Source organism: Streptomyces sp. bgisy027 (assembly GCF_057710365.1).
In genome coordinates this window covers 1-80,802 of the sequence record NZ_JBYIVZ010000044.1, presented here as the reverse complement: position 1 = coordinate 80,802, position 80,802 = coordinate 1, and the positions used below count along the sequence as shown (strand labels likewise).

Here is an 80,802-nt window from a genome sequence, read left to right as displayed (position 1 = left end):
GTGGCCGCCGATCGGTGACGCGCTGGAGAGCTTCAGCGACTGGATGGACGGGCTGGACGCCTGGGGCGCGGGTGTGTTCGGCGTGGCGAACCGGGCGTTGCTGGTCGTGGGGCTGCACCAGTTCCTCAACGTGCCCATCTGGTTCCAGTTCGGCACCTTCACCAAGCCGGACGGCACGGTGGTGCACGGCGACATCAACATGTTCCTGGCGGGCGACCCGGACGCCGGTCAGTTCACCTCGGGCTTCTTCCCGATCATGATGTTCGCGCTGCCGGCGGCCGCCCTGGCCATGACGCACTGCGCGAGGCCGAGCCGCCGCAAGGAGGTCGGCGGTCTGATGACGTCGGTGGCCCTGACGTCCTTCGTCACCGGCATCACGGAACCGATCGAGTACTCGTTCCTGTTCGTGGCCCCGATGCTGTACGTGTTCCACGCGCTGCTGACGGGTGCGTCGATGGCGGTCACCTGGGCCCTGGGCGTCCACGACGGCTTCAGCTTCTCGGCCGGCCTGATCGACTACATCATCAACTGGAACCTGGCGACGAAACCGTGGGCGATGATCCCGATCGGCCTGTGTTTCGCAGCCGCCTACTACGTGATCTTCCGCTTCGCGATCACGAAGTTCGATCTCAAGACGCCGGGCCGGGAACCCGAGGACCAGGTCGAGGACGTGACAAAGGTCTGAAAAAGGGCTTGATAACGGTCCAGAAAACCCTTGGGAATCGCGGGTTCCTTATCTCACCTTCATCGTGCTACAACAGGTCTACACCACTGAGTGGTGTAGACCACCACCCGATGGAGGAAGTCTATGAGCACCGCCACCTCGCCAACGGCGGCCCCCACGAAGAAGTGGGGATCCGGCCTTCTGCAGGGCCTTCAGAAGGTCGGCCGCAGCCTTCAGCTGCCGATCGCCGTGCTCCCGGCCGCAGGTCTCCTGCTGCGCTTCGGCCAGGCCGACGTGTTCGGCAAGGACGGGCTCGGCTGGGACAAGGTCGCGGCCGTGTTCGCCACCGCCGGTGGCGCGATCTTCGACAACCTGCCGATGCTGTTCTGCATCGGTGTGGCGATCGGCTTCGCCAAGAAGGCGGACGGCTCGACCGCGCTCGCCGCGCTCGTCGGTTTCCTGGTCTACAGCAACGTGCTGAAGGCGTTCCCGGTCACCGAGGCGAAGATCCAGGCCGGCGAGGACATAGCCGCGACCTACAACAACCCTGGTGTCCTCGGCGGCATCGTCATGGGCCTGCTGGCCGCCGTGCTGTGGCAGCGCTACCACCGCACCAAGCTGGTGGACTGGCTCGGCTTCTTCAACGGCCGCCGTCTCGTCCCGATCATCATGGCCTTCGTCGGCACCCTCATGGGCGTGTTCTTCGGCCTGGTGTGGGAGCCGATCGGTGAGGTCATCTCCGACTTCGGCGAGTGGATGACCGGCCTCGGCGCCGTCGGCGCGGGTCTGTTCGGTCTGATCAACCGCGCGCTGATCCCGGTCGGCATGCACCAGTTCGTCAACACCGTCTCCTGGTTCCAGCTCGGCGACTTCAAGGACGCCGCCGGTGAGATCGTGCACGGCGACCTGAACCGCTTCTTCGCCGGTGACCCGACCGCCGGTCAGTTCATGTCGGGCTTCTTCCCGATCATGATGTTCGGCCTGCCGGCCGCCGCCATCGCCATCGCGCACTGCGCCCGCCCCGAGCGCCGCAAGGCCGTGATGGGCATGATGATCTCGCTCGCCCTGACCTCCTTCGTCACCGGCGTCACCGAGCCCATCGAGTTCGCGTTCCTGTTCATCGCCCCGGCGCTGTACGTGATCCACGCGGTCCTCACCGCCCTGTCGATGGCGATCACCTGGGCCCTCGGCGTCCACGCGGGCTTCACCTTCTCCGCGGGCTTCATCGACTACGCGCTCAACTGGAACCTGGCGACGAAGCCATGGCTCATCATCCCGATCGGCCTCGTCTTCGCCGCGATCTACTACTCCGTCTTCCGCTTCGCCATCACGAAGTGGAACCTCCCCACCCCGGGCCGCGAGCCCGAGGAGGAACTGGAGGACATCACCAAGGCGTGAGGCTGAGCCGTACGGCATGACGAAGGCCCCGGAACCGGGAAGGTTCCGGGGCCTTCGTCGCGCATACGGGCCTGAACCCCGTACGGGCTGTGTCGCAGGACTAGATCTCGTACGTCCGCCTCGGCACCGCGAGTTCCACCGGACCGTCGTAGACCTCGCGCGCGTCGGCCAGATTGACCTGGGGGTCGGTCCACGGCGGGATGTGGGTGAGGACCAGGCGGCGGGCGCCCGCGCGGGCCGCCGACTGACCTGCCTCACGACCGTTGAGGTGCAGGTCGGGGATGTTCTCCTTGCCGTGCGTGAAGGCGGCCTCGCACAGGAACAGATCAGCGTCGCGGGCGAGTTCGTCCAGGGCGGTGCTGATGCCCGTGTCCCCCGAGTAGGTCAGCGTCTTTCCACCGTGCTCGATGCGGATGCCGTACGCCTCCACCGGGTGGGCCACGCGTTCGGTGTGCACCGTGAAGGGGCCGATCTCGAAGGTGGAGGGCTTGACCGTGTGGAAGTCGAAGACCTCGCTCATGGAGGAGGCGGTGGGGGTGTCGGCGTAGGCGGTGGTCAGGCGCTGCTCGGTGCCCTCGGGTCCGTAGACCGGGATCGGGTCGCAGCGTCCGCCGTCGTGCCGGTAGTAGCGCGCGACGAAGTACGCGCACATGTCGATGCAGTGGTCGGCGTGCAGATGACTGAGGAAGATCGCGTCGAGGTCGTAGAGACCGCAGTGGCGCTGCAGCTCACCAAGGGCACCGTTGCCCATGTCGAGAAGCAGCCGGAAGCCGTCGGCCTCGACGAGGTAGCTCGAGCAGGCCGATTCCGCGGACGGGAACGACCCCGAGCAGCCGACGACGGTGAGCTTCATGAAACAGAAACCTCCGCTGGCGGGAAATCCAGAAGATCGGGAACTGGGGCTTCGGGGGTCGTGCGGTTTGTCGAGCGTAAGGCGCAAAACCTCTGGTCGCTCCTCCGCAAAGGTCTGTTGTGGGCGAACTCACCTGTGGTGTCACGCGTTCGGCTGGATATGGGACGCGCGTAACGGCAGGTGCGTGCGAAGCACTCGCACACTGTCGTGGCGAAGAGCAAAGAAGGCCCGGAAGAAGGCGCGCGCGGGTGGGGGCGCGCCGGTACCTTCTCCTCATGGACACGTCCTGGTGGCTCGCGCTCGCGGCGGTGGTACTGCTCGCCTTGGTCGCCACGCTCGTGGACGGATGGGGGCGCGGCAGCAGGCCCCGGAACGGCAGGACGCGGCCGCCCGGGCGGCCCGCGGGACGGAAGCCGGCGCGTCCGGCGCCCGCCGAGATCTGGTGGGCGAGGGTGCCCTTCGAGGACGGGCCGGAGTCGGAAGGGGCGGCGCGACGGGGGTCCCCCCAGGCTTTCGGCGCTGGGGGAGCCCCGGGCAGGGCGGGGGCGGGAGACGGGCGGGCGAAGGACCGGCCGTGTCTGGTGCTGGCGGTGCACGGGCAGCAGGTGACCGTCGCGAAGATCACCAGCAAGTACCGCGCCGAACGGTACGGAGTGATCCCGCTGCCTCCGGGCACGGTCGGCGACACCCGTGGCAGGGCGAGTTTCCTGGAGACCGGCGAGCTGCGGCACGTACCGGTGTGGGAGTTCCGGCGGCGAGTGGGGGTGATGGACCCGGTCGTGTGGGACCAGGTCCGTCACCTCGCCACGTGAGAACTCCGCCGGGCAGTGCGCGGGGCGCCGCTCAGGCCCAGAGCTGGCCCTGGAGGGTCTCGATCGCTTCCTCGGTCGTGGCCGCCGTGTAGACGCCCGTCGAGAGGTACTTCCAGCCGCCGTCGGCGACGATGAACACGATGTCGGCGCTCTCCCCCGCCTTCAGCGCCTTGTTGCCGACGCCGATCGCCGCGTGCAGGGCGGCGCCGGTGGAGACGCCCGCGAAGATGCCCTCCTGCTGGAGGAGTTCACGGGTGCGGGTGACCGCGTCTGCCGAGCCCACCGAGAAACGGGTGGTCAGGACGGAGGCGTCGTACAGCTCGGGGACGAAGCCCTCGTCGAGGTTGCGCAGGCCGTAGACCAGGTCGTCGTAGCGCGGTTCGGCGGCGACGATCTTCACGTCGGGCTTCTGCTCGCGCAGATAGCGGCCGACGCCCATCAGGGTGCCGGTGGTGCCGAGGCCGGCGACGAAGTGGGTGACGGAGGGGAGGTCGGCGAGGATCTCCGGGCCGGTCGTGGCGTAGTGGGCGCCCGCGTTCTCGGGGTTGCCGTACTGGTAGAGCATCACCCAGTCGGGGTGCTCGGCCGACAGTTCCTTCGCGACCCGTACGGCGGTGTTGGAGCCGCCCGCGGCCGGGGACGAGATGATCTCCGCGCCCCACATGCCGAGCAGGTCCCGGCGTTCCTGCGAGGTGTTCTCCGGCATCACGCAGACCATGCGGTAGCCCTTGAGCTTCGCCGCCATCGCGAGCGAGATGCCGGTGTTGCCGCTGGTCGGCTCCAGGATCGTGCAGCCCGGGGTGAGGCGGCCGTCCTTCTCCGCCTGCTCGATCATGTGCAGGGCGGGGCGGTCCTTGACCGAGCCGGTGGGGTTACGGTCCTCCAGCTTGGCCCAGATGCGGACGTCGTCGGACGGCGACAACCGCGGCAGGCGCACCAGAGGGGTGTTGCCCACCGCGGCGAGCGGGGAGTCGTAGCGCATGCGGATCAGGCCGTTCCCGCCCGCCGCCCGGCCGCCACCCCGGCCGGACGCGGCTTCGCCGCGGCGGAACCTCCTGCCACGGCCGGCAGGATCGTGACGTTGTCGCCGTCGGCGAGCTTGGTGTCGATGCCCTCGAGGAAGCGGACGTCCTCGTCGTTCAGGTAGACGTTGACGAAGCGGCGCAGCTCGCCGTTGTCCACGATGCGGGCCTGGATGCCCGTGTGCCGGGTCTCGAGGTCGGTGAAGAGCTCGGCGAGGGTGTCCCCGGTGCCCTCCACAGCCTTCTGACCGTCGGTGTAGGTGCGGAGGATGGTGGGGATGCGGACCTCGATGGCCATGGCTCAGGGCTCCTGTCGGGAGTAGTCGATCGGGGGCGCGCGGCAGCGCAGGTTCGGCAGGGTGGTGCGGGTGTGCGGCGCCGCGGCTCACGGCCGTACGGCGGCAGGTGTCGCGTCAACAGATGGCGCTGGCGAGCCTGCACAGGTCGACGTGCAGCCGCGCCACGAGCAGCGTGCCCGGCGTCTTCTCGCTCACGTCGTGGAGAACCATGGGGTCATCGTATCGATTCCCGGTCCGGGTCCTGGAATGTGATCCCACATCGCGGACGCTTTCGGGCCGGGGAATGAGACCGCGCTGTTCAGCCCGTCCCGGTACGCCTTCTCAGTACGCCTCGACGACCTTGACCTCCTCCTCCGTCACCTCTGCGTCGACGATGCGGAAGGAGCGGAACTGGTAGTCGCCGAGGCCGTCGGTGTCGGCGGTGGAGACCAGGACGTAGTGCGCGCCGGGCTCGTTGGCGTAGGAGATGTCGGTGCGCGAGGGGTAGGCCTCGGTGGCGGTGTGGGAGTGGTAGATGACCACCGGTTCCTCGTCGCGGTCGTCCATCTCGCGGTAGAGCTTGAGCAGGTCGCCGGAGTCGAACTCGTAGAACGTGGGCGACATGGCCGCGTTCAGCATCGGGATGAAGCGCTCGGGCCGGTCCGAACCGGCCGGGCCCGCGACGACGCCGCACGCCTCGTCGGGGTGGTCCTTGCGGGCGTGGGCGACGATCTGGTCGACGAGGGCCTGCGTGATGGTCAGCATGTTCGTCAGGATAGACAGAGGGCCGCCCCGTACCGAAGAGTGGTACGGGGCGGCCCATATGCCGGACGTCCTGGACGGGCGGTTCGACAGCCCACCCAAAGGGGCGCGGGGAACTGTGCGACCAGCCACGACGGACCCGCAGCCGACCGACCGCCCTTGACGCGGCCTTGTCAGCGAAGCGCCTGGCCCGCCTTCTCCGGCTCCGGCTCCCCGCCGCCATCGCCGAGCTGCGGGTTGCGGCCCTTGAGGACCGCCCAGCCGACGCCCAGGGCGACGGCCCAGCCGGCCGCCACGTACAGGCAGACCCGCGCGTCCTTGTCGTACGCGATCATGAAGGTTACGGCGATGAGGAAGAGGAGCGCGACCCAGCTGAAGAGCGCACCGCCGGGAGCCGGGAAGGACGAGGCGCGCAGCCGGCCCGCGTCGACCGCCGCGCGGTAGCGGATGTGGCTGACGAGGATCATCATCCAGGTCCAGATGCCGGCCGCGGTGGCGACGGAGGTGACGTAGAGGAACGCCTTCTCCGGGACGACGTAGTTCAGGACGACGCCGATGCCCATGAGCGCCACGGAGACCGTGATGCCGACGGCGGGCGTCCTGCGGGAGTTGAGCTTGCCGAACGCCTGCGGCGCCTCGCTGTTGGCGGCCAGGTCGCGCAGCATGCGGCCGGTCGAGTACATGCCCGAGTTGCAGGAGGAAAGGGCCGCGGTGAGCACCACGAAGTTGACGATGCCCGCGGCGAGCGGGATGCCGATCTTGCCGAAGGCGTGGACGAACGGGCTCTCGCCGGCGGAGAACTCGGTCCACTTCACGACGGAGAGGATCACCAGCAGCGCGCCGACGTAGAAGACGATGATGCGCCAGGGCAGCGTGTTGATGGCCTTGGGCAGGGTCTTCTCGGGGTTCTCGGACTCGCCCGCGGTCACGCCGACGAGCTCGACGGCGAGGTAGGCGAACATGACGCCCTGGAGCGTCATCAGGCTGGAGCCGATGCCGTTCGGGAAGAAGCCGTCGTGCGACCAGAGGTTGGCGACGGTGGCGGTGTCACCGGCGTCGGAGAAGCCGAGGGTGAGCACGCCGAGGCCGATGACGATCATGCCGATGATGGCCGTGACCTTGATCATCGAGAACCAGAACTCGACCTCGCCGAAGATCTTGACGGAGATCAGGTTCACACCGAAGAGCACCACGAGGAACACCAGGGCGCTGACCCATTGCGGGATCTCGGGGAACCAGAAGTGGATGTAGATCGCGGCGGCCGTGAGCTCGGCCATGCCGGTGACCACCCACATGAGCCAGTACGTCCAGCCCGTGGCGAAGCCGAAGAAGGGGCCGAGGAATTCGCGGGCGTACTCGGCGAAGGAGCCGGAGACGGGCCGGTAGAGGAGCAGCTCGCCCAGGGCCCGCATGATGAAGAAGATGACGACGCCCGCGAGGGCGTACATGAGGACGATGCTGGGGCCGGCCTTCGCGATGTTCGCTCCGGCACCCATGAAGAGGCCGACGCCGATGGCGCCGCCGATCGCGATCATCTGGACCTGACGGCTGCCGAGACCCCGCTCGTACCCCTCTTCCGGGGTGCCCGTGGCCCTGTCGTCGGTGACCTTCGCAGAGGTCATGTGTGGTGCGCCTTTCTCCATGCCGACCCGGGCCTTCGTCGGCCCCGGATCGGGTCTCGATCCCCCCGGACTGCTGGAGCTGTGCCTGGCCGACGATCCGCCGGCCATGTGGCGCACCCGGCCGAACATACGGGTGGTGTTCGCCGGGCGTCGTGAAGATCTATCACGCGCCCGGCCGCGATCGGCGGCGTTTCATGTGGCGCATCACACGGCAAGAAGCGGACAAAAGACACTGCCGCCCCCATAGCGGGTGGCGGCAGTGATGTGATCGTTATCCGGATTTGAGCGTCCGCTGAGCGAACACAAAATCGTCACACTTCGGTGCAAGAAGGCCGCGAACTACGGCATGAGCGTGGCGACCAGTGTCTCCTGGAGCCCTCCGAGCCACAGGTACGCCATCACCATCGGCTTGCGCGGATCCTCGTCCGGGAGCCGGTAGAGCAGATCGGTGTCGTCCTCGTCGGCGATCTCCAGCCGGGAGCCGATGGCCAGCCGCAGGTCGTTCAGCGCGCCGAGCCACTGCTGGGACTCCTCGACGGAGAGCTTGAGCACCGCGCCGCCCTCACCGGCGGAGGCGGCGCTCAGCGAGTCCAGGGAGCGGACCACCGCGAGCGCGTTGTCCCGCTTGCCGGACCGCAGGTCGTTCTCCGTGTAGCGGCGGAACTCGGCGGAGTACGCCCGCTGCTCCTCGGCCTCCTGGGCCTGCGGGGTGCCCTCGGGGTCGCTGTAGGCGTCCGGGAACAGGCGCTTGAGCACCGGGTCGGCCGGCGGTTCGCTCGGACCCTCGGCGAACAGCTCGGCGAGCGGGTCGTCCGGGGTGTCCTCGGCGGGGCCCGGGCCGATGAGCTCCAGGAGCTGCACGGCCAGCGAGCGGATGATGGAGATCTCGACGTCGTCGAGGGCGACGGCCGCGCCGCCGCCGGGGAGCGGTTCGAAGGTTCCTGGCATGGAGACGATTCGCTACTTCCGGTCCTGCGGGCGTGCGGTCATTTGCGGTCGTGCTGAAGGGTGGCCCACAGGCCGTAGCCGTGCATGGCCTGCACGTCGCGTTCCATCTCCTCGCGGGTGCCGCTGGAGACGACCGCCCGGCCCTTGTGGTGGACGTCGAGCATGAGCTTGGTGGCCTTGTCCTTGGGATAGCCGAAGTACGACTGGAAGACGTAGGTCACGTAGCTCATGAGGTTGACCGGGTCGTTGTGCACGATCGTGACCCAGGGGACGTCCGGCTCGGGTACGGCGAAGGTCTCCTCCGCCGCTTCGGTACGTTCGATCTCTACGGGAGCGGGTGACGTCACAGTGCCCATGCTGCCACCGGAGGGGGGTGGTCGCACAAATCCCCGGCGAACGCCCGGCACAAAATCGTCAGACTGACGAAATGGGGGTACCATCGGTTGCCATGAACACAGCGGACCTTGGGCTGCCAGAAAGTGAAGGGCGCGAAGCGCTTCGTCAGAAGGGCGGTGGTGGGCGACGGGTGGGCGTACCCTCGACGGCGCTCTTCACCGACCAGTACGAGCTCACGATGCTGCAGGCCGCCCTGAAGGCGGGCACCGCCGAGCGGCGGAGCGTGTTCGAGGTCTTCACCCGGCGGCTGCCCGAAGGACGGCGCTACGGCGTCGTGGCAGGCACCGGCCGTGTCCTGGACGCCGTGGAGAACTTCCGCTTCGACGCGGACGTCATCGGCTTCCTTCGCGAGCGGCAGATCGTCGACGAGCAGACCCTCGCCTGGCTCGCGGACTACCGGTTCTCCGGTGACGTCTGGGGCTACCCCGAGGGCGAGGTCTACTTCCCCGGCTCGCCGATCATGCGGGTGGAGGGCACCTTCGCCGAGTGCGTGCTGCTGGAGACCGTGATCCTCTCCATCCTCAACCACGACTCCGCGATCGCCGCGGCGGCCTCCCGCATGTCGTCGGCGGCCGGTGCCCGCCCGCTCATCGAGATGGGCGCCCGCCGCACCCACGAGCTGGCCGCCGTGGCCGCCTCCCGGGCCGCCTACGTCGGCGGCTTCACCTCCACCTCCGACCTGGCCGCCGGCTTCCGCTACGGCATCCCCACGGTCGGCACCAGCGCACACGCCTTCACCCTGCTGCACGACCGCGAGCGGGACGCCTTCCAGGCCCAGGTGAACTCCATGGGCCGTGGCACCACGCTGCTCGTGGACACCTACGACGTCGCCGAGGCGGTCCGTACGGCCGTGGCGGTCGCGGGTCCCGAGCTGGGCGCCGTCCGCATCGACTCGGGCGACCTGCTGCTGGTCGCGCACCGGGTCCGGCAGCAGCTGGACGAGCTGGGCGCGACCGGCACCCGGATCATCGTGACCTCGGACCTGGACGAGTACGCCATCGCCTCGCTGGCGGCGGCGCCGGTGGACGCGTACGGCGTCGGCACCCAGCTGGTGACCGGCTCGGGGCATCCGACCTGCTCGATGGTCTACAAGCTGGTCGCCCGCGCCGAGTCCACCGGGGCCGGGGCGCCGCTGGTGCCGGTCGCGAAGAAGTCGACCGGCGGCAAGACCTCCATCGGCGGCCGCAAGTGGGCCGCGCGGCGCCGGGACGAGCACGGGGTCGCGGAGGCCGAGGTCATCGGCACGGAAGCGGTGCCGGCCGAGCTGGCCGACCGGCAGTTGCTGGTCGAGCTGGTCAAGGGCGGGACCGTGGTGGCGCGCGAGCCCCTGGACGCCGTACGGGACCGGCATGCGGCCGCTCGGGCCGACCTGCCGCTGTCCGCCACGCAGCTCTCGCGCGGGGAACCTGTCATTCCGACGGAGTATGTCAACGGGCGCTCGGGGAGCCCGGCGGGGGCGTGAAGCGAGCGCGCCCGGCGTGCTCACCCCATGCCCCCTCCCGTACCGCACCCGAAGTCTCTAGGCTCGGAAGTTCACCGGCCGGGCCGGCACCGATTTCCAGCGGCCCGACCCAAGGGTCCATAACCGAAGGACACCGACCATGCGCCGCGCCTTGATCGTCGTAGACGTGCAGAACGACTTCTGCGAGGGAGGCAGCCTCGCCGTGGCCGGCGGTGCCGACGTGGCCGCCGCCGTCACCGAGCTGATCGGGCAGGCGGCGGGGTCGGGTTACCAGCACGTCGTGGCCACCCGCGACCACCACATCGCGCCCGGCGGTCACTTCTCCGCCCACCCCGACTTCCGGCACTCCTGGCCGGCGCACTGCGTCGCGGGCACGGAGGGCGTCGGGTTCCACCCGAACTTCGCCCCCGCGGTGGCCTCGGGCGCGATCGACGCCGTCTTCGACAAGGGGGCGTACGCGGCGGCGTACAGCGGGTTCGAGGGGGCCGACGAGAACGGCGTGAAGCTGGCCGACTGGCTGCGAGCCCGGGAGGTCTCGGAGGTGGACGTGGTGGGCATCGCCACGGACCACTGCGTGCGCGCTACCGCTCTAGATGCCGCGAACGAGGGGTTCCGTACGCACGTCCTGCTGGACCTGACCGCGGGGGTCGCCACGGAGACCACGGAGCGGGCGCTGGAGGAGATGCGGGAGGCAGGGGTCGAGCTGTCGGGGAAGCCTGTCGTGGCGTAGTCGCGCCGCGGGGGTGCCGCGATCGGCCGTCTTGCGGCTGCCGCGCCGTCGTGGCCGGTCGCAAGACGGCCGATCCTGCGGCTGCCGCGCCGTCGTGGCCGGTCGCGCAGTTCCCCGCGCCCCTTGGGGTGCTGCGGTCCCCCCGCCCTCGACCCGTTACGGCGTTGCCGCGGGGCGTCTCAGCAGTGCCCTGATCGGGTGCCACAGCTCCTGCATCAGTTCCGGGGCCGTCGCGACACCGTTGTCAGGTGCCGTTCGCCATATCAGGCCGTCGGGGTGGTGCAGGACGGCCGTGATCTCGTCCGGGGTCGGTGGGGCGGCATTGCCGCGCAGGTAGACGGCGCGCATGCCCAGATTGCGGAGCCTGGTCAGGGCTCGGGCGCGGTTCTGGGCGTGGACGAGGACACGGACGCAGCCCGTGCCGTCGGCGGTGGGTCTGGGCAGGTTCAGAGCCACCACCACGCTGCCGGTCGGCAGCTTGCAGAAACCTCCTGCGGCCATGCGGTCACACCCCCGTGCGAGTCGGTGTCAATAAGGCAAGCACAGGGTGCACCTAAACACGATCGGCGGCAACCCGCCAAGGGGTCGCCGCCGATCATGCTCTGACCTGCGAAGATGGTGATTACTTCACCGCAGGGCCGACCTCGAGCTCGATCGTGGAGCCGTTCTTGGCCTCCTTGGTGATCTTGATCTTGGTGTTGGTGTCAGTGATCTTGACACCGGCGGTCGGGGTCTGCGCGTCGTAGTACGTGTTGGTCCGGTCGTTGAAGACCGACACCCCCGCGCTCGACGGGATCTTGGTCGCGACGTCCGCGTTGTGCAGCCACATGCCGTCCGTGCGGAACTTGCTGAACGGCGCGTCGTAGGACTGGATGCGGTTGCGCATCAGCGTGCCGTCGGACCACTTCATCGCCGTCGAGTGGGAGTCGATCGGCAGGACCAGGCCGGTACCGGGGTGCTGGCTGGTGTTGTTGTCCAGCTGGGAGGTGTCCCACTTCCAGATCAACAGGCCGTTCTGGTAGGCGTAGTGCTCCACCCAGTCCGGCAGGCTCTTCGAGAAGCCGAAGTTGTACGGGCCGGTCTTCAGGGTCTTGTCGTACGACACGTACTGACGGTTCTCGGCGATGTAGTACTGCGCGTAGTCGTCCGTGATGGACGCGCCGATGCGCGAGAAGCCCTTCGTCTTCCAAGCGGCGTCGGCGGCCTCGGCGTTGTCGGAGAACACTGCCGAGCCGTCGGCGGTCACGGTGATCTGGTCGGCCGCGAAGCCCTTCTGGGCCACGCCGCCGTCCGTCTGGTAGCGGAAGCGCAGGTCGATCTTCTTGCCGGCGTAGGCGTCCAGCGGGAAGACCAGCTTCTTGTACTCACCCGAAGTGCCGTCCAGAGCGGGCTTGCCGCTGGCGTCCTTGCTGATGGCCGCGCCGTCCGCGGTGCCGTCGACGGCCGTCCAGTTGGCGCCGCCGTCGGTGGACACCTCGGTGTAGAGGTAGTCGTAGCCCGCCTCGATGTCCCACCAGCCGTCCAGCGTCAGCGAGGCGGAGGACTTGCCCGTGAGGTCCACCGAACGGGTCAGCGTGTTGGCGAGGTTGTCGCCGCTGCCGCTCCACCACTGGTTCGCGCCCTGAGCAGGCTCCACGATCTCCGTGGTGACCTTCTTCTTGGGCAGCTCGACCACGAGGGCCTGCTTGTGCTTGGTGTTGTACTCGGCGACGCCCAGCTTGTGCCACGACTTCGTGGCGGCCTTGGCCGTGTCGTACTTCAGCCAGCCCAGCTGCAGCTTGTCCCAGGCGGTCATGTCGCCCGGCAGGTCACCGATCTCGTTCTTGCCGGTGCCCAGCCAGGAACCGGAGGACATCAGGGTCCAGAAGCCGGTGGAGTTCTCGCCGCCGGAGGTGTCGTAGTGGTCCGGCAGACCGAGGTCGTGGCCGTACTCGTGGGCGTAGACGCCGAGCCCGCCGTTCTCCGGCTGGACCGTGTAGTCGCCGACCCAGACGCCGGTGTCGCCGATCTTCGCGCCGCCCAGCTTGTTGCCGGCGGGGCCGGTGGCACCCGCGTCGGTGCCGAACGCGTACCAGCGGTGGGCCCAGATCGCGTCGGTGCCCTGCGCGCCGCCGCCCGCGGACTCGTCCTCACCGGCGTGCACGACCTGGAAGTGGTCGATGTAGCCGTCGGACTCGTTGAAGTCGCCGTCGCCGTCGAAGTCGTAGCGGTCCCACTGGTCGAACTGCTTGACGTCGGCCTTGATCTCGGCGTCGGTCCTACCGGCTGCCTTCTGCTGGGCGACCCAGGCGTTCAGACCGTCGCTGACGACGTTCCAGACGCTGGAGCAGTTGGTCTGGCCGCAGGCGTTGTTGCCGTAACGGGCCTCGTTGTAGGGGACCTTGACCCAGTCGGAGACCTCGCCCTCGACCGAGTAGCGGCCGGAGGACTGCTTCTCGTAGTACTTCTTGACCGACTCGGTCTTCTTGCCGGTGCCGAAGTACAGGTCCTCGAAGTGCTTCCGGTTGTAGTCGGCCTTCCAGGCCGTGGAGTTGTCCTTCTTGCGGTCGGGCTTGGCTATCTGGTTGTGCAGCGGGCCGGCGGTGCCGCCGAACTCGCTGACCTTGTCGCCGAACTCGACCAGGATCGTGAAGATCTTGTCGGTCTTCTCGCGCCCGAGCTCGACGTACTTGCTGTCGCCCTTCTTGCTCTTCAGCTGGACGACCTGCGAGCCGTCGCGCTTCTTCACCTGGGCTTCGCCGGATATGACCTGCTTCAGGGCTTCCTCGCGCTGGGCCTGCTGAGTCTTGCTCATCGGGCCGTCGAGGTTGTGCTCGGCGTGGGTGTTGTCCGCCGGATCGTGCCGCTCTACGGAGGCCGGAGCGCCGTCGTCGGCCTGCGCCACCGCGTAGGTCGAGAAGGTCGCCGCTGCCGTCGCGAGCGCGACGGCGGTCGCCGCCGTTCTGAACGTCCAGGGTCTACTGGTCACTTGAGATCCTCCCCCGCGCCGGGCGCGCGGAAGGAGGGTCCTGGTCATGGAGGATCCGCGCGCGTGATCAACGCGTGTAGTCAAGTGACGACATTTGACTAGAGGTTAAGCAGAAAAAACAGACCTTGACTTGGACAGGTCAATTGCATTATGCGGAGCCACTGTTCGTTTAGCGAACAACGATCTTTTACGAACGGGCGCGCGCTACCGTCCACTTGCTGGACGCCATGACTCCGTGCGCCCCCTGTGCACCGGCACTGTTGGTCAGGTCACGCTTACGGTTTGTTCCTCTCGGGCATGCACGCGGTTAGAGTCGGATGGCGGAACGCCCGGACGTCGGCGTAAAGCCAGGCCGAGACCCCCGTGCACCCCTGATTCCGAGGACACGATGATCATGCCTCGTCCGACTGCCGCACAGCTCTCCTACGGCTCGTGCACCGTGATCTTCTCCACGCTCGCCATGCTGCTGCTGTCACAGACCAGTTCGGGTGTGGGGATCGCGGTCATCGCCGTGGCGGCGCTCATGCTCGGCCTCCTGGTCGCCATGACGGTGCCGATCCCGAAGAGGGCCCGCGTGGTGGCGGTGCGCAAGCCCGCCGGCGCGGAACAGAAGAAGGCGGAGGAGCCCGCGCTCTCGCAGTCCTGACGCATCTCAGCTGCCGGTGCTGACCACCACCGTCTTCGCCGCCTTGTCGTGCAGGCCCTGCTTGTAGGGCCGGTCGAAATAGCTCCAACCGCCGCAGATCGCCGTCCAGATGCAGGCGCAGCAGAACGCGAACGGGATCCACAGGACCGCCGCGCGGATCAGCGAGCTCTGCACGGACGGCGTGGCGCCGTTGTCGAGGTTGGCGACCCGCATCTTGAACAGCCGCTTGCCGAGGGTCTGCCCGTCCCTCACGGTCATGAAAGTGTCGTAGGCGATGTAGAGCACGGCGGCGATCGCGGACTGCCCCAGGGACTTGCCGTACTCCACCTTGTCGGTGTCCACGTCGAGTTCGGTGACACCGAAGCCCCAGGTGAGCAGCCAGACGACGACACCGACCAGGATCATGTCGAGAATGCGGGCGATCGTGCGTTTGACGCTGTCGGCCAGCGGGGGCATCCCGGCGAGGGGGTCGCTGGGGTAACCGCCGCCGTACGGACCACCGCCGTAGGGACCGCCGCCGCCACCCGGTGGAGGCGGGGGCTGGCCGCCGTACGGAGGCTGATCACCGTACGGCGAACCCGAGCCCCCGGGGGGCGGGGGCTGCTTCCTGAACCTGTCGTCTTCCGGGGGCTGCTGCCCGGAACCGGGAGGCGGTTCGCTGCTCATGGCCCCGAGTCGACCGCGAACCCCGCGCTTCCGCATCCGGCGCGGGGCCGTCCGGGTACGTAAATCCCCTGGGGCGTACGCCGTACGGGTCAGCCCGCGACGAACGTATGTGCCGCCTTGTCGTGCCAGCACTGGCGCCACGGCCGGTCGAACACGCACCACAGGACACCGAGGACGCCGATCACGAGCAGGCCGGGGATGCTGAGGACGAGCCAGCGGCGCAGGGCGGCGCCGAACTGCGGGGGCTCGTGGCCCTCGATGTCCCGCACCTCCAGGCCGAGCACCTTCTTGCCCGGCGTGCGGCCCCACTTGGCGGTGGGCAGCGCCTCGTAGACCACGCCGAACAGGAGCAGCACGGCCACGATGACGCCGAGGTACACGGACGTGGTGCCGTCCAGCAGCCAGACGGTGACCGTCTCGCCGGAGAGCTTGGCGGCGTCGATCTTGTCGTTGACGTGGTCGAGGGCCTTGGTGCCGAGCGGTACGGCGGCCACCGCGGTGACGGCGGCCAGCACGACGGTGTCGATCAGCCGGGCGGCGAGCCGCTTGCCGAGGTTCGCGGGGCGGGCGGCGGACTGGCGCAGGGCGGCGGCCTGGAAGGGGTCCAGGACCGGGGGCTTCCAGGGGGCGACGGGCTGGTCCTCGTCGGCAGGGCCCGCGAGCCGGTGGACCTGCTGCGCCCAGGAGGACTGCCCGCCGCCGACGCCCGCCGCCATGGGCGTGCCGGAAGCGGCGGCCGGCTGCTGCGGGGCAACGGACTGACGGGGGACGCCCGGAGCGGCCTGCTGCGGGCCGGAGAGGCCCTGGGGGGCACCGGCGGGCGCCTGGGCGGCGGACCCGGCTCCAGCGGCCCCCTGAGGCTGTGACTGGGCCACCGAGGCGCGGTCCGCGGCGGCCTTCCCGGCGCCGAAGCCGGGGCCCTGCGGGGCACCGGCCGCGCCGGGGCGCTCTGCGTCCGCACGAGCGGCGCCCGGGACGGCGGACGCGCCCGTGCCTCCGGCCTGCGCCCCGGCCGCCCCGCCCTGCTGCCCCGTGCGCGGGGTCACCGCGCGGATCGCCATGGTGCCGTCGGCGGGGGCGGGGCCACCGGGGCCGGGGATGCCGGGAGCGGCCTGCCCCGAAGCGCCCGCGACGGGCCTGCGGATCATGAACGTGTCCCCGGAGGCGACGCCGCCGGAGTCCGCGTCCGGCTCGGCGGACGCGGTCGCCGTGCCGTCCGCCCGGGCCGCCGTGCGCGGGTCCCGCGGATCGGGCTCGGGGTGCCCCCAGGAGACCCGGCGGTCCTGCTCGCCGCCGAAGCCCGACTGATGGGCGGAGTCGGCGCCCCAGGCGGACGCCGGCTCGGGACGGCTGCCGTGCTGGGCACCGCCCGGCGCGGGCTCCTCGTCGAAGAAGTGCGGGCCGGTCTCCTCCACCGAGGGCGGCTGGACCGGCTGCGCACCCGGCGGCGGGGCGAGCGTCTCGCCGTCCGTGGGCGCCGGACGGCTGGTGCCCGGCACCCAGGAGGCACCGTTCCAGTACCGGACATATCCAGGAATGGACGGGTCCGGGTAATACCCGTCGCGGGGCCGGTCGTCACCGGGGGCCGGGGTTGGGGCGCTCATGTCCGTCGTCCGGTATCTGCTCGTGGGTCAAATGAGGGCCTCCACATCTATCAGACCGACGCAACCACCACCCCCGGTCCCGCCGGACCCGCCCCTTTCCGGGCAACCTCGTACACGTACTTCACACGAGCGGAACTCCGGTGCGGTACGCCGATGGCACGACCCCGCGACCGCTGCCCCGCGGGGGCTGTTCGGGCAACGGCGATCTCGCCGAAAAAGTTGGGGGTAGTCGCGTAATGATCCGCGCCCCTGCTCCCTCTCCACTCGTACGGGCCCGTCCCCACGGCTCGCACGCGTCACGAGAGAGGACACGAACGCCATGCATCACACCGTCGTGGAGCGCGAACTGGAGTTGCGGCTCATCCTGTCGCCGGAGCGCAGTGTGCCGGTGCCGGCGCGGCTGGGCTATCACAGCGACGATCCGTACGCCGTGCACGTCACCTTCCACATCAACTCCGAGCGGCCCGTGTACTGGACCTTCTCCCGCGATCTGCTCGTGGAGGGGGTGTTCCGGCCGTGCGGGCACGGGGACGTGCGGGTGTGGCCGACGAAGTCCGAGGGCCGCAGCGTCGTACTGATGGCGCTGAGCTCGCCCGACGGCGACGCCCTGCTGGAGGCACCCGCGGCGCAGGTGTCGGCCTGGCTGGAGCGGACGCTGCGGGCGGTGCCCCCGGGTACGGAAGGCGAGCAGCTGGGCATCGACGACGCGCTCGACCAGCTGCTCGCCCAGTGAGGCGCGGGACGTCAGAAGAGCTTGCCCGGGTTCAGGATGTCCAGGGGGTCGAAGACCTGCTTGATGCCCCGCTGCATCTCGATGCCCACCGGGCCGATCTCCCGCGCCAGCCACTCCTTCTTCAGCACCCCCACGCCGTGCTCGCCCGTGATCGTGCCGCCGAGTTCCAGCCCGAGGGCCATGATCTCGTCGAACGACTCACGGGCGCGCCGGGACTCGTCGGGGTCAGCCGCGTCGAAGCAGACCGTCGGGTGCGTGTTGCCGTCTCCCGCGTGCGCGACGACGCCGATGGTGAGCTGGTGCTTGTCCGCGATGCGCTCCACGCCCTCGATGAGGTCGCCGAGCCGCGAGCGGGGCACGCACACGTCGTCGATCATCGTCACGCCCCGCACCGCCTCCAGCGCGGTCAGGGACAACCGCCGCGCCTGGAGAAGGAGTTCGGACTCGGCCACGTCGTCCGCCGGCACCACCTGCGTGGCCCCGGCCGCCTCGCACAGCGCGCCCACGGCGGCCAGGTCGGACGCCGGGTCCGGAGTGTCGAAGGCGGCCAGGAGAAGGGCCTCGGTGGTCTCCGGCAGCCCCATGTGCGCCAGGTCGTTGACGGCCTTGACCGTCGTACGGTCCATGATCTCCAGCAGTGACGGCACGTGCCCGCCCGCCCGTCTCCCACCACCGCCCTTCTGCGGATGCGCTGCGCGCCCTTCTGTTTTCATGATCCGGCACACCGCGTCGCAGGCGGCGGCCACGGACGCGAACTCGGCGGCCAGCACCAGCTGCTGCGGCGGCTGCGGCCGCAGCGCCAGGACGGCCCGTACGACGATGCCGAGCGAGCCCTCGGAGCCGACGAACAGGCGGGTCATGTCGTACCCCGCGACCCCCTTCGCCGTACGGCGGCCCGTGGTCATCAGGCGGCCGTCGGCCAGGACGACGTCGAGGCCGAGGACGTACTCCGCCGTCACCCCGTACTTCACGCAGCACAGGCCCCCGGAGGCGGTGCCGATGTTGCCGCCGATCGTGCACATCTCCCAGCTGGAGGGGTCCGGCGGGTAGTACAGGCCGTGTTCGCCCACCGCGCGGGAGAGGGCGGCGTTGATGACGCCGGGCTCGACGACGGCGATGCGGTCGACGGGGTTGATCTCCAGGATGCGGTCCATCTTGGTCAGGGACAGCACGATGCAGCCGTCGGAGGCGTTGGCCCCGCCCGACAGGCCCGTGCGGGCGCCCTGCGGGACCACCGGGACGCGCAGCTCGGTGGCGGTGCGCATGACGTGCTGGACCTCTTCGACGGTGCGCGGCAGCACCACCACGGCGGGGGCGCCGGCCGGGCAGAAGCTGGCCATGTCGTTGGCGTAGGAGGCCGTGATGTCGGGGTCGGTGAGGACGGCCTCGGGGGGCAGCCCCGCGAGCAGCCGCTCGGCGAGGTCACCCCGGGTGCGGTCGGGTGCGGCTTCGGTACGGCTCATGATCACAGCGTGACACCCGGGGCCATCGGTGTGAACCCCGCGTACGGCAGCCGACGTAAGGCGGGTGTGGTCGTCGTGTCGACGCACCGCGTTCACGCACAGTGAGCGCCATGGAGAACGACGCCGTGGAGAACGGACAGGGCACGCGGCCGGGGTTCCCGCGCGTCCGGCGGCGGGTGCTGCTCGCCGCGGTGGCGGGGTGTGCCGTGCTCGGCGGGCTGCTGACACTGCTGCCGTGGGGACCGGGCGGGGCCGGGACCTCCGGGCCGGCACCGGGGTCGCGGGCGCTGGCCGCGGTCACGACGGGCGTGGCGGCCGCGCTGCCCGACCTCGCGGCGCTGATCGACGAGCGGGAGCGGCATCTGCGGGCCCACCCGCAGGACGCCGAGGCGTGGGCGGTGCTCGGCGCGGCGTATGTGGAGCAGGGCCGCCGGACCTCGGACCCGGCGAACTACCCGAAGGCGGAACGGGCGTTGCGTACGTCCCTGAAGGCGCGGGCGAAGAACGCCGGGGCGCTGGACGGCATGGCGGCGCTGGCGAACGCGCGGCGGGACTTCCGGGCCGCGCGCAACTGGAGCGAGGCGGCGCTGAAGGCGGACCGGGGGCGGTGGTCGGCGTATCCGCAGCTGATCGACGCGCAGACCGGGCTCGGTGACTACAAGGCGGCCGAGAAGGCGCTGGACCGGCTGGTGGAGCTGCGCAAGGGGCCGGAGGTGCTGGCGTGGGCGGCCGGCGTGTACCGGGACCGGGGCCGGCGGGAGGACGCGGCGGCCGCGCTGTCGGACGCGGCGGCGGGCGCCGAGGCCCCGGCGGAGCGGGCGGCTTATCTGGAGCGGGGCGGGCAGCTCGCCTTCGAACGCGGTGACCTGGACGTGGCCCTGCGGTACTTCGAGGAGGCGGTGCGGCTCGACCCCGACCAGCGGGCCGCGCTCGCCGGGCAGGGGCGGACACTGGCGGCGCTGGGCCGTACGACGGAGGCGCTGAACGCCTACCGGGCGGCCTTCGCCAAGCAGCCGGCTCCGGAGTACGCGCTGGAGCTGGGCGAGCTGTACGAGTCGCTGGGGCTGGGAGCGGCGGCGCGGGTGCAGTACGACTCGCTGCGGGAGCGGGCGGCCGAGGGCGCGGAGGGCGGGGTGGACGAGGAGCTGGTGCTGGGCCGCTTCGAGGCCGACCACGGCGCCCCGGAGTCCGCCGTGCGGCGGCTGCGGGGCGAGTGGCGCCGGCAGCCGGGGATCGCGGTGGCCGACGCGCTGGGCTGGGCGCTGCACCGGGCCGGCGAGGACGAGGAGGCGCTGAGGTTCGCGCGGGTGGCGACCGACCGGCACCGCGGAGGCGGGGTGCGCAGCGCGCTGTACGTGTACCACCTGGGGATGATCGAGCGGGAGCTGGAGATGCCGGGGGCCGCGCGCCGGCATCTCCAGGAGGCGCTGCGGATCAGCCCCCGCTTCTCGCCGACCCGGGTGCCGCTGGCCGAGCAGGCGCTGCGGGAGCTGGGCGAGCCGTCGGTGGAGGACGTGCCGGGCATGGACGCGGAGTCCGAGGAGGAGTGAGCGCCCCCTTTCAGGGGCGGTGCGGCTTGTAGCAGACCGAGAACTCGCGGGCGCCCACCGCTCCGGACGCGAAGCCCCTGCACAGCCACGGCTTCGGTGTCCGCCGCACCGCGAGGCCCTCCGGCTCGCGGAAGGAGAGCGAGTGACCGGCCTCGGTGCGCTCGCGCTGGACCGGTTCGCCGGTGCGGATGTGCAGGCAGGACACATGGGTGTCGCCGCGGTCGGCGGGCGGGTCGCCCCGCAGGTCGAGCCGGTTCAGACACAGGTCGCCGGCCTCGGAGCCGCCCCGCACGAGCTGCCGGACGTGCAGGTGCTTGTGCACCTCGTCGAGGACGGACGACTGAAGTACGGTCGGCTCCTTGGGCGTGTCCTTCTTCCACAGCCGGCGCTCGGACGCCACGGACAGGTCGAAGCGGTCCGCGGTGTCCCCCACCGGTGTCTCCCTCCGGTCGTGCGGATGCCCCCCGTGACACCCGCACGACTGGAGAGGCTCAGAGGGCCGTCACAGGTTTCCACGCTTGGCCTGCTCCCGCTCGATCGCCTCGAACAGGGCCTTGAAGTTGCCCTTTCCGAAGCCCATCGAACCGTGCCGCTCGATGATCTCGAAGAAGACGGTCGGCCGGTCCTGGACCGGCTTGGTGAAGATCTGCAGCAGGTAGCCGTCCTCGTCGCGGTCGGCGAGGATCTTCAGCTCGCGCAGGGTCTCGACGGGGACCCGGGTGTCGCCGACCCACTCGCCGAGCGTGTCGTAGTACGAGTCGGGGGTGTCCAGGAACTGGACGCCGGCCGCGCGCATCGTCCGTACGGTCGCCACGATGTCGTTCGTGTTGAGCGCGATGTGCTGGACGCCGGCGCCGCCGTAGAACTCCAGGTACTCGTCGATCTGGGACTTCTTCTTGGCGACGGCGGGCTCGTTGATGGGGAACTTGACCTTGAGCGTGCCGTCGGCCACCACCTTCGACATCAGCGCGCTGTACTCGGTGGCGATGTCGTCGCCCACGAACTCCTTCATGTTCGTGAAGCCCATGACCTTGTTGTAGAAGCCGACCCACTCGTTCATCCGGCCGAGTTCGACGTTGCCGACGCAGTGGTCGATGGCCTGGAAGGTGCGGTGGGCGGGCGGTTCGACGATCGGCTTCGCCGCCACGAAGCCGGGCAGGTACGGGCCGTCGTAACCGGTGCGCTCGACCAGGGTGTGGCGGGTCTCGCCGTACGTCGCGATGGCGGCCAGCACGACCGTGCCGTGCTCGTCCTTCACCTCGTACGGCTCGGCCACCGAGCGGGCGCCGTGCTCCAGCGCGTAGGCGTACGCGGCCCGGGCGTCCGGGACCTCGATCGCGAGGTCGACGACGCCGTCGCCGTGCTCGGCCACGTGCTGGGCGAGGAAGTGGCCCCAGGCTGTGGCGGGCTTGATGACGGAGGTGAGGACGAACCGGGCGGAGCCGTTCTCCAGCACATAGCTCGCGGTCTCGCGGCTGCCGTTCTCCGGTCCGGAGTAGGCCACGAGACGCATGCCGAATGCGGTCGAGTAGTAGTGCGCCGCCTGCTTGGCGTTGCCCACGGCGAAGACGACCGCGTCCATTCCCTTGACCGGGAAGGGGTCGGCCTGCCGGGCGGTGTCGGGAGTGTGGTGTGTGGTCTGCGTCATAGGCGCAGCCTCACTCCGATACGGCAAGGTGCGCAATAGTTTGGTTTTTCACTGGTCAATATGTTCAGTGCTGGGTCCGTTTCTGCGGGCTGTCTGTACAGGATGACCACCCCACCAGGGAGGCTGCTGTGGCGATCGATCATCTGGACGGTCGGATCATCGTGCTGCTGGCGCGCGAGCCGCGGATCGGGGTGCTGGAGATGTCCCGGCGGCTGGGGGTGGCCCGCGGGACCGTGCAGGCGCGGCTGGACCGGCTTCAGTCGAACGGAGTCATCCGCGGATTCGGTCCCCAGGTGGAACCGGCCGCGCTCGGCTATCCGGTCACCGCGTTCGCCACGCTCCAGATCCGCCAGGGGCAAGGACCCGACGTACGGGCGCACTTGGCGACCGTGCCGGAGGTGCTGGAGCTGCACACGACCACCGGGACCGGGGACATGATGTGCCGGCTCGTGGCGCGCTCCAACGCCGATCTTCAGCGTGTGATCGACCGGGTTGTCGGCTTCGATGGGATCGTCCGGGCCTCCACCGCGATCGTGATGGAGAACCCTGTTCCGCTGCGGATCATCCCGCTGGTGGAGCAGGCGGCACAGGACACGGCCGACAACTAGCCCGCGACCCGGTGGGGTGAGTGCGTGTGAGCTTCTGGGACTACCTGGGCAACCGCCACCAGCAGCTGTTCGCCGACGCCCTCCAGCACGCCAGCGCCGTCCTGCAGTGCATGGTGGTGGCGACCGTGATCGGGGTGCTGATCGGGGTCGTCACCTATCGCAGCGAGTGGGCCGGCAACTTCGCCACACTGACCACCTCGGGCATCCTCACCATTCCGTCGCTGGCCATGATCGGTCTGCTCATCCCGATCGTGGGTCTTGGCGTGGCGCCCACGGTGATCGCGCTGACGCTGTACGGGCTGCTGCCGATCGTGCGCAACTCCATCGTCGGGCTGCGCGGGGTCGACCCGTCCCTGGTGGACGCGGCCAAGGGCATCGGGATGTCCCGGCTCACCCGGCTGCTGAAGGTGGAGCTGCCGCTGGCCTGGCCGCCGATCCTGACCGGGATCCGGGTCGCCACACAGATGCTGATGGGCATCGCGGCGATCGCGGCGTACGCCTCCGGCCCCGGCCTGGGCAATGTCATCTTCCGCGGCCTCGCCTCGCTGGGCAGCGCGAACGCGCTGAACCAGGTGCTCGCGGGCACGGTCGGGATCATCATCCTGGCGCTGCTGTTCGACGCCGCGTACGTCCTGCTCGGGCGGCTGACCATCTCCAGGGGGATCCGTGCCTGAGGACAGCGGCCCGGGCGGCCACCACGGCGCCTCCATCGAGCTGGAGAACCTGTCGAAGCAGTATCCGGGCAGTCCGACGCCGGCCGTCGACAACGTGAACATGGAGATCAAGGCGGGCGAGGTCGTCATCTTCGTCGGCCCCTCCGGGTGCGGGAAGTCGACGACCCTGAAGATGATCAACCGGCTGATCGAGCCGACCGGCGGCCGTATCCGCATCGACGGCGAGGACGTCACCGACATCGACCCGGTGAAGCTGCGCCGCAAGGTCGGCTACGCGATCCAGTCGGCGGGGCTGTTCCCGCACATGACGGTCGCGCAGAACATCGCGCTCGTCCCGAAGATGATCGGCTGGTCGAAGGCCCGGATCGCCTCGCGGGTCGAGGAACTGCTCGATCTCGTCGGGCTGGACGCCGGGGAGTTCCGCGGCCGGTATCCGCGGCAGCTGTCCGGCGGACAGCAGCAACGCGTGGGCGTGGCACGGGCGTTGGCGGCCGATCCGCCGGTGCTGCTGATGGACGAGCCGTTCGGCGCGGTCGACCCGATCACCCGTGATCACCTCCAGGACGAGCTGATCAGGCTCCAGCACGAGCTGCACAAGACGATCGTCTTCGTCACGCACGACTTCGACGAGGCGATCAAGCTCGGTGACCGTATCGCCGTGCTGCGCGAGCAGTCGCACATCGCCCAGTTCGACACCCCCGAGGCGATCCTCACCAACCCGGCGGACGACTTCGTCTCCGGCTTCGTGGGCGCCGGGGCGGCGCTGAAGCGGCTGAACCTGTCCCGGGTGCGGGACGTGGAGATCACCGACTATCCGACGGTGACCGTCGACGACCCGCTCCAGGAGATCTTCAACCGGCTCCGCTCCAGCGGCACCAACGAGATCCTGCTGCTCGACAAGCGGGGCCGGCCCTACAAGTGGCTCCGGCGCGGCGACCTGATGCGGGCCCGGGGTTCGCTGGCGCGGGCCGGGACGCTGGTGAGCGACACGGTGACGCGGGACGCCACGCTGCGGGACGCCCTGGAGGCGGTGCTCACCGACAACGCGGGGCGGGTCGTGGTGACCGGGCGGCACGGTGAGTACACGGGCGTCGTCGACATGGAGACGCTGATGAACTCCGTGCACGAGCTGCTGGACGCCGACCGGCTGGAGGCGCTGGAGGCCCAGCACGAGCTGGAGGGGGCGCGGGCGGAGCGCACGCACGCCGAACAGGAGGGCGAGGGAGGGGGGATGAAGGCGTGAGTACTCCCGAGGCCCCCAGGACGCCCCGGGCGCCGGAGACGTCCTCGGAACCCGATGTTCCCGGGACCGGCGAAGGCGCGGGGTCCGGCGAGGCCGCGTACTCCTCGCACGTGCGGCGCCCGTTCCGGAAGCTGAGCTGGCAGCAGCTGACGATCGTGCCCGCGATGCTGGTGGTGATCCTGCTCGCGACCTGGCTGTGGTTCCAGCAGGCCGACCTCGACGCGGTCTCCGAGAACGCGCTGTCGAACGGTCAGGTCTCCCAGGCCCTGTGGGAGCACATCGAACTCACGGCGATCTCCACCTTCTTCGTACTGATCATCGCGATCCCGCTGGGGATCCTGCTCACCCGGCGGACGTTCCGCAGGGCGACGCCGGTGGCGGTGGCGTTCGCCAACATGGGCCAGGCGACCCCGGCGATCGGGCTGCTCGCGCTGCTGGTGATCTGGCTGGGCATCGGCCGCAGGGCAGCGCTGATCGGCATGATCGCGTACGCCGTGCTGCCCGTGCTGTCCAACACGATGGCCGGTCTCCAGGCGAACGACCCGACCATGCTTGAGGCGGCGCGCGGCATCGGCATGTCGCCGCTGGGGGTCCTGTCCCGGGTGGAACTCCCCCTGGCGGTCCCGCTGATCCTGGCGGGCGTGCGCACGGCCCTGGTCCTCAACGTCGGTACCGCGACCCTGGCGGTGTTCGGCGGGGGCGGCGGCCTCGGCGTGCTGATCACGGCCGGTATCACCAACCAGCGCATGCCGGTCCTGGTCCTCGGCTCGATCCTCACGGTCAGTCTCGCCCTGCTGGTGGACTGGCTGGCGGCGCTGGCGGAAGTGCTGCTGCGGCCGCGGGGGCTGGACCTGTGAGGCGGCCGACGGTCCTGTGGACGGCCGGGCTGCTGGTGGCGGCCGCCGGGTGCGGTCTGACCAGCGGCTCCCCCATGGTCGACGACGTACGGCCCGGGACGATCGGCCGGGGCGAGCCGCTGAAGGGCGCCGAGCTGACGGTGACGTCGAAGTCGTTCACCGAGCAGCTCATCCTCGGCGCGATCATGGGCATCGCGTTCCAGGCGGCCGGCGCGGACGTGCTCGACCGCACCGGCATCCAGGGGTCCATCGGCAGCCGGGAGGCGGTCCGCAAGGGCGACGCGGACGCCGGGTACGAGTACACGGGCACGGCCTGGATCACGTATCTCGGGCACAGCGATCCCATCACCGACCCGCAGGCGCAGTGGGAGGCGGTGCGCAAGGAGGACGCGAAGAACGGACTGACCTGGCTCGCGCCGTCCGCGCTGGACAACACCTACGCGCTGGCGATGAACCAGGACAACCACAGGAAGTACGGCACGAACGACCTCTCGGAGGTCGCCGCGCTGTCGAAGTCCGACCCCGCGGCGGTGACGCTGTGCGTGGAGGTCGAGTTCGCCAACCGGGCGGACGGGCTGCCGGGGATGCAGAAGGCGTACGGCATGAGCATCCCGACGAAGAACATCACCCAGATGGACACCGGCATCATCTACACCCAGGTCGCCAAGGGGACGTGCACCTACGGCGAGGTCTTCACGACCGACGGCCGCATCAAGTCCATGAACCTCGTGGTCATGGACGACGACAAGCACTTCTTCCCCAACTACAACGCGGCCCCGGTGATCAACACCAAGACCCTGAAGAAGTGGCCGGCCATCACGGAGGTCCTCGACCCGATCACCGAGAAACTGAACAACTCCGTCGCCCAGGACCTGAACGCGAAGGTGGACGTGGACGGCGAGGATCCGCATCAGGTGGCGCTGGACTGGATGAAGCGGGAGGGGTTCGTGAAGTAGGGGACGACGCCCGTTCGCTGCGCGGACCCGCGCATCCCCTGAGGATGGAGCTGCTCGGCGCTGCGGCCGACGCCTTTCCGGGACCTGCACTCCCCGATCGGCCGCGCTCGCGCACTAGCAGCTCGGCACGGAACCCTTCCCCGACTCCAGGGACTGCAGTGCGCTCACCGCGCCTTTCAGGGTGGTCACCGGTACCAGGCGCAGGCCCTTGGGGAGTTCGGCCTTCGCGTCGCCGCACTCTTCCCTGGGGACCAGGAAGACCGTGGCGCCGTCACGGTCGGCCGCCTGGGTTTTCAGGGAGACGCCGCCCACCGCGCCGACCTTGCCGGCGGGATCGATCGTGCCGGTGCCGGCGATGGTGCGGCCGCCGGTGAGGTCGCCGCCGGTGCCGTCGCCGTTGAGCTTGTCGATGATGCCGAGGGAGAAGAGGAGGCCGGCGCTGGGGCCGCCCACGTCCGCGAGCTTCAGGGTGACCTTGACGTCCTTGTCGTTCAGGTCGAGGTAGTTCAGCGCGGCCTCGGTCGCGTCGTCCTGCGACTCCCGCATCTGCTCGGTGTTGAACTGCTCGATCTCCCGCGTGCTGCGCCCGCTCGGATAGACCGAGTCACGCGGCATGACCGCCTTGTCCGTGCTGAACCACGCGTCGATGACATCGCCGAGCGAGACGTCCGCGTCGGGCGAGGTCGCCTCGATCGTCGTCATGCGCAGCTGGCCGGTGGTGTCCCGGGTCGGCGCACCGGAGATCGTGATCACCTGCTCGCCCCTGTTCTCGCCCAGCACGTCCGCCGTCAGGCCGGGCTGCGTCAGCGAGAACGGCAGTGGCGCGAAGGCCGCCGTGGCGAGCAGGGCCACGACCGGGAGAGCGCAGACGGCGATGGCCCGGGGGCGCGTGAGACGAGAGAACACGGGATCAATCTAACGTGACGGCGGGTTCCGGCCAGGCGCAGGTCGGAGCTGCCCAGGCTGCCCCACCGAGGTCACGGACCAGGGCTGGTCAGGTCACGTACAGGTCTCGCCGCTCCCGGGTGAAGCGCCGCAGGGCCTCCGGCAGCGGCCGCACCCCGATGCCCGGCGTCCGCGGCACCGGCAGATGCCCGTCCACCAGCACGAACGGCTCGGTGATGTCCTCGGCGAAGTAGCGGCCGGACGCGGAGGTGTCCCCGGGCAGCGTGAAACCGGGCAGGGCGGCCAGCGCCAGGTTCGCCGCCCGGCCGATCCCCGTCTCCAGCATGCCGCCGCACCACACCGGCACCCCGTGCGCGTGCGCCACGTCGTGCACCCGCCGCGCCTCCAGGTATCCCCCGACCCGCGCGGGCTTGACGTTGACCACCCGGCAGGCGTCCATCGCGATGGCGGAGGCGGTGTCGCGGGCGTTGTGCAGGGACTCGTCCAGGCAGACGGGCGTCGTGACGCGCTGCTGGAGGCGGGCGTGGGCGTACAGGTTGTTCTCGTCCAGCGGCTCCTCGATCAGCAGCAGCCCGAACTCGTCCAGCCGCCGCAGGTGCTCGGCGTCCGCGAGGGTGTACGCCGTGTTGGCGTCGACCTGGAGCGGCAGGTCCCACCCGAAGCGGTCCCGCACCGCCCGTACGGGTTCGAGATCCCACCCCGGCTCGATCTTCAGCTTGATCCGCACGTATCCCTCGGCGAGATAGCCCTCGACGGCGTCCAGCAGCTCGGCGAGCGTGCGCTGGATCCCGACCGACACCCCGGCCGGCACCCGCTCGCGCACCGCCCCGAGATACGTGGCCAGCGACATCCCGTACGACCGCAGCTCCGCGTCCAGCACCGCCGTCTCCAGCGCCGCCTTCGCCAGCTCGTGACCCTTGACGCCGGCCATCGCGGGCCCGAGGCGGGCCCCGGCGAGCACGGGGAGCGCGGCGACGCGCGGCAGCAGGAAGTCCCGCAGCACGATCTCCGCGCCGGCCACGAACTCCGAGCAGTACCCCGGCTCCGGGTCCGCCGCGAACTCCGACCAGCCCTCGGCGGCGTCGGTGACGACGTGCAGCAGGAAGGTGTCCTTCGTCGTCATCGTGCCGAAGGACGTACGGAAGGGGCTGACCAGCGGAATCGCCACATGGACGATCTCGACGCGTTCGAGCTTCACGAAGCGGCCTCCCGGCGGGTGAGCGTGTACCAGCCGTCCCGAGACATACCCGTTGCGAGGAATCCGTCCGCGAAGGCCTTCGTGAAGACGTCCCGTACGGCCCGCCGCCAGCGCAGCGCCAGCTGGGCATCGGCGGCCCGCAGCGCCACGACGTCGTCCGGCACCCGGCACCAGACGTGCCGGTCGGAGACGTCGCGGCGGGCGAGCGGGCCGCCGTCGGGGGCGGTGTGGGTGGTGGGCGCGGCCTCGCGCTCGGCGGGTCCCGCGACGCCTTCGTGCCGCCCCGGCTCGATCAGGTCCCAGCTCACCGCGAGCCGGTCGGTCTCGTCGCCGTCGTTCACGCCGTCCGCCATGGGGCCGTAGAAGTCGACGAGGTACTCGGTGCCCTCGGCGCCCAGCTTGACGAAGTTGAAGCGCGCGTTGCGCCCGACCAGCGGATCGAAGGTCCAGCGCATGGTGCGTGCCCCCAGCTCCACCGCCCACGCGCGCTGCGCCTCCTTGAGCCGCACCCCCAGCCCCCGTTCGGCGGCGGCCAGCACGGAGTACACCTCTCTCGACAGCGGCGGCCCGAACACGGCCACACAGGCACCGGCGAGCCGCTCCCCCTCGAACGCGGCGTGCACGGCCCCGCCCGCGTGGGCGATGCTGTGCAGTGTCTCGGGCAGTAAGGGCGGTGCGGTGCGGGGCGTCTGCCATACGTCGCTGAAGTAGTCGGCGACCGCGGCGAACCCGGCAACGTCGTGAACCGTGCGGATGCTGAGTGAGGTCATGGGTCGAGTGTCGGAGGTGGCACGAGCCCTGCCTAGAGCGCCTACGCACCACAGTGCGCACGGCCCGGCCACCACCCCGTCACGGCCCTGCGGTCAGCGGCCGGCTCTGCCACCACCCGTCACGGCCCCTGCCGCCATCGGCCGGCCCGGCCACCACACGTCACGGCCCCTGCCGTTCAGCGACCGGCCCAGCCACCGTCGATCACGGCCCTCGCCGTTCAGCGACCGGCCCAGCCACCACCCATCACGGCCCCTGCCGCCAGCGGTCAGCCCAGCTACCGCCCATCACGGACCCCACCGCCAGCGGTCAACCCGGCCACCGCCCATCACGGCCCTTGCCATTCAACGGCCGGCCCAGCCACCGTCGACCACGGCCCCTGCCGCCGACGGTCAAACCCAGCCACCACCCATCACGGCCGCTGCCGCCAGCGGTCAACCCAGCCAACACCCATCACGGCCCCCACCGTCAGCGCAGGGCCTCGGCCACCTCCTTGGCGGCGTCCACGACCCGCGGTCCCACCCGCTCCGGCACCGAGTCGGCCAGCATCACCACACCCACGCTGCCCTCGACCCCGGTCACCCCGAGCAGCGGCGCGGCGGCCCCGCTGGCTCCCGCCTCCAGTTCACCGTGGGTCAGCGTGTAGCCGGGTTCATCCGTCGACTGCTGCCGGGCGGAGAGTATGGCCCGGCCCGCGGCACCGCGGTCCAGTGGGTGCCGGAATCCGGCCCGGTAGGCCACGTGGTAGTCGGTCCAGGTCGGCTCGACCACGGCGACGGCGAGCGCCTCCGTGCCGTCCACCAGCGTCAGATGGGCCGTCGCCCCGATGTCCTCGGCGAGCGAGCGCAGCGCCGGCAGCGCGGCCTCGCGCACCAGAGGGTGCACCTGTCGGCCCAGTCGCAGCACCCCGAGTCCGACCCGGGCGCGGCCGCCCAGGTCGCGGCGTACGAGGGCGTGTTGTTCCAGCGTGGCGAGGAGCCGGTACACAACGGTCCGGTTCACGCCCAGTTTGTTGGAAAGCTCGGTGACGGTCAGCCCGTGGTCCGTATCGGCCAGCAGTTTGAGGACACGCAGTCCCCGGTCGAGCGTCTGAGAGGTCTCCGCGGTCACGACGCCCACTCCTTAGTGGTGAGGTCGGCGGCCCCCTCGCGGCGGATGCGTCACCGAGTCCCGTCGGTGACGCGCTACAGAGGCCGCCGATCGGCCTGCGGTCCGGCATTCCGGACCGCGTCGCTTCACGGCTGCGCTCCGCGGCGGCGCTGCCACGGGGCGTGTGCGTAGGCGGACATTAGCGAAGCCGGTTCGCTGAGCGGAAGGCTCCGTCCAGAATCCGGGCATCGGCCGGTACGGACCACGCCCGTTCATCCTGATATGTACGGCACGCACAGCGCTCCGAGGAGGCGCGAAGCGCCCTGAGGAGCGGGCCTGGCGGGCTGCCGCGCCTTCGGGGCGCGCGGGGAACTGCGCGACCAGCCCCCACCGGCCCGCGCCCGAACCGCAAACGGCGCCCCTCGACCCGCGGCGTCACTTCATCCGCGTGGCCCACTCCTGCACCTTGGAGATCCGCTGCCGCAACTGCCCGGCGGTGGCCTCCGCACTCGGCGGCCCCCCGCACACCCGTCGCAGCTCGGTGTGGATCACCCCGTGCGGCTTGCCGCTCTGATGCACATACGCGCCGACCATCGTGTTGAGCTGCTTGCGCAGCTCCATCATCTCCTTGTGCGAGACGACGGGCCGCCGCTCGGCGGGCAGCTCCAGCAGATCCGCCTCGGAGTCCGGCTTCTTACGGCTGTGCGCGATCTGCCGCGCCTGCCGCTTCTGGAGCAGCATCTGCACCTGATCGGGCTCCAGCAGCCCCGGGATCCCGAGGTAGTCCTGCTCCTCCTCGCTGCCCGGGTGGGCCTGCATGCCGAACTCGGCACCGTCGTAGAGGACCCGGTCGAAGACGGCCTCCGACTCCAGCGCCTCGAAGGAGAACTGCTCCTGCTCGCCGGTGTCCTCGTCCTGCTCCTTGTTCGCCTCCTCCATCTCCTTCTCGGACTCGGCGTACGGGTCCTCCTCGCCCTCCTTCTTCGGCTTGTCGAGGGCGTGGTCCCGTTCCACCTCCATCTCGTTGGCGAAGGTGAGCAGGTCGGGGACGGTCGGCAGGAACACGGACGCGGTCTCGCCGCGCCGCCGGGACCGCACGAAACGACCGACGGCCTGGGCGAAGAAGAGGGGCGTGGAGATGGTGGTGGCGTACACGCCGACGGCGAGCCGGGGGACGTCGACGCCCTCCGACACCATCCTCACCGCGACCATCCAGCGGTCGTTGTTGCCGCTGAAGTCGTCGATCCGCTGGGACGCCCCGGCGTCGTCGGAGAGGACGAGGGTCGCCCTGCTGCCGGTGATCTCGCGGATGAGCTTGGCGTAGGCGCGCGCGGAGTCCTGGTCGGAGGCGATGACGAGGGCGCCGGCGTCCGGGATGCCCTTCCTGACCTCGGTCAGCCGCTGGTCGGCGGCGCGCAGCACGCTCGGCATCCACTCGCCGCGCGGGTCGAGGGCGGTGCGCCAGGCCTGCGAGACGGCGTCCTTGGTCATGGGCTCGCCGAGCCGCGCGGCGATCTCATCGCCGGCCTTGGTGCGCCAGCGCATGTTGCCGCTGTAGCTCAGGAAGATGACCGGCCGGACGACATGGTCGGCGAGCGCGTTGCCGTATCCGTACGTGTAGTCGGCTGCGGACCGCCGGATCCCGTCGTTCCCCTCCTCGTACGTCACGAAGGGAATGGGGTTGGTGTCGGACCGGAACGGCGTACCGGTGAGGGCGAGTCGCCGCGTGGCCGGCTCGAAGGCCTCGAGGCAGGCCTCGCCCCAGGACTTGCTGTCACCGGCGTGGTGGATCTCGTCGAGGATGACGAGGGTCTTGCGCTGCTCGACGCGGTTGCGGTGCAGCATGGGCCGTACGCCGACACCGGCATAGGTCACGGCGACGCCCTGGTAGTCCTTGCCGAGCGGGCCGGCGCTGTACTCCGGGTCGAGCTTGATGCCTATGCGCGCCGCCGCCTCCGCCCACTGCTTCTTCAGGTGCTCGGTCGGCGCGACCACGGTGACCTGCTGCACGACATGGTGGTGCAGCAGCCAGGAGGCCAGGGTGAGGGCGAAGGTCGTCTTGCCGGCGCCCGGCGTGGCGACCGCGAGGAAGTCACGCGGCTGCTCCTGGATGTACTTCTCCATCGCGCCCTGCTGCCAGGCACGCAGCTTGCTGGCGGTGCCCCAGGGGGCGCGGCCGGGGAAGGCGGGGGACAGATGGTGCGAGGAGGAGGCGGCGGTGGTAGTCACGGTCTCCGTAAAGGGGTTGGGCGGCTCGGCTACGTATGACAACCGGGCCACCCTACCGGCGCCCCGACGGTGCCCGGGCGCGGACGAGGCCGCGTCACACACGGGTGGGACCGACGTCACAACCGGCGCAGCCGCCCCGCGATCACTGCGATGTCGCTCTCGTCACCGGAGGCGACATCGATGACGAGGGCGTACGCGAGCAGAGGAGGCCGCGCCCGCCCTGGTGATCTCGAATCTGCCGAGCACGTCCCCCAAGCCGGGCGACGTGTACGACGAGAACGTCGTCATCACCAACAAGGGCACCGCGGCCGCGGACGGCGTCACCTTCCGGGTCCGGCTCACCCCCACCACGGGCGGCAACGACCACGAGGGCCAGTCCACCGGCGGCACGGGCTCCACCGGCGGCTCCGGCGCCACGTCGGCCGGCACCTCGACCGGCGGTTCCTCCACCGGTTCCGTCGAGGGCAACCTGGCGAGCACCGGCTCCGACGGCACCCCGCTGATCGCCGGTGCGGCGGCCGCCGCGGCGGCCCTCGGCGGCGGACTGATCCTCGCCGTGCGCCGGCGCCCGGTGACCGCGGCCAAGTCCTCCTGACCGTCCGGTCGTCCTGAGGATCTCTTCCCCGACGCCGGCATCGGGCCGGGCGGCTCCCGGCCGGATACCGGCGTCAGTCGTACGCGGTCACGCCATCCGCACCGGCTGGCGCGGCCCGCCCACCGATTCGAGCACCCCGCTCGCCTCGTCCTGGAACACCTCGGTCCAGTAGTGCCGGCCGTCCCTGCCCGCCCTGGTGCCGGTCGGGTCGACCGTCGACAGGACCTGGAGCATGGTCATGGCCAGCTGGTCGTAGGCGTCGCTGGTGAGCGCGTGCCCGGACTCCTCGTCCATCGCCTGCTCGCGGTGCAGCAGCCAGAGCGTGAAGGCCAGCGTCGAGACGTCCGTATTGAGCGGGAACAGTCTCGCCTCGGACTCGCTCCAGTTCAGCACCGCACCCGACTCGCCGTCGACGACCAGGCTGTTGTCCTCGACGAGATGGCCGAGGCGGATCAAGTGATCGGCGCGGGCGGGGAGTTCGGCTTCAGGGTCGACCTCGGCGTAGTACTCGGCCAGCGTCGGCAGGGAGACGTCCGGGTCGAGGGAGAACAGGAAGCCGTCCTCGGGCAGGCCCACTTCGCGCAGGAAGCGGCGCGTCGGCTCGTGGGTGAGCGTGCCGGGGAAGTCGACGTCCTCGAAGCGCACCACCTGGCGCCGGCCGAACTCCTCGTCCAGCAGCCGCGCCGGCAGGTCCAGGGCGAGCCCCGACACCCCGGCCCGGCCGGCGACGAGCGCCAACGGCCGGATCAGCGCGGCCATCCTCCAGAACGGCGCGGGCTCACCGCCCGTGCCCTCCTCGAACACCGCCAGCAGATGCCGGGAGGCCTCCGCCACCGCCTTGGGGCCGTACCGGCCGACGTAGGAGGCGAACTGGCCGCGCAGGCCCGCCAGTTCGTCCGTGGCCTCCGCGAAGCGCACCAGGGTCCGCAGGGACGGCGCCAGGGGGCGGCGGTCCATCAGGTCGGGGCGGTCGTGCAGGAAGTGCGTCGTCGAGATCTCCCCCGTGATGCCGTCCAGCAGGACGGACTCCGTCTCCAGGCCGCCGGGACCGAGCAGCCCGCCTATCACCAACTGGTCCCTGAGCCCGGCCGCCAGCCGGTCCTCGGGGTCGCCCGTCGAGTCCGCGACCGTCCGCAGACCGTCACGGCCGAGCTCGGCGAAGGTCAGCACACCGCTGTCGCCGGGCAGTCCGGGTCCGGTCAGCCAGCGTCGCGTCGACGCGTGCGTGACGTACGGATCCAGCTCGGCCTCGGTCAGGACGATCGCTGCCTCGGCGACGTGAGTCGTGGTCGTCGTGCTCATGGCTCCCCCGCATGCGCTTTCTCGCCACCCCGGGCACGACACGGCCTGCCGACCGGCCCGTCGGACCCGGCCGCCGTCCCCACTGCCCAGAACACTACGCGCCACCACTGACAACGCCCCGGGACCAGCACACCCACTGACAGCGCTTCACATCAGTAGACGCTCGACACACCCCGGAACGTTCCCTCTTCGCTGGAATCGCTCCCACGAGCTCCGCCGGCGAGCGGGACGAACCGGGAATCCGGCGCACATCGGGAACGTCCGTGGTCCTGCCGGCCGGACCGGTCGGCCGACCGGCCGGCTCACTGCGCGTTGACCACCGCGGCCTGCGGCCGGATCGGCAGCCGGTTCACGGGACGGCCCGTCGCCGCGCGCACGGCCGACGCGACGGCCGCCGGCGACGTCACCACCGGCACCGCGCTGACCGCCTTCGCGCCGAAGGGCGCGACCACGTCCCGCTCCTCGACCAGCTTCACGATCCGGATGTCGGGGGCGTCCAGGGCCGTCGGCAGGGAGTAGCCCGTCAGATCAGGGTGCCGGATCAGGCCGCGTGCCGAGCGCAGGTTCTCCGTGAGCGCTATGCCCACGCCCTGCGTCACGCCCGCCTCGATGCGCGCCTGAAGCTGCGCGGGGTTCAGCACCCGCCCGACGTCCTGGGCCAGCGCCAGCTCGACCACGCGCACCGAGCCCAGCTCGATGTCGACGTCGACCACCGCGCGGATCGCGCAGAAGGACATGCCCACGAAGGCGTCGCCCTGGCCGGCGTCGTTCAGCGGTTCGGTCGGATGCGGCCGGCACTGGGCCGTCGCCCACAGCTCCTTGCCGTCCATCGCCTCGGTGACGGTGGTCGACAGGACGCCGTCGTACGACGTGATCTTGCCGTCGGTGATCTGGAGCAGCTCGGTGGACATGCCGAACTTGTGCGCCAGGGGCTGGAGCAGCTGCGTACGGACCATCTTGGCCGCCCGCTCCACCGCGCCGCCCGACACCCAGGTGTGACGGCCGCGGCAGCCGGCGCCCGCCGGGGGCTGGTCGGTGTCCACGGGTGCCACGTGCACCTCGTCGATGCCGAGGGTCTCCTGGACGATCTGCCGGGCCAGCGTCGTGAAGCCCTGGCCGGTCTCGACGGCCGCGCACAGCACCGTCGCCACGCCGTCGTGGACCTTCACGGTCGCCGTGGAGACCTCGTCCGCGCCCTCGGCCCCGAGCATGTGCACCATGCCCAGGCCGTAGCCCACGCCCCGGCGCACGGCACCCGGTTCGCCCGCGCCCTCGGGGCCGCCGGGCAGCAGCCACTCGTCCTCGGGGGTGTCCTTGGGCAGGGCCGGAAGCGGGTAGTCCCGTACGGCCTGCAAGAGCTCCGCCACCGGGGCCGGGCAGGTCACCGTCTGGCCCGTCGGCAGGACGTCACCGGTGGCCAGCGCGTTGCGCAGGCGCAGCTCGGCCGGGTCGACGCCGAGCTTCTTGGCCAGCTTGTCCATCTGCGCCTCGTAGGCGGCGCAGACCTGCATGGCGCCCTCGCCGCGCACATGGCCGGAGGGCGGGTTGTTGGTGCGTACGGCCCAGCCCTCGATGAAGGCGTTCGGGACGACGTACGGACCGCAGGCGAAGCCGACGGCGGCGGCCAGTGCCTCGGCGGAGGTGTCGGCGTAGGCGCCCGCGTCCAGCAGGATCTGCGCCTCGACCTTGACCAGCTTGCCCTCGGTGTCCGCGTGGTGGCGGTACCGCAGGAGGGTCGGGTGCCGGTGGGTGTGGCCGAGGAAGGACTCCTCGCGCGTGGCCGTCAGCTTCACCGGGCAGCCGGTCTTCAGCGCCAGCAGGCCGAGCGGGAGTTGGAAGCCCTGGTCCTCGCGGTCGGCGGTGGCGCCGGGCACGCCGGTGACGACGACCTTGACGCGCTCGGGCTCCAGGCCGTAGCAGGCGGCGGCCCGGTCGCGGTCGGTGTGCGGGTCGGTGGAGGCGAGGTAGAGCTCCACGCCGCCGTCGGGCCGCGGCACGGCGAGCCCGGCCTCGGCGCCGATCGGGGCCGGGTCCTGGCGGCCGATGCGGTACAGGCCCTCGACGACGATGTCGCCGGCCGCGTCCGGGTCGCCGTGGCGCAGCGGGATGTGCCGGATCAGGTTGCCGTCGGGGTGCAGCGGCTCGGCCTCGAAGGCCTGCTCGGGGTCGGTCACCGGGTCGAGCGTCTCGTACTCGACGATGACGGCCGCGGCGGCCAGCCGCGCGGTGTCCGGGTGGTCGGCGGCGACGGCGGCGATGGGCTCGCCGTGGTGGCGTACGACCTCGGAGGCGAAGACCGGGCGGTCGGCCTTGCCGCGCCCGAGCAGCGGGCTGCCCGGCACGTCCTCGTGCGTGACGACGGCCCGAACGCCGGGCATCTCGCGCGCGTGGGCGGTGTCGATGGACTTGATGCGCGCGTGCGGGTGCGGCGAGCGCAGTACGGCCGCCCACAGCAGGCCCTCGGCCCACAGGTCGGCCGCGTACGGGAACGTGCCCTCGGTCTTGGCACGGGCGTCGGCGGCCTGCAGGGAGGCGCCGAGGCCGTGCGGGATCGGCTCGGGGGCGGGTGCTGCCTCCGCGGCTGTGGTCGCGGTGGCGGCTTCGTTGCTCACGCCTGGCCTCCGTCCTGGCCGTACGCCTGGTCATGCGATCCCCTGGCGCCGCGCGGCTCGAACGCCGACGGGTGCACCCCGCCGGCCCCCGGGCCCGCCTGGTGAGGGATACGCGGCTCGTCCCCGTCCTGTTCGCCGTCGTCGGCCCCGGTGTGCGCCTCGCGCTCGGCGACGACTTCCTTGACGGCGTCCACCACGCCCCGGTAGCCGGAGCAGCGGCACAGGTTGCCGCACAGTGCCTGGCGGGTCTCCAGCTCGGTCGGCGCCGGGTTGCCCTCCAGCAGGTCGTGCACGGTCATCGCCATGCCCGGCACGCAGAAGCCGCACTGCACGGCGCCGCAGCGTGCGAGTGCCCGCTGCACGTCCGAGGGCTGTCCGTCGGCGGCCAGGCCCTCGACGGTGCGGACCTCGCTGCCGGCGGCGGTCACGGCGGGCACCAGGCAGGACGCGACGAGCCGTCCGTCGACCTGCACGTTGCAGGCGCCGCACTCGCCCTGCGAGCAGCCGTCCTTGGCGCCCGCGAGGCCGAGCCGTTCGCGCAGCACGTAGAGCAGCGACTCGCCGATCCAGGCGTCCGAGACGGGCCGGTCGGCGCCGTTGACGCGCAGGACGTAGGAGGCCAGGGGGTGTTCCTCGCCGGGCAGCGGCGGCGCGTCGGCGGCCTGCTCGGAGTCCTCGGCGGCCTCGGTGCCCGACTCGCCGTCGGGTGCGCTCTCGGCGGAGGGCTCCGCGGGGCCCTGGGGGGCCTCTGCGGCGGGTGGGGCGTCCGTGGCGTCGGAGTCGGCCTCGCCGGCCCCCGGAGCGGCCTGTGAGGGCTCTGGAGCGCTTTCGGCGGAGTCGGCGGCGGGCCGCTCGGAGCGGCTCGGGGCGAACGCGCCGGGCTCCACACGCGCGTGGGGCTCCGCGCCGGGTGCCGCGGACGGGTCGTCGTCCCGGCCGAACGCGGCGGACGCGGGCCCGGTTCCGACGGGCCGCCGGACGGGGTGCCCGCCGGCGGGTGCGGCGTGCGGGTCGTCGGCGTGCGGTCCCGGCTGTCCGGGAGCGTGCTCGGCATCGGTGGGGCGCGCGGGCGCGGTTCCCAGCGCCTCGGCGGCCGCGGCTTGCGCCTGCTGTCCCCAGGGCTGCCCGGTCGCCTGCGTCGCCCACGGTGCGGCCGCGCCGCCCGGCAGCGTGGCCGGCGGGGTGCCGCCGCCCCACTGCTCGACGAGCGAGGACGTGGTGAACTCGCCGGATTCGTCCGGAAGGTCGCCTCCGGCGACGGGGATCGACCACTGCCCGGTGACGTCCTGACCGGACGCGCCGGTGTCCTGGCCCGCCGGGGTCTCGGAGAAGTTCCACTGCTGGGTGGCGCCGGGGTGGTACGTGAACCGGTCGCCGCCCGGCTCCTGCGGGGCGTTCGGGTCGGGCCAGCGGTCGCCCTCGGCGGGGGTGCCGGCGGCGGGCCAGCCGCCGGGGGCCGCGGGGTCGGTGCCGGCGCCCGGCGCGACCGTTATCTGCGGCGGGACGTACCCGTGGCCGGGCGCGGCGAGCGGGCTGTCGGAGTTGGCCAGGAGGGCGTCGATGCCCCCTTCGGGGAGCTTGACGAAGGCGGTGGCGCCGTCGTCGTACTCGCCCTGGGGCAGCGGGTCCCAGCGGCCCGCGCCCTGGGGCGTGCCCCCTTCGTGCCGGTCGTCGGTCACGACAGCGCCCTCCCCAGTGCTCGTCGGGCCAGCGCGGCGACGGTGCGCCGCAGGTGCAGTACGGCGGGCGGATGCTGAGTCACGGAGCCGTCCTCGGCCGGGGCCGGGTCGGGGATGCAGGCCGCGGCGACGTACTCACCGAAGGCGTTGAGCGCCTCGGGGACGACCGCGCGGTTGTTGTCCCAGTCGATCAGCTGGGCGACCCACTGCTCGGCCTCCAGGGGCCTGAGCGGCATCGGCGCTATGGCACCGACGGCGCACCTGACTCCGCGCCGGGCGGGGTCGAGCACGACCGCGACGGAGGCCATGGCGCGCCCGGGGCCGGTGCGGCCGGTGGCCTTGAGGAAGACCTGCGGGGCGTGCAGCAGCGGCACGCGCACGTAGCCGATGAGTTCGCCGGCGCGCAGCATCTCCATGCCCGCCAGCAGGTGGGACACCGGGATCTCCCGGCGGGCTCCGCCCGGGCCCGCGACGATCAGGGTCGCTTCCAGAGCGGCGAGCACCGGCAGCGCGTCACCGGTCGGGGAGGCCGAGGCGATGTTGCCGCCGAGGGTGCCGGCATTGCGGATCTGCGGCGGGCCCGCCGCGCGCGCGGCGGCGGCGAGCGCCGGGATGAGGGCCGCGAAGTCGGGGCGGCCCATGCGCGCGTGCGTGAGGCCCGCGCCGAGCAGCGCGTGGCCGTCCTGGTACTGCCAGCCGCGGATCTCGCTGATCCGGCCGAGGCCGACCAGCGCGGCGGGCCTGAGCTGCCCGGAGTTGACGGCGGCCATGAGGTCGGTGCCGCCCGCCACGGGCACGGCGGCGGGCATGGCGGCGAGTGCCGCCACGGCTTCGTCCAGCGTCGTGGGCAGCGTCACGGCCTGCGCCGCCTGCGGTGCGTGCGTGGTCAAACCGGCTGCCCCTTCCCGCTGCCCCACCTGGTCCCGCCTGTGTTGCCGTACGGTACGTGCTGACAGGGCGGACGTGGCAACTCTGGCACATCTTCGCAGGGCACGAAGACAGGGGTCCGCTAGGAGGCATTCGCCCACCTGATCAGGGAGATGGTCCGTTTTCGCACGGCATCTCCCGGCATCACCAGTGCGTACCGATTGACACTCTTCGGTGACCCCTTGCCGGTTTTTTCCATTATCTGTTCGGGGGCGGGCCGTCGATCGGCCGGCCCGGCACTCCGGGCCTCCGCTGCCAGGGCCGCGGTCCCGTGGGTGGCCGGTACGCGACCCCCATGGCGTCAAGTCGCCCGTAGTGGGCGGCCAGTCGGCGCTCGAAGCCCGCGAAGTCCCGTTCCGCCGGGGCGGGCAGACCGCTCCAGGCCACCTCGGCGAAGGCGGCGAGGCGCGGAAACGCCTGGTAGTCGACGCGCGCCCGGTCCTCCATCACCTCGGTCCACAGGTTGGCCTGCGTGCCGAGCACGTGCCGGGCCTCGTCGGGCGTCAGCTCCGCGGGAACGGGCTCGAACCGGTAGACGTCCTCCAGGGTGCGCACGTAGCCGATCGGCACCGGCTCGTCGGCGCCCGCGTCCTGACGGTGGTCCAGATACACGCGCTGCTCCGGGCACATGACGACGTCGTGACCCGCGCGGGCCGCCGCGACCCCGCCCGCATATCCGCGCCACGACGAGACGGCCGCGCCTTTCGCGAGTCCGCCCTCCAGAATCTCGTCCCATCCGATGAGCCGGCGCCCGCGCGCGGTGAGCCAGCTGTCGAAGTGGCCGATGAACCACGCCTGGAGCTCGTCCTCGTCCTTCAGCCCGAGTTCCCTGATGCGCTCCTGCGCGGTCGGCGACTGCCGCCACTGGTCCTTGAGGCATTCGTCGCCGCCGACGTGAATGAACTCCGAGGGGAACAGCTCCAGGACTTCCTCGAACACCCCCTCGTAGAAGCGCAGGGTGTTGTCAGTGGGGGCGAGTACGTTCGGATTGATCCCCCAGGTGTCCCAGACGGAGAGGGCGGTGGTGTCGATGACGTCGGTGTTGCCGAGTTCCGGGTACGCGGCGATGGCGGCCTGCGAGTGTCCGGGTACGTCGATTTCCGGGACCACGGTGATATGCCGCTCGGCGGCGTACGCGACGATCTCGCGGATGTCGTCCTGGGTGTAGTAGCCACCGTGCGGCTTCTCCTCCCACAGCGGGGATGCCCGATGGCCGAATTTCGTGCGGGCCCGCCAGGAGCCGGCCTCGGTGAGCCGGGGGTACTTCCTGATCTCGACGCGCCAGCCCTGGTCGTCCGTCAGATGGAAGTGGAAGACGTTCAGTTTGTGCGCGGCCAAGAGGTCCAGGTAGCGCAGTACGCCGTCCTTGGGCATGAAGTGCCGGGCCACGTCGAGCATGACGCCGCGCCAGCGGAACCGGGGGGAGTCCTGGATCTCCGTCAGGGGCAGCCGCCACGTACGGCCGGGAAGGGGTGCGCGCCGGAAGGCGTCGGGGCCGAGAAGCTGCAGCACCGTCTGGGCGCCCCAGAAGACACCGGCGGGCGAGCCACCCCTGATGTGGACGCCATGAGGGGCGACGACCAGGCGGTAGCCCTCGGCGTCGAGGCCGGGACGGACGGACAGGTGCAGGACGTCGTGCTCGTCCCCCTTCTTGGGCGGCAGCGCGAGCCCGGTCGCCGCGCCGAGCGTCGCACGCAGCCACCGCGCGGTGTCCTCGGTACCCGGCCCGGCCTCGATCCCGCAGCCGGCGCCGAGTTCGAAGAAGCCCCCGGCCCGCTCCGTCCGGTGAGGCAGTGGAATGAGATCCATGAATGATCAGGCCTTTCAGTCCTTGACCGCGCCGCCCAGCCCCGACACCAGCCGTCGCTGCACGAGCACGAAGAAGATCAGTACCGGAATCGTCATCACCGTGGAGGCCGCCATCACACCGCCCCAGTCCGGCTCGTCCGGCTTGTAGAAGACGAGCAGGGCCATCGGCAGGGTGGACTGCGAGGTGTCGCTGATGATGAAGGACTTGGCGAACAGGAAGTCGTTCCAGGCCGAGATGAAGGAGAAAACGCTTGTGGCGACCAACCCCGGGAAGACCAGCGGGAAAAGGATCTGCCACAGGAATCGCGACCGGCTCGCCCCGTCGATGTACGCGGCCTCCTCCAGGGCCTCGGGAACGGCCTTCACAAACCCCCGCAGCATCCAGATCGCGAAGGGCAGCGAGAAGGCGATGTGCGGCAGGATCAGCGACCCCAGCGTGTTCAGTTGGCCGAAGTCCCGCATGAGGAAGAACAGGGGGATCGTCAGGGCCTCCACCGGCACCATCTGGGCCACCAGAAACATGATCAGCAAGGTGGTCCGGAAGCGGAACCGGAATCGTGTCACCGCGGTCGCCGCGAGAAACGCGATGAGGGCCGAGGCGATCACGACGGTGCACGCGACGACGAGGCTGTTGACGAAGTAACGGCCGAATTCGTTCTGCTCGAAGACCCGCCTGAAGGAATCCAGGGAAGGGTCCAGCGTCCACGGCCGCGGCTCGCTCGACTCGATCTCCCCGGCCGGTTTGAAGGCGCCGAGCACCATCCAGTACAGCGGAAACGCCACCACCACGGCGATCAGCAGCGCGGACGCCTCCGCGAGCAGCCGCCAGGGCCGCCGTACGAGCCGCGTCGGATTCATGGAACTCACAGCTCCTCCCCCTGTCTGCGCAGCAGCCGCAGATACACGAGCGTCACCGCCAGCAGGATCAGCAGCATCACCACGCCGATCGCCGAGCCGAGGCTGTACTGCGAGGACGCGAACGCCTTCTGGTAGGCGTACACGTTCAGCACGAGGTTCTGGCCGGCGATGCCGCCGCCGCCCGTCATGACGTAGATCTGGGTGAAGACCTTGAAGTCCCAGATCACCGACTGGATGGTGACGACGACCAGGATCGGCCGCAGCATCGGCGCCAGCACCGAACGCCAGATCCGCCACTGCGAGGCGCCGTCCAGCGCGGCGGCCTCCAGCACCTCGGCCGGGACGGAGCGGATACCGGCGTACACCGTGACCATCACGAACGGGAAGGAGCACCACACCACTTCGAGCAGCACCAGGAAGAAGGCGCTGAACCGCCCGTAGGTCCAGGAGTGGTCGCCGAGCCCCAGCAGCCGGTTCACCGGCCCGAAGTCCGGGTCGAACAGGAACAGCCACACCGTCGACCCGGTGATGGCCGGTGTCGCCCACGCCCCCAGCGCGGCCAGCATCAGCGCCAGCCGCGGCACGGCACGGACCCGCGTCAGCAGCACGGCGAGCGCACAGCCGACGGCGAGCGTCGAGGCGACACAGGCCGCCGCGAAGACGACGGTGGCGAGCAGCACCTGCCAGAACTGCGGGTCCGAGAACAGCTCCGAGTAATTCCCGAATCCCCGGAAGGTGGTCGGCTCCCCACCGCTGACCTGGGCCTGGGTGTACTGGAAGAGCGAGATCAGCCCGAGCTGATAGACGGGGTAGACGAGCAGCCCGCCGAGCACGACGAGGGCGGGGGCGAGATAGAGCCAGGGTGTCTTCTGATTCCGCCCGCGCGGACGCCGGTAGGGGCGCGGGGCCGCGTTGAATCTGCGGCCACCGCCGCGTGTGCGCGACAAGCCACCGGCGGCCGGCACGCGCGACCGATCCGCAGCCCCCACCCGGGTAGGAACTGTCATCCGACGGACCCAAACGCCCCATCCATCTTCTTCGCCGCATCCCCAGCAGCCCCGGCGACATCCTTCTTACCGCTGATGACCTCTTGGAACATCGTCGGCAGGACGAGCGACGAGTCGATCTCCGACCAGGCCGGCGACGCGGGCACGAACTTCGTCCCCGAGGCCAGCGTCTCGACGAAGGGCTTCACGTACGGCGTCTCCGCCGCGGCCTTCTCCCGCACGTCTCCGAACGTCGGCAGGAACCCCATCGCGTCGAACATGGACGCCTGCGTCTCCTTCGAGGCCAACTGCTCCATCAGCCGGACCGCCAGCGTCCGGTGCGAGGTGCTCTTCAGGACGCCGATGTTGTTGCCCCCGGCGAACGCCGGCGCGACGGACCCGGCCTTCACTCCCGGCAGCGGCACGACCGCGTACTTGCCCTTGACCTTCCCGGCCTCCACGGCCGCGTGACTGAAGTCGCCGGCGATCGCCATGCCCGCCTTGCCGGCCGCGAACGCGGTGACCGTGTCGTTGCCGCCCATGCCCGCGCACTTGGCGGCGGGACAGTTGTCGTCGGAGAAGAGGGACGTGTACTCCTCGATGCCCTTCCGCGCGGCCTCGCTGTCGATGGCCGAGGCGTACGAGCCGCCCTTGCCGGTGGCGAGCTCGCCGCCGTTGGCCCACACGAACGGCATCGCGCCGTACGTGTACGCCCCGCCCACCACGAGCCCGTACAGCTCGGGCTCGGCGGCGCGGATCTTGCGGGCCGTCGTCGCCAACTCGGCCATCGTCCCCGGCACTTCGAGGCCGAGGTCCTCGAAGATGTCGGTGCGGTAGTACAGGGCGCGCACGCCGACGTAGAAGGGGGCGCCGTAGATCTTGCCGTCCACGGTGACGGACTGCCTGGCGGTGGGGTCGGTGTCCTTGGACTCGCTCCAGTCGCCGAAGTCCCTCGTGACGTCGAGGAGTCCGCCGTCCTTCACGTAGCCGGCGGTGTCGGTGTTGCCGTACTCGATGACGTCGGGGGCGGACTTCGGGTCGTTGAAGGCGGCCTTCACGCGCTGGGCGCGGGTCTCGACCGGGATGTACTCGACGTCGACCTTCGCGCCCTCGTGCTTCTTCTCGAAGTCGGCGACGACGGAGTCGACGACCTTCTCCTTCGGCTCGTTGCCGACCTCCTGGAACAGCCAGACCCGCAGGGTGCCGGTCTTCTCGTCCTTGTCGGAGGAGGCGTTGTCGGAGGTCTGGGGAGCGCAGGCCGTGACGGCCAGGGCGGTGAGCAGTACGGCGAGTCTGGGGGCGAGCTTCATGGAGCGGTCCTCCGGGCGTGCGTTGCAACATATGCAATGACGGTTTCGCTCTGCACAACGCAACGGAGCCTAGGGACTGCGTGAACATGTCCACAAGAGGTCTCAACCACTTCGTGACACGCGAAGGCCCCCGGGGCGCGCCGAAACGCGCCCCGGGGGCCTTCGTGGACCTCGGACGGGAGGGAGGGCTACTTCTTGTCGCCGCCCTTGCCCTTGTCGTCGCCGCCGGCGCCCATGGACTCGTAGATCTCCTTGCACATGGGGCACACGGGGTACTTCTTCGGGTCGCGGCCGGGCACCCAGACCTTGCCGCACAGCGCCACGACGGGGGTCCCGTCGAGGGCGCTCGCCATGATCTTGTCCTTCTGGACGTAGTGGGCGAAGCGCTCGTGGTCGCCGTCGCCGTGGGAAGTCTGCGGCGTGGGCTCGACGAGGGTCCCCGTACCAGTCCCGCGCTCGGGCTCGAGAGTGCTCATACCGCCAAGAGTACTGAAGCTCACATGCATCAGTTGAGCGACGGGTCGTCCGGGTACGTGGCCACCATCGCGAGCTCGTTGCGCTGGCGGCGCAGCACCGAGCGCCAGAGTCCCTCCGGGGACGGCGAGGACACGTCACCCGGCTCGGACTCCACGACGTACCAGGCGCCCTCCACCAGCTCGTCCTCCAGCTGGCCGGGGCCCCAGCCGGCGTAACCGGCGAAGATTCTCAGGGAGCCGACGGCCGAGGCGAGCAGCTCCGGCGGTGCCTCCAGGTCCACGAGGCCGATCGCGCCGTGCACCCGGCGCCAGCCCAGCGGGGCGCTCTCGCCGTTCGCGTCACCGGGGATGACCGCCACGCCGAGCGCCGAGTCCAGGGACACCGGGCCGCCCTGGAAGACGACACCGGGCTCGCCGGCGAGGTCGGCCCAGCCCTCCAGGATGTCGCCCACGTCGACGGGGGTCGGACGGTTGAGGACGACGCCGAGGGAGCCCTCCTCGTCGTGGTCGAGAAGGAGCACCACCGCGCGGTCGAAGTTCGGGTCCGCCAGGGCGGGCGTTGCCACGAGCAACCGCCCTGTGAGCGAGGACACCTCGGTCATGCCAGACATGATCCCGCATCTTCCCTTCGTGTGGGGAGGCAATGCCGGTTCGGGAGTGAATGCAGCCATGAATTAAGGAGTGGCCTGGTAAGGCCTCGTTTGAGGGTGGTGGTGGGAGACGGGTGGGCGGACAGAAACGCCGCCCGGTGCACGGCCCCCTACGGTGACCGCTCGTGCCCGAGGGTGAACCGTTCGTGTTGTGACAGAGCTATGACGTTCCTGAGCCGTACTTGGGCTTACTGAAGGGGGGTCGGCGGCGATTACCCTTTCCCTTCTGGCCCCTGCCCAACTCATCGGAACGCGAGATACATGACCGTCAACGACGATGTCCTGCTTGTCCACGGCGGAACCCCGCTGGAGGGCGAGATCCGTGTCCGCGGTGCGAAGAACCTCGTACCGAAGGCAATGGTCGCCGCCCTGCTGGGCAGTGAGCCGAGTCGACTGCGCAACGTGCCGGACATCCGTGACGTGCGCGTCGTACGCGGCCTGCTGCAGCTGCACGGGGTGACGGTCCGGCCCGGTGAGGAACCGGGCGAGTTGATGATGGACCCCTCGCACGTGGAGAGCGCGAACGTCGCTGACATCGATGCCCACGCGGGTTCCAGCCGGATCCCGATCCTCCTGTGCGGTCCGCTGCTGCACCGCCTCGGGCACGCCTTCATCCCGGGCCTCGGCGGCTGCGACATCGGCGGCCGGCCCATCGACTTCCACTTCGAGGTGCTGCGGCAGTTCGGCGCGACGATCGAGAAGCGCGCCGACGGCCAGTACCTGGAGGCCCCGCAGCGGCTGCGCGGCACGAAGATCCGGCTGCCGTACCCGTCCGTCGGCGCGACCGAGCAGGTGCTGTTGACGGCCGTCCTCGCGGAAGGCGTCACCGAGCTCTCGAACGCGGCCGTGGAGCCGGAGATCGAGGACCTCATCTGCGTCCTGCAGAAGATGGGCGCCATCATCGCGATGGACACCGACCGCACGATCCGCGTCACCGGTGTGGACCGGCTCGGCGGCTACAACCACCGCGCGCTGCCGGACCGTCTGGAGGCCGCCTCCTGGGCGTCCGCCGCGCTCGCGACCGAGGGCAACATCTACGTGCGCGGCGCCCAGCAGCGCTCGATGATGACGTTCCTCAACACCTACCGGAAGGTGGGCGGTGCCTTCGAGATCGACGACGAGGGCATCCGTTTCTGGCACCCCGGTGGCCAGTTGAAGTCCATCGCCCTGGAGACGGATGTGCACCCGGGCTTCCAGACCGACTGGCAGCAGCCGCTGGTCGTGGCCCTGACGCAGGCCACGGGCCTGTCCATCATCCACGAGACGGTCTACGAGTCCCGCCTCGGCTTCACGTCCGCGCTGAACCAGATGGGCGCCCACATCCAGCTCTACCGCGAGTGCCTCGGCGGCTCCGACTGCCGCTTCGGCCAGCGCAACTTCCTGCACTCCGCGGTGGTCTCGGGACCGACGAAGCTCCAGGGCGCCGACCTGGTCATCCCCGACCTGCGCGGCGGCTTCTCGTACCTCATCGCGGCCCTCGCGGCCCAGGGCACGTCCCGGGTCCACGGCATCGACCTCATCAACCGCGGCTACGAGAACTTCATGGAGAAGCTCGTGGAACTGGGCGCGAAGGTGGAGTTGCCGGGCAAGGCGCTCGGCTGAGGTTCCTCACACGTACGCCGAAGGGGCGGCGACCCGGTTTCCGGGTGGCCGCCCCTTCGGCGTTTGGCCTGTGGGGGCGCCCCGCGGGGGCGCTGCCCCTAGGGGCGCGGGGAACTGCGCGACCGGCCGCATCGGACCGGCCGACACCGATGGCGCTCAGACACCAACGGCGTCCGGTTCCCGGCGCTCAGAGCGGAGCGCTCACTTACCCTTGGCGGCTTCCTTGAGCTTGCTGCCCGCGGAGACCTTCACGCTGTAGCCGGCGGGGATCTGGATCGGGTCGCCGGTCTGCGGGTTGCGGGCGGTGCGAGCGGCACGGTGGGTGCGCTCGAAGGTCAGGAAGCCGGGGATCGTGACCTTCTCGTCGCCCTTGGCGACGATCTCGCCGACGGTCTCGGCGAACGCGGCCAGCACGGCGTCGGCGTCCTTGCGGGTCACCTCGGCGCGGTCGGCCAGCGCGGCCACCAGCTCACTGCGGTTCATGTTGTTACTCCCGTGTTCATTTGCCTTGAGGCGTGCCACGCGGCGGAGCCGCATGTCGGGCACAGCGATGTCGATGCTGCCAGGGTCCTCGGTGCGACCCGGGACCCGGGTCCGTCGTCAGACCCTCGCGCCCAGAGACGCATCCTGCCCCTACCTGCGGCGGGAAAGCCAATCCGGCGCCCGGAGGAGCCGTGAGAACACCCGTGGGTGTCACACGAAGAGAGGGCCTGAGCTTGGCCGTCACGATAAACGGCGTCCCAAGGCCCCAGGTTCCACGACGCGCCGTTACAAGGGCTTGCCGTGGCGATCCTCACAGCCCATGCACACTTTTCAGGGCTGTGAGGCGCCGAACCCGTGCGATTACTAGCCCGGCGTCACCGCGGACACCGCCTTCGCGGCCTCCCGCACCGCGCCGGCGACCGCGCCCGCGACCTTGTCGTTGAACACGCTCGGGATGATGTAGTTCGGGTTCAGCTCGTCCTCGGTCACCACGTCCGCCAGCGCCTTCGCGGCCGCGAGCATCATGTCCGTGTTGACGGTGCGGGACTGGGCGTCCAGCAGACCGCGGAAGACGCCCGGGAAGACCAGCACGTTGTTGATCTGGTTCGGGAAGTCGGAGCGGCCCGTGGCCACAACTGCGGCCGTCTGACGGGCGATTGCGGGGTCGACCTCGGGGTCCGGGTTCGCGAGCGCGAACACGATCGCGTTCTCCGCCATGGCGGCCACGTCGGCGCCGTCGAGGACGTTCGGGGCGGAGACGCCGATGAAGACGTCCGCGCCGCGCACGGCCTCCTTCAGCGTGCCGGTCAGGCCCTCGGGGTTGGTGTTGTCGGCGATCCAGCGCAGCGGCGAGTCGGCCGCGGCGTTCACCAGGTCCTCGCGGCCGGCGTGCACCACGCCGTGGATGTCGGCCACGACGGCGTTCTTCACACCGGCGGCGAGCAGCAGCTTGAGGATGGCCGTACCGGCGGCGCCGGCACCGGACATGACGACGCGAATGTTCTCGATGGCCTTGCCGGTGCAGCGAAGCGCGTTCGTCAGGGCGGCGAGGACGACGATCGCGGTGCCGTGCTGGTCGTCGTGGAAGACGGGGATGTCGAGGGCCTCGCGCAGGCGGGCCTCGATCTCGAAGCAGCGCGGGGCCGAGATGTCCTCGAGGTTGATGCCGGCGAACCCGGGGGCGATCGCCTTGACGATCTCGACGATCGCGTCGGTGTCCTGGGTGTCGAGGCAGATCGGCCAGGCGTCGATGCCGGCGAACCGCTTGAACAGGGCCGCCTTGCCCTCCATCACGGGCAGCGCGGCCTTCGGACCGATGTTGCCCAGGCCCAGCACGGCCGAGCCGTCCGTCACAACCGCAACGGAGTTGCGCTTGATGGTGAGGCGGCGGGCGTCCTCGGGGTTCTCGGCGATCGCCATGCAGACGCGGGCCACACCCGGCGTGTAGACCATCGACAGGTCGTCACGGTTGCGGATGGGGTGCTTGGACTGCATCTCGATCTTGCCGCCGAGGTGCATGAGGAACGTACGGTCCGAGACCTTGCCCAGCGTGACGCCCTCGATGGTGCGCAGCTGCTCCACGATCTCGTCGGCGTGCGCGGTGGAGGTCGCGGCGATGGTGACGTCGATCCGGAGCTTCTCGTGCCCGGAGGCGGTGACGTCGAGGCCGGTGACCGAGCCTCCGTGGGACTCCACGGCCGTGGTGAGCTGGGAGACCGCGGTTCCGCTCGCGGGCACCTCCAGCCGGACCGTCATCGAGTAGGAGACGCTGGGCGCCGTTGCCATGGCCGACTTCCTCTGCTTTCACCGTGTGGCTGGTATGCCGTCCGATCGTCGCACCTACCGCTGAGTAGGAGTTAGCCGGGCGTGGATTGCGAACGTATTGTTCGCCACGCCTTCGCAGGAAAAGAGGCCCACGTCACATGGTGACGTGGGCCTCTCCTGCGTTCATGACACCGACCCGCCATGCTCGCCTCGCGGCAAGTGGTCGCTCGTAGCGACGAAGGTTGGGCCCGGGGGCTTGGATCGAGCCGGTGTCACGTCCAGGCTAACAAACAGATCTCGTAAGGCCATTCCCGTACCGCGAGTTCATTTCCCCGCCACAGGCAAAGCCCCCGTTCGGCCCCGCTCAGTCCCGCAGCAGATCCGGCACCCCGGACGCGTCCGGCTCGTCCCGGTCCCCCGAGACCACCGTCAGCTGCTGGGTGGCCCGGGTCAGCGCGACGTACAGCACCCGCAGTCCGGCCGGTGACTCGTCCGCGATCTCCGCCGGGGAGACGACGACCGTGGCGTCGTACTCCAGGCCCTTCGCCTCCAGGCTGCCGAGCGCGACGACGCGGTCGCCGAGCCCGGTGAGCCACTTGGCCGCCTCCTCGCGCCGCCGCATGGCGACCACGACGCCGATCGTCCCGTCGACCTGGTCGAGCAGCCGGGCCGCCTCCTCACGGACGCTCTGCGCGAGCGGGTCGCGTACGACCGTGCCGTGTCCTTTGTTCGTTGTGACAAAACGCGGCCGTACGCCGGTGGAGCGCACCGCCGACGGGGAAGTCGAGCCCGGCATGGCCAGGGCCAGCACCTTCGCCGCGAGCTCGGCGATCTCGGCCGGGTTGCGGTAGTTCACGGTGAGCTGGAAGCGGCGGCGCGGGCGGGTGCCGAGGGCCTCGTCGCGTGCCTCGGCGGCCTCGTCCACGTCGGACCACGACGACTGCGCGGGGTCGCCGACCACCGTCCAGGTGGCGTGCCGGCCGCGGCGGCCGACCATGCGCCACTGCATCGGCGTGAGGTCCTGGGCCTCGTCGACGATGACATGGGCGTACTCGGTGCGCTCGGCCGCCAGCCGCTCGGCGCGCTCGCGCTGCGACTCCTCGCGCACCGGCATCAGCTCCTCCAGACCGGTGAGCTGGTCCAGCGGGTCCAGGTCGCGCTTCCTGCGCGGGCGGGCCGGGGTGCCGAGGATCGCCTGGAGCTCGTCGAGCATGGCGATGTCGTGGACGGTGAGGCCGTCGCGCTTGAGCGAGCGGGCCACCTTGCGCACCTCGCCGGGGTTGAGGATCCGGCGCGCCCAGCGGCCGAGGCGGCGCTCGTCGGCCATCGCCGCCAGGACCGCCTTCGGGGTGAGCTCCGGCCACCAGGCGTCGAGGAAGGCGATGAAGCTGTCCTCCGTGGCCACGTCCTCGTCGAAGGAGGAGCGCAGCTCGGCGGCGAGCTCCGGGTCGGTGTGCCGGGTGGCGCCGCCCGACTGCGCCCACAGGGCGTCGAGCAGCAGCTTGCGGGCGCGCGGGCGCAGCAGGTTCACGGGTGCCGTGCCGCCGAGCGCGGTGCGGCGGATGGCTTCCAGCGCGTCGGCCTGCAGCTCCAGCCGGCGCCCGAAGGCGACGACGCGCAGGGGGGTGGGCGGTCCGGCGGGGGCCGGCACAGGAGCGTCGTCGTCACCGAGGGCGAGCTGCCCGCCGCGGTCCGCCCCGGTGCCGCCGGAGCCGCCGGAGCCCAGCTCCAGCGCACCCCGCGCCGCCTTCCGCAGCACCTTCAGCATGCGGTACGAACCCTTGGCGCGGGCCGTGGCCGGGGAGTCGTACAGCGTGGCCTCGGCGCCGTCGACGAGGGAGCCGATCGCGCGGATGGCGACCTGGCCCTCCTCGCCGAGCGAGGGGAGCACACCCTCGGTGTACGCGACCAGCAGCGGGGTGGGCGAGACGATCAGGATGCCGCCCGCGTACCGGCGCCGGTCCTGGTAGAGCAGGTAGGCGGCGCGGTGCAGGGCGACGGCGGTCTTGCCGGTGCCCGGGCCGCCCTCGACGTACGTCACCGAGGCGGCGGGGGCGCGGATGACCAGGTCCTGCTCGGCCTGGATGGACGCGACGATGTCCCTCATGGTGTGGCCGCGGGCCTGCCCGAGGGCGGCCATCAGGGCGCCGTCGCCGATGACGGGCAGTTCCCGGCCGTCGAGGAACGCCTTGAGCTCGGGGCGCATCAGGTCGTCCTCGACGCCGAGGACCCTGCGGCCCTTGGAGCGGATGACCCGGCGCCGTACGACCCGCCCGGGGTCGACCGGGGTCGAGCGGTAGAAGGGCGCCGCGGCCGGGGCCCGCCAGTCGATGACCAGTGGGGCGTAGTCCGAGTCGAGCACACCGATGCGGCCGATGTGCAGGGTCTCGGCGATGTCGGCGGTGCCGTCCTCGCGCACCGCGCCCTCCGCGGGCTCGACGGCGGTGTAGGCGCCGTCCGGGCCCTTCTTGCCGTCCTTGCCGAGCAGCAGGTCGATGCGTCCGAAGAGGAAGTCCTCGAACTCGTTGTTGAGCCTGTTGAGGTGCACGCCGGCACGGAAGACCTGCGCGTCCCGCTCGGCGAGCGCGCCGGGTGTGCCGACCTGGCCGCGCTTGGCCGCGTCGTTCATCAGGAACTCCGCCTCGTGGATCTTCTCCTCGAGGCGCCGGTACACCCGGTCGAGGTGTTCCTGTTCGACGTCGATCTCGCGGTCTCGCAGGGAGTCGAGCGCGGTTTCCTGTGGAGCCTGAGCGGCCACCGGGCCCCCTTCTGACGTGCTGGGCAGCCGTCAACCGTACGCGAAGGGGACCCGGAAAAGCTACGTCGACTACACGTCGACCTCGATGAGCTTGTTTCCGTCGAAGTCCATGACCTCGACGTGATCGACCTCGTCGGGTGCCATGGACACGCCGCCGCTGACGTAGAGCGGGTTCCTGGCCTGCTCGGTCTTGGCGTCCGGGATGCCGTAGCCCCACTTGGGGACGGACCAGGAGGCCGCCGTCTCGCGCTGGCCGTCCTTGCCGACGAAGATCAGGGAACACTTGAGCGGGCCCTTGACGCCCTTGAGCTCAAGGCCCGTCTGGGTGCCCCAGGGCTTCTCGTCCAGACCGACGGTCGCGCTGACCCCGGTCTTCGTATCGGAGCCCGAGACCTTGTTCTCGATGCCGGTGAACAGGTCCTTGGCGGGATTGGCCGCGGTCACGACCCGGTTCCCGCCGTCACCGCCGCTGTCGTTGCCTCCGCTGGCCGCCATCGCGGCGAACGGACCGGCGACGATCAGCGCGGCGGCCGCGGCCACCATGTAGAAGCTGCGCCGGCGCTTCTGGGCGCGGTGCTCGGCGACCTCGTCCACGAGGTTGTGCACGATGCGCGGGCTGGGCTTGGCCGACAGGGACTCACCGATCGCGGGTGAGCCGGATCCGGGCAGGTCCGCGAGCGCGGCCAGCATCGGTTCCATTCCGGCGAGTTCGTCCAGTTGCTGGGCGCACCATTCGCAGGTCGCGAGGTGAGCCTCGAAAGCGGTTGCCTCGGCGTCGTCGAGAATCCCGAGGGCGTAGGCGCCGACGGTTTCGTGCTCGCTCGGGCCCGGCTGTCCCTGCATGGGGCTCATGGACCCAGACATACCCGAACCGCCCATCCCGAATCCCTGGTTTCCCCCGTAAACACTCATCACGCCGTCACCCCCCGCTCCTCCAGAGCCAGCTTCATCGACCGCAGGGCGTAGAAAACCCTTGAGCGAACGGTGCCACTGGGTATGCCAAGCGTCTCAGCCGCCTCATTGACGGTACGCCCCTTGAAGTACGTCTCGACGAGAACCTCCCGGTGGGCGGGGGTCAGGTCGTCGAGTGCGTCCGACAGCGTCATCAGCCACAGCGCCTTGTCGATCTCGTCCTCCGCGGGGATGACCTCCAGCGGCGACGGATCGACCTCCTGCGGCCGGGCCTGCCGGCTGCGGTGGCCGTCGATGACGATGCGCCGGGCGACCGTCACCAGCCAGGGGCGTACCGATCCGGTCGCTCGATTGAGCTGTCCGGCGTTCTTCCAGGCACGGATGAGTGTCTCCTGCACAACGTCCTCTGCTCGTTGCCGGTCACCGGCGACCAGTCGAAGGACATACGCGAGGAGGGGTCCGGCGTGCTCTCTGTACAGCGCACGCATCAGCTCCTCATCAGGTTCCGAGGGCTGGGACATGCGATGTCGGGCCCTCGATCCACGTTCATTGGCCACGACGGAATCCTTGCGCACGCCCACCTCCGATGTCCGGGGGTTCCCCCAGTCGGTCGCTCGACCACCCTTACGGAAGGGGCGCGTTGGATGTTCAAAGTGAGGCGACAGTTTTCTTCCGAGTGACGTGACGAGCGGGACATGGCAGCACATTCCCACCGCGCGATCTTTACATTTCCGTCACATCGGCAAGATCATCTACACGCTCCCCTACGGTGGCGTAGGTAAACGGCATGTAATCGAAATCACTTCGACTGCCGTTCCACAAAAGCCCCATAACGGACCGTCAGGCTCGGGTGAGTGCCACTCGGCGACGATGCCGGGCCACCCTTTCGCGGTTCCCGCAGACCTCACTGGAGCACCAACGCCTCCTGCGCCCCCGCGAGGTGTCGAGGTAGACGATGGGGCAGTTGTCCCCTTCGCACTCTCTGAGCGCGGCCCGCGCGACGGGGTCGGTGAGCAGCTCCAGCGCGTCCCGCGCGACGGCCCCGAGCAGCGCGGCGCACTCCGGCGGATGATCCAACTCCCGCACCAGCGTGCCGTCCTCCCCGCGTACGGCACGCGGGGCCGGGGGCGCGGCGAGGGCGACGTCGTTCACCCGGGCGAGCGCGATGTCGTACGACGGCCAGGGCTCGGGGGCGAGCGAGCCGCGCACCAACTGTCCGATACGTCCGCGCAGTTCACGGAAGTCCACCAGCCAGGGCGGCCCGGCGTGGGCCAGCGGGGTGCCGGGCGGGACGAGACCGGCGCCGACGATCCAGGCACACAGCACCTCGACGGAGTCGAACCGTTCCTCCGGGTGTGTGGTCGCGAGGAGATCCAGGGAGATCCGCCCGGCGTCGAAGCGCAGTTCGTACGGGTCCGTGGCCGTACCCAGTGCCATGTGCCTGTCACCGCCTAGGGGTCAACCCGGTCAGGAGGGATCGGTGAGATGCCGTGAGGAGAGCTGGGGGAACCGTTCCCCCTAACAGTGCCTGCCCCGTGGCGGGGCCGGAACCCCTCGTACCGGGCTGTCGGCGCTGGACGACCGCGTATGCGGCTGTGCGTGACGGCCATGTCCGGGGCGCCCGCGCGGCCGTTGTCTGAGGGACATGATGCGAAACGACACGATCGCCGGAACGGTACTGGGCGCGGCCACGGTCGCGACCGCCCTGATCGCCGGGCCTTCCACATCCTCGCCCGCGCCCCTCCGGCACCCGACGCCGACGAGCCGGGCCGCAATCCTTCAACCCCTCCGGCGCCCGACGCCGACAAGCCGGTCCACAACCCTTCAGCCCCTCCGGCACCCGACGCCGACAAGCCGGTCCACAACCCTTCAGCCCCTCCGGCACCCGACGCCGACAAGCCGGTCCACAACCCTTCAGCCCCTCCGGCGTTTGAGGACGAGGCCGTTCAGGCCGAAGCGGGGGTCCGGGGGCGGCAGCCCCCGGGGACGGCGGCACCGACGCCGGGTCACGTCAACGCCGGCGCCCCGCTACGCGGCTCACGCGTCCGCGTACTTGGCATCCGCAGCCGGATCGAGCGCCAGCCGATACCCCCGCTTCACCACCGTCTGGATCAACTTCGGCGCCCCGAGAGCCGTCCGCAGCCGAGCCATCGCCGTCTCCACCGCATGCTCGTCCCGCCCGGCCCCCGGCAGCGCCCGCAGCAACTCGGCACGAGCAACCACCCACCCCGGCCGCCGCGACAACGCCCGCAGCAACGACATCCCCGCGGGCGGCACCGGCCGCAGCGCCCCGTCCACCATGACCGCGTGCCCCCGGATCTCCACCCGATGACCGGCGATCGGCAACGAGCGCGCCCGACCGGGAAGTTCCTGGCAGAGCAACTGCACCAGCGGCCCGAGCCGGAAGCGCTCGGGCTGGACGGTGTCGACGCCGAGCGCCTGGAGAGGCAGGGCGGTGACCGGCCCGACGCAGGCGGGAACCACGTCGTGGGCGAAGGCGGCGAGCAGTTCGGGCAGCAGCCCCCGCTCCTCCGCCCGGGACAGCAGCGACGCGGCGGCGGGCGCGCTGGTGAAGGTGACGGTGTCGAGTCCACGGGAGACCGCGGCGTCCAGCAGCCGGTCCACCGGCCCGATGTCCTCCGGCGGCAGCCACCGGTACACCGGCACCCCGAGCACCTCCGCTCCCCCGGCCCGCAGCGACTCCACGAACCCGGGCAGCGGCTCACCGTGCAGCTGTACGGCGATACGGCGCCCCTCGACGCCCTCTTCCAGCAGCCGGTCCAGCACCTCGGCCATGGACTCGCTGGACGGCGACCACTCCTCGGTCAGCCCGGCGGCCCGTACCGCGCCCTTGACCTTCGGCCCGCGCGCGAGCAGCTCGACCTCGCGCAGCCGGGCCAGCAGATCCTCGCCGAGCCCCCAGCCGTCGGCGGCCTCGATCCATCCCCGGAACCCGATCGCGGTCGTGGCGACCACGACGTCCGGCGTCCGCTGAATGATCTCCTTGGTGGCCGCGAGCAGCTCGCTGTCGTCGGCGAGCGGCACGATCCGCAGAGCGGGGGCGTGCAGGACGACGGCGCCGCGCCGCTGGAGCAGGGCACCGAGCTCATCGGCGCGGCGCGCGGCGGTCACGCCCACGGTGAACCCCGCGAGGGGCCCGTGTTCGGGTTGCTGCTGTTCGTCGTACATAAACTCTCGTCCCGCACTCGAGTCGTGTTGCTTGCTTCAGGTGAGCACACCGTCGGGTGTTCCTGAACACACCCGTGGTGGTCCCATCTGCATGCCGATCGAGCCTGTCAACGGTGCGTGACAGGCTCGGATCGGCTGCGTGTCGGCGGTGTTACGTCACACCTCGGCGTAGCTGAGCTGCGGCTTCGCCTCCGCGGCCGGTGTGGCGTCGGTCTCGGTGACAGCGGAGCGGCGAAGGTATACGGCCCAGGTGACGACGAAGCAGAGGCCGTAGTAGGCGAGGAAGGCGATGAAGGCGCCGGTTCCGGAGCCCACGGAGAGGAACGACTGGCGCAGCGCCAGGTTGATCCCGAGGCCACCCAGGGCGCCGACCGCCCCGATCAACGACATCGAGGCACCGGACAGCCGGCGGGCGTAGACGGCCGCTTCCTCACCGGCCATCCCCTTCGCGGCGGCCTTGGCGCGGTAGATGCCGGGGATCATCTTGTACGTGGAGCCATTGCCGACGCCCGTGAGGACGAACAGAGTGATGAAGCCGCCGATGAACAGCGGCAGCGACTTCTGCACCGAGGCGGTGACGATGACGCCGGTGGCGGCCGCCATCAGCGCGAAGTTCCACAACGTGACCTTGGCACCGCCGATCCGGTCGGCGAGCTGCCCGCCGACGGGCCGGATCACCGAGCCCAGCAGCGGACCGATGAAGGTGAGGGCTGCCGCCTGCAACGGCGTGCGTCCGAACTGGTTCTGCAGCACCAGGCCGAAGGCGAAGCTGTAGCCGATGAAGGAGCCGAAGGTGCCGATGTAGAGGAAGGACATGATCCAGGTGTGTCCCTCACGCACAGCTTCCTTCGCCGCCCCGGTGTCGTTGCGCACCGGCGCGAGGTTGTCCATGTAGCGGGCGCTCAGTACGGTCGCGAGGATGATGAACGGGACGTAGATCGACAGCAGGACCCGCGGGTGACCGGCACCCACGACCCCGATGACGAGCAGACCCAGCAGCTGGACGACGGCGACTCCGATGTTTCCACCGCCCGCGTTCATACCGAGGGCCCAGCCCTTGAGGCGCAGCGGGTAGAAGTTGTTGATGTTGGTCATGGAGGAGGCGAAGTTGGCCCCTCCCACACCGGTGAGGACCGCCACCAGCATGAAGGTGGAGTACGAGGTGCCGGGCTCCATGACGAACAGCAGCGCGAGAGTCGGTGCCAGCAGCAGGCCCGCGCTGAAGATGGTCCAGTTCCGGCCACCGAAGCGGGCGACGGCGAAGCCGTACGGCACCCGCAGGCAGGCACCCACGAGGGAGGCCACGGCGACGAGGAAGAACTTTCCGGCCGGGTCGATGCCGTACTCGGGGCCCATGAACAGGGCCAGCACGGAGTACATGCTCCACACGGAGAAGCCGATGTGCTCGGAGATCACCGAGAAGGTCAGGTTGCGGCGGGCGACCTTCTTGCCCTCCGACTCCCAGAAGATCTCGTCCTCGGGGTCCCACGTCTGGATCCAGCGGGACCCCTTGTGGGGTGTACTACTGGTGGTCGGGGCTGTCATCTCACGCCTCCACGGTTCTCCGGAGCTTCGGTCGCACTACGAGTGGCTGACCCCGAAGGTAGGGAGAGCGCGTTTCCTGCCTGTGGCACCGGGTGACCGGAAAGGAACTTTGCTCTCACCGGGTGAGGAGGGGGGATGAGAGGTTTTGCTGGCCGTGCCCCTATGTACAGGCCCCGTAAGAGCCCCTGTACAGGGCGGAGCGGGGCCTCACTACTGCTGCGGAGGCTGCCAGTGGGGGTTCTGCTGGGGGTACGGCTGCTGCGGCAGCGGAGGGTAGTGGCCGGGGGCGGGCTGGTTGCCGTAAGGAGCGGCGGACTGCTGATTGCCGTAAGGAGCGGCGGGCTGCTGATTGCCGTAGGGACCGGCTGGGGGCTGAGCGCCGTAAGGGGCGGCCGGGGCGGGCTGATGACCATAGCCACCCGAAACCGGCTGATTGCCGTAGGAGCCTGGAACCGGCTGGTGCCCTGCGTGACCGGGAGCCGGCTGGTGCCCTGCGTGACCGGGAGCCGGCTGGTGCCCTGCGTGCCCCGGAGCCGGCTGGTGCCCTGCGTGCCCCGGAGCCGGCTGGTGACCGTACGGACCCGGGGCGGGCTGATTGGCATAGGGACCGGTGATGCCGCCGAACGGATTCCCGTGCCCCGGCAACTGCCCGCCCGGCGGCAGATACCGCACCCGCCCGCTCTCATCGGTGACCGGCATGAACCCGGCGGCCTGGAGCCGGACGGCGAATTTCGCGTTCCGCTTCCGCGTCACGACGAGCCCGACCCCGAGCAGCGCCATGAGCCCGGCCCACCCGAGACCGGCGAAGAAGAGGGCGTCGCCGTCCCCGCCGGCCCGGGCGAGGGCGACCACGAAGCCGAGGGTGATGCCTCCCGCCGCCCAGTACATCCTCTTCTCGGCGTGCTTGCCGGTGAGGTCGAAGTTGATGCGGGCTTTGAGGAGCTCGTGCGCGTCGGGCACGAGGGGCGGTACGGAGACCCCGTCACCGGCGTTCGGGTACTGCGCCCAGTTCTGCGCCGCGCGGGCACGGGACTGGGGGCTCGGGTCGGGCACGATCAGCATGACGAGCGCGTTGTTGCGCCCGCCGCTCTGCCGTACGTCCATGTACTCGTAGCCGAACTGCTGGGCGATGAAGGCGAGCTTGGCGAGCTTCTTCACGGAGGCCATCGGACTGGTGAGCTCGACGGGCTCCCCGGTCGCGATCAACCGCAGCATCTTCTGCACCTGCCGCCTGCTCACCGACACCAACTCCCCACCGGCCCCCAACCCCTCGGGCCACCCCGTTCACGTCCGCAACCCGGCCAGTCTTCCACGGCGGCAAGCCGACGGAAAAGCCGGTCGGCCGGGTTCCACGATCAGTGGAACCCGGCCGACCCGGTACACCTCTATTTCGCCCGGTGCCCCGGCTATTTCGCCCGGTGCCCCGACCGGGAGGATCTTCTTCTCCTGGGCTTCGTGCCGTTCGGCCAGAGTCTCGGGCTTCGTTTCGCCGCGATGTCCTCCACCCATCCCACGGCCACGACGGCCAGGCCGATGAGGGGCCAGACGAGGAAGAGCATCCAGATCATGTAGGTCGAGTCGAGGGCCGCTGTGGCTCGTTCGTCCTGCATGAAGGGGAGTTCGTAGAGGCGGTCGAGGATCGGGACCGTGGCCATGATCAGGAGGTTGTGCCAGAGGTAGATGGTGACCGCTCGGTTGTTGGAGAGGGTCACCAGTTTGTCCCACTTGGCGAGTCCGCCCGGGAGTTCCTGCCAGGACGGGGAGTACTGGAGCAGGATCACCACGAAACCGAAGGACCAGGTGGCCTGGGCCAGCGGGATGTCGTTGAGGTCCCAGCCGTCCGGGCCCAGGTGGCCCGAGGCCCACCACAGGCCGAAGGCCATCACGAGGGCCGCGCAGGAGACCGCCACATAGCGCGGGATCTTCGCGAGGAACCCGTCGTGGTGGGCGATGCCCAGGACCCAGCAACTGCCGTAGACGGCGAAGTCGGTGACCGCGTTGCCCGTCTCACCGGGGATCGTGACGATGCCCGTGCCCACGACGGCCGTCAGACCGAGCGGGGCGAGCAGCGTCGGCCACGGCGCCCGGCGGAAGGCCCACACCAGCAGCGGCGACGCCACGACGAACCACAGGTAGGCACGCAGGTACCAGAGCACACCCGCCGCCTGCACCGCCCACGTGTCCTCCAGCAGGCCCGACTTGGAGCCGATGTGCCAGGGGAACGGCGGTGCGCCGATCGGGACGATGTAGTTGATCAGGTCGACCAGGGCCCAGGTGCCGCCGTGGTCGGGGTCCTTCACCGGGTTCCAGCCGCCCGCGAACATCATCGCCAGCACCACCGCGCTGAACACCCACAGGGGCGGGAGCAGACGCCGGACACGTCCCCTGATCACACCCCAGGCGGGGCGGTTCAGGGAGCGCGCCATCAGCGAGCCGGCCAGCGCGAACATCACGCCCATGGACGGGAACAGCACCGTCAGCCAGGCCCAGCCGAAGAGGTGGTAGACCACGACGCGGACCAGGGCGATGGAGCGCAGCAGGTCCAGGTAGCGGTCCCGGCCCGGCTTCTTGGGCGCGGGCGCGGGGGGTTCGGCTGCGGCCGGCTCCGGCTCCGTCACCCGCTGCTGCGGCACACCGTACGGCGCCGCCGGCCAGGCGGGATCCGACGGTCCGGCGTGCGCGCCGGTGTCCGTCGGCCGGTATCCGGGCGTCATCCGACCGGCCTCCGATCACCGTCGCGGGTGCCCGTCGAGCGCTGCCGCGGCACGGGTCCGCCGGGCGCCTCGACCACGCCGGTGCGGCGCAGCTTCTGCCAGCGCAGGCGGCCGCCGGTGAGGGCCGTGATCCAGGACTGGAGCAGGACGACGTACATGAGCTGGCGATAGAGGATCTGCTGGAGCGGGAGGGAGATGAGGTGGGTCATGCGTTCCTTGTCCAGGCGGAAGGCGTACGCGGCGCAGACCACCTGGATGGCCAGGACGCCCAGCCAGGCGCCGATGGTCTTCTGCGTCGGGCCGAAGATCAGGCCGTAGAGGAGGAAGACGTCGATCAGCGGGGCCAGCAGCGGGGCCAGGACCATGAAGAGGGAGACCAGGGGCAGTCCGACGCGGCCGAAGCGGCCGGAGGGGCCCTTCTCCACCAGCGCCTTGCGGTGCTTCCAGATCGCCTGCATGGTGCCGTACGACCACCGGTAGCGCTGCGACCACAGCTGCTGGACCGACTCCGGGGCCTCGGTCCAGGCGCGCGCGTTCTCGGCGTAGACGACGCGCCAGCCGTCGCGGTGCATCGCCATGGTGATGTCGGTGTCCTCGGCGAGCGTGTCGTCGCTCATGCCGCCGACCCGCTCCAGGGCCGTGCGGCGGAACGCGCCGACCGCGCCCGGGATGGTCGGCATGCAGCGCAGCATGTCGTACATCCGGCGGTCGAGGTTGAAGCCCATGACGTACTCGATGTGCTGCCAGGCGCCGATGAGTGAATCGCGGTTGCCGACCTTCGCGTTGCCGGCGACGGCGCCCACCTTCGGGTCGCCGAAGGGCTGTACCAGTTCCCGCACCGTCGCCGGTTCGAAGACGGTGTCGCCGTCCATCATCACGATGATGTCGTGGCGGGCGTTCGCCAGACCGCGGTTGAGTGCGGCGGGCTTGCCCGCGTTCATCTGGCGCACCACGCGGACGTTCGGCAGGCCCATCGCCTCGACGATCCGTGCCGTGCCGTCGCTCGATCCGTCGTCGACGACGATCACCTCGATCGGGTGCTCGCTCGCCATCAGCGACCGGACGGTGTTCTCGATGCACTTGGCCTCGTTGTACGCGGGGACCAGCACCGACACCGGTTCGGTGACCGGCGGGCCCCAGCGGAAGCCCCGGCGGCGCACCCGGCGCGCGTGGACGCCCGACAGCAGCAGCATCAGCACGAACCGGCTGATGACCAGGAAGCCGATCACCGCCAGGCCGGCCGCCAGCACGCCCATGATGTTCTCCGACGCCTGGACCAGGAAGATCCAGGCCTTGCCCTTCCACAGGTCGAGGCCGGCGACCTTCGTGTGCGCGCTGGGGGCGCCGAGGGCTTCGGTGAGGTTGTCGAACTCGTAGCCCTCGGCCTTCATGTCCGGCAGGAACGTGTCCAGCGCCTGGACGGTCTGGTGCCGGTCGCCGCCGGAGTCGTGCATCAGGACGATCGCGCCCTTGCCGCCCTTGGGCGTGGCCCGGCGGATGATCTCGGCGACGCCGGGCTTGCGCCAGTCCTCGCTGTCGGTGTTGTTGACGACCGTGATGTAGCCGCGCTTGCCGATGTACTCGGTCACCGGCCAGGACTTGTTGTCCATGGCGTCGGAGAAGGAGGAGTACGGCGGTCGGAACAGGGAGGTGCGGATGCCGGCCGCGCCGCTGATCGCCAGCTGGTTCTGGGACAGCTCCCAGTCGATGCGCTTCTTCGACTGGAAGGACAGGTCGGGGTGGTTGAAGGTGTGCAGGCCGACCTCGTGGCCCTCCTCGACCATCCGCCGGACCAGGTCCGGGTAGCGCGAGGCCATGGTCCCGGTGACGAAGAAGACCGCGTGCGCGTCGTGCTCCTTGAGCACGTCCAGCACCCTGGGGGTCCAGGTCGGGTCCGGGCCGTCGTCGAAGGTGAGGACGAGCCGGTGGTCCTGGAGGCTGAGGCTCTCGGTGCGGCCGCTGCGGGTGTCGATGACCGGGCCGCCGCCGAGGATCTTCTCCGGCACCTGGTCGGAGGAGGCGGGCGGACGGACACGGTGGTCGGCCAGGATCTCGCTGTGCACGTACCCCCGCAGCATCAGCATCGCCATCAGCGCGACGAGGACGAGCGAGGGCAGCAGCAGGCGCATGGGCACACGGCGGCGCCGGGAGCCGTCGGGGGCTCCGGTCGCGGGCCCGTGACGGCGGGTGCGGGAGGCCATCAGAAGGTGTACTCCGGGGACGGGGCGGCGAGCGCGGAGGCGTTGGTGCCCTCCGCGAGAGGAGAGGGGTCGCTCGGGCCGTTCGCGACCGTCCCGGTGGCGGGTTCGTCGGTGGTCGCGGGATCGGTCGGCTCCTGGGTGGGGCCGCCGCCGTCCGTCGGGCTCGGGTCGGGGTCGCTGGTGGTGGGCTGGGTGGGCGGATCCGGATCCGGGGTGGAGCCGGTGCCCGGGTTGGTGGTGCTCTTGGTGGCGGTCGGCTTCGGGTCGGCCGAGGTGCCGGGGTTCTCGGCGGTGGCCGGGGCGCCGGACGCACCGGCGTCGGCGTCCGGGGACGCCGTCGTGTCCGTGCTTGCCGTCGGCGAAGTGCCGGGCGAGACGCTGCCGGTGGCGGAGGGCTGCGGTGCCGACTCCGCGGGCAGCGGCGGGGTGTCGACCTGGCCGGCCGGGTTCTCCTTGGGGTTCTCGACGGGCAGCCACGGCGCGTCGGAGTTGCCGGAGAGCACCGTGGCGACGATGACCACGGCGTAGACCGCGCAGGCCAGCCCGACCGCCATGCCTATCCGGCGCAAGCGGCGGCTGCGGCGGCCCGACTCGTCGACGAACACCGGTCCGTCGGAACTCTCGCCGCCGCGCGGGGCCTCCTTGGCCGCGCGCAGCATGTTGTCGAGGTGGAGGCCGACGCCGTCGAGCTGGACGGTGACCTCGTTCGGGTCGTGGGTCGCGCCGGGGCCGTCGGACCGCGCGGACCGCTCCGGCCGCTCGGACTCCTCCGGCTGGTCGGCCCACGGGTCGCGTACGGCGGGCGCGGGACGCGTCTCACCGGCCGCCGGGAAGGCGTCGGTACGGCGTGCCGTAGGGCGGTCGAAGGCCGACCAGCCGTCCGCCCGTGCGGAGTCGGGCCGGCGTGCGTCCGACCCGTCGCCGGGTATGCGTGTGCCCGCCGACCCGACCGGCGGCAGGACCGCGGTCTGATCGGCATCGGCCGCGAACGCCCCGGGGGCGCCTCGCAGGACCTGTGTCTCATCGGCGTCCGAGTAGGCACGCCCGCCACCGTGGAGTATCTCCGTCTCCCTTGCTTCGGATCGGGAGCGATGGCTGGGACCAGGCACGCCGGCCACGGCTGTCTCGCCGGTGGCCGGAAAGGCCTGGGTGTCACCCCTCGTCCCCCCCACGGAAGAACCCCCGCCGGAACCCGACGCCGATGCGACATCGGGCCACTCCGGTTGGGCGTCTTCTCGCCATTTCTTCACGCGCACGCACATCCCCCCACGGGACCGTTCCGGGTGCGCGTACGACACTGAGCACCCGTCGCCGTACCGAGCCCCCACCCGGCCGAGCGCCCCCCTCTACCACAACGTGCTCAGGCCACGAATGTAGCGCACGCGGAGGTTTTGCGGTTCCAGAGTGTCAATTGTGCACCCTCATGGTGACCGAATCCATGGCCGGAATCCACCCATCGGCGGGCCTGCGGAGCCATCCCTCCTCCGCCGAGACCTCGGCCGCCGCGCGCCGAAGAGCCTCGAACGCGGGGTGCACCAGCCCCTTCCGCCACACCAGGGACACGGGCGAGAGCGGCACGGGCTCGACGAGCGGGCGCAGCACCGTCGACGGCATGGCCGGAAAGTCCACCACGGCGAGGATCGGGTTCCGCGTCTTGGCCATGATCCGCTGGAACTCCTCGTCACCGATCGCGAGCGGCGCGGGCGCGGCGAGCTCGATGCCCCACTCCTCGAACAACTGCCGCGCGAGATCGGTCCACTCCGGTGTACGGGGATTTCCGGCACCCGCGTACACGGTCTCGCCGGCCAGCGCGGCCAGGGGCACCAGCGGCTTTTCGGCCAGCGGATGGTCCTCGGGCAGCAGGATCGCCATCGGCTCGAAACGCACGGGTCGGTGGTCCAGACCCGCCCGCAGCGCGGGGTCCAGTCCGGCGAACCGTCCGAACGAGCAGTCCAGCCGGCCCGCCACCATCTCGCCGGCGGCGCCCGTCAGGCCGCTCTCGTAGCGGGCCATGAGCTCCAGGTCGGGGGCGAGCGCGCGGGCCCGGTGCAGCACCCTGCGGCCGGTGGCCAGGCCCGGCGAGTTCAGGTCCACCAGCAGCGGGCGGGCCTGCCCGAAGGCGGCGAGCAGGTCGTCCTGCGCCTGGAGGGCCCGGCGCGCGTACGGCACCAGCCGCTCGCCGTCGCCGGTCAGGGTGACCTGCCGGGTCGTGCGCACGAACAGCTCGGCGCCCAACTCCCGCTCCAGCCGCCGTACGTCCCGGCTGAGCGCCTGCTGGGCGACGTACAGCCGTGCCGCGGCGCGGGTGAAGTGCAGCTCCTCCGCGACGGCGAGGAAGGCGCGCAGCAGGCGCGGGTCGAGGTGGGCGGGAGCGGGCATGCGGCGAACCTACAACGCAGGTGCGTGAATCCGCATCGAACAGGTGTTGGACCCCTTGATCGGCTTCCGGCGACGGTGGAGCCATGCCGCAGCAGCCCGCCAGAGGAACCCCTCTGTTCACCGTCACCGCCGACACCCTCGTCGCCGTCGACTTCGGCCCCCGCACCAGGCGCCGCGCGCCCGGCCCGTACGGCCGCCTCTTCGCCCGGCCCGGCACCCGGGCCTTCACCCTGGCGAACCTGCTCGCCCGGCTCCCCATGGGCATGTTCAGCGTGAGCGCGGTCGTGATGATCGCCGGGACCAGGGGGTCGTACGCCCTCGCCGGCGCCGTCACCGCGACCGGCCTCGCGGCGACCGCGCTGGTCGCGCCCTGGACCGCGCGGCTCGTCGACCGGTACGGCCAGGCCCGGGTGGCCGTACCCGCCACGCTCGTCGCGGCACTGGGGAGCCTCGCGCTGCTGCTGTGCGTGCGGTACGACGCCCCGGCCTGGACTCTCTTCGCCGCGTACGCCGCCACCGCGACGACCCCCAACACCGGCGGCATGTCCCGCGCCCGCTGGGCCCACCTCCTGGACGGCGACGGCGACGCCCTGCACACGGCGAACTCCTTCGAGCAGGCCGCCGACGAGCTGTGCTTCATGCTGGGCCCGGTGCTCGCGGCCTTCCTGTGCGGGGGGGTTCTTCCCGGAGGCGGGGACGTTGGTCGGGGTGGTGCTCCTGGTGACGGGCGTCCTGGCCTTCGCGGCCCAGCGCTCGACCGAGCCGCCGCCGTCGGGCCGTACGACGACCACCCCACCCACACCACCACCCTCGCCCCGCACGACGACCACCCCACCCACACCACCACCCTCACCCCTGCGCTCCCCCGGCATGCCCCCGCTCCTCGCCGTCTGTCTCGCCCTGGGCGCGGTGTTCGGGTCGATGGAGGTCGTCACGATCGCCTTCGCCGAGGCGCAGGGCCACCGCACGGCCGCCGGTGTCGTGCTCGCGCTCCAGGCGGGCGGGTCCTGCGCGGCCGGTCTGCTGTACGGCAGGATCCGGTTCGCAGGGCCCGCCGAGGACCGCTACCCGTGGTGCGTGGCCGCGATGACCGCGCTGCTGATCCTCCCGCTGCTCGCCGCGTCCCTGACCGGCTCGCTCCTGCTGCTGTCCGCCGCGCTGCCGGTCGCCGGGATGGCCACGGCGCCGACCATGATCACCAACATGACCCTGGTGCAGCGCCGCACCCCGGACGGCCGCCTCAACGAGGGGATGACCCTCGCGGTGACCGCCCTGCTCGGCGGCATCGCCTGCGGCAGCGCGGCCGGAGGGTGGGTGGTGGAGCACCTCGCACCGCCGGCCGGCTACGGCGTACCGGTCACGGCGGCGGCGGTGGCGCTGCTCGTCGCTCTGACGGGGCCGGGCGTCAGGACGGCGGCGGACGCCTGACGAGACCGGCGTCACGAGCGCGCCCTGACGGGCCGAGCGTCGGAACCGCCCCCTGGCAGGACCCGGCGTCACGAGCGCGCCCTGACAGGCCGAGCGTCGGGACCGCCCCCTGGCAGGACCCGGCGTCACGAGCGCGCCCTGACAGGCCGAGCGTCGGGACCGCCCCCTGGCAGGACCCGGTGTCACGAGCGCGCCCTGACCCGGACCCGTGCCGGTCCCTTGGCCATCAGCGTGATCCCCGCCCCAGTGGCACCTCGCCCTCCTGCACGTCCGTGAGCTCGAACTCCCGCAGCAGCACCGCCAGTCCCAGTACCCGAGCACCCGGTCCACCTCCTCGCGCACCCGCCCCTGTTCCTCCGGGTGCCGGGCGAGGAGGTGCAGGGCGAAGGCGAGCGCGGTGGCGGTGGTCTCGTGGCCGGCGAGGAGGAAGATCAGTACCTGTTCGCGCAGTTCGTCGGTGTCGAGGCTGCCGTCCTCGGCGTTCTCGGCGTGCACGAGGAGGGTGACCAAGGTCGTCCCCGTCCTCGCGGTCCCGGCGGCTGGCGATGATCCCGTCGCACAGCCCGAACAGCTCCGACTGCAGCCGTACGGCACGGCGGTTGGCGGGGGTGGGCCAGGTGCGGGGCGCCTTGAACGGGGAGAGGCCGCGCTTCAGGGAGTACTCCTGGAGCTGCGGCAGGGTGCGCTCGATGGTCTCGAATACCTGCTTCACATCCGTGCCGAACAGGATCCGGCCCACGACGTCGACTCACCCTGGATCGCACATACTTTCGCGCCGTGCGAGGCCTCCCGTCCAGGGCGTGACGGGCGGCTGATCGTGGTGCCTGAGGGGGGCTCGTGTGCTGTACTTGTATCTGCTTCACCGCCCGCTCGGGCTGGTGTCGGATGTCCCCAGGCCATGTGGGGATATCCGGCTTCGGCGCCCGCCCAGGTGGGAACAGATGGGGCCCCACTCGGAGCTGTAACTCCGAGCAGGACCCCGGCTCAGCAGGTGTTTGTCGGATGTCCCCAGGCCTTTTGGGGATATCCGACTACCTGGTGAGCCACCAGAGCAGCCACCTCCTCGCGTGCCTTGCCACTCGCTCCGGCAGAAGCCGGATCAGCCGCATGACGAGAGTCAGTTTCTGCTCCTCGTGACAGCACATACCGAGGCGTCCTCCCTTCTACGTGAGGCGGCCTCTCACAGGCCCGGGACCGCTCTCGTCGGGCCGGGCCCCGAGGAGCGAGGTCCGGCCGTGAAGGGAGGACGCACCCAGAGGTGCGTCACGACGCAGATACTACCGGTCGCGGATCACTCGCTGTGCGTAATCAACAAAGAGCCGGTTTGCGCCAGCTGCACTCGATGTCGGCGTCCGTCCCGCCCCCACGCACCGCCGCCGGCCCGGCCGTCTCCGCCGTCGACCTGGCCAGCGTCACCACGATCGCGTCCTCCAGGGGTTTCACGGAAGAGGCCAGGTAGTTGTTGAGGACGATGCCGTAGACGAGTTCGCGTCCGGCGGCGTCCGTGACGTAGCCGGAGAGGGCCGAGGCGCCCGTCAACGACCCCGTCTTCGCGCGGGCGTTGAGGGCTGCGGGGGTGCCGCACATCCGTGAGCGCAGGGTGCCTCCGACGAAGCGGTCGGGGGCGCAGGCGACGGGCAGGGAGCGGCGCCAGTCGGCGTACCAGGGCTCGGAGCGCACGGCGAGGAGGAGTTGGACGAGCTGTCCGGCCGTGAAGTTGTCCATCCGGGAGAGCCCGGAGCCATCGACCTGCCGCAGCTTGCCGGTGTCGAGGCCGGCGCCCTTGAGGTAGCCGCCGATCGCCGCGAGCCCGGCGTCCCAGCTCCCCTCCCCCGAGACCTTGTGCCCCATGGCCTTGGTGAGGATCTCGGCGTGCATGTTGTTGGAGAGCTTCATGAACGGGACGAGCAGGTCCTTCAGCGGCATGGAGTCGTGGGAGGCCAGCCGCCGTGCCGTCGTGGGGGTCGCGAGCCCGGTCCGGGTGGGTCCGGCGACCTTGACGCCGTGCTTCGCGAGCGCGTCCCGGAAGACGGCGGCGGCGTATCCGGTGGGCTCCCACACGGTGACCCACTCCTTGGCACCGGCGCCGCCGACGGGTGTCGTACCGCTGACGGCGACGGTGTTCGTGCCGTGCTCCCGCTCGACGGTGAGGTCGTTCGCCCCGCCGGCGGCGACGGTGTCGGCGTCCACCTCGATGTCGACGTAGTCGGTGTCGGGCGTGACGGTGACGACGGGTGCGTCCCCGGCCGCCGCCCCCGGCCGGACCGTCACGATCACGGTGCCGGTGTCGTAGTCGGTGTCCGGTGCCACGGCGAGCGCGCTGATCTGCGCGGAGTAGTAGGACGACTCGTCGTCGGCGGCCCAGGAACGGCCGAGGCGACGGTCGTCGAACCGGGTGTCGTCGGCGACGAGGCGTCCGTCGACCCGGGTGATCCCGGCCGCCGCGATCCGCTCGGCGAGCGCGTCGTAGTCACCGGCGAGCAGGGTGGGGTCCCCGGTGCCGCGCAGATACAGATCGCCCTTGAGCCGGGAGCCGGACTGCCGCCCGGTGGCCAGGACGTCGGTGCCGAACCGGTGGTCGGGCCCGAGGATCTCCATCGCGGCGGCCGAGGTGGCGAGCTTGGTGTTGGAGGCGGGCATCAGCCGGGTGGAGGGCAGGTGCTGGTAGAGGAGTTCACCGCTGCCGGCGTCGGCGATCACGACGCCCGCCACGCCGCCCTCCATCCGCGGATCGCCGAGGATCGTGTCGACGGCCTCGGGCAGGCCGGTCCGGTCGGAGTCCGCACCGGCCTGCGCGCCGGGCCCCAGCACGGCGGCGACGAGCGCCACGGCGAGAGGCCAGGTCCACAGTCTGCCAAGGGAGTTCGGGCGGCTCCCGGAATCGCTCACGGGTCTGCTCATGCCTCAGCAGCATCCCGGAGAACCGCCCGCGGCGACAGAGCACCTTCTCTCAGCCCAGCCCCCAGGCCCGCCCCATCCGGTACGCGCCGCACAGATCGACGTCGAGGACGTACGCCCCGGCGGTTCCGCACTGCTCGCTCCCGCTGCCCGGGTCGACGGGCTGGCCGTGCCCCATCCCGGTGATGCTGTACGTCTCCACGACCGCCCGCCCGGCCGCGTCCCGGAAGACCTGGTGCGGATAGCCGGCGACGGTGTCGCTGACGTCGGCGCTCTGGTCGGCGCCGTGCACATCGGTCCACTGCCGCATCAGGTCGGTCATGTTGACGGGCTTCACGGTGTAGTCGGCCGTGCCCTGGAAGGCGACCAGCGTGGGCCAGGGGCCGCTGAAGCCGGGCCGGGCGGCACGCACCCGGTCGCCCCACTGCTTCGCGGTCTGCGTCGCGCCGACGTACATGCACACGTACGGCGAACCGGCGGCCTGCGCGCACCCGTACGGCAGCCCGGCCGCGATCCCGCCGGAGGCGAACTTCTCCGGGTACGCCGCCATCATCACGGCAGTCATCGCGCCCCCGGCGGACAGCCCCGTGACATGCACGCGGGAGGTGTCGCCGGAGGTGTCGGCGAGCTGCCGGTCGACCATCTGGGCCACGGACGCGGCCTCGCCCCGGCCGCGCGCGATGTCGCCGGTCTGGAACCAGTTGAAGCAGGACGAGACGTTGTTGGCGGTCTGCTGCTGCGGCAGGACGACGGAGAAGCCCCAGCGGTCGGCGAGCTGGAGCCATCCGCTGCCGGTGCCGTAGCCGGAGGCGTTCTGTGTGCAGCCGTGCAGCGCGACGACCACGGGCCGGCCGGCGGGCAGCCCGTCGGGGACGTACCGGAACATGCGCAGGGCACCGGGGTTGGTCCCGAACCCGGTCACCTCCTGGAGGGAGGCGGCCGAGGCGCGGCCCGGAGTGAGGAAGGCGGCGATCAGGGCGACGAGCAGGGTCGCCAGGACAGTGACATGACGGCTTGCGGCTCTGGTCGGTGTCATGCCGAGGGACGGTAGAAGCGTGAACCACCCGCCGATATGGCGTGGGGCACCACAACGGGCGCGCCCGCCATGGTTGTTCAGCCGGTGCGCGGTCCGCTGAACTGGCGCACGAGCGTCCTCGGGTCCCGCGCGACCTGCCACAGTCCGACGGCGAGCAGCGCCAGGCTGATCACGAAGCAGACCCAGAACACGAACTGGGCGCCCGTCGCGAGGTCACGGGTGCCGCCGCCCTCGTAGCGGCAGTACGCCTGGGGCGGGAACACCTCCGACACACCGACCCCGCCGTAGCGCATGGTGCACGGGTCCTCGCCGGGGTCCTTCACGGTGTCGTCCGCGGTGACGACCAGCAGCCACGCCAGCGCCGTCACCGGGACGGTGGCGAAGACGACCGGTTTCGTCCAGGTCGGCAGGCGGGGATGGCCGAGGATTCCGTTGAGCGCGACCAGGACGACGAGATACACCGCGCCCGTCCCGACCGCGACGGCACGCCGGTCGAACACCGCGTCCAGGAGCCACATCAGCACCACCACCGGGGGCGCGGTCAGGACGACCACCTTGATGCCGGGCGCGATGCGCGACAGGGCGAGCAGGTACAGCGCCGCCGCGCAGCCGAGGAGGACGAGGAACCCGGTCACGGGCGCGGGATCTCGGCGGCGGAATCCCGGTAGGTCTCGTCGCGCTCCCAGGGTCCGACGCCGAGCTTGCCCGTCGTCCCGAGGTCGAATTCCGGGGTCACCGTCACCGGGTCCGCGCCGGGCTTCGCCCGCACGCGGACGTACGGCGCGTTCACCGCCTCACCGAAGCCGGTGGTGTTGCGCCAGGCCAGCGAGGCCCTCGCGGCCTCACCGGGGCGCAGCACGACGGGCCGCGGTTCGCCGCCCCCGGCCAGACCGGTGGCGGCGATCTGGTCGGTTCCGTGGAGAATCCGTACGCCGTCGACGGTGTCGCGGTCCTCGTCGAGCAGCTCCAACTCCGGGTAGCCGTCCACCCGGTAGGGCCGGGTGCCGCAGTTGACGAGGTGCAGTCCGACGACCCGCAGCCCCATCGCCGCGTCCCCCCGGTCCGCGAACACCCGCACCCCGGAGGCGGGGCAGGGCCCCGAGGCGGACGACAGCTCACCGACCGGAACGCTGCGCACCTTGATCACGTCGACGCCTGCCACCTCGGGTGCCTGCACGGCCGGTTCCCGCATGGCGACGACCGCCTTGGCGGTCCGTCCGGGCCCGACCGACTCGACGGTCTTCTCGACGTTGTCGACCGCGCCGCCGGACGCCGAGAGGAACCCGACGGTCACCGTGTAGGTGACGGCCTCCGTCCCCTGGTTGGTGACCTCGAACTCCGCGCTGTAGTCGGCGGCGCAGCCGCTCCCCTCCGCCCAGGCGTACAGCCCGGTGACCCGCACGCCGGTCTCGTCCGTGGCGGCGGGCGGCGGCAGGGGCAGCGGGGTCGGGGTGCCGGAGGGGGTGACGGGCGAGTCGGCGGGCGTCGGCAGGCTGCCGTACCGCGTGTAGTCCGAGGGGCACAGGGCCTCGGCCCTGACCCGTCCGTCACCGCCGGCCTGCGACCGCGCGTCGTCCCTTGAGGCGCTCTGCGTACCGCATGCGGCGAGCAGCAGGAGTCCGGCGACGGCGGCAGGGGCGGTGCGGAAGGCTCTCGACATCCGCCCACCTCACCAAGGGACCGCTCCCACGGGCTGTGGCGGAACCCACACTTCCGGTCACAGCAGTGTCACAGATCACTCCAGCCTCTCGGGCCGCATGGCAAAGGCCCCGCCGCTGATGCGCGACGGGGCCTTTGCCCACATGGGTGAGGAGGTCCGGAAACCTCCCGATCGTGGAGATGGCGGGAATCGAACCCGCGTCCAACGGTGCAGAATCAGGGCTTCTCCGTGTGCAGTTCGCTGTGATTTTCTCGGCCCCGGCGATCACGCGAACAAGTCGCCGACGGGCCCAGTCACTGTTTGGTTTCCCTCTTCACCCCGTGACCGGGATCAAGGTTTAGTTCCCTAGCTGATGCCAGGATCCGGGTCGGGAACAGCCCCGGGCTGACACTTCGCAAGTCGCTACTTAGGCAGCGAGGGCGAAGGAATCGCGCTTGGTGTTGGCGATTATTTTTTGCGACATATGGTTTACGAGATCATTGCCGCTTCCTCGACACGCTTCCCCTGCTTCGACAGCCGCTGTCGAAACCGATCATCCCCATGTTGTGTTTTCAAAGCGTGCACCCTGCGTTGGGGTGCGATGCCATCGTACGTGACCAGCGCACGCGGATGCCACCGTATTCCCGGGCGGTCACACGCCCCGCTGCCTGCGCTTCGCGGCCGCGATCGCCCGGTCCGACTCCCGCCGGTCCTGCTTCTCCCGCAGGGTCTGGCGCTTGTCGTACTCCTTCTTGCCTCGCGCGAGAGCGATCTCGGCCTTGGCCCGGCCGTCCTTGAAGTACAGGGCGAGGGGCACGATCGTGTGACCCGTCTCCTGGGACTTCGCCTCCAGTTTGTCGATCTCCTCGCGGTGCAGCAGGAGCTTGCGCTTGCGGCGTGCGGAGTGGTTGGTCCAGCTGCCCTGGTGGTACTCCGGGATGTGGGCGTTGTGCAGCCACGCCTCGCCCCCGTCGATCTGGACGAAGCCGTCGGTCAGCGACGTCCGGCCCTCGCGCAGCGACTTGACCTCGGTGCCCATCAGCACCAGGCCCGCCTCGTACGTGTCGATGATCGCGTAGTCGTGCCGGGCCTTCTTGTTCTGGGCGACGATCTTGCGCTTGCCGCCCTTCTCGCCGTCCCTGCCCTTCGCGGCCGCGCCGCCCTGCTTGGGCTGGGACTCCTTGGGTACGTACATTCCCTTGCTCATAGTGCCGTCCATTTTCGCACTACGGAGGGGGTGCACGGAAAGCCGATTTACGACTCTCCGAGCCCGCTGAGGACCGTCTCGGCCCGCCCCAGGACACCGCGGTCGGCCTCCAGGTCGGGGGTGATGCCCCGCCCGTCGACGGTCCGGCCGGAGGGGGTGCGGTAGTGGCCGACGGTCAGCTCGGCCACGGAGCCGTCGGGCAGCCGGCTCGGCATCTGGACCGAGCCCTTGCCGAAGGTACGGGTGCCCACGACGACCGCGCGGCTGCGGTCCTGGAGGGCACCGGTGAGCAGCTCGGCGGCGCTCATGGTGCCGCCGTCGACGAGGGTCACCAGGGGCCTGCCGGTGTCGCCGCCGGGTTCGGCGTGCAGGGCGCGCTGGTCGCCGTCGACGTCGTAGGTGGCGACGAGGCCCCCGTCGAGGAAGGCGGAGGCGGCGGTGACGGCCTCGGTGACCAGACCGCCGGAGTTGCCCCGCAGGTCGAGGACGATGCCGGAGCCGGCCGGGACCCGGCGCACCGCGTCCCGGACCGCGGCGCCGACGCCCTTGGTGAAGGACGCGATCCGGATGACGGTGCTGCCGCCGGGGAGTTCCCGCGCGGTGACCGAGTCGATGGACAGCCGGGCGCGTCGCAGCGTGAGGTCCCACGCGCGCCTGCCGCGTTCCATGCCCACCTTCACCGGCGTGCCGGCGGGCTTGTCCCTGGCGTCACCCCTCAGTAAGGCGACGACCTCGGTGACCGGACGCCCGTCGACCTTCTCCCCGTCGACGCTGCGCAGCCGGTCGCCCGCGCGGATCCCGGCCGTGGCGGCGGGCGACCCCGCCCGCACCCTCGTCACCTCGATACGGCCGTCGCGCTCGCGGCGCGCCCACAGCCCGACGCCGGTGTACGCGCCGTCGAGGGCCTCCTCGAACTCCTCGTACTCCCCCTGGGAGTAGACGGCGCCCCAGCGGTCCCCGCTGCGGCTGACCGCTCGCTCGGCGGCCTCCATGGGGGACTTGCCGGCGGCCATGGCCTTGGCGGCCGCCTCGGCGACCTCCTCGTGCCGGCCCGCGGAGGCGGCCGAACGGGACGCGTCCTCCGGGGTTTTCCGGTCAGGGCCGGGCAGCGAGCCGGTCGCGGCACCGGCGACGAGCACGCTCGCGAAGACCAACGTCAGGGCGGCCCCGCGGCCGAAGCGGCGGGGCTGACAGAACAGGTCACGACCTGACATGCCGGTGAGTCTAGGACAACGCGAAGGGGCCGTACGGCGCCTTGCCCGTACGGCCCCATTGGCGTTGGTCACACCTTCAGGTACTTGCGCAGCGCGAAGAACGCCGCCAGCGCCGGCATCAGCAGGCTTGTCGCGAGAATGAGCGGCAGCTTCGTCAACACCGCGTCCCAGCCGATGAAGTTGATCAGATTCAGCTTCTCCGACAGGGCCAGGCCGTGATCGATGATGAAGTACCGCGCCACCACCAGGAAGCCGCAGGCGACCAACCCGCCGATGAGCCCGGCGACCGCGGCCTCCATGATGAACGGGGCCTGGATGTAGAAGCCCGAGGCGCCGACCAGCCGCATGATGCCGGTCTCGCGCCGCCGGCTGAAGGCCGAGACGCGCACGGTGTTCACGATCAGCATCAGCGCGACGACCAGCATCAGCGCCATCACCGCCCGCGCGGCCCAGTTCATGCCGTTGAGCAGCCCGAAGAGGTTGTCCAGGATGCCCTTCTGGTCCTGCACCGACTGCACGCCGTCCCGCCCGTCGAAGGCGGTCGCGATGACCTCGTACTTCTCCGGGTCCTTCAGCTTGATCCGGTACGACTCCTGCATCTGGTCCGGCGTGAGCGAGGCGGCCAGCGGCGAGTCGCCGAACTGCTCCTTGTAGTGCTTGTACGCCTGGTCCTGCGACTCGTACGTCACCTTGTCGACGACCGAGACCTTGTCCAGGTCGGCGAGGATCTCCTTCTTCTGGTCCTCGGTGACCGCGCCCTTGGCGCAGTTGGGGTCGGACTCGGCGTCGCTCTTGTTGCAGAGGAAGACCGAGACGTTGACCTTGTCGTACCAGTAGCCCTTCATCGTGTTGACCTGGTCGCTCATCAGGAGCGACCCGCCGAACAGGGCGAGCGACAGGGCGACGGAGACGATGACGGCGAAGGTCATCGTCAGATTGCGGCGGAGACCGACACCGATCTCGGACAGTACGAACTGGGCGCGCATGGCGTCTCTTTCAGGCCTTCGAAGTGGACGGGTCGGGTCAGTGCTGGTAGCCGTAGACGCCGCGTGCCTGGTCGCGGACGAGGCGGCCCTTCTCCAGCTCGATGACGCGCTTGCGCATCTGGTCCACGATGTTCTGATCGTGCGTGGCCATCACGACCGTCGTCCCGGTCCGGTTGATCCGGTCGAGCAGCTTCATGATGCCGACGGAGGTCTGCGGGTCGAGGTTGCCGGTGGGCTCGTCGCAGATGAGCAGCTTGGGCCGGTTCACGAAGGCGCGGGCGATGGCCACCCGCTGCTGCTCACCACCCGACAGCTCGCCGGGCATCCGGTCCTCCTTGCCGCCGAGCCCGACGAGGTCGAGCACCTGCGGCACGGACTTGCGGATCTCGCCGCGCGACTTGCCGATCACCTCCTGCGCGAAGGCGACGTTCTCGCCGACCGTCTTGTTCGGAAGGAGCCGGAAGTCCTGGAACACCGTCCCCAGCTGGCGGCGCATCTGCGGCACCTTCCAGTTGGAGAGGCGCGCGAGGTCCTTGCCCAGGATGTGCACCTGTCCGTGGCTGGCCCGCTCCTCGCGGAGGATCAGCCGCAGGAAGGTGGACTTTCCGGAGCCGGAGGACCCCACGAGGAACACGAACTCGCCCTTCTCCACTTCCAGGGACACATCCCTGAGTGCGGGGCGGGTCTGCTTGGGGTAGACCTTGGAGACGTTGTCGAATCGGATCACGGATGCACCACGGGTAGCCGGGGGTAGATGAGCGTGACCATACGCGAACCGGGGGTGGGGGCGCAGTCGCCGGAAGGGGTTGCGTAAGGGTTGTTCGCATTTGTGCCGGATCAGGTGACGCCCTGCAAGGGGCGCGGGGCCGTGGGGCGCGGGACCGCGGAGCGCGGGACCGTGGAGCGCGGGACCGCGGAGCGCGGGAATGTCGATGTGCGGCTCCGCCGCGTGTGCGCGACCAGCCCCGCACGGCCCGCAGCCGCGAGACAATGGAAACCACCCCTCCGGGGGCGCCCGAGCCCTTTGCCGGAGAACCTGGCATTGTGGAGAGAGGGAACGTTCTCGGGGCCGAACCCGTTGAACCCCCGGAGGGACTCGCAAGGAGGGTGGCGCATGACGTACGACCGGCTGGTGTGCGCGAACTGTGCCGCGCCCGTGAGTGAGGGCCGCTGCCCCGTCTGCCGGGCGAATCGCGAGCGGCTTCAGCAGGAGAACCCGTTGGCGGGCCTGAACCCGATGACGCTGATCGCCCTGCTGGCGATACTGATCGCGGCGGCGGCCCTGCTGGCGCATCAGACCGTGTAGGACACCGCACACACCGCGCATGGACATGACGAGGGGCCCGGAGCGAAGCACGCTCCGGGCCCCTCGGCCGTACGACGTCAGTCACACGGCGTAGACGTTCGGCTACCGTCAGGCAGCCGCACCGCCACGGCCGGCGGCGAGGCGCGGCAGCACCCGGAAGCCGATGCCACCGGCGATCATGGTGGCGGCGCCGACCAGCAGGAACGTGGTCTGCGCGGCACCGGTCTCGGCGAGCTCGTCGCCGCCGCCCTGGGCGGTGGTGCTGGTGCCCGTGCCGGTGCTGTCGGCGCCGGTGTCGGTCAGGGAAGAGGAGCCCTCCTCCTGCGGGGACGTGCCACCGTCGGGGTCGGTGTTGTTGCCGCCGCCGTTGTTGCCGTTGCCGTTGCCGTTGCCGCCACCGTTGCCATTGCCGTTGCCCGGGTCGGTCGGGTCGGTGGACGGGTCCTCGGTGGCCGGCGGCTCCTCGGGCTCGGTGGGCTCGAGCGTGGGCTCCTCCGGCTCGGGCTCCGTGGTCGGCGGCTCCTCCGGAAGGTTGGTCGGGATCTCCGGGTCGGGCTCGGGCTCGCTCGTCGTCGGCGACGGCGTCGGCTCAGGGCAGACGACGATGAGGTCGCAGCCCTCGTCAGCGGAGGCGACACCAGCGAGGGACAGCGAGGCACCGGCCGCGATCACGGCACCGGCCGCTATCCGAGCGACACGGACCCGCGTCTTGTTAGTCATGTTCTTGCTACCCCCAGTAGCTGAATCGTCGGTGAGGCAGCGCACGGGGCCGTGATCGACGGAGGCAGCAGAACAAGAGCCCCCGGTTCACATGCGCCCCAGAGATACGCATGCCGCACTTCACCCTTCCCATTTTTCAAGTCTTCGTCAAGGCCGTTGCGCGCGCGATGTCCAAGTACGGCCTCTTTGGCAGGGGTTGGAAGCTGTGAGTGTGATGTAAAACCCAGACATGCAGGCACAGAAAAGGCAACTGCCGCCGAGATGGCGGCAGTTGCCTTGTCGACAAACTTACTTCTCCTGCTGCTTGCGCCAGCGAATTCCGGCTTCGAGGAAGCCGTCGATCTCACCGTTGAAAACGGCCTCGGGGTTGCCGACCTCGAATTCGGTCCGCAGATCCTTGACCATCTGGTACGGGTGCAGGACGTACGAACGCATCTGGTTGCCCCAGGAGTTGCCGCCGTCGCCCTTGAGGGCGTCCATCTTGGCCTGCTCCTCCTGCCGGCGCCGCTCCAGGAGCTTGGCCTGGAGGACGTTCATCGCGGTCGCCTTGTTCTGGATCTGCGACCGCTCGTTCTGGCAGGAGACGACGATGCCGGTGGGGATGTGGGTCAGTCGCACCGCGGAGTCGGTGGTGTTCACGCCCTGGCCGCCGGGACCCGAGGAGCGGTAGACGTCCACGCGCAGCTCGGACTCGTCGATCTCGATGTGGTCGGTCTGCTCGACCACCGGCAGCACCTCGACGCCCGCGAAGGACGTCTGGCGGCGGCCCTGGTTGTCGAAGGGCGAGATGCGCACGAGCCGGTGGGTGCCCTGCTCGACCGAGAGGGTGCCGTAGGCGTACGGCACCTGCACGGAGAAGGTGGTCGACTTGATGCCGGCCTCCTCCGCGTACGACGTCTCGATGAGCTCGGTCTTGTAGCCCTTCTGCTCCGCCCAGCGCAGGTACATCCGCTGCAGCTTCTCGGCGAAGTCGGCGGCGTCCACGCCGCCCGCCTCGGCGCGGATGTTGACGAGCGCCTCACGGGAGTCGTACTCACCGCTCAGGAGCGTGCGGACCTCCATCTCGTCCAGCGCCTTGCGGACGGACGCGAGCTCGGACTCGGCCTCGGCACGGGTGTCCGGGTCGTCCTCCTCCTCGGCCATCTCGAAGAGCACGGCGAGATCGTCGATCCGCCCCCGCAGCGCCTCGGCCTTCCTGACCTCGGCCTGGAGGTGGCTCAGCTTGCTGGTGATCTTCTGCGCCTCGTCCGGGTTGTCCCACAGGGACGGCGCGGCCGCCTGCTCCTCGAGCACGGCGATGTCTGCCCTCAGCTTGTCGAGGTCCAGAACGGCCTCGATCGACTCCATGGTCGAGGAGAGGGACTTGAGCTCTTCGGATACATCGACGACTGCCACGCCTCCAGCGTAACGGCTCCGCCAAGCGGTGCGGAGCCGTCACTCTCCGTGACGGGATACAAACGCCAGCCAGGCCGGGCGGCTGACGACCAGGACCGGGCCGTCAGGGTTCTTGCTGTCGCGGACGGGGACGACGGCGGGGATGGCGGGGGCTATTTCTATGCAGTGCCGCCGTCGTTGCCGCTGTAACTGCTCTTGATCCAGGTCGCCGCGCTCAGTTCGTGCCTGTTCATGATCGCGTTCATGCCCTTCCATCGTCTCGCCGATCATGCGGCAGATTTCGGGGCAAACAGAGCGTCTGCCCTGAGCAGATCATAGGTTCGGTTGTGCCGCGCGCAGACCTCCGGATCATTGTTGAAGTGGGCATGGCTCAGCGACTCCGAGTAGACCCACCGCTCCCCGTCGGGCAGCATGATCAACGACATGGATGACGTGGGGCGGATAATGCCGTAGAGGCCAGCCGGAACAACCTGAACACGGATGTTGGGGCGCTGACCGACCCTCAACAAGCGCGCGCACTGGTCGCGCATCACGGCTGGGCTCCCCACCACGCAGTACCCCTCTACCTGCTTCTTCGCAGGTCAGCGCATGATGTGTGTTCCGCTGGTGTCCGTGGTCGTGCGGGGCAATCCGTGGTTGTTGCCGTCGCTACCGCTGTCAGGGCCCGGTGGCTGGTGCTGGTGTCCTCTCTAGCCCTGTCGGTCATCACGGGTGTATCGGGCAACTGTGTACGCGATGGGTCCGGTAAACCCTGTCTCTGCGCCGTCGTTCATGTCCAGGACTTCGAAGCCGGCGCCCTCCGCGTAGCGTTCGAGCTCCTGGGGGAACAGGATGCGTCTGCGGATCTCGTCTCGGGCCTCGTTGCCCGAGGGAAGCGTCCAGTGTCGGTGCATGGTGTTGATCTGGGTCCGCAGGTTCCACGTGTGGCGGATGGTGACGGTAGCGGGGCCTCGCGGGGTGTCGACCGTGGCGGTGGTCGGCTCGGTCCGGGTGATCGGGGCGATGGGGGAACACAGCACGAGCAGCGCTGTCGGCTGGGCGTGGGCGGCGAAGGTAGCGAAGACCTGGCTGATGCCGTGGTTGTCGTGGACGTAGGCGAGGCTGTTGCCCATGCAGGTCACTACGTCCATGCGTTTGCCGAGTCGTGCGGTGCGCATGTCTCCGGTGCGGATGTCCAGCTCCGGCCGGGCCTGGTGGGCGTAGTGGACCAGGCCGGGCTGGAGGTCCACGCCGATGCACTCGAAGCGCTTGGCCAGGATCTCCAGGTCGCGGCCGGTACCGCATCCGAAGTCGACCAGGGTCCGGGCGTCCGGCTGGTGCAGTTCGATCAGGGTCTGGCACATTCCTGCGCTCGTGCTGTCGGACTGGACCACGTCGCAGAGCGCCGGATCGCGGTACAGGAGGTTGGCGGCTTCCACGTGCTCGGCTTCCGTGTCGGGGCTGGTCACATGAGGCTTCGCAGTCCGACC

71 protein-coding genes, 1 other RNA gene and 3 pseudogenes are annotated in these 80,802 nt (G+C 70.5%); 17 read left to right on the top strand and 58 right to left on the bottom strand.

The features are described 5' to 3' along the window. Together AC3ETA_RS35265 and AC3ETA_RS35260 are read left to right on the top strand one after the other, a co-directional pair. Positions 1 to 685 (top strand): PTS transporter subunit EIIC (locus AC3ETA_RS35265; RefSeq protein WP_432196960.1); only part of this gene is annotated, 685 nt, incomplete at its 5' end. A gap of 123 nt (positions 686 to 808) precedes the next feature. Next, positions 809 to 2,062, top strand: a complete 1,254-nt coding sequence (locus tag AC3ETA_RS35260) for a PTS transporter subunit EIIC (protein ID WP_432196959.1) — start codon at positions 809 to 811, stop codon at positions 2,060 to 2,062. 100 nt (positions 2,063 to 2,162) lie between these two features. Here AC3ETA_RS35260 and AC3ETA_RS35255 read toward each other — a convergent pair whose 3' ends face one another. Then, positions 2,163 to 2,915, bottom strand: coding sequence for an MBL fold metallo-hydrolase (locus AC3ETA_RS35255; RefSeq protein ID WP_393519308.1), 753 nt, complete (start codon positions 2,913 to 2,915; stop codon positions 2,163 to 2,165). A gap of 275 nt (positions 2,916 to 3,190) precedes the next feature. On the opposite strand from AC3ETA_RS35255, the gene AC3ETA_RS35250 reads away from it, so the two are divergent. Continuing rightward, on the top strand, positions 3,191 to 3,727 hold the full coding sequence (locus AC3ETA_RS35250) for a type II toxin-antitoxin system PemK/MazF family toxin (RefSeq protein ID WP_432196958.1): 537 nt from the start codon (positions 3,191 to 3,193) through the stop codon (positions 3,725 to 3,727). Between the two features lie 31 nt (positions 3,728 to 3,758). Here the strand turns inward: AC3ETA_RS35250 and AC3ETA_RS35245 are convergent, their stop codons facing one another. The 7 genes from AC3ETA_RS35245 to clpS all read right to left on the bottom strand — a co-directional run bounded on the left by AC3ETA_RS35245 (position 3,759) and on the right by clpS (position 8,715). Then, the gene (locus AC3ETA_RS35245; protein WP_432196957.1) at positions 3,759 to 4,709 is read right to left on the bottom strand and encodes a PLP-dependent cysteine synthase family protein; all 951 of its coding nucleotides are present in this window, start codon (positions 4,707 to 4,709) and stop codon (positions 3,759 to 3,761) included. A gap of 5 nt (positions 4,710 to 4,714) precedes the next feature. Continuing rightward, positions 4,715 to 5,047: a MoaD/ThiS family protein gene (locus tag AC3ETA_RS35240; protein WP_432196956.1), complete on the bottom strand. Its 333-nt coding sequence runs from the start codon at positions 5,045 to 5,047 to the stop codon at positions 4,715 to 4,717. Between the two features lie 115 nt (positions 5,048 to 5,162). Further along, positions 5,163 to 5,258 (bottom strand): putative leader peptide, encoded by a 96-nt coding sequence (locus AC3ETA_RS35235; protein WP_330354505.1) that lies wholly within the window; start codon positions 5,256 to 5,258, stop codon positions 5,163 to 5,165. Positions 5,259 to 5,369: 111 nt separating this feature from the next. Further along, a complete protein-coding gene (locus tag AC3ETA_RS35230) occupies positions 5,370 to 5,792 on the bottom strand; it encodes a M67 family metallopeptidase (RefSeq protein WP_432196955.1) in 423 nt (140 codons plus the stop codon). 170 nt (positions 5,793 to 5,962) lie between these two features. After that, positions 5,963 to 7,411: an amino acid permease gene (locus tag AC3ETA_RS35225; protein ID WP_432196954.1), complete on the bottom strand. Its 1,449-nt coding sequence runs from the start codon at positions 7,409 to 7,411 to the stop codon at positions 5,963 to 5,965. A 339-nt stretch (positions 7,412 to 7,750) separates the two neighbouring features. Continuing rightward, positions 7,751 to 8,359 (bottom strand): DUF2017 domain-containing protein, encoded by a 609-nt coding sequence (locus AC3ETA_RS35220; RefSeq protein WP_432196953.1) that lies wholly within the window; start codon positions 8,357 to 8,359, stop codon positions 7,751 to 7,753. A 38-nt stretch (positions 8,360 to 8,397) separates the two neighbouring features. After that, complete coding sequence (gene clpS / locus AC3ETA_RS35215; RefSeq protein ID WP_030945914.1) at positions 8,398 to 8,715, bottom strand: ATP-dependent Clp protease adapter ClpS; 318 nt, start codon at positions 8,713 to 8,715, stop codon at positions 8,398 to 8,400. Positions 8,716 to 8,807: 92 nt separating this feature from the next. On the opposite strand from clpS, the gene AC3ETA_RS35210 reads away from it, so the two are divergent. Then, positions 8,808 to 10,217 (top strand): nicotinate phosphoribosyltransferase, encoded by a 1,410-nt coding sequence (locus AC3ETA_RS35210; protein ID WP_432196952.1) that lies wholly within the window; start codon positions 8,808 to 8,810, stop codon positions 10,215 to 10,217. Between the two features lie 139 nt (positions 10,218 to 10,356). Next, complete coding sequence (locus tag AC3ETA_RS35205; RefSeq protein WP_432196951.1) at positions 10,357 to 10,947, top strand: isochorismatase family protein; 591 nt, start codon at positions 10,357 to 10,359, stop codon at positions 10,945 to 10,947. Between the two features lie 156 nt (positions 10,948 to 11,103). On the opposite strand, the gene AC3ETA_RS35200 is transcribed toward AC3ETA_RS35205, so the two are convergent. Both AC3ETA_RS35200 and AC3ETA_RS35195 read right to left on the bottom strand, forming a co-directional pair. After that, on the bottom strand, positions 11,104 to 11,448 hold the full coding sequence (locus tag AC3ETA_RS35200) for a hypothetical protein (RefSeq protein WP_346185698.1): 345 nt from the start codon (positions 11,446 to 11,448) through the stop codon (positions 11,104 to 11,106). Between the two features lie 121 nt (positions 11,449 to 11,569). Beyond that, complete coding sequence (locus AC3ETA_RS35195; protein ID WP_432196950.1) at positions 11,570 to 13,915, bottom strand: immune inhibitor A domain-containing protein; 2,346 nt, start codon at positions 13,913 to 13,915, stop codon at positions 11,570 to 11,572. Positions 13,916 to 14,309: 394 nt separating this feature from the next. On the opposite strand from AC3ETA_RS35195, the gene AC3ETA_RS35190 reads away from it, so the two are divergent. Then, the gene (locus tag AC3ETA_RS35190; RefSeq protein ID WP_432196949.1) at positions 14,310 to 14,561 is read left to right on the top strand and encodes a hypothetical protein; all 252 of its coding nucleotides are present in this window, start codon (positions 14,310 to 14,312) and stop codon (positions 14,559 to 14,561) included. A 6-nt stretch (positions 14,562 to 14,567) separates the two neighbouring features. Here the strand turns inward: AC3ETA_RS35190 and AC3ETA_RS35185 are convergent, their stop codons facing one another. Both AC3ETA_RS35185 and AC3ETA_RS35180 read right to left on the bottom strand, forming a co-directional pair. Beyond that, entirely contained in the window at positions 14,568 to 15,227 is a 660-nt protein-coding gene (locus AC3ETA_RS35185; protein ID WP_432196948.1) for an RDD family protein, read from the bottom strand. 89 nt (positions 15,228 to 15,316) lie between these two features. After that, the gene (locus tag AC3ETA_RS35180) at positions 15,317 to 16,831 is read right to left on the bottom strand and encodes an RDD family protein (RefSeq protein WP_432196947.1); all 1,515 of its coding nucleotides are present in this window, start codon (positions 16,829 to 16,831) and stop codon (positions 15,317 to 15,319) included. Between the two features lie 319 nt (positions 16,832 to 17,150). Here AC3ETA_RS35180 and AC3ETA_RS35175 point away from each other — a divergent pair, with 319 nt between their 5' ends. Continuing rightward, positions 17,151 to 17,564 (top strand): SsgA family sporulation/cell division regulator, encoded by a 414-nt coding sequence (locus tag AC3ETA_RS35175; RefSeq protein WP_432196946.1) that lies wholly within the window; start codon positions 17,151 to 17,153, stop codon positions 17,562 to 17,564. Between the two features lie 11 nt (positions 17,565 to 17,575). On the opposite strand, the gene AC3ETA_RS35170 is transcribed toward AC3ETA_RS35175, so the two are convergent. Then, the gene (locus tag AC3ETA_RS35170; RefSeq protein ID WP_432196945.1) at positions 17,576 to 19,033 is read right to left on the bottom strand and encodes an FAD-binding oxidoreductase; all 1,458 of its coding nucleotides are present in this window, start codon (positions 19,031 to 19,033) and stop codon (positions 17,576 to 17,578) included. 104 nt (positions 19,034 to 19,137) lie between these two features. Between AC3ETA_RS35170 and AC3ETA_RS35165 the strand changes: the two genes are divergently transcribed. Beyond that, the gene (locus tag AC3ETA_RS35165; protein ID WP_432196944.1) at positions 19,138 to 20,577 is read left to right on the top strand and encodes a tetratricopeptide repeat protein; all 1,440 of its coding nucleotides are present in this window, start codon (positions 19,138 to 19,140) and stop codon (positions 20,575 to 20,577) included. Between the two features lie 10 nt (positions 20,578 to 20,587). On the opposite strand, the gene AC3ETA_RS35160 is transcribed toward AC3ETA_RS35165, so the two are convergent. Both AC3ETA_RS35160 and hppD read right to left on the bottom strand, forming a co-directional pair. Further along, the gene (locus tag AC3ETA_RS35160; RefSeq protein WP_432196943.1) at positions 20,588 to 21,010 is read right to left on the bottom strand and encodes a hypothetical protein; all 423 of its coding nucleotides are present in this window, start codon (positions 21,008 to 21,010) and stop codon (positions 20,588 to 20,590) included. Positions 21,011 to 21,079: 69 nt separating this feature from the next. Beyond that, complete coding sequence (hppD, locus tag AC3ETA_RS35155) at positions 21,080 to 22,225, bottom strand: 4-hydroxyphenylpyruvate dioxygenase (RefSeq protein WP_432196942.1); 1,146 nt, start codon at positions 22,223 to 22,225, stop codon at positions 21,080 to 21,082. A 128-nt stretch (positions 22,226 to 22,353) separates the two neighbouring features. Here hppD and AC3ETA_RS35150 point away from each other — a divergent pair, with 128 nt between their 5' ends. From AC3ETA_RS35150 to AC3ETA_RS35130, 5 genes are read left to right on the top strand one after another with little or no spacing between them, the layout of a single operon-like run. Beyond that, complete coding sequence (locus tag AC3ETA_RS35150) at positions 22,354 to 22,833, top strand: Lrp/AsnC family transcriptional regulator (RefSeq protein ID WP_030950711.1); 480 nt, start codon at positions 22,354 to 22,356, stop codon at positions 22,831 to 22,833. A gap of 26 nt (positions 22,834 to 22,859) precedes the next feature. Beyond that, positions 22,860 to 23,507, top strand: a complete 648-nt coding sequence (locus AC3ETA_RS35145) for an ABC transporter permease (protein ID WP_432196941.1) — start codon at positions 22,860 to 22,862, stop codon at positions 23,505 to 23,507. Beyond that, on the top strand, positions 23,500 to 24,750 hold the full coding sequence (locus tag AC3ETA_RS35140; protein WP_432196940.1) for a betaine/proline/choline family ABC transporter ATP-binding protein: 1,251 nt from the start codon (positions 23,500 to 23,502) through the stop codon (positions 24,748 to 24,750). The genes AC3ETA_RS35145 and AC3ETA_RS35140 overlap by 8 nt, the downstream gene beginning before the upstream one ends. Continuing rightward, a complete protein-coding gene (locus tag AC3ETA_RS35135) occupies positions 24,747 to 25,607 on the top strand; it encodes an ABC transporter permease (protein ID WP_432196939.1) in 861 nt (286 codons plus the stop codon). Before AC3ETA_RS35140 ends, AC3ETA_RS35135 begins: the two co-directional genes overlap by 4 nt. Beyond that, complete coding sequence (locus AC3ETA_RS35130; RefSeq protein WP_432196938.1) at positions 25,604 to 26,563, top strand: glycine betaine ABC transporter substrate-binding protein; 960 nt, start codon at positions 25,604 to 25,606, stop codon at positions 26,561 to 26,563. The genes AC3ETA_RS35135 and AC3ETA_RS35130 overlap by 4 nt, the downstream gene beginning before the upstream one ends. A gap of 114 nt (positions 26,564 to 26,677) precedes the next feature. On the opposite strand, the gene AC3ETA_RS35125 is transcribed toward AC3ETA_RS35130, so the two are convergent. From AC3ETA_RS35125 to AC3ETA_RS35105, 5 genes are all read right to left on the bottom strand, one after another. Further along, positions 26,678 to 27,469 carry a S16 family serine protease gene (locus AC3ETA_RS35125; protein ID WP_432196937.1) on the bottom strand — a complete coding sequence of 264 codons (792 nt, stop codon included), beginning with the start codon at positions 27,467 to 27,469 and terminating at the stop codon, positions 26,678 to 26,680. 88 nt (positions 27,470 to 27,557) lie between these two features. Then, positions 27,558 to 28,667: an o-succinylbenzoate synthase gene (gene menC, locus AC3ETA_RS35120; RefSeq protein ID WP_432196936.1), complete on the bottom strand. Its 1,110-nt coding sequence runs from the start codon at positions 28,665 to 28,667 to the stop codon at positions 27,558 to 27,560. Next, positions 28,664 to 29,437 (bottom strand): chorismate synthase, encoded by a 774-nt coding sequence (locus AC3ETA_RS35115; RefSeq protein WP_432196935.1) that lies wholly within the window; start codon positions 29,435 to 29,437, stop codon positions 28,664 to 28,666. Before AC3ETA_RS35115 ends, menC begins: the two co-directional genes overlap by 4 nt. A 466-nt stretch (positions 29,438 to 29,903) precedes the next feature. After that, positions 29,904 to 30,545 (bottom strand): IclR family transcriptional regulator, encoded by a 642-nt coding sequence (locus AC3ETA_RS35110; protein WP_432196934.1) that lies wholly within the window; start codon positions 30,543 to 30,545, stop codon positions 29,904 to 29,906. Between the two features lie 414 nt (positions 30,546 to 30,959). Next, positions 30,960 to 32,753 (bottom strand): DEAD/DEAH box helicase, encoded by a 1,794-nt coding sequence (locus tag AC3ETA_RS35105; RefSeq protein ID WP_432196933.1) that lies wholly within the window; start codon positions 32,751 to 32,753, stop codon positions 30,960 to 30,962. A gap of 223 nt (positions 32,754 to 32,976) precedes the next feature. Here AC3ETA_RS35105 and AC3ETA_RS35100 point away from each other — a divergent pair, with 223 nt between their 5' ends. Then, a complete protein-coding gene (locus tag AC3ETA_RS35100; RefSeq protein WP_432196932.1) occupies positions 32,977 to 33,348 on the top strand; it encodes an LPXTG cell wall anchor domain-containing protein in 372 nt (123 codons plus the stop codon). An 87-nt stretch (positions 33,349 to 33,435) separates the two neighbouring features. Here the strand turns inward: AC3ETA_RS35100 and AC3ETA_RS35095 are convergent, their stop codons facing one another. From AC3ETA_RS35095 to AC3ETA_RS35050, 10 genes are all read right to left on the bottom strand, one after another. Further along, entirely contained in the window at positions 33,436 to 34,650 is a 1,215-nt protein-coding gene (locus tag AC3ETA_RS35095) for an SUKH-4 family immunity protein (RefSeq protein ID WP_432196931.1), read from the bottom strand. 302 nt (positions 34,651 to 34,952) lie between these two features. Next, positions 34,953 to 37,262 (bottom strand): xanthine dehydrogenase family protein molybdopterin-binding subunit, encoded by a 2,310-nt coding sequence (locus AC3ETA_RS35090; protein ID WP_432196930.1) that lies wholly within the window; start codon positions 37,260 to 37,262, stop codon positions 34,953 to 34,955. Next, positions 37,259 to 38,941, bottom strand: coding sequence for a (2Fe-2S)-binding protein (locus tag AC3ETA_RS35085; RefSeq protein WP_432196929.1), 1,683 nt, complete (start codon positions 38,939 to 38,941; stop codon positions 37,259 to 37,261). Before AC3ETA_RS35085 ends, AC3ETA_RS35090 begins: the two co-directional genes overlap by 4 nt. Continuing rightward, on the bottom strand, positions 38,938 to 39,831 hold the full coding sequence (locus AC3ETA_RS35080; RefSeq protein WP_432196928.1) for an FAD binding domain-containing protein: 894 nt from the start codon (positions 39,829 to 39,831) through the stop codon (positions 38,938 to 38,940). The genes AC3ETA_RS35085 and AC3ETA_RS35080 overlap by 4 nt, the downstream gene beginning before the upstream one ends. A 235-nt stretch (positions 39,832 to 40,066) precedes the next feature. After that, a complete protein-coding gene (locus tag AC3ETA_RS35075) occupies positions 40,067 to 41,677 on the bottom strand; it encodes a beta-N-acetylhexosaminidase (protein ID WP_432196927.1) in 1,611 nt (536 codons plus the stop codon). 15 nt (positions 41,678 to 41,692) lie between these two features. Further along, positions 41,693 to 42,535 (bottom strand): carbohydrate ABC transporter permease, encoded by an 843-nt coding sequence (locus tag AC3ETA_RS35070; protein WP_432196926.1) that lies wholly within the window; start codon positions 42,533 to 42,535, stop codon positions 41,693 to 41,695. Between the two features lie 5 nt (positions 42,536 to 42,540). Continuing rightward, on the bottom strand, positions 42,541 to 43,542 hold the full coding sequence (locus AC3ETA_RS35065; protein WP_432196925.1) for a carbohydrate ABC transporter permease: 1,002 nt from the start codon (positions 43,540 to 43,542) through the stop codon (positions 42,541 to 42,543). Then, positions 43,539 to 44,831: an extracellular solute-binding protein gene (locus tag AC3ETA_RS35060; protein ID WP_432196924.1), complete on the bottom strand. Its 1,293-nt coding sequence runs from the start codon at positions 44,829 to 44,831 to the stop codon at positions 43,539 to 43,541. The genes AC3ETA_RS35065 and AC3ETA_RS35060 overlap by 4 nt, the downstream gene beginning before the upstream one ends. 188 nt (positions 44,832 to 45,019) lie before the next feature. Then, on the bottom strand, positions 45,020 to 45,307 hold the full coding sequence (locus AC3ETA_RS35055) for a DUF3039 domain-containing protein (protein WP_030054422.1): 288 nt from the start codon (positions 45,305 to 45,307) through the stop codon (positions 45,020 to 45,022). 29 nt (positions 45,308 to 45,336) lie between these two features. Continuing rightward, a complete protein-coding gene (locus AC3ETA_RS35050) occupies positions 45,337 to 45,909 on the bottom strand; it encodes a YqgE/AlgH family protein (RefSeq protein ID WP_030946849.1) in 573 nt (190 codons plus the stop codon). A 309-nt stretch (positions 45,910 to 46,218) separates the two neighbouring features. Between AC3ETA_RS35050 and murA the strand changes: the two genes are divergently transcribed. Next, positions 46,219 to 47,559 (top strand): UDP-N-acetylglucosamine 1-carboxyvinyltransferase, encoded by a 1,341-nt coding sequence (gene murA, locus AC3ETA_RS35045; RefSeq protein ID WP_126903558.1) that lies wholly within the window; start codon positions 46,219 to 46,221, stop codon positions 47,557 to 47,559. A gap of 201 nt (positions 47,560 to 47,760) precedes the next feature. Here the strand turns inward: murA and AC3ETA_RS35040 are convergent, their stop codons facing one another. The 13 genes from AC3ETA_RS35040 to AC3ETA_RS34980 form a co-directional block, all read right to left on the bottom strand. Continuing rightward, positions 47,761 to 48,042, bottom strand: a complete 282-nt coding sequence (locus tag AC3ETA_RS35040; protein ID WP_007382399.1) for an HU family DNA-binding protein — start codon at positions 48,040 to 48,042, stop codon at positions 47,761 to 47,763. Positions 48,043 to 48,405: 363 nt separating this feature from the next. Next, complete coding sequence (locus AC3ETA_RS35035) at positions 48,406 to 49,827, bottom strand: NAD-dependent malic enzyme (protein ID WP_432196923.1); 1,422 nt, start codon at positions 49,825 to 49,827, stop codon at positions 48,406 to 48,408. Between the two features lie 343 nt (positions 49,828 to 50,170). Then, complete coding sequence (locus tag AC3ETA_RS35030) at positions 50,171 to 52,564, bottom strand: HelD family protein (protein WP_432196922.1); 2,394 nt, start codon at positions 52,562 to 52,564, stop codon at positions 50,171 to 50,173. A 69-nt stretch (positions 52,565 to 52,633) separates the two neighbouring features. Further along, positions 52,634 to 53,416, bottom strand: a complete 783-nt coding sequence (locus AC3ETA_RS35025; protein WP_432196921.1) for an anti-sigma factor family protein — start codon at positions 53,414 to 53,416, stop codon at positions 52,634 to 52,636. A 59-nt stretch (positions 53,417 to 53,475) separates the two neighbouring features. Further along, the gene (locus AC3ETA_RS35020) at positions 53,476 to 53,997 is read right to left on the bottom strand and encodes a sigma-70 family RNA polymerase sigma factor (protein ID WP_010039908.1); all 522 of its coding nucleotides are present in this window, start codon (positions 53,995 to 53,997) and stop codon (positions 53,476 to 53,478) included. 319 nt (positions 53,998 to 54,316) lie between these two features. Beyond that, positions 54,317 to 54,913, bottom strand: coding sequence for a CGNR zinc finger domain-containing protein (locus AC3ETA_RS35015; protein WP_269639331.1), 597 nt, complete (start codon positions 54,911 to 54,913; stop codon positions 54,317 to 54,319). Positions 54,914 to 55,513: 600 nt separating this feature from the next. Beyond that, complete coding sequence (locus tag AC3ETA_RS35010) at positions 55,514 to 56,665, bottom strand: uroporphyrinogen-III synthase (protein WP_432196920.1); 1,152 nt, start codon at positions 56,663 to 56,665, stop codon at positions 55,514 to 55,516. 156 nt (positions 56,666 to 56,821) lie between these two features. Further along, positions 56,822 to 58,210, bottom strand: a complete 1,389-nt coding sequence (locus AC3ETA_RS35005) for an MFS transporter (RefSeq protein ID WP_432196919.1) — start codon at positions 58,208 to 58,210, stop codon at positions 56,822 to 56,824. A gap of 210 nt (positions 58,211 to 58,420) precedes the next feature. Next, positions 58,421 to 59,449 carry a hypothetical protein gene (locus AC3ETA_RS35000; RefSeq protein WP_432196918.1) on the bottom strand — a complete coding sequence of 343 codons (1,029 nt, stop codon included), beginning with the start codon at positions 59,447 to 59,449 and terminating at the stop codon, positions 58,421 to 58,423. A gap of 167 nt (positions 59,450 to 59,616) precedes the next feature. After that, positions 59,617 to 60,924 carry an acyltransferase family protein gene (locus tag AC3ETA_RS34995; RefSeq protein ID WP_432196917.1) on the bottom strand — a complete coding sequence of 436 codons (1,308 nt, stop codon included), beginning with the start codon at positions 60,922 to 60,924 and terminating at the stop codon, positions 59,617 to 59,619. Beyond that, on the bottom strand, positions 60,921 to 63,125 hold the full coding sequence (locus tag AC3ETA_RS34990; protein ID WP_432196916.1) for a bifunctional polysaccharide deacetylase/glycosyltransferase family 2 protein: 2,205 nt from the start codon (positions 63,123 to 63,125) through the stop codon (positions 60,921 to 60,923). Before AC3ETA_RS34990 ends, AC3ETA_RS34995 begins: the two co-directional genes overlap by 4 nt. Next, on the bottom strand, positions 63,125 to 64,234 hold the full coding sequence (locus AC3ETA_RS34985; protein ID WP_432196915.1) for a hypothetical protein: 1,110 nt from the start codon (positions 64,232 to 64,234) through the stop codon (positions 63,125 to 63,127). Before AC3ETA_RS34985 ends, AC3ETA_RS34990 begins: the two co-directional genes overlap by 1 nt. A gap of 298 nt (positions 64,235 to 64,532) precedes the next feature. Further along, entirely contained in the window at positions 64,533 to 65,504 is a 972-nt protein-coding gene (locus AC3ETA_RS34980; RefSeq protein WP_432196914.1) for a LysR family transcriptional regulator, read from the bottom strand. 83 nt (positions 65,505 to 65,587) lie between these two features. Here AC3ETA_RS34980 and AC3ETA_RS34975 point away from each other — a divergent pair. Then, positions 65,588 to 66,932: pseudogene (locus tag AC3ETA_RS34975) on the top strand (MFS transporter). A gap of 372 nt (positions 66,933 to 67,304) precedes the next feature. On the opposite strand, the pseudogene AC3ETA_RS34970 reads toward AC3ETA_RS34975, so the two are convergent. The 10 genes and pseudogenes from AC3ETA_RS34970 to ftsE all read right to left on the bottom strand — a co-directional run. Next, a pseudogene (locus AC3ETA_RS34970) lies at positions 67,305 to 67,427 on the bottom strand (cytochrome P450); the annotation flags it as partial. Between the two features lie 813 nt (positions 67,428 to 68,240). Then, positions 68,241 to 69,833: a D-alanyl-D-alanine carboxypeptidase/D-alanyl-D-alanine endopeptidase gene (gene dacB, locus AC3ETA_RS34965; protein ID WP_432196913.1), complete on the bottom strand. Its 1,593-nt coding sequence runs from the start codon at positions 69,831 to 69,833 to the stop codon at positions 68,241 to 68,243. A gap of 49 nt (positions 69,834 to 69,882) precedes the next feature. Continuing rightward, a complete protein-coding gene (locus AC3ETA_RS34960; RefSeq protein WP_432196912.1) occupies positions 69,883 to 70,866 on the bottom strand; it encodes an extracellular catalytic domain type 1 short-chain-length polyhydroxyalkanoate depolymerase in 984 nt (327 codons plus the stop codon). 77 nt (positions 70,867 to 70,943) lie between these two features. After that, the gene (locus AC3ETA_RS34955) at positions 70,944 to 71,501 is read right to left on the bottom strand and encodes a hypothetical protein (protein WP_432196911.1); all 558 of its coding nucleotides are present in this window, start codon (positions 71,499 to 71,501) and stop codon (positions 70,944 to 70,946) included. After that, on the bottom strand, positions 71,498 to 72,526 hold the full coding sequence (locus tag AC3ETA_RS34950) for a DUF4232 domain-containing protein (protein ID WP_432196910.1): 1,029 nt from the start codon (positions 72,524 to 72,526) through the stop codon (positions 71,498 to 71,500). The genes AC3ETA_RS34955 and AC3ETA_RS34950 overlap by 4 nt, the downstream gene beginning before the upstream one ends. Positions 72,527 to 72,697: 171 nt before the next feature. Next, positions 72,698 to 73,066: a transfer-messenger RNA gene (gene ssrA, locus AC3ETA_RS34945) on the bottom strand. Positions 73,067 to 73,157: 91 nt separating this feature from the next. Then, positions 73,158 to 73,700, bottom strand: a complete 543-nt coding sequence (gene smpB, locus AC3ETA_RS34940) for an SsrA-binding protein SmpB (protein ID WP_432196963.1) — start codon at positions 73,698 to 73,700, stop codon at positions 73,158 to 73,160. A gap of 59 nt (positions 73,701 to 73,759) precedes the next feature. Further along, entirely contained in the window at positions 73,760 to 74,926 is a 1,167-nt protein-coding gene (locus AC3ETA_RS34935) for a S41 family peptidase (RefSeq protein WP_432196909.1), read from the bottom strand. 68 nt (positions 74,927 to 74,994) lie between these two features. Continuing rightward, positions 74,995 to 75,912 (bottom strand): permease-like cell division protein FtsX, encoded by a 918-nt coding sequence (gene ftsX / locus AC3ETA_RS34930; protein ID WP_432196908.1) that lies wholly within the window; start codon positions 75,910 to 75,912, stop codon positions 74,995 to 74,997. 37 nt (positions 75,913 to 75,949) lie between these two features. After that, positions 75,950 to 76,639, bottom strand: coding sequence for a cell division ATP-binding protein FtsE (ftsE, locus tag AC3ETA_RS34925; protein ID WP_030952755.1), 690 nt, complete (start codon positions 76,637 to 76,639; stop codon positions 75,950 to 75,952). A gap of 387 nt (positions 76,640 to 77,026) precedes the next feature. On the opposite strand from ftsE, the gene AC3ETA_RS34920 reads away from it, so the two are divergent. After that, positions 77,027 to 77,218, top strand: a complete 192-nt coding sequence (locus tag AC3ETA_RS34920; protein ID WP_432196907.1) for a hypothetical protein — start codon at positions 77,027 to 77,029, stop codon at positions 77,216 to 77,218. Positions 77,219 to 77,326: 108 nt separating this feature from the next. Here the strand turns inward: AC3ETA_RS34920 and AC3ETA_RS34915 are convergent, their stop codons facing one another. From AC3ETA_RS34915 to AC3ETA_RS34895, 5 genes and pseudogenes are all read right to left on the bottom strand, one after another. Then, positions 77,327 to 77,938 carry an LPXTG cell wall anchor domain-containing protein gene (locus tag AC3ETA_RS34915; protein ID WP_432196906.1) on the bottom strand — a complete coding sequence of 204 codons (612 nt, stop codon included), beginning with the start codon at positions 77,936 to 77,938 and terminating at the stop codon, positions 77,327 to 77,329. Between the two features lie 288 nt (positions 77,939 to 78,226). Continuing rightward, on the bottom strand, positions 78,227 to 79,333 hold the full coding sequence (gene prfB / locus AC3ETA_RS34910; protein ID WP_432196905.1) for a peptide chain release factor 2: 1,107 nt from the start codon (positions 79,331 to 79,333) through the stop codon (positions 78,227 to 78,229). Between the two features lie 39 nt (positions 79,334 to 79,372). Beyond that, positions 79,373 to 79,477 carry a DUF397 domain-containing protein gene (locus AC3ETA_RS34905; protein WP_432196962.1) on the bottom strand — a complete coding sequence of 35 codons (105 nt, stop codon included), beginning with the start codon at positions 79,475 to 79,477 and terminating at the stop codon, positions 79,373 to 79,375. Next, a pseudogene (locus AC3ETA_RS34900) lies at positions 79,437 to 79,884 on the bottom strand (Scr1 family TA system antitoxin-like transcriptional regulator); the annotation flags it as partial. The pseudogene AC3ETA_RS34900 and the gene AC3ETA_RS34905, both read right to left, overlap by 41 nt. 138 nt (positions 79,885 to 80,022) lie before the next feature. Then, positions 80,023 to 80,781, bottom strand: a complete 759-nt coding sequence (locus tag AC3ETA_RS34895) for a class I SAM-dependent methyltransferase (protein WP_432196961.1) — start codon at positions 80,779 to 80,781, stop codon at positions 80,023 to 80,025. Positions 80,782 to 80,802 lie beyond the last annotated feature (21 nt).

Excerpts from the sequence above, each read along its gene's own strand:
- AC3ETA_RS34935 (WP_432196909.1), bottom strand. The coding sequence starts at position 74,926 with ATGTCAGGTCGTGACCTGTTCTGTCAGCCCCGCCGCTTCGGCCGCGGG.
- smpB (WP_432196963.1), bottom strand. The coding sequence starts at position 73,700 with ATGTACGTACCCAAGGAGTCCCAGCCCAAGCAGGGCGGCGCGGCCGCG.
- AC3ETA_RS35205 (WP_432196951.1), top strand. The coding sequence starts at position 10,357 with ATGCGCCGCGCCTTGATCGTCGTAGACGTGCAGAACGACTTCTGCGAG.
- AC3ETA_RS34990 (WP_432196916.1), bottom strand. The coding sequence starts at position 63,125 with ATGGCCTCCCGCACCCGCCGTCACGGGCCCGCGACCGGAGCCCCCGAC.
- AC3ETA_RS34950 (WP_432196910.1), bottom strand. The coding sequence starts at position 72,526 with ATGTCGAGAGCCTTCCGCACCGCCCCTGCCGCCGTCGCCGGACTCCTG.
- ftsX (WP_432196908.1), bottom strand. The coding sequence starts at position 75,912 with ATGCGCGCCCAGTTCGTACTGTCCGAGATCGGTGTCGGTCTCCGCCGC.
- murA (WP_126903558.1), top strand. The coding sequence starts at position 46,219 with ATGACCGTCAACGACGATGTCCTGCTTGTCCACGGCGGAACCCCGCTG.
- AC3ETA_RS35255 (WP_393519308.1), bottom strand. The coding sequence starts at position 2,915 with ATGAAGCTCACCGTCGTCGGCTGCTCGGGGTCGTTCCCGTCCGCGGAA.
- AC3ETA_RS35020 (WP_010039908.1), bottom strand. The coding sequence starts at position 53,997 with ATGTCCCAGCCCTCGGAACCTGATGAGGAGCTGATGCGTGCGCTGTAC.
- AC3ETA_RS35040 (WP_007382399.1), bottom strand. The coding sequence starts at position 48,042 with ATGAACCGCAGTGAGCTGGTGGCCGCGCTGGCCGACCGCGCCGAGGTG.
- AC3ETA_RS35250 (WP_432196958.1), top strand. The coding sequence starts at position 3,191 with ATGGACACGTCCTGGTGGCTCGCGCTCGCGGCGGTGGTACTGCTCGCC.
- AC3ETA_RS35050 (WP_030946849.1), bottom strand. The coding sequence starts at position 45,909 with ATGACCGAGGTGTCCTCGCTCACAGGGCGGTTGCTCGTGGCAACGCCC.
- AC3ETA_RS35165 (WP_432196944.1), top strand. The coding sequence starts at position 19,138 with ATGGAGAACGACGCCGTGGAGAACGGACAGGGCACGCGGCCGGGGTTC.
- AC3ETA_RS35005 (WP_432196919.1), bottom strand. The coding sequence starts at position 58,210 with ATGACAGCCCCGACCACCAGTAGTACACCCCACAAGGGGTCCCGCTGG.
- dacB (WP_432196913.1), bottom strand. The coding sequence starts at position 69,833 with ATGAGCAGACCCGTGAGCGATTCCGGGAGCCGCCCGAACTCCCTTGGC.
- AC3ETA_RS35065 (WP_432196925.1), bottom strand. The coding sequence starts at position 43,542 with ATGACAGTTCCTACCCGGGTGGGGGCTGCGGATCGGTCGCGCGTGCCG.
- AC3ETA_RS35230 (WP_432196955.1), bottom strand. The coding sequence starts at position 5,792 with ATGCTGACCATCACGCAGGCCCTCGTCGACCAGATCGTCGCCCACGCC.
- AC3ETA_RS35095 (WP_432196931.1), bottom strand. The coding sequence starts at position 34,650 with ATGAGCACGACGACCACGACTCACGTCGCCGAGGCAGCGATCGTCCTG.
- AC3ETA_RS35185 (WP_432196948.1), bottom strand. The coding sequence starts at position 15,227 with ATGAGCAGCGAACCGCCTCCCGGTTCCGGGCAGCAGCCCCCGGAAGAC.
- AC3ETA_RS34915 (WP_432196906.1), bottom strand. The coding sequence starts at position 77,938 with ATGACTAACAAGACGCGGGTCCGTGTCGCTCGGATAGCGGCCGGTGCC.
- AC3ETA_RS35240 (WP_432196956.1), bottom strand. The coding sequence starts at position 5,047 with ATGGCCATCGAGGTCCGCATCCCCACCATCCTCCGCACCTACACCGAC.
- AC3ETA_RS35025 (WP_432196921.1), bottom strand. The coding sequence starts at position 53,416 with ATGAGCCCCATGCAGGGACAGCCGGGCCCGAGCGAGCACGAAACCGTC.
- AC3ETA_RS35210 (WP_432196952.1), top strand. The coding sequence starts at position 8,808 with ATGAACACAGCGGACCTTGGGCTGCCAGAAAGTGAAGGGCGCGAAGCG.
- AC3ETA_RS35180 (WP_432196947.1), bottom strand. The coding sequence starts at position 16,831 with ATGAGCGCCCCAACCCCGGCCCCCGGTGACGACCGGCCCCGCGACGGG.
- AC3ETA_RS35055 (WP_030054422.1), bottom strand. The coding sequence starts at position 45,307 with ATGAGCACTCTCGAGCCCGAGCGCGGGACTGGTACGGGGACCCTCGTC.
- AC3ETA_RS35225 (WP_432196954.1), bottom strand. The coding sequence starts at position 7,411 with ATGACCTCTGCGAAGGTCACCGACGACAGGGCCACGGGCACCCCGGAA.
- AC3ETA_RS35010 (WP_432196920.1), bottom strand. The coding sequence starts at position 56,665 with ATGTACGACGAACAGCAGCAACCCGAACACGGGCCCCTCGCGGGGTTC.
- AC3ETA_RS35175 (WP_432196946.1), top strand. The coding sequence starts at position 17,151 with ATGCATCACACCGTCGTGGAGCGCGAACTGGAGTTGCGGCTCATCCTG.
- AC3ETA_RS34920 (WP_432196907.1), top strand. The coding sequence starts at position 77,027 with ATGACGTACGACCGGCTGGTGTGCGCGAACTGTGCCGCGCCCGTGAGT.
- clpS (WP_030945914.1), bottom strand. The coding sequence starts at position 8,715 with ATGGGCACTGTGACGTCACCCGCTCCCGTAGAGATCGAACGTACCGAA.
- AC3ETA_RS35260 (WP_432196959.1), top strand. The coding sequence starts at position 809 with ATGAGCACCGCCACCTCGCCAACGGCGGCCCCCACGAAGAAGTGGGGA.
- AC3ETA_RS35220 (WP_432196953.1), bottom strand. The coding sequence starts at position 8,359 with ATGCCAGGAACCTTCGAACCGCTCCCCGGCGGCGGCGCGGCCGTCGCC.
- AC3ETA_RS35035 (WP_432196923.1), bottom strand. The coding sequence starts at position 49,827 with ATGGCAACGGCGCCCAGCGTCTCCTACTCGATGACGGTCCGGCTGGAG.
- hppD (WP_432196942.1), bottom strand. The coding sequence starts at position 22,225 with ATGACGCAGACCACACACCACACTCCCGACACCGCCCGGCAGGCCGAC.
- AC3ETA_RS35235 (WP_330354505.1), bottom strand. The coding sequence starts at position 5,258 with ATGGTTCTCCACGACGTGAGCGAGAAGACGCCGGGCACGCTGCTCGTG.
- AC3ETA_RS35245 (WP_432196957.1), bottom strand. The coding sequence starts at position 4,709 with ATGCGCTACGACTCCCCGCTCGCCGCGGTGGGCAACACCCCTCTGGTG.
- AC3ETA_RS34995 (WP_432196917.1), bottom strand. The coding sequence starts at position 60,924 with ATGACGCCCGGATACCGGCCGACGGACACCGGCGCGCACGCCGGACCG.
- AC3ETA_RS35015 (WP_269639331.1), bottom strand. The coding sequence starts at position 54,913 with ATGGCACTGGGTACGGCCACGGACCCGTACGAACTGCGCTTCGACGCC.
- AC3ETA_RS34980 (WP_432196914.1), bottom strand. The coding sequence starts at position 65,504 with ATGCCCGCTCCCGCCCACCTCGACCCGCGCCTGCTGCGCGCCTTCCTC.
- AC3ETA_RS35115 (WP_432196935.1), bottom strand. The coding sequence starts at position 29,437 with ATGACCTCACTCAGCATCCGCACGGTTCACGACGTTGCCGGGTTCGCC.
- AC3ETA_RS35070 (WP_432196926.1), bottom strand. The coding sequence starts at position 42,535 with ATGAATCCGACGCGGCTCGTACGGCGGCCCTGGCGGCTGCTCGCGGAG.
- AC3ETA_RS35060 (WP_432196924.1), bottom strand. The coding sequence starts at position 44,831 with ATGAAGCTCGCCCCCAGACTCGCCGTACTGCTCACCGCCCTGGCCGTC.
- AC3ETA_RS35190 (WP_432196949.1), top strand. The coding sequence starts at position 14,310 with ATGCCTCGTCCGACTGCCGCACAGCTCTCCTACGGCTCGTGCACCGTG.
- AC3ETA_RS35075 (WP_432196927.1), bottom strand. The coding sequence starts at position 41,677 with ATGGATCTCATTCCACTGCCTCACCGGACGGAGCGGGCCGGGGGCTTC.
- AC3ETA_RS34960 (WP_432196912.1), bottom strand. The coding sequence starts at position 70,866 with ATGACACCGACCAGAGCCGCAAGCCGTCATGTCACTGTCCTGGCGACC.
- AC3ETA_RS35200 (WP_346185698.1), bottom strand. The coding sequence starts at position 11,448 with ATGGCCGCAGGAGGTTTCTGCAAGCTGCCGACCGGCAGCGTGGTGGTG.